At 66.5% G+C, this 115343-nt stretch carries 94 protein-coding genes and 11 pseudogenes (2 of these 105 cut by a window edge); 43 read left to right on the plus strand and 62 right to left on the minus strand.

Features of this window, described 5'->3' with window-relative positions; translation table 11 throughout:
• The 10 genes from cpaB to WS70_RS30540 form a co-directional block, all read left to right on the plus strand.
• A protein-coding gene (gene cpaB / locus WS70_RS30495; RefSeq protein ID WP_059596889.1) for a Flp pilus assembly protein CpaB crosses the window boundary here: on the plus strand, positions 1 to 764 show its 3' portion. It extends 85 nt beyond the left edge of the window; the window shows 764 of its 849 coding nt (coding positions 86-849); its start codon lies beyond the left edge, outside the window; its stop codon occupies positions 762 to 764.
• Positions 765 to 877: 113 nt separating this feature from the next.
• The gene (locus tag WS70_RS30500; RefSeq protein WP_059596888.1) at positions 878 to 2941 is read left to right on the plus strand and encodes a type II and III secretion system protein family protein; all 2064 of its coding nucleotides are present in this window, start codon (positions 878 to 880) and stop codon (positions 2939 to 2941) included.
• 20 nt (positions 2942 to 2961) lie between these two features.
• Complete coding sequence (locus tag WS70_RS30505) at positions 2962 to 3267, plus strand: hypothetical protein (protein WP_059471132.1); 306 nt, start codon at positions 2962 to 2964, stop codon at positions 3265 to 3267.
• A 25-nt stretch (positions 3268 to 3292) separates the two neighbouring features.
• Entirely contained in the window at positions 3293 to 4552 is a 1260-nt protein-coding gene (locus WS70_RS30510; RefSeq protein WP_059596887.1) for a pilus assembly protein TadG-related protein, read from the plus strand.
• 49 nt (positions 4553 to 4601) lie between these two features.
• Positions 4602 to 5108 carry a TadE/TadG family type IV pilus assembly protein gene (locus tag WS70_RS30515; protein ID WP_059596886.1) on the plus strand — a complete coding sequence of 169 codons (507 nt, stop codon included), beginning with the start codon at positions 4602 to 4604 and terminating at the stop codon, positions 5106 to 5108.
• Complete coding sequence (locus WS70_RS30520; RefSeq protein WP_059471135.1) at positions 5105 to 5566, plus strand: TadE/TadG family type IV pilus assembly protein; 462 nt, start codon at positions 5105 to 5107, stop codon at positions 5564 to 5566. The genes WS70_RS30515 and WS70_RS30520 overlap by 4 nt, the downstream gene beginning before the upstream one ends.
• Before the next feature lie 22 nt (positions 5567 to 5588).
• The gene (locus tag WS70_RS30525) at positions 5589 to 6797 is read left to right on the plus strand and encodes a CpaE/TadZ family protein (RefSeq protein ID WP_059471136.1); all 1209 of its coding nucleotides are present in this window, start codon (positions 5589 to 5591) and stop codon (positions 6795 to 6797) included.
• A 20-nt stretch (positions 6798 to 6817) separates the two neighbouring features.
• Entirely contained in the window at positions 6818 to 8185 is a 1368-nt protein-coding gene (locus tag WS70_RS30530; protein ID WP_059471137.1) for a CpaF family protein, read from the plus strand.
• Between the two features lie 26 nt (positions 8186 to 8211).
• Positions 8212 to 9189, plus strand: coding sequence for a type II secretion system F family protein (locus WS70_RS30535; RefSeq protein WP_059471160.1), 978 nt, complete (start codon positions 8212 to 8214; stop codon positions 9187 to 9189).
• 54 nt (positions 9190 to 9243) lie between these two features.
• Positions 9244 to 10200 carry a type II secretion system F family protein gene (locus tag WS70_RS30540; RefSeq protein ID WP_059596885.1) on the plus strand — a complete coding sequence of 319 codons (957 nt, stop codon included), beginning with the start codon at positions 9244 to 9246 and terminating at the stop codon, positions 10198 to 10200.
• A 223-nt stretch (positions 10201 to 10423) separates the two neighbouring features.
• Here the strand turns inward: WS70_RS30540 and WS70_RS30545 are convergent, their stop codons facing one another.
• On the minus strand, positions 10424 to 10900 hold the full coding sequence (locus WS70_RS30545; protein ID WP_059471139.1) for an Lrp/AsnC family transcriptional regulator: 477 nt from the start codon (positions 10898 to 10900) through the stop codon (positions 10424 to 10426).
• Positions 10901 to 11133: 233 nt separating this feature from the next.
• Here WS70_RS30545 and WS70_RS30550 point away from each other — a divergent pair, with 233 nt between their 5' ends.
• The 4 genes from WS70_RS30550 (at position 11134) to WS70_RS30565 (ending at position 15702) form a co-directional block, all read left to right on the plus strand.
• A complete protein-coding gene (locus WS70_RS30550) occupies positions 11134 to 12351 on the plus strand; it encodes an amino acid aminotransferase (protein ID WP_059471161.1) in 1218 nt (405 codons plus the stop codon).
• Between the two features lie 144 nt (positions 12352 to 12495).
• Positions 12496 to 12894: a RidA family protein gene (locus WS70_RS30555; protein WP_059471140.1), complete on the plus strand. Its 399-nt coding sequence runs from the start codon at positions 12496 to 12498 to the stop codon at positions 12892 to 12894.
• A gap of 198 nt (positions 12895 to 13092) precedes the next feature.
• Positions 13093 to 14166, plus strand: a complete 1074-nt coding sequence (locus tag WS70_RS30560) for a porin (protein ID WP_059596884.1) — start codon at positions 13093 to 13095, stop codon at positions 14164 to 14166.
• A gap of 81 nt (positions 14167 to 14247) precedes the next feature.
• Entirely contained in the window at positions 14248 to 15702 is a 1455-nt protein-coding gene (locus WS70_RS30565; protein WP_059596883.1) for an amino acid permease, read from the plus strand.
• Between the two features lie 72 nt (positions 15703 to 15774).
• Here WS70_RS30565 and WS70_RS30570 read toward each other — a convergent pair whose 3' ends face one another.
• The 3 genes from WS70_RS30570 to WS70_RS30585 all read right to left on the minus strand — a co-directional run bounded on the left by WS70_RS30570 (position 15775) and on the right by WS70_RS30585 (position 19991).
• The gene (locus WS70_RS30570; protein WP_059471162.1) at positions 15775 to 16542 is read right to left on the minus strand and encodes a FadR/GntR family transcriptional regulator; all 768 of its coding nucleotides are present in this window, start codon (positions 16540 to 16542) and stop codon (positions 15775 to 15777) included.
• Between the two features lie 612 nt (positions 16543 to 17154).
• On the minus strand, positions 17155 to 18687 hold the full coding sequence (locus tag WS70_RS30580) for a M81 family metallopeptidase (RefSeq protein ID WP_059596982.1): 1533 nt from the start codon (positions 18685 to 18687) through the stop codon (positions 17155 to 17157).
• Positions 18684 to 19991: an MFS transporter gene (locus WS70_RS30585; RefSeq protein WP_059471143.1), complete on the minus strand. Its 1308-nt coding sequence runs from the start codon at positions 19989 to 19991 to the stop codon at positions 18684 to 18686. Before WS70_RS30585 ends, WS70_RS30580 begins: the two co-directional genes overlap by 4 nt.
• A gap of 129 nt (positions 19992 to 20120) precedes the next feature.
• On the opposite strand from WS70_RS30585, the gene WS70_RS30590 reads away from it, so the two are divergent.
• The 3 genes from WS70_RS30590 (at position 20121) to WS70_RS30600 (ending at position 22486) form a co-directional block, all read left to right on the plus strand.
• Positions 20121 to 21035, plus strand: coding sequence for a LysR family transcriptional regulator (locus WS70_RS30590; RefSeq protein WP_059596882.1), 915 nt, complete (start codon positions 20121 to 20123; stop codon positions 21033 to 21035).
• 316 nt (positions 21036 to 21351) lie between these two features.
• Positions 21352 to 22101, plus strand: coding sequence for a hypothetical protein (locus WS70_RS33350; protein WP_226382897.1), 750 nt, complete (start codon positions 21352 to 21354; stop codon positions 22099 to 22101).
• A gap of 7 nt (positions 22102 to 22108) precedes the next feature.
• Entirely contained in the window at positions 22109 to 22486 is a 378-nt protein-coding gene (locus tag WS70_RS30600) for a DUF3175 domain-containing protein (protein ID WP_059471146.1), read from the plus strand.
• A 74-nt stretch (positions 22487 to 22560) separates the two neighbouring features.
• On the opposite strand, the gene WS70_RS30605 is transcribed toward WS70_RS30600, so the two are convergent.
• The 4 genes and pseudogenes from WS70_RS30605 to WS70_RS33965 all read right to left on the minus strand — a co-directional run.
• Entirely contained in the window at positions 22561 to 22722 is a 162-nt protein-coding gene (locus tag WS70_RS30605; RefSeq protein WP_082722194.1) for a DUF1328 domain-containing protein, read from the minus strand.
• Positions 22722 to 22940, minus strand: a complete 219-nt coding sequence (locus WS70_RS30610; protein WP_059596981.1) for a DUF3008 family protein — start codon at positions 22938 to 22940, stop codon at positions 22722 to 22724. The genes WS70_RS30605 and WS70_RS30610 overlap by 1 nt, the downstream gene beginning before the upstream one ends.
• Positions 22941 to 23013: 73 nt before the next feature.
• Positions 23014 to 23237: pseudogene (locus WS70_RS30615) on the minus strand (RNA polymerase factor sigma-54); the annotation flags it as partial.
• A gap of 3 nt (positions 23238 to 23240) precedes the next feature.
• Positions 23241 to 23405: pseudogene (locus WS70_RS33965) on the minus strand (RNA polymerase factor sigma-54); the annotation flags it as partial.
• Between the two features lie 587 nt (positions 23406 to 23992).
• Here WS70_RS33965 and WS70_RS30625 point away from each other — a divergent pair.
• Positions 23993 to 24607: pseudogene (locus WS70_RS30625) on the plus strand (DUF4397 domain-containing protein); the annotation flags it as partial.
• A gap of 7 nt (positions 24608 to 24614) precedes the next feature.
• Here WS70_RS30625 and WS70_RS30630 read toward each other — a convergent pair.
• From WS70_RS30630 to WS70_RS30700, 12 genes are all read right to left on the minus strand, one after another.
• A complete protein-coding gene (locus WS70_RS30630; protein ID WP_059473916.1) occupies positions 24615 to 25523 on the minus strand; it encodes a MipA/OmpV family protein in 909 nt (302 codons plus the stop codon).
• 785 nt (positions 25524 to 26308) lie between these two features.
• Positions 26309 to 27208 (minus strand): NAD(P)-dependent oxidoreductase, encoded by a 900-nt coding sequence (locus WS70_RS30645; protein WP_162499008.1) that lies wholly within the window; start codon positions 27206 to 27208, stop codon positions 26309 to 26311.
• A 119-nt stretch (positions 27209 to 27327) separates the two neighbouring features.
• A complete protein-coding gene (locus WS70_RS30650) occupies positions 27328 to 28677 on the minus strand; it encodes an LLM class flavin-dependent oxidoreductase (RefSeq protein WP_059473914.1) in 1350 nt (449 codons plus the stop codon).
• A gap of 261 nt (positions 28678 to 28938) precedes the next feature.
• Positions 28939 to 29754 (minus strand): 4'-phosphopantetheinyl transferase family protein, encoded by an 816-nt coding sequence (locus WS70_RS30655; protein WP_059473913.1) that lies wholly within the window; start codon positions 29752 to 29754, stop codon positions 28939 to 28941.
• A gap of 172 nt (positions 29755 to 29926) precedes the next feature.
• Positions 29927 to 31180, minus strand: coding sequence for an MFS transporter (locus WS70_RS30660; RefSeq protein ID WP_059473912.1), 1254 nt, complete (start codon positions 31178 to 31180; stop codon positions 29927 to 29929).
• Positions 31181 to 31534: 354 nt separating this feature from the next.
• The gene (locus tag WS70_RS30665; protein ID WP_059596881.1) at positions 31535 to 32206 is read right to left on the minus strand and encodes a flavin reductase family protein; all 672 of its coding nucleotides are present in this window, start codon (positions 32204 to 32206) and stop codon (positions 31535 to 31537) included.
• Positions 32206 to 32466, minus strand: a complete 261-nt coding sequence (locus tag WS70_RS30670; protein WP_059473910.1) for a hypothetical protein — start codon at positions 32464 to 32466, stop codon at positions 32206 to 32208. Before WS70_RS30670 ends, WS70_RS30665 begins: the two co-directional genes overlap by 1 nt.
• Before the next feature lie 431 nt (positions 32467 to 32897).
• Positions 32898 to 34028 carry an autoinducer binding domain-containing protein gene (locus tag WS70_RS30675; RefSeq protein ID WP_059596880.1) on the minus strand — a complete coding sequence of 377 codons (1131 nt, stop codon included), beginning with the start codon at positions 34026 to 34028 and terminating at the stop codon, positions 32898 to 32900.
• 654 nt (positions 34029 to 34682) lie between these two features.
• Complete coding sequence (lpdA, locus tag WS70_RS30685) at positions 34683 to 36083, minus strand: dihydrolipoyl dehydrogenase (RefSeq protein ID WP_059596879.1); 1401 nt, start codon at positions 36081 to 36083, stop codon at positions 34683 to 34685.
• 4 nt (positions 36084 to 36087) lie between these two features.
• Positions 36088 to 37581 (minus strand): dihydrolipoamide acetyltransferase family protein, encoded by a 1494-nt coding sequence (locus WS70_RS30690; protein ID WP_059596878.1) that lies wholly within the window; start codon positions 37579 to 37581, stop codon positions 36088 to 36090.
• Position 37582: 1 nt separating this feature from the next.
• Positions 37583 to 38626: an alpha-ketoacid dehydrogenase subunit beta gene (locus tag WS70_RS30695; protein WP_059473906.1), complete on the minus strand. Its 1044-nt coding sequence runs from the start codon at positions 38624 to 38626 to the stop codon at positions 37583 to 37585.
• Positions 38627 to 38630: 4 nt separating this feature from the next.
• Positions 38631 to 39863 carry a 3-methyl-2-oxobutanoate dehydrogenase (2-methylpropanoyl-transferring) subunit alpha gene (locus tag WS70_RS30700; protein ID WP_059473905.1) on the minus strand — a complete coding sequence of 411 codons (1233 nt, stop codon included), beginning with the start codon at positions 39861 to 39863 and terminating at the stop codon, positions 38631 to 38633.
• Between the two features lie 715 nt (positions 39864 to 40578).
• Here WS70_RS30700 and WS70_RS30715 point away from each other — a divergent pair.
• The 3 genes from WS70_RS30715 to WS70_RS30725 all read left to right on the plus strand — a co-directional run bounded on the left by WS70_RS30715 (position 40579) and on the right by WS70_RS30725 (position 43145).
• Positions 40579 to 41643: a DUF6670 family protein gene (locus tag WS70_RS30715; RefSeq protein WP_226382898.1), complete on the plus strand. Its 1065-nt coding sequence runs from the start codon at positions 40579 to 40581 to the stop codon at positions 41641 to 41643.
• 130 nt (positions 41644 to 41773) lie between these two features.
• Positions 41774 to 42382 (plus strand): hypothetical protein, encoded by a 609-nt coding sequence (locus tag WS70_RS30720; protein ID WP_059473903.1) that lies wholly within the window; start codon positions 41774 to 41776, stop codon positions 42380 to 42382.
• Positions 42383 to 42704: 322 nt separating this feature from the next.
• The gene (locus WS70_RS30725) at positions 42705 to 43145 is read left to right on the plus strand and encodes an SRPBCC family protein (RefSeq protein WP_059473902.1); all 441 of its coding nucleotides are present in this window, start codon (positions 42705 to 42707) and stop codon (positions 43143 to 43145) included.
• A 112-nt stretch (positions 43146 to 43257) separates the two neighbouring features.
• Here WS70_RS30725 and WS70_RS30730 read toward each other — a convergent pair whose 3' ends face one another.
• On the minus strand, positions 43258 to 44385 hold the full coding sequence (locus tag WS70_RS30730; RefSeq protein WP_059596876.1) for a sterol desaturase/SRPBCC family protein: 1128 nt from the start codon (positions 44383 to 44385) through the stop codon (positions 43258 to 43260).
• Between the two features lie 60 nt (positions 44386 to 44445).
• Positions 44446 to 44682, minus strand: coding sequence for a hypothetical protein (locus WS70_RS32245; protein WP_162498991.1), 237 nt, complete (start codon positions 44680 to 44682; stop codon positions 44446 to 44448).
• Here WS70_RS32245 and bsrA point away from each other — a divergent pair.
• Positions 44662 to 45597, plus strand: coding sequence for a LysR family transcriptional regulator BsrA (gene bsrA / locus WS70_RS30740; RefSeq protein ID WP_059473900.1), 936 nt, complete (start codon positions 44662 to 44664; stop codon positions 45595 to 45597). The two genes, WS70_RS32245 and bsrA, sit on opposite strands and share 21 nt — an antisense overlap.
• Positions 45598 to 45740: 143 nt before the next feature.
• Here the strand turns inward: bsrA and WS70_RS30745 are convergent.
• From WS70_RS30745 to WS70_RS30765, 5 genes and pseudogenes are all read right to left on the minus strand, one after another.
• Positions 45741 to 46458, minus strand: a pseudogene (locus WS70_RS30745) (IS5 family transposase).
• Between the two features lie 88 nt (positions 46459 to 46546).
• Positions 46547 to 46966, minus strand: a complete 420-nt coding sequence (locus WS70_RS30750; RefSeq protein ID WP_059598166.1) for a nuclear transport factor 2 family protein — start codon at positions 46964 to 46966, stop codon at positions 46547 to 46549.
• A 132-nt stretch (positions 46967 to 47098) separates the two neighbouring features.
• Positions 47099 to 48421, minus strand: a complete 1323-nt coding sequence (locus WS70_RS30755; RefSeq protein WP_059598165.1) for an NAD(P)/FAD-dependent oxidoreductase — start codon at positions 48419 to 48421, stop codon at positions 47099 to 47101.
• Positions 48422 to 48445: 24 nt separating this feature from the next.
• Entirely contained in the window at positions 48446 to 49789 is a 1344-nt protein-coding gene (locus tag WS70_RS30760) for an aminotransferase class I/II-fold pyridoxal phosphate-dependent enzyme (RefSeq protein ID WP_059598164.1), read from the minus strand.
• Positions 49790 to 49879: 90 nt separating this feature from the next.
• Complete coding sequence (locus WS70_RS30765; protein ID WP_159082998.1) at positions 49880 to 50677, minus strand: class I SAM-dependent methyltransferase; 798 nt, start codon at positions 50675 to 50677, stop codon at positions 49880 to 49882.
• Between the two features lie 298 nt (positions 50678 to 50975).
• Here WS70_RS30765 and WS70_RS30770 point away from each other — a divergent pair.
• Positions 50976 to 51693: pseudogene (locus WS70_RS30770) on the plus strand (IS5 family transposase).
• A 159-nt stretch (positions 51694 to 51852) separates the two neighbouring features.
• On the opposite strand, the gene WS70_RS30775 reads toward WS70_RS30770, so the two are convergent.
• Positions 51853 to 52065 (minus strand): DUF2834 domain-containing protein, encoded by a 213-nt coding sequence (locus WS70_RS30775; protein WP_226382899.1) that lies wholly within the window; start codon positions 52063 to 52065, stop codon positions 51853 to 51855.
• 491 nt (positions 52066 to 52556) lie between these two features.
• Between WS70_RS30775 and WS70_RS30780 the strand changes: the two genes are divergently transcribed.
• A complete protein-coding gene (locus tag WS70_RS30780; RefSeq protein ID WP_059473921.1) occupies positions 52557 to 54212 on the plus strand; it encodes a GMC oxidoreductase in 1656 nt (551 codons plus the stop codon).
• A gap of 79 nt (positions 54213 to 54291) precedes the next feature.
• Here WS70_RS30780 and WS70_RS30785 read toward each other — a convergent pair whose 3' ends face one another.
• The 3 genes from WS70_RS30785 to WS70_RS30800 form a co-directional block, all read right to left on the minus strand.
• Positions 54292 to 56565, minus strand: a complete 2274-nt coding sequence (locus tag WS70_RS30785) for an FAD-dependent oxidoreductase (protein WP_059597498.1) — start codon at positions 56563 to 56565, stop codon at positions 54292 to 54294.
• Positions 56566 to 56625: 60 nt separating this feature from the next.
• Positions 56626 to 57021 carry a TraR/DksA family transcriptional regulator gene (locus WS70_RS30790; protein WP_059473898.1) on the minus strand — a complete coding sequence of 132 codons (396 nt, stop codon included), beginning with the start codon at positions 57019 to 57021 and terminating at the stop codon, positions 56626 to 56628.
• 291 nt (positions 57022 to 57312) lie between these two features.
• Positions 57313 to 57552 carry a hypothetical protein gene (locus WS70_RS30800; RefSeq protein ID WP_059597499.1) on the minus strand — a complete coding sequence of 80 codons (240 nt, stop codon included), beginning with the start codon at positions 57550 to 57552 and terminating at the stop codon, positions 57313 to 57315.
• Positions 57553 to 57866: 314 nt separating this feature from the next.
• On the opposite strand from WS70_RS30800, the gene phaZ reads away from it, so the two are divergent.
• The 3 genes from phaZ to WS70_RS30815 all read left to right on the plus strand — a co-directional run bounded on the left by phaZ (position 57867) and on the right by WS70_RS30815 (position 63164).
• Positions 57867 to 59102: a polyhydroxyalkanoate depolymerase gene (gene phaZ, locus WS70_RS30805; protein WP_059597500.1), complete on the plus strand. Its 1236-nt coding sequence runs from the start codon at positions 57867 to 57869 to the stop codon at positions 59100 to 59102.
• A 30-nt stretch (positions 59103 to 59132) separates the two neighbouring features.
• Entirely contained in the window at positions 59133 to 60968 is a 1836-nt protein-coding gene (locus WS70_RS30810) for a ribonucleotide reductase N-terminal alpha domain-containing protein (RefSeq protein WP_059597505.1), read from the plus strand.
• Positions 60969 to 61454: 486 nt separating this feature from the next.
• Complete coding sequence (locus WS70_RS30815) at positions 61455 to 63164, plus strand: bifunctional aminoglycoside phosphotransferase/ATP-binding protein (RefSeq protein WP_059597501.1); 1710 nt, start codon at positions 61455 to 61457, stop codon at positions 63162 to 63164.
• A 198-nt stretch (positions 63165 to 63362) separates the two neighbouring features.
• On the opposite strand, the gene WS70_RS30820 is transcribed toward WS70_RS30815, so the two are convergent.
• The gene (locus WS70_RS30820; protein WP_226382985.1) at positions 63363 to 63665 is read right to left on the minus strand and encodes a hypothetical protein; all 303 of its coding nucleotides are present in this window, start codon (positions 63663 to 63665) and stop codon (positions 63363 to 63365) included.
• Positions 63666 to 63853: 188 nt separating this feature from the next.
• Entirely contained in the window at positions 63854 to 64858 is a 1005-nt protein-coding gene (locus tag WS70_RS30825; protein ID WP_226382900.1) for a lipid II-degrading bacteriocin, read from the minus strand.
• A 692-nt stretch (positions 64859 to 65550) separates the two neighbouring features.
• On the opposite strand from WS70_RS30825, the gene WS70_RS30830 reads away from it, so the two are divergent.
• Positions 65551 to 66582, plus strand: a complete 1032-nt coding sequence (locus tag WS70_RS30830; RefSeq protein WP_059473894.1) for an Acg family FMN-binding oxidoreductase — start codon at positions 65551 to 65553, stop codon at positions 66580 to 66582.
• Positions 66579 to 68453 carry a SulP family inorganic anion transporter gene (locus WS70_RS30835; protein ID WP_059597502.1) on the plus strand — a complete coding sequence of 625 codons (1875 nt, stop codon included), beginning with the start codon at positions 66579 to 66581 and terminating at the stop codon, positions 68451 to 68453. Before WS70_RS30830 ends, WS70_RS30835 begins: the two co-directional genes overlap by 4 nt.
• A gap of 270 nt (positions 68454 to 68723) precedes the next feature.
• Here the strand turns inward: WS70_RS30835 and WS70_RS30840 are convergent, their stop codons facing one another.
• Positions 68724 to 69173, minus strand: coding sequence for a CBS domain-containing protein (locus tag WS70_RS30840; RefSeq protein WP_059473892.1), 450 nt, complete (start codon positions 69171 to 69173; stop codon positions 68724 to 68726).
• Positions 69174 to 69463: 290 nt separating this feature from the next.
• Between WS70_RS30840 and WS70_RS30845 the strand changes: the two genes are divergently transcribed.
• Positions 69464 to 70132: a SagB/ThcOx family dehydrogenase gene (locus tag WS70_RS30845; RefSeq protein WP_059473891.1), complete on the plus strand. Its 669-nt coding sequence runs from the start codon at positions 69464 to 69466 to the stop codon at positions 70130 to 70132.
• A 324-nt stretch (positions 70133 to 70456) separates the two neighbouring features.
• On the opposite strand, the gene WS70_RS30850 is transcribed toward WS70_RS30845, so the two are convergent.
• Complete coding sequence (locus WS70_RS30850) at positions 70457 to 70891, minus strand: Hsp20/alpha crystallin family protein (RefSeq protein WP_059473890.1); 435 nt, start codon at positions 70889 to 70891, stop codon at positions 70457 to 70459.
• Between the two features lie 674 nt (positions 70892 to 71565).
• On the opposite strand from WS70_RS30850, the gene WS70_RS30860 reads away from it, so the two are divergent.
• The 3 genes from WS70_RS30860 to WS70_RS30870 are packed head-to-tail and all read left to right on the plus strand — an operon-like array spanning position 71566 to position 76239.
• Positions 71566 to 74487 (plus strand): molybdopterin oxidoreductase family protein, encoded by a 2922-nt coding sequence (locus WS70_RS30860; RefSeq protein ID WP_059597503.1) that lies wholly within the window; start codon positions 71566 to 71568, stop codon positions 74485 to 74487.
• 13 nt (positions 74488 to 74500) lie between these two features.
• Positions 74501 to 75241 carry a 4Fe-4S dicluster domain-containing protein gene (locus tag WS70_RS30865; RefSeq protein ID WP_059473887.1) on the plus strand — a complete coding sequence of 247 codons (741 nt, stop codon included), beginning with the start codon at positions 74501 to 74503 and terminating at the stop codon, positions 75239 to 75241.
• 47 nt (positions 75242 to 75288) lie between these two features.
• Positions 75289 to 76239 (plus strand): dimethyl sulfoxide reductase anchor subunit family protein, encoded by a 951-nt coding sequence (locus WS70_RS30870; RefSeq protein ID WP_059473886.1) that lies wholly within the window; start codon positions 75289 to 75291, stop codon positions 76237 to 76239.
• A gap of 103 nt (positions 76240 to 76342) precedes the next feature.
• On the opposite strand, the gene WS70_RS32085 is transcribed toward WS70_RS30870, so the two are convergent.
• Complete coding sequence (locus WS70_RS32085) at positions 76343 to 76732, minus strand: hypothetical protein (RefSeq protein WP_156438440.1); 390 nt, start codon at positions 76730 to 76732, stop codon at positions 76343 to 76345.
• Here WS70_RS32085 and WS70_RS30875 point away from each other — a divergent pair.
• Positions 76680 to 77308 (plus strand): annotated as a pseudogene (locus WS70_RS30875) (putative glycoside hydrolase); the annotation flags it as partial. The gene WS70_RS32085 and the pseudogene WS70_RS30875 overlap by 53 nt on opposite strands.
• Before the next feature lie 328 nt (positions 77309 to 77636).
• Here WS70_RS30875 and WS70_RS30880 read toward each other — a convergent pair.
• The 3 genes and pseudogenes from WS70_RS30880 to WS70_RS30890 all read right to left on the minus strand — a co-directional run.
• Complete coding sequence (locus WS70_RS30880) at positions 77637 to 80165, minus strand: penicillin-binding protein 1A (protein ID WP_059597504.1); 2529 nt, start codon at positions 80163 to 80165, stop codon at positions 77637 to 77639.
• Between the two features lie 62 nt (positions 80166 to 80227).
• Positions 80228 to 80450 (minus strand): annotated as a pseudogene (locus WS70_RS30885) (IS110 family transposase); the annotation flags it as partial.
• A gap of 22 nt (positions 80451 to 80472) precedes the next feature.
• Positions 80473 to 80853: pseudogene (locus WS70_RS30890) on the minus strand (transposase); the annotation flags it as partial.
• 669 nt (positions 80854 to 81522) lie between these two features.
• On the opposite strand from WS70_RS30890, the pseudogene WS70_RS30895 reads away from it, so the two are divergent.
• The 4 genes and pseudogenes from WS70_RS30895 to WS70_RS30910 form a co-directional block, all read left to right on the plus strand.
• Positions 81523 to 82209, plus strand: a pseudogene (locus WS70_RS30895) (DUF2345 domain-containing protein); the annotation flags it as partial.
• Positions 82209 to 82556 (plus strand): annotated as a pseudogene (locus WS70_RS30900) (DUF4123 domain-containing protein); the annotation flags it as partial. The pseudogenes WS70_RS30895 and WS70_RS30900, both read left to right, overlap by 1 nt.
• 262 nt (positions 82557 to 82818) lie before the next feature.
• Positions 82819 to 83577: an alpha/beta fold hydrolase gene (locus WS70_RS30905; RefSeq protein WP_059473883.1), complete on the plus strand. Its 759-nt coding sequence runs from the start codon at positions 82819 to 82821 to the stop codon at positions 83575 to 83577.
• Positions 83578 to 83670: 93 nt separating this feature from the next.
• Entirely contained in the window at positions 83671 to 84009 is a 339-nt protein-coding gene (locus tag WS70_RS30910) for an antibiotic biosynthesis monooxygenase family protein (RefSeq protein WP_059473882.1), read from the plus strand.
• A gap of 206 nt (positions 84010 to 84215) precedes the next feature.
• Here the strand turns inward: WS70_RS30910 and WS70_RS30915 are convergent, their stop codons facing one another.
• From WS70_RS30915 to WS70_RS30955, 6 genes are all read right to left on the minus strand, one after another.
• Positions 84216 to 85247: a hypothetical protein gene (locus WS70_RS30915; protein WP_059473881.1), complete on the minus strand. Its 1032-nt coding sequence runs from the start codon at positions 85245 to 85247 to the stop codon at positions 84216 to 84218.
• Positions 85240 to 85704, minus strand: coding sequence for a type III secretion system chaperone (locus WS70_RS30920; protein WP_059473880.1), 465 nt, complete (start codon positions 85702 to 85704; stop codon positions 85240 to 85242). Before WS70_RS30920 ends, WS70_RS30915 begins: the two co-directional genes overlap by 8 nt.
• Before the next feature lie 337 nt (positions 85705 to 86041).
• Entirely contained in the window at positions 86042 to 87610 is a 1569-nt protein-coding gene (locus WS70_RS30930; protein ID WP_059597854.1) for a thioredoxin family protein, read from the minus strand.
• 337 nt (positions 87611 to 87947) lie between these two features.
• The gene (locus WS70_RS32605) at positions 87948 to 88088 is read right to left on the minus strand and encodes a hypothetical protein (RefSeq protein WP_203236013.1); all 141 of its coding nucleotides are present in this window, start codon (positions 88086 to 88088) and stop codon (positions 87948 to 87950) included.
• 166 nt (positions 88089 to 88254) lie between these two features.
• The gene (ltrA, locus tag WS70_RS30945) at positions 88255 to 89733 is read right to left on the minus strand and encodes a group II intron reverse transcriptase/maturase (RefSeq protein ID WP_108034046.1); all 1479 of its coding nucleotides are present in this window, start codon (positions 89731 to 89733) and stop codon (positions 88255 to 88257) included.
• Between the two features lie 356 nt (positions 89734 to 90089).
• Positions 90090 to 91262, minus strand: a complete 1173-nt coding sequence (locus WS70_RS30955; protein ID WP_059597741.1) for a porin — start codon at positions 91260 to 91262, stop codon at positions 90090 to 90092.
• 156 nt (positions 91263 to 91418) lie between these two features.
• Between WS70_RS30955 and WS70_RS30960 the strand changes: the two genes are divergently transcribed.
• Positions 91419 to 91970 (plus strand): cupin domain-containing protein, encoded by a 552-nt coding sequence (locus tag WS70_RS30960; RefSeq protein ID WP_059472274.1) that lies wholly within the window; start codon positions 91419 to 91421, stop codon positions 91968 to 91970.
• A gap of 234 nt (positions 91971 to 92204) precedes the next feature.
• On the opposite strand, the gene WS70_RS30965 is transcribed toward WS70_RS30960, so the two are convergent.
• A complete protein-coding gene (locus WS70_RS30965) occupies positions 92205 to 93791 on the minus strand; it encodes an amidase (RefSeq protein ID WP_059597740.1) in 1587 nt (528 codons plus the stop codon).
• 369 nt (positions 93792 to 94160) lie between these two features.
• Here WS70_RS30965 and WS70_RS32255 point away from each other — a divergent pair, with 369 nt between their 5' ends.
• On the plus strand, positions 94161 to 94484 hold the full coding sequence (locus WS70_RS32255; protein WP_059597739.1) for a hypothetical protein: 324 nt from the start codon (positions 94161 to 94163) through the stop codon (positions 94482 to 94484).
• Positions 94485 to 94534: 50 nt separating this feature from the next.
• On the opposite strand, the gene WS70_RS33970 is transcribed toward WS70_RS32255, so the two are convergent.
• The 15 genes and pseudogenes from WS70_RS33970 to WS70_RS31040 all read right to left on the minus strand — a co-directional run bounded on the left by WS70_RS33970 (position 94535) and on the right by WS70_RS31040 (position 111969).
• Complete coding sequence (locus WS70_RS33970; protein ID WP_059597738.1) at positions 94535 to 94804, minus strand: efflux RND transporter permease subunit; 270 nt, start codon at positions 94802 to 94804, stop codon at positions 94535 to 94537.
• 56 nt (positions 94805 to 94860) lie between these two features.
• Positions 94861 to 95391: pseudogene (locus tag WS70_RS33975) on the minus strand (efflux RND transporter permease subunit); the annotation flags it as partial.
• A gap of 70 nt (positions 95392 to 95461) precedes the next feature.
• On the minus strand, positions 95462 to 96823 hold the full coding sequence (locus tag WS70_RS30980) for a metallopeptidase TldD-related protein (RefSeq protein ID WP_059597736.1): 1362 nt from the start codon (positions 96821 to 96823) through the stop codon (positions 95462 to 95464).
• Entirely contained in the window at positions 96823 to 98256 is a 1434-nt protein-coding gene (locus WS70_RS30985) for a TldD/PmbA family protein (protein WP_059597735.1), read from the minus strand. The genes WS70_RS30980 and WS70_RS30985 overlap by 1 nt, the downstream gene beginning before the upstream one ends.
• Complete coding sequence (locus WS70_RS30990) at positions 98249 to 99883, minus strand: ABC transporter ATP-binding protein (RefSeq protein WP_059472278.1); 1635 nt, start codon at positions 99881 to 99883, stop codon at positions 98249 to 98251. The genes WS70_RS30985 and WS70_RS30990 overlap by 8 nt, the downstream gene beginning before the upstream one ends.
• The gene (locus tag WS70_RS30995; RefSeq protein WP_059472279.1) at positions 99880 to 100995 is read right to left on the minus strand and encodes an ABC transporter permease; all 1116 of its coding nucleotides are present in this window, start codon (positions 100993 to 100995) and stop codon (positions 99880 to 99882) included. The genes WS70_RS30990 and WS70_RS30995 overlap by 4 nt, the downstream gene beginning before the upstream one ends.
• On the minus strand, positions 100949 to 102001 hold the full coding sequence (locus WS70_RS31000) for a microcin C ABC transporter permease YejB (RefSeq protein WP_059597734.1): 1053 nt from the start codon (positions 101999 to 102001) through the stop codon (positions 100949 to 100951). The genes WS70_RS30995 and WS70_RS31000 overlap by 47 nt, the downstream gene beginning before the upstream one ends.
• A 12-nt stretch (positions 102002 to 102013) precedes the next feature.
• Entirely contained in the window at positions 102014 to 103924 is a 1911-nt protein-coding gene (locus WS70_RS31005) for an extracellular solute-binding protein (protein ID WP_059597733.1), read from the minus strand.
• Positions 103925 to 104161: 237 nt separating this feature from the next.
• Positions 104162 to 106987: a TonB-dependent receptor gene (locus tag WS70_RS31010; protein WP_059472282.1), complete on the minus strand. Its 2826-nt coding sequence runs from the start codon at positions 106985 to 106987 to the stop codon at positions 104162 to 104164.
• A gap of 314 nt (positions 106988 to 107301) precedes the next feature.
• Complete coding sequence (locus WS70_RS31015) at positions 107302 to 107877, minus strand: helix-turn-helix domain-containing protein (protein WP_059472312.1); 576 nt, start codon at positions 107875 to 107877, stop codon at positions 107302 to 107304.
• Positions 107878 to 108217: 340 nt separating this feature from the next.
• Complete coding sequence (locus WS70_RS31020; protein WP_059597732.1) at positions 108218 to 109417, minus strand: tetratricopeptide repeat protein; 1200 nt, start codon at positions 109415 to 109417, stop codon at positions 108218 to 108220.
• Between the two features lie 16 nt (positions 109418 to 109433).
• Positions 109434 to 109859, minus strand: coding sequence for an ExbD/TolR family protein (locus WS70_RS31025; protein WP_059597731.1), 426 nt, complete (start codon positions 109857 to 109859; stop codon positions 109434 to 109436).
• A gap of 9 nt (positions 109860 to 109868) precedes the next feature.
• Positions 109869 to 110291 carry an ExbD/TolR family protein gene (locus WS70_RS31030; protein WP_059472285.1) on the minus strand — a complete coding sequence of 141 codons (423 nt, stop codon included), beginning with the start codon at positions 110289 to 110291 and terminating at the stop codon, positions 109869 to 109871.
• A gap of 13 nt (positions 110292 to 110304) precedes the next feature.
• Positions 110305 to 111198, minus strand: coding sequence for a MotA/TolQ/ExbB proton channel family protein (locus WS70_RS31035; protein ID WP_059597730.1), 894 nt, complete (start codon positions 111196 to 111198; stop codon positions 110305 to 110307).
• A 72-nt stretch (positions 111199 to 111270) separates the two neighbouring features.
• On the minus strand, positions 111271 to 111969 hold the full coding sequence (locus WS70_RS31040; RefSeq protein ID WP_059472287.1) for an energy transducer TonB: 699 nt from the start codon (positions 111967 to 111969) through the stop codon (positions 111271 to 111273).
• Between the two features lie 76 nt (positions 111970 to 112045).
• Between WS70_RS31040 and WS70_RS32090 the strand changes: the two genes are divergently transcribed.
• From WS70_RS32090 to WS70_RS31060, 3 genes are all read left to right on the plus strand, one after another.
• A complete protein-coding gene (locus WS70_RS32090; protein ID WP_159083000.1) occupies positions 112046 to 112405 on the plus strand; it encodes a hypothetical protein in 360 nt (119 codons plus the stop codon).
• A 694-nt stretch (positions 112406 to 113099) separates the two neighbouring features.
• Positions 113100 to 114500: a cache domain-containing protein gene (locus WS70_RS31055; protein WP_059597729.1), complete on the plus strand. Its 1401-nt coding sequence runs from the start codon at positions 113100 to 113102 to the stop codon at positions 114498 to 114500.
• On the plus strand, positions 114497 to 115144 hold the full coding sequence (locus WS70_RS31060) for a response regulator (RefSeq protein WP_059472289.1): 648 nt from the start codon (positions 114497 to 114499) through the stop codon (positions 115142 to 115144). The genes WS70_RS31055 and WS70_RS31060 overlap by 4 nt, the downstream gene beginning before the upstream one ends.
• A gap of 93 nt (positions 115145 to 115237) precedes the next feature.
• Here the strand turns inward: WS70_RS31060 and WS70_RS31065 are convergent, their stop codons facing one another.
• Positions 115238 to 115343: the 3' portion of an MlaC/ttg2D family ABC transporter substrate-binding protein gene (locus WS70_RS31065; RefSeq protein WP_059597728.1), read on the minus strand. The gene runs 491 nt beyond the window's last position; only the last 106 of its 597 coding nucleotides appear in the window; the start codon falls outside the window, past its right edge; it ends in the stop codon at positions 115238 to 115240.

Here is a 115343-nt window from a genome sequence, read left to right on the forward strand (position 1 = left end):
TGCAGACATCGAGCAGTGCCGTCACGCCGGTCGCGGTCGCCGCGGTCGACGTGAACCTCGGCGAGCCGCTCGGCCCGAACCAGCTCCGCGTCATCAACTGGCCGACGGCCAGCGTGCCGCCCGGCGCGTTCACCGACGTCAAGTCGCTCGAAGGCCGCGTCGTGCGCACGAGCCTCGCGCGCGGCGAGCCCGTGCTCGGTTCGAAGCTCGCGCCCATCGGCACGAAGGGCGGCCTGTCCGCCGTGATCGCCCCGGGAGACCGCGCGATCACCGTGCGCGTAAACGACGTCGTCGGCGTCGCGGGCTTCGCGCTGCCGGGCAACTACGTCGACGTGATCGTCAACACGCAGGAGCAATCGAAGGCCGATCCGCAGCAAAGCATCTCGAAGATCGTGCTCGAGAAGATCCTCGTGCTCGCCGTCGCGCAGCAGGTGAGCCGCGACGACACCGCGCCGAAGGTCGTCAACGCGGTCACGCTCGAAGTCACGCCCGAGCAGGCCGAGAAGCTCGATCTCGCGCGCAGCGTCGGCACGCTGTCGCTCGTGCTGCGCAACCAGATCGACAAGGACGCGCTGAATACCGGCGGCGCGACGAAGAACACGCTGCTCGGCCAGCCGGCGGCCGTGCCAGTGCCCGTCGCGGCGCCCGCCGCGCAACCGCGCCCCATGCGCACGCGCGTCGTCGTCGCGCATGCGCATGGCGCGGCCGGCCGCGACTGCGTCGGCGTGTTGTCCGGCGTGACGGGCAGCGTCGAATGTTTCTGACACAAGTGGCAAAGCACTGACGATGCCTGGCGTTTCCGCTGCCCGTTTGCGTTCCGGCAGCTTTCGATAGTCAAACCCGGCGCACTGCGCCGGGCACTGGGGGACCACACGAAATGGACACCAAACCGCAACTTTCCCGGCCGACGCCGACGCGTGCGCGCGTCGTGCGCGGCGCGGCGCTCGCCGCCGCGTGCTGCGCCGGGCTCCTCACCGTCTTCGCCGCGTCCGCGCAGGACGCCGTCGAAAACGCCGCAATCACGAAGGGCGTCGCAGCAGCGCCGATGGCGATCGGCCGCGGGCCGATGCAGATGACGATCAGCATGGCGCCCGCTCCCGTCGCCGGCGCAGCCGCCGCCGCCGAAACCGCAGCGCCGCTGCGCGGTCCGAACTGCGTCGGCGAGATGCGCGAGGCGACGAGCGTCAGCGTGCCGCTCGGCAAGTCGCTGCTCGTACCGCTCGACGAGCCGGTGCGCAACCGCACGATCGGCAATCCCGCCGTCGCGCAGGCGACGATGGTGTCGCCGCGCACGCTCTACCTCGTCGGTCTGTCGGTCGGCACGACGAACATGATCGTTCAGGGCAGGAGCGGCGCGTGCCAGATCATCGACGTCGCGGTCGGCGCGGACGCGGGCGGCCTGCAGACGTCGCTGCGCCAGTTGATGCCCGCCGAACGCGACATCCGCGTGTCGACCGCCGCCGACACGATCGTCCTCGCGGGCAACGTGTCGAGCGCGCAGGCCTCGCAGCAGGCGGTCGCGATCGCGAAGGCGTACAGCGACCGCACGAATGTCGGCGGGGGCGGGGGCGCCGGCGCGGGCGCGGGCGCGGGCGGCCCGCGCGGCGGCGTGCTCAACATGCTGACCGTCACGTCGCCGCAGCAGGTGATGCTCGAGGTGAAGGTCGCCGAAGTGTCGAAGACACTGATCAACCAGATGGGGTCGGCCGTCAACATCCAGGGCGGCTTCGGCTCGTGGACGGGTGCGCTCGTGACGAGCCTGCTCGCGGGCGTCGGCAACGGCATCGCCGTGAGCAAGTCGAACAAGCTGCCGCTCAACGGCTCGATCGACGCGCAGAACACCGACCAGCCGGTCAAGATCCTCGCCGAACCGCGGCTCGTCACGATCAGCGGCCAGGAAGCGACGTTCCTCGCGGGCGGCAAGATCTTCATCCCGGTTCCGCAGAGCAGCGGCACCGGCACGACGACGATCACGCTGCAGGAAGAGGAATTCGGCGTCGGGCTGAAGTTCACGCCGACCGTGCTGTCGAACGGCCGGATCAGCCTGAAGGTCGCGCCTGAAGTGTCCGAGCTGTCGCCGACGGGCGTCACGCTGTCCGCGACGAACGTGAGCGGCGTGTCGATCCTGCCGCTCATCACGACGCGGCGCGCATCGACGACGGTGCAGATGGGCGACGGCCAGACGTTCGCGATCGGCGGCCTCATCAAGGACAACGCGCAAGGCACGCTGAAGGCGCTGCCCGGCATCGGCGAGCTGCCCGTGCTCGGCGCGCTGTTCCGCAGCACGTCGTTCCAGCAGGATCGCACCGAGCTCGTGTTCATCATCACGCCGCATCTGGTGAAGCCGCTCGAAACCGCCGACGTGCCGCTGCCGACCGACAGCTTCACGAAGCCGAATGAAGTCGACGTCTATGCGACGGGCAACATGGAAGGCCGTGGCGCGATGCGCAAGCGGGAAGCCGCACCCGCGAATGCCGCACCTGCCGGCGCCGCCGCACCCGCGAATGCCGCGCCGATGAGCGCTGCCCCTGTCAATGCCGCCCCGGCGGCCGCCGCGCCGACGAGCACCGCGCCCGCCGCTGCCGCTGCGCCCGCGAATGCTGCGCCCGTGAACGCCGCGCTGACCACCGCCGCACCGGCGAACGTCGCGCAGGATGCCGCGCAGACGTCCGCGCCTGCGCGTCCGTCGGCGACCGTGCACGCGCCGCCGCCCGCGTTGCCGTCCGCGTCCGCGATCGCGCAGCGGCAAGGCGCGCGCGCCGCCGTGCCGGGCGCCGCGCCGGCCGTGCCCGCCGCACCCGCGGCCGCCACCGCATCGCCCACGCCCGCCGCGCTCGCGGCGCCGGCTCCCGCCGGCGCGACCGCGAAGCGCCAAGGCGCCGCACAGCCGTCGCAACAGCTCGCCAACGCAGGCGCGATCGCGCAGCCCGTCGACCACTGAATTTCCGCAAGGGGACGCACATGAACCTCGATTACTTCACGCTGACGCGCCGCCTCGTGCTCGCCGCGTCGCTCGCCGCCTCGCTCGGCGGCTGCATGAACAGCACGCCCGTCTGGGACAGCCGCTTCGGCGATTCGGTACGCGCCGTGATGCAGGCCCAGATCATCGATCCGCACGCAGCCGAGCACACGAAGTCGGCGCTCGGCATCGACGGCAAGTCAGCCGCCGCCGCGCTCGAGAACTACGACAAGTCGTTCCAGCAGATCGAGCCCACGCCGAACGCTTTCGTGATCGGCGTCGGCGGCGGCAAGACGGGCGGTCAATAACCACCACTCGCTCAGGGAGACCGTCATGTCTCGCGTCACTTCTTCATCAGGCGCCGCCCTTCACGGCGGGCGGCGCCGGCAGCGCGGCGTCGTATCGATTCTCGTCGCGCTGATGCTCGCGGTGCTGATCGGCTTCGTCGGCCTCGCGCTGGATCTCGGCAAGCTCTACGTGACGCGCAGCGAGCTGCAGAACAGCGCGGACGCATGCGCGCTCGCCGCGGCGCGCGACCTGACGGGCGCCACGATCAACTTGTCCGTGTCCGAGGCGGCCGGCATCACCGCCGGCCACCTCAACTACGCGCAGTTCGAGCAATTTCCGGTTCAGTTGCAGACGAACTCGAACGTCACGTTCACCGATTCGCTCAGCAATCCGTTTCAACCGAAGAGCTCGATCGCCTCGCCCTCGTCGATCAAGTACGTGAAGTGCACGACGTCGCGAACAGGCATCGTCAACTGGTTCATCCAGACGCTCGACATGGTGCCCGGCGTGACCGTCGCGAACGCGTCGGTATCCGCGACGGCCGTCGCGACCGTCGGCGCCGCGCAGACTACCTGCGCGATCCCGGTGTTCGTCTGCAAGGCCGGCACGCAAACGAGCCCGCCCGTGGCCGGCGCGTCGTACAACATCGGCGACTGGCTCGCCGCGAAGACGGGCGCGCCGCCGTCGTTCGGTGCGGGCAACTTCGGGTGGGCGGCGCTCGACGGGTCGAACAGCGCGTCGTCGATCAAGAGCGAGCTGACGGGCAACTACTGCGCGCTGCCCGCCACCGGATCGCAGATCGGCTCGCCGGGCAACAAGGTCGCGGACAGCGCCGCATACAACACGCGCTTCGGTATCTACGCGAATCCGTACAAGGACCCGTCATACGGCACGCCCGATTTCACCGGCTACGCGTACGACGCAACCACGTGGCTCGCGCAGAGCAACGCGTATTCGGATTTCGTGACCAAGCGCACGACGTTCACGAGCTACCAGGGCGACCATCTTTCCGGCATCACCACGAGCGGCACGTACAGCGCGAGCTACTACCAAGCGGGCGCCGACAGGCGTCTCGCACTCGCGCCCGAAGTCGACTGCTCGGTGCTGCTGAGCGGCCACAGCGCGCCCGTGCTGTCGTGGGACTGCATGCTGATGCTCGATCCGATGGGTTCCGGCGGCGGTGCGGGTCCGATCCATCTCGAATATCGCGGCGCGTCGACGGCGCCCGGCAGCCCGTGTGCGACACAGGGCACGCCGGGCAACGGCAGTTCGGTCGGCCCGCAAGTGCCCGTGCTGCTCCAATGAACGAGAGGTGATCATGAACCGACTCTCATTCCGTCCCCGTCCGTCGCGGATGCGCGGCGCCGTCGCGGTCGAATTCGCGATCGTGATGATCCCGCTCGTGCTGCTCGTGACCGGCGTCGCGGAATTCGGCCGCGCGATCTACCAGTACGAAGCGCTGACGAAGGCGACGCGCGACGCGACGCGCTATCTGTCGACGTACCTGTCGAACGACCCCGCGTATCCGGTCGCGCAGGCGCAATGTCTCGCCGTCTACGGCAGCACGACCTGCGGCTCGACCGGCAGCGAGCTCGCACCGGGCCTGACGACGTCGATGGTCATCGTGTGCGATGCGTCGCACACGACGAACTGCGGCGACGCGTCCGATCCGGCGCAGTTCGCGAACGTGCCGACCTACGACACGAACAACGGCTCGCCCGATCCGGCGAATCTCGCAGGCAGCATGAATCTCGTCGAGGTCAAGATCAAGGGCTATCAGTACCAGCCGATCCCGGCGTTTCCGGGGCTGCCGGCCTTGACCTTCGGCAACATCGTCACCGTGATGAGGCAAGTGTCATGAACGCGCGCCCCTTCTCCCTGATCCGGCGCCGTGCGCAACGCGGCATGGCGGCCGTCGAGTTCGCGCTCGTCGCCGCGATCCTCTGCACGATCCTGATCGGCATCTGCGAATTCGGCCGCGTGCTGTTCTACTGGAACACCGCGAGCGAGGCGGTCCGCCTCGGCGCGCGCACGGCTACCGTTTGCGATGCCGACGCGTCCGTCGTGAAGACCCGCATCAGCCAACTGATGCCGCTCATCAGTAGTGCGGACGTGAACCTGTCGTATACGCCCGCCGGCTGCGATTCCGATGCGGCGACGGCGCGCAACACCTGCACGCTCGTCACCGTGTCGGTCACGAACGTCACGGTCAGGACGCTGATTCCGTTCGTGCCGCTCACGCTCACGATGCCGCCCTTCGTCACCACGCTGCCCCGCGAAAGTCTCGCGACGTCGACGGGCGGCCCGGTTTGCCAATGAACCCCACACGAGGTCAACGACCATGATCAACATCCTCGTAGCTTCCGAAGACGCATCGCGGCTCGCGCATCTCGCGCGGCTCGTCGGCGACGCCGGCCACTATCGCGTCACGCGCACGGTCGGCCGCGCCGCGCAGATCGTGCAGCGCACCGACGGCCTCGATGCGTTCGACATCCTGATGATCGACGGCCTTGCGCTCGACACCGCCGAGCTCGCCGCGATCGAGCGGCTGAGCCGTCTGCATCCGGGCCTGACGTGCATGCTCGTGACGACCGACGCAACGTCGCAGACGCTGCTCGACGCGATGCGCGCCGGCGTGCGCGACGTGCTGCACTGGCCGATCGAGCCGCGCGCGCTCGACGATGCGCTGAAGCGCGCGACCGCGCAGTGCACGCAGCGCGATACGCCCGACACGCGGATCGTGTCGTTCATGTCGTGCAAGGGCGGCGCGGGCACGAGCTTCGTCGCGGGCAACGTCGCGTACGAGATCGCCGAAGGCTCGCAGCGCCGCACCCTGCTGATCGACCTGAACCAGCAGTTCGCCGACGCCGCGTTCCTCGTCAGCGACCAGACGCCGCCGTCGACGGTCGCACAGCTCTGCGGGCAGCTCGAGCGGATGGACGGCGCGTTTCTCGACGCGAGCGTCGTGCGCGTGACCGACACGTTCCACGTGCTCGCGGGCGCGGGCGATCCGATCAAGGCCGCCGACCTCCGCGAGGACGCGCTCGAATGGATCCTCGGCGTCGCCGCGCCGCGCTACGACTTCGTGATCTTCGATCTCGGCGTGAGCCTGAACGCGGTGTCGATGGTCGCGCTCGACCGCAGCGACCACATCGAAGTCGTGCTGCAGCCGAGCATGCCGCACGTGCGCGCGGCCCGGCGCCTGCAGGAGTTGCTCGTGTCGCTCGGCTGCCCGCCCGACCGCATCCAGCTCGTGCTGAACCGGCAAACGCGCGCCTCCGACCGCGCGCGCGCGGCGCTCGAAGAAGTGCTCGCCATGCGCGCGGCGCACGTGATTCCCGACGATCCCGCCACGGTCGGCGAGGCAGTCGACCAGGGCGTTCCGCTCTCCCGGCTCGCGCGCAATAGCGGCGTCGCGCGCAGCCTGCAGGCGTTCGCGAAGCAGCTCGTCGACGGCGGACAGCGCCCGTGCCGCGAGAGCGCGCACGACACACCGCTGATCGCACGGCTCTTCAGTCGTAGCGCGACGCCCAAACTCAAATCGATGTAACACCGTTCGAGGAGATCACCATGTCATTGCGAGACCAGATGTCCGTGCGGCACACGCAACCGTTCATGTCCCGGAGCGACGCCGTCGGCGCGGCGACCGCGATGGCGCACGAAGCGTACCAGAAGCTGCGCCGCCAGATTCATGGCACCGTACTCGAGCGCGTCGAGCTCGAGCGCCTGTCGCGGATGCCCGCCGAGCAGGTGCGCACCGAGATCGCGTCGCTGATCGCGCGCATTCTCGACGACGAGAAGCTGCTCGCGAACGATCTCGAGCGGCGGCAGTTGACGATCGACATCTACGACGAAATGTTCGGCTTCGGCCCGCTCGAATCGCTGCTGCGCGACCCGACCGTGTCGGACATCCTCGTCAACACGGCGAGCGCCGTCTACGTCGAGCGGCACGGCCGGCTCGAGCTGACCGACGTCACGTTCTACGACGACGCGCACCTGATGAAGGTGATCGAGAAGATCGTGTCGCGCGTCGGCCGGCGGATCGACGAATCGAGCCCGATGGTCGACGCGCGCCTGCCCGACGGCTCGCGCGTGAACGCGATCATCCCGCCGTCCGCGATCGACGGCCCGTTGATGTCGATTCGTCGCTTCGCCGTCAATCCGCTGAAGATGGACGACCTCGTCAACTACCAGACGCTGACGCCGCCGATGGCGCAGTTGCTCGAGGCGCTCACGCGCGCGAAGGTCAACGTGCTCGTGTCGGGCGGCACCGGCAGCGGCAAGACGACGCTCCTCAACATCCTGTCCGGCTGCATTCCGGATGACGAACGGATCGTGACGATCGAAGACGCGGCGGAGCTGCAATTGCAGCAGCATCACGTGCTGCGGCTCGAAACGCGGCCGCCGAACATCGAAGGCAAGGGCGAGATCACGCAGCGCACGCTCGTGCGCAACGCGCTGCGGATGCGGCCCGACCGCATCATCCTCGGCGAAGTGCGCGGCGCCGAAGCGCTCGACATGCTGAACGCGATGAACACCGGCCACGAAGGCTCGCTCGCGACGATCCACGCGAACACGCCGCGCGACGCGCTGACCCGGCTCGAAAACATGATCGGCGTCTCGGGCCTTTCGCTGCCGCCGAAGACGATGCGTCAGCAGATCAGCTCCGCGCTGTCGGTCGTCGTGCAGACCACACGCCTCACGGACGGCAAGCGCAAGATCGTGAGCATCCAGGAACTGACCGGCATGGAAGGCGAAATCATCAACATGCAGGAGATCTTCACGTTCAAGCGCACCGGTCTCGACGCAAACGGCAACGTGCTCGGCTACTTCACCGCGACGGGCGTGCGGCCGAAGTTCGCCGAGCGCCTGATCGCGTTCGGCATCCAGTTGCCGGACGCGATGTACGACCCCGCACGCCGCTTCGAAGTGGCGTAAGCCCGCGCTGAATGAAGGAGCCTGTCATGGATGCGATCTTCTACGGTTTCATTCTCCTGCTGTTCGTCGCCGTGGTGCTGGCGTTCGAAGGCGTCTATCAATGGTGGAACGCCCGCCACGGCCCGGCCGCGCGGCGTATCGAGGCGCGCATCCGCGCGATGTCGGCGGGCGGCCAGGTGCAGAAGGAGCGGCTGTCGATCCTGAAGGAGCGGATGCTCAACGACGCGAAGCCGCTCGACCGCCTGCTGATGCGCATGCCTCGCGTGCAGACGCTCGACTTGCTGATCCAGCAGTCGGGACTCACGTGGTCGGTCGCGAAGCTTGCCTGCATCTCGCTCGCGATGCCGTTCGTCGTGTTCATCGCGCTCAGCTTCGCACCGCTGCCGCTGTGGACCGCGGCCGCGGTCGCCGTCACGACCGCGTGCCTGCCGACGCTGTTCGTGCAGCGCTGCCGGACGCGCCGTATGCGCAGGCTCGAACGGCAGTTGCCGGAAGCCTGCGACATGATCGCGCGCGCGCTGCGCGCGGGCCACTCGTTCTCGAGCGCGATCTCGATGGTGGGCGGGGAATTTGCGGAGCCGATGGGCGGCGAATTCCGGATCACGTTCGACGAGATCAACTACGGCGTGCCGCTGCCGGAAGCGCTGCTGAATCTCGCGACACGCGTACCGGTGCCCGACCTGCGCTACTTCGTGATCGCGGTGCTGATCCAGCGCGAGACGGGCGGCAACCTCGCCGAACTGCTCGACGGCATCGCGCTCCTGATCCGGGAGCGCTTCAAGCTGTTCGACAAGGTCCGCGTGCTGTCGGCGGAAGGCAAGCTGTCCGCGTGGATCCTGACGCTGCTGCCGTTCGGCACTGCGGCGCTCCTCGCGATCATGAATCCCGACTTCATCGCGGTGCTCTGGCAGGATCCGGCGGGCGTCCTGCTCGTCGGGGCCACGATCGCGTCGATGGCGTTCGGCATCGTGTGGATGCGGTACATCATCCGGATTCGCGTGTGAAGCCGCGCACGACGCATCCAGCCATCATTCGTTGAACGACATTCGGGGACTGTCATGGAAAATCTCAACGTCACGCACATCCTACTGCTGTTCGGCCTGTTCGCGATCGTCGTCGCGGGCGTGATGGCCGCGTGGTTCGCGTTCGCGCCGCGCCGCCTCGCGCGGCGTCTCGAGCAGATCGGCGGCGGCGCAGTCGCGGCGGGCGACGGCCCGACGCCGCCGACCGTCTGGGTCGAGAAGCTCGCCGAAATCTCGCTGCCGATCTCGAAGCTGTCGCTGCCAAAATCCGGCTGGGAGAATTCGCCGCTGCGGCTGCGCCTCATCAACGCCGGATGGCGCTCGCCGAGCGCGGCGCACTTGTACTTCGCCGCGAAAACCGTGCTTGCACTCGCGCTGCCTGCGGCCGCGATGCCGTTCCTGATCGGCACCGACTTCGCAGAGACTCCGTACGTGCCGGCAGCGATGCTCTTGCTGATCGGCACGTTCGGCTTCTATCTGCCGAACGCCGCGCTGTCGCGCCGCATCGCGTCGCGGCAGCGCGTCATCATCGAGGATTTTCCGGACGCGCTCGACCTGCTGATCGTTTGCGTCGAAGCGGGACTCGGGCTCGACGCGGCGCTGACGAAGGTCGCCGACGAGTTGCGGCTGCGCAGCCCCATCGTCGCGGACGAGCTCGGGCTGATGCTGCTCGAGATGCGCTCCGGCTTCTCGAAGGAGACCGCGCTGCGCAACCTCGCGCTGCGCACGGGCGCCGAAGACGTCGACGCGTTCAGCTCGATGCTGATCCAGGCGGACCGCTTCGGAACGAGCATCGGCGCGTCGCTGCGCGTGCTGTCGGACACGCTGCGCACGCAGCGGCGGATGCGCGCGGAGGAGCGCGCGGCGAAGATCGCGCTGAAGCTGCTGTTTCCACTGATCTTCTGCATCTTTCCGGCGCTGCTGACGGTGCTGCTCGGGCCCGCGTTCATTCATATCTACCGGACGCTGCTGCCGACGATGACGGGAGGTTGAGCGGCGCTCGCGGCGGCGCCGGGCGGCTTAGCCGTGCCGCAGGCGCCGTCCGGGCGGTCAGCCCGCCGCGCCGACAACAAGCAAGCCCAAAGCCGCGCGGCGGGTGGGGCGTAGACGGCAAGCCGCTCGCCGCGCTCGGCGACGGCGCGTTCGCCGCGCGCCCGACGGCGTTCACTGCCTATATAGAAATAGAGAAGCGCACGGCGCTCCGCCGCGCTTCCGCCTACGCCGGCTTGCTCGCGAGATCCAGCACCGAGCCGTCGCGCTTGAGCGTCGCGAGCACGATGCTCGAATTCGTCGACATCACACCGCGCGCGCGATGCAGCCGGTTCATCACGAAATCGGAAAAGTGATCGAGGCTGCGGGCGCGCACGGTCAGCACGTAGTTCGATTCGCCCGTGACCACCTGCGCGGCGACGACCTCCGGCCACGACTGGATCGCGGCGACGAACGAGTCGTGCCAGTCGTCGATGTCGGGACGCATCGCCACGTGCACGAGCGCCTCGAATTCGACGCCGATGCGCTTCGGCGCGATCACGCACCGATAGCCTTCGATCACGCCCTGCTCTTCCATCAGCTTCACGCGCCGCAGGCACGCGGACGGCGACAGCGCGACCGACGTCGCGAGGTCCTGATTGCTGATGCGGCCGTCGCTCTCCAGTTCGCGAAGGATGCGCATATCGGTACGGTCCAGGCTCATTTCGCAGAATCCCGCAAAAAGTCGATTTCGATTCGCAGACTCTATCACCACAAATCGATCTCAAGCACGATTTCAGAAGCACATTTCATTTTTTCGCCGATAACATGCGCCCCATGAATCGTGCAGCGAAGGCGGCCCGGAAGGCCGCCCGCGGCGCGCCGGCGCGGCCTTCGGGCGATGCGGCGCGCGGCGGCCCCGCCGCTGTTCCCATCAGCCCGCAGACAGCCTCCATCATGTTCGAACACATTCACGCATATCCCGGCGACCCGATCCTGTCGCTGTTCCAGGCATTCCAGCGCGATCCCGAGCCGCGCAAGGTCAACCTGAGCATCGGCCTTTATTACGACGAAAGCGGCGCCGTGCCGGTGCTGGACAGCGTGCGCGCGGCGGCGGCGCGGCTGAGCGAGCGGCACGATGCGCACACGTATCTGCCGATGGAAGGCTTGGCCGACTACCGGCGCGCGCTGCAATCGCTCGTGTTCGGCGCCGACAGCGCCGCGCTGCGCGACAAGCGGATCGCGACGGTGCAGACGGTCGGCGGCTCCGGCGCGCTGCGTCTCGGCGCGGACCTCATGAAGCGCTATTTCCCCGACAGCGCGATCTGGATCGGCGATCCGACCTGGGACAACCACCGCGTGCTGTTCGCCGCGGCGGGCCTCGACGTGCACACGTATCCGTATTACGACGCGGCGACGAACGGCATCCGCTTCGACGCGATGATGGCGACGCTCGACACGCTGCCCGCGCGCGCGATCGTGCTGCTGCAGCCGTGCTGCCACAACCCGACCGGCATCGATCTGTCGCGCGAGCAGTGGCGCGACATCGTCGCGCTGTGCAGCCGGCGCGGGCTGATCCCGTTTCTCGACATCGCGTATCAAGGCTTCGGCGACGGCCTCGACGACGACGCATGGCCGATCCGCGCGATGACCGACGCGGGGCTGCCCGTCGTCGTCAGCAACTCGTTCTCGAAGAACTTCTCGCTGTACGGCGAGCGCTGCGGCGGGCTGTCGATCGCGTGCGCGAACGAAAGCGAAGCGGCGCAGGTGCTGAGCCAGATTCAGGCAGGCGTGCGCCGCATCTATTCGAGCCCGCCGCTCTACGGCGCACGGCTGATCTCGACCGTGCTGAACGACGCGGCGCTCGCGCAGCAGTGGGATCGCGACGTCGCCGCGATGCGCGAGCGCATCAAGCGGATGCGCACGGCGCTCGCCGAGCGGCTCGCGGCGCGGCTGCCCGGCGCGTCGTTCGGCTACCTGATCGAGCAGCGCGGGATGTTCAGCTATACCGGCCTCGCCCCCGCCGAAGTCGACGCGCTGCGCGAAGACAACGGCGTCTACCTGCTGCGCTCCGGCCGCGCATGCGTCGCGGGCCTGAGCGACGTGAACGTCGACTACGTCGCGAACGCGATTGCCGCGGTGCTGAAGGCGCGCCGGATGCACGCCGCGGCGTGACGCGTTTCGCGCGACAGCGAAACCGAAACAAGAACCGAAGTCGAAGCCGGAACCGACTGAAACCGGCGGCGTGAACCGCGGCGCGCAAGCGCCGCGACGCTCCCGGCCCCGCCCTGACAATCAGATATCCGAAAGAGCTTCCCCATGCCCGACCTGATCCCCGTCGATCTGCCCGAGCCCGCACAGCCGTTCTCATGGGCCACGCATGCACACGGCCTGATGTTCACCGCGCACGGTCCCGTCGATGCGGCGGGCGCGATCGTCGGCGGCGACATCGCGCAGCAGGCGCGTCTCGCGCTGTCGAACCTCGCATCGGCCGTGCGCGCCGCCAAGGCTCGGATGCAGGACGTCGTTCAGGTGCTGCTGTACGTCGCCGACGCACGCGACATCCCCGTCATCGACACCGTCTACCGCGAATGCTTCGACGCGCCGTATCCGAACCGCGCCTGCGTCGCCGTGCAGGGCTTCGCGCATCCGGACATGCGCATCGAGCTCGTCGCGTACGTCGCGCTCGGGCAGCCGGCGAGCCGCGCCGCAGGCTAGGGCCGGTTCACGCCAATAACGGACCCGAGTCCGTCACTCGATCGACGCACCGCCGCCGGCCGACGACGCCGGCGGCGGCGCACGCGGAGCGTGTCGCAACACGGACGGCGGCGACCCGCTCGCCTCGCCGCGGCAAGGTTCCGCGCGGCGAGGGCTTTCCGCCGTCCGGCACAACGCCACATCGACAAGGAAACGAAGATGAACAGGTTTGGAGCATCGACATGGCCGATCGCGATCGGCATCGCGCTGTCGGGCCCTGCGTTCGCGCAGAGCTCGGTCACGCTGTACGGGATCGCCGACCAGAGCATCCGCTACACGACGCACGCCAGCGCCGCGAACGACGGCGCCGTGCAGATGGCGAACGGCGCGATCACGAACAGCCGCTGGGCCCTGAAGGGCGCCGAGGATCTCGGCAACGGCCTGAAGGCGATCTTCCGTCTCGAAAACGGCTTCGAGCCGCAGTCGGGACAAGCGGACGGCGGGCGCCTGTTCGGCCGCTACGCGTACGTCGGCTTGTCGGGCGGCTTCGGCACGGTCGAGCTCGGCCGCCAGACGACCGAGGGCTTCAATCTGTTCGGCGATCTCGATCCGCTGACGATCGGCAACTACACGGCGAACATGTGGCCGTACTTTCTCACGCAGGGCTACGCGAGCAACGTCGTCAGCTATGCGAACACGGTCGGCGGCCTCGCGGTCGGCGCGAGCTTCGGCCTCGGCGGCGTCGCGGGCAGCATGAGCCGCAACGCCTATTGGGGCGTGCGCTCCGCCTACACGCAAGGCGCGCTGACGGTCGGCGCGGTGTATCAGCAGACCCGCGACGCCGACGGCCGCGCGCAGCAGATGTGGGGCGCGGCGGGCCGCTATGCCGTCGGGCCCGCGACGCTGTTTATCGGCTATCTCGGCGGCAAGGATGCGACCGGCACGATCGATCGCGACTACCTGAACGATCCGGGCCGCGCTCTCGCCTACGGCTCGTTCGCCGATCACCCGCGCTACGACACGATCGGCTACACGGGCGTCGCGTACCGAATCGATCCGGCGATCACGCTCACGGGCGCGTTCTATTACGATGCGATCCGCAACGTGAACGGCGTCGACGGCAACGGCGGCAAGCGCTACGCGGGCGTGCTCGAAGCGGAGTACGCGCTGTCGAAGGCGACGCAGCTCTACGCGACCGTCGACTACAACAAGGTGTCGGGCGGCGCCGTCACGGAGATGCCGGGCCGCGGCAACCAGACGGGCGTCGCGGTCGGGCTGCGGCACATGTTCTGACGAACGGTTCCGATCGTTCACGCAGGTCCGGCGGGCGCGCGACGCGCCCGCGATCCATAACGAGAGTCGGAGGAGCATTCAATGAGTTCGGAAGAACAATTTCACGCGATTGCGGCCCGCGAAGGCGGGCTGCGGCGCACGCTGAGCGCGCGACAGATGTCGATGATCGCGATCGGTGGCGCGATCGGCACGGGCCTCTTTCTCGGCAGCGGCTTCGCGATCAGTTTCGCGGGGCCGAGCGTGTTGATCAGCTATGCGATCGGCGCGCTGATTTCGCTGCTGCTGATGGGCTGTCTTGCGGAGATGACGGTCGCGCACCCGACGTCAGGCTCGTTCGGCGCGCACGCCGAGCATTACCTGAGCCCGTGGGCGGGCTTTCTCGTGCGCTACGCGTATTGGGCGTGCATCGTGCTCGCGGTCGGCGCCGAAGTCACCGCGATCGCGCTGTACATGAAGTACTGGCTTCCCGCAGTGCCGGGCTGGATCTGGATCGCCGGCTTCTCGGCCGTGCTCGTGCTCGTCAACGCGCTGAGCGTCGACGTGTTCGGTTCGGTCGAATACGGGTTTTCGGTCGTCAAGATCGCGGCGATCGTCGCGTTCATCGTGATCGGCGGCTATGTCGTGTTCGTCGATCCGTCGCTCGTCGCGGGCTCAAACGCGACCGCGACCGCGAGCGGCGGCGCGGGCGCGCCGGGCCTTCATCACTACTTCGGGCACGGCGGCTTTTTCCCGAAAGGCATGTGGGGAATGTGGGTCGCGGTGATCGTGTCGATCTTCAGCTATCTGAGCATCGAGATGATCGCGGTCGCCGCTGGCGAGGCGCAGGACCCGGAGCGCGCGGTCACGCGCGCGTTCCGCTCGACGGTGATCCGCCTCGTGCTGTTCTATCTCGTCACGCTCGCGCTGATGCTCGCGATCGTCCCGTGGACCGCGGCCGGCCGCGACGAGAGCCCGTTCGTCAAGGTGATGATCGCGATTCATCTGCCGGGCGCGGCGGGCGTCATCAATTTCGTCGTGCTGATCGCTGCGCTGTCCGCGATGAACAGCCAGCTCTACATCACGACGCGAATGATGTTCAGCCTCGCGTGCGCGGGCCACGCGCCGCGCGGCCTCGGCAGGCTGAACGGGCGCGGCGTGCCGCTCAACGCGCTGCTGCTGTCGACGGTCGGCATCGCGATCGCGACGCTCGTGAGCATCGTCTATCCGGACGCGTCGTTCACGATCATGATGGCGATCTCGATGTTCGGCGCGATGTTCACGTGGATGATGATCTTCGTCACGCACTACTTCTTCCGCCGCAAGCGCGCGGCGCTCGGGATGCCGCAGCCCGGCTTCCGGATGCCGGGTTTCCCGTTCGCGACGCTCGCCGGCGCGGCGCTGATGCTCGCGATCATGGCGACGACTTACTTCACGCCCGAGTTCCACATGACGCTCGTGTTCGGCGTGCCGTTCCTCGTCGCGCTGAGTGTGCTGTACTTCGTGCGATATCGCCGCCGGCCGGCGGCGCTCGCGCAAGCGGAAACGCCATCGCGGTGAGCGCGCCGCCGTCGTGCGCGCACGCGCGCCGCGTGTGCGACGGCGCGCGTCACGGCGCGCGGCCGGGTCTGCTCAGGCCGGGTCGAGGCTCGTCTCGTTGACGGCCGCGCGCAGCGCGACCATCGCCGTGCGCGCGCCGTTCGCATCGCGGCCGTCGATCGCCGCGACGAGCCTCGCCGCCGCGTCGCGGATCGCGTCGTTGCGCTCGTACAGCGTCGCCGCGTCCAGGTCGATCGCCATCACGCCCGCGCGCGCGACCTCGGCCATCTGCCGGATGAACTGATTGCGGCTCGCCTCGACGATCGACGCATGCAGCAGTTCGAGCGAGCGGCGCAGCGCGTCGGGCTCGACCGCCTCGCGCAGCGCCGCATGCGCGGCGCGGATCGCGCGCCGCTGCACGTCGTCCGAATGCACCGCCACCTGCGCGGCCGCCTCCGGTTCGATCAGGTCGCACATCGCGGTGACGTCGAGCAGGAAGTCCGTGTCCGATGCGATCCGCATCCGCCACTGCATCACGTGATCGTCGAAGAGCCGCCATTCGCAGCGCGGCGTGAGACGCGTGCCGGCTTTCGTCCGGGCGTGCAACATCCGCCGCGCGGTCAGCATGCGCGTGACTTCGCGCATCACCGAGCGCGGCACGCCGAGCTGGCGCGCGAGCACGTCCTGCGGCGGCAGCAGGCCGGACGTGAATTCGCCGTCGACGATACGCGTGACGAGTTCGTCGAGCACCCGCTGCACGCGAGGGGACGCCTTCAGCGAGCGGCGCTCGGCGGCGTCGCTCAACGGTCTCGCCGGCGCACGCGCCGGGCTAGGGAGATGGTTGGTATCTAAGGAGTTCATCGGACTCATCCATGTGCGGAACGGCGTTTTTTCGCTGAAAACGGAAGGCGCGACGACGGCATGCGAAGGCGAAGCCGGCTGCGGCAATCGCTGCCTCGGGAATAAAAAACGCGATCGGAGCGTGTTCCGATCGCAAGGCCACTGCCGCGGACAACTGGGCCACCGGGCGGCAGATGGGGCACGACAGGCGCGGTGCGCGTCGTGACAATCGATTCGATGCGACCGGGCGGACGCGGGACGCGGAAGAACAGGGAACGGCCGAACGACGCGCGCGCCGAGCCGGCGCGGCGGCGTCGATGCAGGACCACGGACTGACTGGTGCAGGCGACGAGCGGCGCACGGACGTCATGCGCAGTGGCTCTACGGCCGCATGCTCGCAGCCGGTGCGCCGCGCAAGCGCGCACGCCGCATCCGGACGCGAACCGCGCCCGGGTGCATGCTTCAGGGAACGCAACGCGCAACTTCGTCGCAGCGGCGCGCGCGACGAGGCATGGACGTTGCCGTACAATGCCGACAGCCATGGTGAGGTCTTCGCTGAAATTCTTCCGTGGTCAGGCCGCGCCGGGTGTTGGCGCACCTCGCGCGGCTGCTCGCATCAGTGCATTCGTCGTCCTAAATCCACCTCTCTCCCGTGATCCCGTCCGCGTGCGGCGCGCGCCGCACGCCGCAGCCGAAAAACGGTGCGCCGCAAGGGCTCACGCGCATCCCGTCGGCCAGCGACGTCCAGCGTAAATCGGCCGGGTCGGCGGCCATCCAGCCGCCGGCTTTCGCGATCAACACCGAATCTGCGATCGCATCGAAATCCGCCCGAAAATGGACGGAGCTCTTGTTGACCAGAATCTTCATCGTTTCGGGCGCGACGCCCGCGATCCGATAGAAGCTCCGGTCGGTCATCTGCACGCGCGCCGACGTGACGACGACGCGCACGTTGTCGATCCGCACGCACGCGGTCGGACCAAGCTCGAACGTCGCGCCCCTCAGCATCGGACCGTGGCAACGGCAGCGGCCATTCGACAGCGATTCGACGCGAAACGCCCCGGTGAACGGCAGCCCGCTCTCCACGCCGAGCGTGAGCTCGACCGACGCGCCGAGCCCCGCCGCATGCGCGGCGCACGCGGCCGCCGGATCGAAGAACAGCCCGATCGCCGCATCCGGCGCGCGATGCCTGACGAGCGCGCGCAGCAGCCCCGTCGTGTTCGAGCCGCCGCCCGCGCCCGGGTTGTCCTGCGTGTCGGCGATCACGACCGGCTTGTCCGCGCGGCGCGCGATCCGGATCGCCTCCCTCACCGCGTCGTCCGCCGACATGAAGCGCACCGACCACTCCGCCTCGCTCGACATGACATGCTCGTACAGCGCGTCGACCGCGCGCGTCAGCTGGACGGGATCCGTGCCGTAGCCCCAGATCGCCGGCCCGCATTCGGGGAAGTCCGCTGCCGGAAAACCCGGCGCGAACGACAGCGACCGCACGCTGCCCGTCTCGAGCCGGTCGAGCAGCCGGAACAGACTCTTCGACGGCTCAAGCGACGTGCACATCGCGTTGACCGGAATCAGGAACGGCACGCGCCGCGCGATCCGGACATGGCGATTGCGCTTGCCGAGCAGCGCATCGAGCAATGCGGCCGCGCGGCGTCCGGTGTCCGCCATGTCGACGTGCGGATACGTGCGATACGTGACGAGCCCGTCCGCGCTGTCGAGCATCCGCTGCGTGACGTTCGCGTGCAGGTCGAGCGACGCGACGATCGGCACGCGCGCGCCCACCGCCCCGCGCAGCCGGCGCAGCAGCTCGCCTTCGCCGTCGTCGTAGCGCTCGGTCGCCATCGCGCCGTGCAGATCGACGTAGATGCCGTCGACGCCGCATCGCTTCGCCGCATCGACGATCTCGCCCGCGATCCGCTCGAACGCGACCGATTCGACGCGGCCCGACGGCATCGCGTCGGCCCAGATCGCGGGCAGCGCGACGTGGCCGGCGTCGTCGAGCGCCGCGAGGCAGCCGGCGATCGGCAGGTTCATGCCCTTCAGCTTGCGGATCTCGGCGCCGCGCGACATCGGATAGCGCCCGCCGTCCGCCGCGAAGCTCGCGTAGCTCGCCTTGCTCGGAGCGAACGTGTTCGTCTCGTGCCGGAATCCGGCGACCAGGATCTTCATGATGCGGCGGCGCTCCATTTCTTCGCGTCGACGCGATTCGCGAGCAGCACGATCGCGCCCGCGACGAACAGCGCAACCATCACCATCAGCCCGGCCTGCAGGCTGCCCGTTTCGTTCTTGATCCAGCCGATGATCGTCGGGCTCACGAAGCCGCCGAACAGGCCGATCGAATTGATGAGCGCGATGCCGCCCGCAGCGACATCGCCCTTCAGATAGTCGGCGGGAATCGCCCAGAACACCGCGTATGCCGAATACATCAGCGCGGTCGCCGCGACGAGCGCGACCATCGCGACGACGAAGCGGTCGCCCGCGACCACCGTCGTCGTCAGCGCCGCCGCGCTCAAGAGCAGTGCGATCGCGCTGTGCAGACGCCGCTCGCTGCGCTTGTCGGACCGGCGGCCGATCACCTGCATCGCGACGATCGCCGCGAGATACGGCAGCGCGGTGAGCGCGCCGATGTGCAGCAGGTTCTTCACGCCGGCGCCGCGCAGCAGCGTCGGCAGCCAGAAGCTGACCGCGTACAGGCCGCAGATGATCGCGAAGTAGGAGAACGCCATCGCATAGATTCGTGGATCTTTCAGCACCTCGCGAAACGCGGTGTGCCGGCTCGCCGCGCGCGGCGCCGAACCGAGTTCGCCGAGCAGGATCGCCTTCTCGTCGGCGCTCAGCCACTTCGCATCGGCGGGCCGCTCGCACAGCGTGAAGAACAGCACGATGCCGAGCAGCACCGCGGGCAATCCTTCGAGCAGGAACAGCCACTGCCAGCCGGTCAGCCCATACGCGCCCGAGAGCTGCGTCATGATGAACGTCGACACCGGTCCGCCGATCACCGCGCCGACGGGCCCCGCGCACAGCAGCATCGCCATCGCGCGTCCCATTCGCGCCTCCGGATACCAGCGGGTCAGACAGAACAGCATGCCGGGACTGAAGCCCGCCTCGAACACGCCGAGCAGAAAACGCAATACGTAGAACGTCGTAACGTCGGTCGCGAGCATCATCGCGACCGACGTCAGCCCCCACAGCACCATGATGCGGCTCAGCGTGAGCCGCGCGCCGATACGGGTCAGCCACAGGTTGCTCGGCACCTCGAACGCCATGTAGCCGAGAAAGAAAATTCCCGCGCCGAAGCCGTACACGGCCTCGTTCCATCCGAGGTCCGATTGCATCGCGAGCTTCGCGAAACTGATGTTGATGCGATCGATATAGGCCGTGATGTAACAGACTGCGAGAAACCCGAGGATGCGGATGTCGACCTTTCGATAGATTCGCGAGCGCGCGTTTCCGGAAGCGTTCTGTTCTCTCATAGGGCCCGTATTGGAATCTGAATGCGCATACTCCTGCGCTCATTTGTCTTGGCTCATTATCTCCATACTGTATGATCCCAGTGACAGCAACTTTGGTGTACAGCCGTTGCTTTGCAAGGCAACACGCGTATGGATCAATCGTTTCAGGTCAATCTCAATCGTCTGCGTTACTTCCACGCGACTCTCGAACACGGATCGATCCGCGCGGCGGCTGAACGGCTGAACACCGCGCCATCCGTCGTCAGCCGGCAGTTGCAGCTGCTCGAGAGCGAGATCGGCGCGCCGCTGTTCGAGCGCCGGCAGCACGGCATGATCGCGACCGAAGCCGCCGCCCTCCTCGTCGAATACACGCACGCGTGCCGGATCGGATTAGAGCAATTCCACGAATCGCTGCACGGCGAACTGCGCGGGCGCGTCGAAATCGCGCTGACGGTCGGTTATGTCGAGGATCTGATGGATTCCGTCGTCACTGAATTTCTGCATCGCCACCCGCACGTAGCCGTCGAACTGAACGTGCGCACCGCGGACGGCGTCGTAGATGACGTATTACGCAAACGTGCGCATATCGGCCTCACGTACAATCCGTCACTGCCGCCCGAGATTCGCGAATGCCTGAGCGTCGCGCATCCGACGTTTCTCGCGGTCGCGCCCGCTCATCCGCTCGCGATGCGCGGCGAGCCGCTCGAGCTGCGCGAGGCGGTCGGCTATCCACTCGCGCTGATGCCCGCGCCGTACTACGGCGTCGGACAGATCGTGCACACCGTCGCGCATGCGGAGAACATTCCGCTCGCGCCGCGGCTCGTCACGAACTCGGTGCCCGCGATGCGGCGTTTCGTGCGCTCGGGCAACGGCGTCGCGTTCCTCACGCGTCTGCTGATCGAGGAAGATCTCGAACGCGGCGAGATCGTCGCGCTGCGGATGCGCAATCCGCTGTTCAACTCGCCTTGCGGCAAGGTGCTCGTTCATAACGAACGCGCGCTGCCGCGCGCGGCGAATGAAATCCTCACGCGGATCGTGCGGGATTTGCCATCGTTCAAGGTTTGATGCGCGATATGCGGGCCGTCGGCCGTCGCCGGCGATGTATGCCGCTTCCGGTTCATATGCGCGTGCGGACGACAACGCGCGACGCGGGCGACGCGGGCGACGCGCATGATGCACGCCGAGCTCCGCACCCGAAGACCGTTCGCTCAATCCATTCTCCGAACCCATTCATGAATCGAATCTGCCGCGCGAGCGGACGGGGAAGCGTTCCGCCCACGCCGTGCTGATGGTCGGGTCTGTCGATCGATGACGCATCGCTTCCCTTGGCGTCGGCGCATTCATTCGGCAAACGTCGGGCAACGACATTCGCCGACGGCCGATGCTCGACGACGACGTCGATACCGAAGATATCCGGCATCCGTCCGCACGCGCAGCCGCCGTCAATCCGCTACGCATTCATGCACGCAATGTGTGCACATTAGCCGCACCACTTTCGGCATTCAAAGCGTATTCGCCCAATCGTTTCCCGAAACGAAACGATTCTCGGCATATGTCGCGCATTCCGATGTCGCGCCGTTTCGCAAACGCCGGCAGTCCGGCCGAGCGTATCCCTTGTTTTGACCATCGCCGCGCGCCCGGGCCGGACTTTGCTCGCCTGTCCACGCGCGCAGGAATATATATGCGACGATGGACGCCGCCGTCCGTCGCAACGCACACGCCATGTACGCGTCGGAACGTCCGTTGCTTGCATTCTCGATTCACGGCCGCCCGCCGGGGTCGGTCGAACGCCACCGCGGCGAGCACGCGGCGCGCAAGCCGAGTCTCGCGCGTCCTCGCCGCCCGTCAGGAGCACGCGATGCGGATACTCGAAGCAATCGCCCTGCTGTTCTCGCGCGCCGCCGGCCGACGGCCGCTTCCCGATGTGCCCGCCGGCATGCGCACCGCGTACCGCGCCTGCCCGCCGCGCCGCCCGCACGCCGACAGCCATCCGCGCGCCGCGCACCGCCTTGCGCCGCAGGCATCGCGCACGCGCCAGCTGGTCGAGATCCGGCGGCCCGAGCGGTTCGGCGCCGGCGACGTCGAACCCGGTTCGTCGGACGCGCCCGAAGCGGGCGGCATCAAGCTGTGAGCGCGAGATGGCGGCCCGCAAAACCACTTCGCCGAAGCCCCTCTCGCCCAAGACTGCGTCCCGTCCGCCAGCGTCCGGCCGCAAGCGCGCCCGCATCGCGCAGCAGAAATCCGGCCGCTACTGGTCGAACGACGTGACGCAGCACAGTAACGCGCTCGACCTCGAACCGGATGTCTTCAAGTCCGACGACCCCGAAGCGATCGCGCAATCGCTGAAGCGCTCCGCGCTCAGCAGCACGCGACGCAAAGGCACGCCGTTCCAGTCGGCGATGTCGATGCTCAATTTCTATATGAACCGCGCGGGCCGCAATCTGCCCGAAGCGCGCCGCGAAACGCTCGAACGCGCGAAGAAGCGGCTGCGCGAGGCGTTCGGCCGCAAGCCCTGACGCACAGCGCTCGTCGCAGGCCGTCGGCATCGCGATGCGCCGCCGTCCGATCGCATGCATGCCCGACGCGGTCGTCACCGTCGCGCGACGCCCAGCACGAGCGTAACGAGAAAGATCGCGACGAATACGTAGAACAGGAGCTTCGCGATCTCGGCCGCGCCCGCCGCAATGCCGGAGAAGCCGAACGCCGCCGCGACGATCGCGATGATTAAAACCATGAGCGCGGAATGGAGCATCACGCCTCCTGGTCTGAGTGGAGGACGGCGCGCGCGGCCGTCACGATTTCGACTTGTGTCGCGGTCGCCGTGCCCGCGAGCGTCTCGAGTTTCTTCTCGCTCATCGATTCGTCCATCGACTTCGACGGGCGCTTCAGCCCGCTCGCCTTGATCCTGCCGCGCTTCGCGGACAAAGCCGCGCCGGCGGCGCGCCGCTGGGCTTGCGATTTCGCTGGCATGCCGGAGCGCGCCTTTCGCTTTCGCTTTCGCGAATCGTTGCCGGGCGCGCGCCGACGCGCGTCCGCCACATCGTCAAACGGGTGCGCGCCGCAGCAGATCCGCGGGCGGAATCTTCATCGCCTGCCGGTACTTCGTGACCGTGCCGGGCGCGAGCACGATCCCGCGAGACGCTGCGCGAGCGTGACATCGGACAGCGGGTCGGCCGCCCGCTCGGCCGCGATCATGTCGCGAATCAGCACCTTCGCGCCGGCCGCCGAGCACGCGCCCTTGCCCGCCGCCTCGAGCTTGCGCGGAAAATCGTCGTCGGTCGATTGCACGTCTTCGAGAAACGGATTGGTATCGAGCGCCTGGCGCAGCTCCTGTTGGAAGTCGAGCGAAGAAAGCTGAAGCAGGCGCAGCGACTGCTGCAAACGCGGCGTTAGCGCCAGGTGTCGACGCATTTGCAACGCAAGCGCGGCGGACATGCGGGACTCCCTTTCGTGTGCATGGCGGTGCGCAGATATCCGCAACTTCCGTACCAATCGCGTGGCGCCTTGCGTGAGCGGACTTCCGTCATATCCGTTCGGCGGCGCCGCCGCATCGGCCGGCGCTTTTTACAAATGCATGCGCCAGTTTTGGACCGCGATGTGCGCGGGCCGCATGCGGACGGCGTTCGATGCGATCTGCATCGCCGCCTTCTTTCGATTGATGCATTTGCGTCAACGCACCCACGTAGATATTGCCCTTCGCTGCAAAAATTCCATCTGCGCGCGTCGCATTACGCGATCGGCTACATCCGCGCGGCCGTCCTTCGCCGCACCGCGGCAGCGGCCGCGCTCCGCCGCGAGCGCGGGACGGCGCGCTTCGAGTCGTGCATCGTCGCATCGCCGGGTATGCCCGTTGCTCTCTGCGAGCGCCTCGTCGCGCCATGCGCGGGTACGGCGACCGAGCCTGTTTTCGCCGAATCCATCGACATTCACCCACCAGCGGCGACGCGACGCGCCAGCAGGTCCGCACGGGACGCTGCGAACCGCGCCGCGACGTGTCGGCCGACCGATACAGAGAGAGAGTCATGAAAACGATTCGAACCGTTGCGGCGCTGATCTCGGCCGTCGCACTCGTCGCCGCACGCGGCGGCGACGACACGGGCACCGAGCTCGGCATCTCGAATCCGCAGGCGCGCTTCATCAACGCGGTTCCCGCCGGCCCCAACCTCGACTATTTCCCGAATGCCCAGGCCAATGCGGCCAACGTCGAATACAAGGGCGTCACACGCTAGCGCTCGGTCGGCAGCGGCTCACAGACCGCGAGCTACAACGTGACCGGCACGAGCGTGAACATTGCGTCGCAGACGTTCAACGCGGCAAACGGGCGCCACTACACGACGATCGCGATCCCGAGCACGTCGACGCCGATCTCGGTGATCGACGATCCGTTCGCGAAAGGTCTGCTGTCCGACCAGACGCGCGTGCGCAGCTTCAACGCGTCGCCGAACGCGCAGAACGTCGACATCTACGTCGTGCCGCCGGGCACGAACATCGCCGCGCAGAGCCCGACCCTCGCGGGCGCCGCATATCAGAACGCGGTGTCGGCGTCGGGGCAGGATTCGGTCTATCTGTCGGGCGGTACGTATCAGGCGATCGTCACGCTGCCGGGCTCGAAGACGCCGATCCTCACGACGCCGCCCCGCCGCCCTAGAACTGGTAATTAATCGACACGTCGACGACCGCGTTCGTCGAGCGCTGCGTGAGCGGGCTGCGCGCGGCGCTGCCGACGAGCTGGTCAACCGCGCCGTCGGCCGTCACGAACCAGTGCTTCGTGACGAACCAGACGAGCGTCACACCGCCGCCGACCGACTTCACGCCCGCGCTCGGCTCGTAGCGCGGATGGCCGGAGCGCGCCGCCTGCGCGGCGTTCACGCCGAACCAGCCGTTCATGTAGCGCGAATCGGCGAACGTGATGGCCGGGCCCGCGAACCAATAGAATTTCTCCGAGCTGCCGGGCAGCGGCATGTATGCGGCGAGGTCGGCGACCCAGCCGTTCGCGCCGCCGATGCTGCGCCGAACGTCCGCGCGCAGCACGAGCGGGAAGTCGCGCGAGATCACGTAATCTGCCGACAGCTTGATCAACGCCGCCGGATTGATGTTGCCGATGCCGGTCAGATGGCCGCGGTCGTCGGCCTCGCGGCGTCCGAGGTCGTAGCCCGCGGAGATCGTCGCGCGCCAGTTCGGCCCGCGCAGCACATTGACGCCGATCCCCTCGCCCGTCGATGCGAACCACAGATCGCGATAGCGGACGTCGAACGTCGGGCCGGCCATCGGCCGGTACTGGCTCGAGCCTTCGTAGCGCGGCTGCAGCGTCCCGGCCGCGCCGACCGCGATCTGCCATGCCGGCTGCTGCGGATTGAACAGCTTGTCGAGCGGCACGCCGGCCGAGTATTGCCACTCCGCGAGCGGGGAAGGCGTCTGCGCGCGCGCCGACACGGCCGCCGCCGCGCACGACGCGCAGACGATGCCCCGCACGACACGCACGATGCGCTTGCGCGCCGCCGCTCTCCGCCGCTCGACGGCTCCCCGGGTTGAAACGGCTCGTGCGTCGACCATGTGCTGTCCTCTTTGTTCGGGTTGTTGTCGGTGCGGCGCGCCTGCGCGCGAACCGCGCGCAGGCGACGCATGCGGCGACGAGCCGCGCCATCGAGCGCGCTGCGGCGGACGTCCCGGGCTCTCGACGCGGGTGCGACGGACGCGGCGCACACAGGCTGCGCGCTCGCTCCGATCGTCGCGAGCGGGATCGTCGTCGCCGTATTGCACGGCGCACGGCCGGCCCGGCCGGCTACACGACGCCGCCCCGGCCGGCCGCCGCTCCAGTGTGCACGCATGCGGCGCATTCCGCGAGCCCCATCGCGCGACGCGCGGCGCACAACAGGCTCGCGCTGATGCGCGCGCACGAAGAGGAGGCCGCGCGGCATTGAATGGAGTGCGCGTGCCGCGCGTCGCCCGGCCGCGCTGATGTCGCGACGGCGCGCAACGCGTCGTCCCGGCCGCGCACGAAACGCGCGATCCCGAGCACGTGCAACGCGTCGAAGCGATCGGCACGATGGTCGCCCGCCTCGGCCTTCGTCGAACCCACGATATGCCGCTCAGCCGACTATGTCGAAATGAAAAGCGATGTCGCCGTCTCTTTCGAGCCGCACGACGTTCGTCGCGCCGGCGGCGGCGATCGCACGCGGCCAGAACTGACGAGCGGGCGCGCTCCCGCGCATCACGCCGACTTCCCAGCGCCCCGGATGCGCACGCCACAGCGCGCATGCCGCAGCGCCGGCCACGCGCCTGCGGCAAGATGAAGAACGCGGCGATCGAATAGTCGATTCCGGACGAACGCGCGTTCGTCACCCCCCCGCGCTCTGCGCCGCGCTGCGCGCCTCGATCGCGCGCACGACGGCCGCCATGTCCGCCTGCCCGTGCCCGAGCTCCAGGGTCTCGCGATACAGATCGCAGCAGACTTCGAGCAGCGGCGACGCGAGATGCGCGCCGTGCGCGGCCTCGGTCGCGAGCCGGCTGTTCTTCAGCACGTCAGTGATCGACGCCTGGACGTCGAAGTCTTCGTTGACGAGCTTGTCGATCTTCACGCGCGACACGCTGCTCGCCATCGGCCCCGCATCGAGCACCGCCTGGAACTGCTTCATGTCGAGCCCGAAGCCGCGCGCCGCATGCGCCGCCTCGGCGAGCCCCGTCACCATCGAGATCAGGAACGTGTTGACGGCGAGCTTCATCAGCAGGCCGGTCGGCACCGGCCCGGTCACGACGATCTCATGACACATCGGCTTGAGCAGCGGCCGCACCTCGTCGACCACCGCCGGCTCGCCCGCCAGCATCGCGACGAGCTGCCCGGCCTCGGCCGGCTTGCGCGAGCCCGACACGGGCGCCTCGACGTAGCGGCCGCCCGCCGCGCGGATATCGGCTTCGAGGCCGCGCGAATACTCGGCCGACACCGTCCCCATATGGACGATCGTGTGCCGCGCGACGTTTTCAGCGAACGCAGGCGTGCCGCGGCCGAGCACCGCGTCGAGCGCGGCGTCGGTCGCCATCATCAGGATCACGATGCGCGCCTGGCGATAAACGTCGGCCGCCGAATCGGCGACCTGCGCGCCGGCCGCGCGCAACGCTTCGCAACGTTCGGGCGTGCGATTCCACACGACGAGTCCGGTTCCGGCGCGCGCGAGATTGAGCGCCATCGGCTGCCCCATCACGCCGATGCCGATGAATCCTACTTTCATGAGCGTCTCCATGAGTTCGCCGCCGCTCGTGGCGGCGGCGCATCGGATAGGTTGCGGGCGATCGGTGCGCTGTGCCCGGCCGGGCGCCCTGGCTGGCGGCGGGTTGCAAGCCGCGCCGCCGGCCAGTTTAGCTAAATTGCCGCAACCTGTGCGTCATGAGCGTAGCGACTCTCCCTGTAAGGCAGCCCGAGATGGTCGCGCAGCGTCGCGCCGCGCCGCGCCGGATCGAAGTAGCCGCGCGCGGTCAGCTCGGGCAGCACGTCATCGACGAAGTCGTCGAGCCCGAAGCCCGTCACCGGCAGGCCGAGCATGAAACCGTCCGCCGCGCGTTCGTCGACCCAGCGGATCATCTCGTCCGCGACCTTGTCCGGCGTGCCGATGAACGCCTCCGACGTGCCGATGTTCGAGCGCCGCGTCGCGACTTCGTACGCAACCTCGCGCAGCGTCAGATTGCGCTCGCGCGCGAGCCGCTTGATGTTGTCGGTGGTCGACTGGAAGCCGTCGCTGCCGAGGTTGCCGACGTCGGGAAACGGGCCGTCGAGCGGATAGACGCTGAAGTCGTGCTGCTGGAAGAAGTGGCCGAGATACGCGAGCGCCTCGCGCGGAGACAGCAGATCGCGCACCTGCCGGTACTTGTCGTCGGCTTCGTCCTGCGTCGCGCCGACGATCGGGCCGATGCCCGGAAACACCTTCACGTGATCCGGATTCCGGCCCGCGGCGGCGGCGGCCGCCTTCACGCGGCGATAGAACGTACGCGCGTCGTCGAACGTGCCGCCGTTCGAGAACACCGCATCCGCATAGCGGCCCGCGAAGCCGATCCCGTCTTCCGACGAGCCCGCCTGGAAGATCACCGGCTGCCCTTGCGGCGAGCGCCGGATGTTGAGCGGCCCCTCGACCGAAAAGAAACGGCCCCGGTGATCGAGACGATGCAGCTTGTCCGGATCGAAGAAGCGGCCGGTCGCGCGATCGCGGACGAGCGCGTCGTCGTCCCAGCTGTCCCAGAGGCCCTGGACCACGTCGAGATGCTCTTCGGCGATCGCATAGCGCTGCGCGTGATCCGGATGCGGGCGGCCGTAATTCTTCCCCGTGCCCTCGATCGACGACGTCACGACGTTCCAGCCCGCGCGCCCGCCGCTGATCAGGTCGAGCGAAGCGAACTGCCGCGCGACGGTGTACGGCTCGCTGTATGACGACGACACCGTGCCGACGAGACCGATCTTCGACGTGACGGCCGCAAGCGCGGACAGCAGCGAGATCGGCTCGATGCGGTTGAGGAAGTGCGGCGCCGACTTCGGCGTCACGTACGCCGAATCCGCGATGAACGCGAACGCAATGCCGGCCGCTTCGGCCCGGCGCGCGCGATCGACGTAGAAGTCGAAGTTGATGCTCGCGTCCGGGGGCACGCTCGGATGCTTCCACGCGTTCATGTTCGCACCCGCCCCCTGGATCAGGACGCCGAAATGGATGTGTTTTCTGGTCATGGGAAGGCTCTATCGAAACGTTCAAACAGCGCGCGCGAACGCCGCGGCACAGACGCCGCCGTCGCCGCGCGCCCGGTAAGGCCGCATGTCATGGCGTGCGGCCTCGCGGCGCCGTCATCCGTCGAACCCGGTCTTCGTCGAGCGACGACGCCTGTCTCGAACGTCGGGCGAACGTCGCCCGTCTGTTCGCGATACTAATAAAATTCACGGGACCGCTCCATGCACGAAGCGATCGCCCTCCTTGTCAGCGCGCCGGCGCGCTCAGTCGAGCGCGTCCGCGCAGCGCAGGCTCGCGGCCGGATCCGGCACGATCTCGCGCACGCGGATATCGAATGGATGCGTCGCCGCGCGGGCGTCGCGAATCCCGACCGCCATCCGGTGCTGCGAGCCGATATCGAGCAACGTGAACTGCCAATGGCTCGCATCGTCGTCGGCGTGCCGATCGAATGCGATGCGGATCGGCCGCGCCGGCAGCGCGAACGAGAACTGTCCGAGATCGATCGACAGCCCGACGCCGCGCGCCTTGATGTACGCCTCCTTCAGCGTCCACAGCTCGAAGAAGCGCTCGCGTCGCTGCTCGGCCGGCAGCGCGAAGAACGCCGCGCGCTCGCTCGCCGAGAAATGCGACGCGGCGATGCCGTCGAGATCGTTGCCGCGCGCAACCTCCTCGATGTCGATCCCCGCATCGGCCGTTCGCGTGACGACGCACGCGACGACGCTGCGCGCGTTCGACAGATTGAAGCGCAACGGCGGCCGCGCATCGCCCGCGTCGATCTCCGGCCGGCCGTGCGCGTTCGCGCGGAACCGCCACTGCGCGGGCGAGACGTCGTCGACATACGCGGACAGCACCGTGCGGCACAGCGCGCGCGTCACCAGGTACTCGATCTTCAGGTGGTCGAACGCGAAGCGTTCGAGGCGCGCGCGCTCGTCTGCGCTCAGCAGCGCGCGATAGCGCTCGCGCAGCGCGGCCGTGTCGCATGCGGCGGTGTACGCGTACCAGACGTGCGCATCGCGTTCGTCGAGCGGCAGTGGCGCGGGTACATGCATCGTCGGGAAGGTCGTCAATACGGTTGTCATGTCGAATCGCCGTGTCGTTTGCTCCATTTGCATTTGTGTTCGCTACGTCGCGCACGCGAGCCGTGCGGCGGCGCAGGCCGGCTTCTTGTTCACATCGATTGCGCGACGGCGGACCGCCCCGCACCTCGCACCACGCACGCGCTGTCACGCGCCCGCACGCCGCCGCGCCGCGCTACGCCCGCGCCGCGACCGCACCGCCATGCGCGGGCGCGTCGTCGATCGGAAAATGCAGCAGCGCGGCGAACAGCCCCGCGAGCGCCGTCGCGCCCCAGATCAGCGAGTACGACCCCGTTACGTCGAACACGTAGCCGCCGAGCCACGAGCCGAGGAATGAGCCGATCTGATGACTGAGAAAGCAGACGCCGAACAGCGTGCCGAGATGCCGCGTGCCGAACACCTTCGCGACGAGCCCGCTCGTCAGCGGCACGGTGCCGAGCCACGTGAGCCCCATGATCGCCGCGAAAACGACGACCGACGCATCCGTCTTCGGCGCGAGGAAGAACACCGCGATCGTCGCGCCGCGAATCAGGTACAGCCAGCCGAGCACGTGATGCTGCCGATAGCGTCCGCCGAGCCAGCCGCACGCCCAGCTTCCCGCCATGTTGAAGAGGCCGATCAGCGCGAGCGCCGTCGCGCCCAGCCCGACCGGCATGTGGCAAAGCAGCAGGTAGTTCGGCAGATGGGTCGCGATGAACGCGAGCTGGAACCCGCACGTGAAGAAGCCGATCGTCAGCAGGCAATAGCCGCGATGCCGCGCCGCGTGCGACAGCGCGTCCTTCAACGAGACGGCCGCCGTCTCGTGCGCGCTCGCGTGACTCGCGCCCGCATGGCGATCGAGCAGCACGCCGAGCGGCGCGATCGCAATCAGGCAGCCGGCGAGCACGAGGAGCGACACCATCGTCCCCGAATGCGACGTGAACCACTGCGCGACCGGCACGAGCGCCACCTGGCCGAGCGAGCCGCCCGCGCTCGCGATGCCCATCGCCATGCTGCGCTTCTCGGGCGGCGCGCCGCGGCCGACCGCGGTCAGCACGACGCCGAAGCTCGTGCAACTGATCCCGATGCCGACGAGCACGCCCATCCCGAGCACGAGCATCGCGCCGGACGGCACGACGGCTGCGATCGCGAGGCCGAGCGCGAACACGACCGCGCCGATCGCGACGAGCGGTCCGGAGCCGTAGCGGTCGGCGGCCGCGCCGGCGAACGGCTGCGCGACACCCCAGACGAGATTGTGCAGCGCAATCGCGAATGCGATCGTCGTGACGGGCAGGCCGTGATCGAACGAGAACGGCCCGATGAAGAGGCCGAAGGTTTGCCGCACGCCCATCGCGGCGCTCATGATGAGCGCGCCGGCGAGCACGGCGATCATCGCCGGATTGATTAGACGTGGGGATCCGTCGCGTCGATGCGTTTCGGGTGCAAACATGTCCGCTCCTGTTATGGCGGCCGCCCGCGGCGCGGGCACGTCGCGGACAGCGCGATTCGTTTTATGTCGATACGGCGTCGCACCCTCGGTCACGCTACGCGGGCAAGCACGCGCATTCGCGAACGCGATAGCGCGGCGTGCGGCAAGCAATGTGTCGCCGGCCCTCGGATGCACGCGACGATTTCGCTTGCGCTCGCACCGCACGCGAGCCTCGGAGCGATCGAGGACTTTGCAGCGCAACGATCCGGCACGTGTCGACGCGCCGCGCTGCCGCCATGGAACCATCGGATGATTCGCTTTGCAGTCTATATGAGCGTTTCGCATTTGTGCAGGAATTCCCTCGCCGACGCCGCGTCATCGCGCATCGTGCGCGCACGCGCTCAGCGCGCGCGCCGCGCACGGCCCGCCGTCCTGCCACAGCAGCGGCGCGACGGGCCCCGCGACCCGCACCGAATCGACCCGGCCGATCACGATCGAGTGGCTGCCGTAGCTGAAATCGCCGTCGATGTCGCACAGCAGCGTCGCCTGCGCGCCGGCGAGCACCGGCACGCCGGATGCATCGCGCCATTCGCCGTGCGTGAAGCGCGCGTCGTGATCGAGCTTGCCGCTGAACGGCGCGATCAATTCGAGCTGGCGCTCGTGCAGCAGATTCACCGAGAAGCGGCGCGCGCGCATCAGCGGCACATGAAGCGTCGCCGTGCGGTTGATGCACACGAGAATCGCGGGCGGCTCGGTGCTGACCGCGCTCACCGCGGTCGCCGCCATCCCGAAGCGCGCGGCGGCGTCGCGCGTCGCGACGATCGACACCGTCGACGTCAACCTGCGCATCGCGGACTTGAAGTGCTGCGTGAGCGTGTCGGGCGCGGGCGATGCGCCGCCGTTCGACGCCGATGCGCGGCCGCCCGGCGTCGATGCGACGGGCTCGGCGCGCACGTCGCGCCGTTCGCGCTCGAGCGTCGGCAGCTCGAATGCGGCGTGTGTGTCGATTGCGGTGCGCAACACGCGGTCGGTCCATGGGCTCGCCATTACGTCTCCTCCTTCGGATATCGGGCTGTCGATGCCGAGCGGCCGTCGAACAATACGAATTCGGATGCGCCGGGACGCGATGCGATGCTGCCGATGAGGAACCAGCCGCTGCCGATATACAGCGGACCGGCGGATGCAATGCGGGCATCGACCGCATGCCCGGCGTCATCCGACCCCGCCGTGGCGATCGACAGCGCGCGCCGTCCCGCGCCGCGCATGATCCGCCGCAACCGCCATGCCAATTCGATATATGTCGCCATCTGACCGAATCCTCGCTGCGAAGCGTCTTCGCGGGCGCCTTCCCTTCGTGACTCAGGCGGCATTGCGCGCCGGCAGATGGGCGAACGATGCCCCGCGCATGTGTGCGTCGATGCGCGCGATCGTTCGTCGACGACTACCGGCCCCTCGTCGTCCGATTGCCTCTCGTTCGAACCTGCTCGTTTCTGTTTCTCGGCGTCCGGCGCGATCTCGGCCTGCGTCGGACGCACTTCGTCACGCGTTCAACTTGAATCTTGAATCGATGGATACGGCGGCAAACCTGACAGCGCGTCCGGACGGCGCGCCGCGCGCGTGCGCGGCGTTCGTCCGGCGACGCATCGCGTGTTGCGTCCGATGCGTGCGATACAGGCTAACGGAAAACGCCCGCGTAATGCCTTAGATTGTTTACGGCATATGACGGGCGCGGTTCCGCTCATTTCGAGATATAGCCCTCGGCAAGCAGTCCCAACCGTTTCGCCTTCGTCGCGCTGCTCTTGATGTGCTTGCTGTCCATCTTGCGATTGATCGCGGTGAACAGCTGATAGACCGCGCGCTCGTCGAGCCGCAGCTCCTCGGCCACGTGACGCGCGCCGCCGCCGCGCGCGACGAGCCGCAGCGCGAGCACGTCCTGCGCGGCGAGCGACAGCTCCTGCGCGAGCTCGCGCCGCCGCCGCACGACGCGCCATTCGAGCAGCTCGTTCGCGAGCCCGCGCAGCACGCGCCGATTGCGCCATAGCGCGTCCTCGCCCTGCGGCGCAGACAGCGGCGTGCCGACGTGCAGCAGTCCGAACGTCGCGACATCGCGCCGATGCGCGGGAAAAAACACGTTGCTGCCGAGCCCTTGCGTCTGTGCGTAGTGGTTCAGCCAGTGACCGGCCGGCAATGCGGCGAGCGACGAGCCGCGCAGCGGCTGCGTGTTGTCGCGCGCATGCGCGACCGCCGGGTCGTTCAGATACCAGTGCTGGTGAACGTAGCGCTGCGCCCATGCGGGCGCGCCGCCGATCAGCAGATCGTGAGTCGCGAACTCGCCCGTTTCTTCGTCGACGACGAACCAGTGATAGAAACACTGCGTCGCACCGCACGACGCGCAAACGCGGCGCATCAGCGCGAGCAGCGCGCCGTCGTGCTCGCATTCGGCCGCGAACTCCGGCTGTGCAACCGGCGCGGCGGAAACGGGCCCGGATGGGCGGGATGCATCGGCCGCGCCGTGCGCATCGTGCGCATCGTGCGCATGCCGCGCACTCTGCACAGGTCGCGCATCTTGCCGGTCCGCCGCGTCCGACGCGGCGTGCACGTCGAGCACCGCCCGATAGTCGAGCCCGAGTTGCGCCGCATACGGGTCGTGCTCGACGAACGCCGCGACGGCCGCCGGATCGAGCAGGCCAATGCGCTGCGTCGACACCGGCTCGCTGGGGCTCCTGCAGCGCCGCTCGAGCACGTAGCCGCGCTGCGCGTCGCCTTGCACGCCGAGCGAAATGCGCTTGCCGTCGACGATGCCGTGCCGGGTCCGCGCGAGGTCGGATGGAGAAAGATCGAAAGAAACAGAGGTGGATTGTCGAGCCATGACGCCGATCCAGTGGTTGGGGTAGGAAGGCGATGGCGGTTTGGCCCGACGACCGGAAAGCGCACGACGACCGGGCGGCTCACGGCGACAGGTCAAATTGCGAACGGTGACGTGAACGCGCCGTGCGGAGTCGGGGAAGAAAAGAATTGCTCCTGCATCACGGCCACCGGCGGCCATCGGTGGTGATCAGTCGCGCGGCAGCGGCACTGCCGTCGTCAAGCGGAGTCGAGCAAGGAAAAAAGGGAGGGCGCGCCCGCGCGATGCGCGGACGAGTCGAACGCCGGCGTGCGCGGTGAGGCCTCGTTATCTGGGCTGGAACCGGTACGCCGGCACGGCGCACCGAAGGCGAAAACGCGCGCGAAGCGCGCGGCAGCGGCTGCGTTCGCTCAAGCGGCAAGCCGCCGGCGCGAGGCACGACGCCGCGCACCGGCGGCGCGCGCCGGAATGGCGAACGAAACGCGTCGGCCGGCGCAGCCCGCGACGCGCGAACGCGTCCGGCACATCGCCGTACCGCTTAGTTTTCGTCGTAGTGGATGTTGAAGATCGCCATTCGCCCTCGCTCGCCTCTGTGCCTGATGGCCGGGATCGCGACGCGTCCCGGCGTCGTTGATGTCGAATGCGATCGCGCGTCACGCGCGATCGCGAATGCGTGCTTCAGATGTGCAACGCGTGGCCGAGCGCGCGCAGCGCGGCTTCCATCACCGCTTCTCCGAGCGTCGGGTGCGCGTGAATCGTACCACCGACGTCCTCGAGGCGTGCGCCCATTTCGATCGATTGCGAAAACGCGGCGGCGAGCTCGGACACGCCGACGCCGACCGCCTGCCAGCCGACGATCAGGTGATCGTCGCGGCGCGCGACGACGCGCACGAATCCTTCCGCGCCCTCGAGCGTCAGCGCGCGGCCGTTCGCGGCGAACGGAAACGATGCGCTCAGGCAATCGCCGGGCTCGCGTTCGGCCTCATCGGGCGCGAGCCCGACCGACACGACCTCGGGATCGGTGAAGCAGATCGCCGGGATCGCGGCCGGCGTGAAACGGCGCCGCTTGCCGGCGACCAGCTCCGCGACCACCTCGCCTTGCGCCATCGCGCGATGCGCGAGCATCGGCTCGCCCGTCAGGTCGCCGATCGCCCACACGTTGCGCATCGACGTGCGGCACATGTCGTCGATCTTCAGCGCGGCGCCCGCGCGGTCGAGCAGCAGCGTCTCGAGCCCCCAGCCTTGCGTGCGCGGACGGCGGCCGACCGTCACGAGCACCTGGTCGGCGGCGAGCTCGGTTTCCTTGTGCGCATCGTCCTGCACGCGCACCGCGTCGCCGCGCGCGCTCAACCCGAGCACCTTGTGGCCGAGATGCACGCGCACGCCGAGGCGCTTGAGCGACGCCGCGACGGGCTTCGTCAGCTCGGCGTCGTAGATCGGCAGGATGCGCTCGCGCGCCTCGACGACGGTCACGTCGACGCCGAGCTTCCGGTACGCAATGCCGAGCTCGAGGCCGATGTAGCCCGCCCCGACGACGACGAGCCGCTTCGGCAGCGTGCGCGGCGACAATGCCTCGGTCGACGAGATCACGTTGCCGCCGAACGGCATCGCCGGCAGCTCGACGGGCTCGGAGCCCGCCGCGAGCAGCAGATGCTCGCACCGGATCCGCACGCGCGCGCCGTCGCCCGTGTCGACGTCGACGGTTTTGCCGTCGACGATCCGCGCATCGCCGTGCACGGCTTCGACGCCGTTCTTCTTCAGCAGCGCGCCGACGCCGCCCGTCAGCTTCCCGACGATGCCGTCCTTCCACGCGACGGTGCGCGCGATGTCGATCGCGGGCGCCTCCGTGCGGATGCCGAGCGGCGAATCGCCGGCGAAGCCGCGCACTTTGTCGAATTCGTCCGCCGCGTGGATCAGCGCCTTCGACGGGATGCAACCGATGTTCAGGCAGGCGCCGCCCAGCCTGTCGCGCTCGACGAGCATCGTGCGCACGCCGAGCTGCCCCGCGCGAATCGCGGCGACGTAGCCGCCCGGCCCGCCGCCGATCACGAGCAGGGTCGTTGTCTTGTGGTCGCTCATCGGCTCATTCCACGAAAAGAAGGGCGGGTTGCTCGAGCAGCGCGCGCACGGCCTGAATGAACTCGGCCGCGTCCATGCCGTCGATCACGCGATGGTCGAACGACGACGACAGGTTCATCAGCTTGCGCGCTGCGACCGCGCCGTCGCGAAACATCGGCCGCTCGACGATCCGGTTTACGCCGACGATGCCGACTTCGGGCGAATTGATGACGGGCGTCGATGCGATTCCGCCCAGCGCGCCCAGGCTCGTGATCGTGATCGTCGAGCCCGACAGCTCGTCGCGCTCCGCGCGGCCCGCGCGCACCGCGTCCGCAAGCCGCGCGATCTCGGCCGCGATCGCCCACGGATCGCGCGCCTCCGCGTGGCGCACGACGGGCACCATCAAGCCCGCCTTGCTCTGCGTCGCGATGCCGAGATGCACCGCGCCGTGACGCGTGACGACGCCGGCTTCGTCGTCGTAGCGCGCGTTGATCTGCGGGAAGTCGCGCAGCGCGATCACCATCGCGCGCGCGAGGAACGGCAGCACCGTCAGGCGGCCGCGCGCTTCGCCGTACTTGCGGTTCAGCTCGGCGCGCAACGCTTCGAGCTCGGTGACGTCGATCTCCTCGACGTAGCTGAAATGCGGAATGCGGCGCTTCGCATCCTGCATCCGCTGCGCGATCTTGCGGCGCAGCCCGATCACGGGCACCGCTTCCTCGTCGTGCCGCTCGACGTACGCCGCGTGGCCGCCGCGCGCGCCCGGCGCGACGATGCCGCGGCCTTGCAGGTATGCATCGAGATCCTCGTGCAGGATGCGGCCCGCTTCGCCCGTGCCGTGCACGTAGCGCAGCTCGATGCCGAGATCCCACGCGCGCTTGCGCACCGCGGGCGACGCGAGCGGGCGCTCGCCCGGCCGGCGCGCGGGCGGCGGCGAGGCTTGCTCGCGGGCGGCGTGCCGTGTATCGGCGGCGGCGGACGTCGCCGGCGTCGCGGCGCGCGAAGCGGCGCGATCGTCGCGTTCCGTACGTTCGTCGCGTTCCGTACGTTCGTCGCGTTCCGTACGTTCGTCGCGTTCCGTACGTTCGTCACGTTCCATACGTTCGGCGCGATCGTCGTTCGCATCCGATGCCTCGCGCGAGGCGGCGCGCGCCGATTGCGCGCCGGCGTTCGCATGCGCGTGCGCCGCCTCGGCGACGCGCTCCGGCTGTGCGCTCGCCGCGTCGCGCGCGTCACCGTTCGCAGCATTGCCGCAGCGATCGCCCCCGTGATTGCCGTCGCCTTCGATCTCGAGCCGCACGAGCTCGCTGCCGACCGCGAGGACATCGCCTTCCTTGCCGCCGAGCGCGACGACGACGCCCGTGACGGGCGACGGAATCTCGACCGACGCCTTGTCGGTCATCACGTCGGCGATCGCCTGGTCTTCCTTCACGCGATCGCCGATCTTCACGTGCCACAGCCCGAGCTCGACTTCCGCGATGCCTTCGCCGATATCCGGCATCTTGATGACGTGGATGCCCATGTCAATTCTCCATCACGCGCCGCAGCGCGTCGCCGACCCGGTTCGGGCCCGGGAAATACGCCCATTCCTGCGCATGCGGATAGGGCGTGTCCCAGCCCGTCACGCGCTCGACGGGCGCTTCGAGCCAATGGAAGCAGTGCTCCTGCACGAGCGAGATCAGCTCCGCGCCGAAGCCGCAGGTGCGCGTCGCTTCGTGCACGACGACGCAGCGCCCCGTCTTGCGCACCGATTCGACGATCGCGTCGAGATCGAGCGGCCACAGGCTGCGCAGGTCGATCACTTCGGCGTCGATGCCGGTCTCGTCGGCGGCGGCGATCGACACGTGCACGGTCGTCCCGTAGGTCAGCACCGTCACGTCGCCGCCCGGACGCACGATCGCCGCCGATTCGAGCGGCACCGTGTAATAGCCGTCGGGCACGAGGCTCGCCGGATGCTTGCTCCACGGCGTCACCGGCCGTTCGTGATGGCCGTCGAACGGGCCGTTGTAGAGCCGCTTCGGCTCGAGGAAGATCACCGGATCGTCGTTCTCGATCGCCGCGATCAAGAGGCCCTTCGCGTCGTACGGATTCGACGGCATCACGGTGCGCAGCCCGCACACCTGCGTGAACATCGCCTCGGGGCTCTGGCTGTGCGTCTGGCCGCCGTAGATGCCGCCGCCGCACGGCATGCGGATCGTCAACGGCGCGATGAACTCGGCCGCCGACCGGTAGCGCAGCCGCGCCGCCTCCGACACGATCTGGTCGGACGCCGGATAGAAGTAGTCGGCGAACTGGATCTCGCAGACGGGCCGCAGCCCGTACGCGCCCATCCCGACCGCCGCGCCGACGATCCCGCCTTCGTTGATCGGCGCGTCGAACACGCGCGACTTCCCGTACTTCGTCTGCAGGCCCTCGGTGCAGCGGAACACGCCGCCGAAATAGCCGACGTCCTGTCCGAACACCACCACGTTGCCGTCGCGCTCGAGCATCACGTCCATTGCCGAGCGCAAAGCCTGGATCATGGTCATCGGCGAAGCCGCCGGACCGTCTTTGCTTGCTGTCGTCATCGCTTCATACCCCGAGCTGTTGGCGCTGCCGGCGCAAGTGCTCCGGCATCTCCTTGTAGACGTCCTCGAAAATACTCGCGACGTTCGGCACGCGCTCGTCGGCGAGCGTGCCGTAGCGCTCTGCTTCCTTCTGCGCGGCGAGCACTTCCGCTTCGAACGCCGCCTTCGTGTCTTCGTGCTCCTGCTCGGACCACACGCCGATGCCGATCATGTGGCGCTTCAGGCGATCGAGCGGATCGCCGAGCGGGAAGTACGTCCAGTCGTCGCCGGGGCGGTATTTGGAGGGATCATCGGACGTCGAGTGCGGGCCCGCGCGATACGTGACCCACTCGATCAGCGTCGGCCCGAGATTGCGGCGCGCGCGCTCGGCCGCCCAGCGGGACGCGGCGTACACCGCGAGGAAGTCGTTGCCGTCGACGCGCAGCGAAGCGATTCCGCAGCCGACGCCGCGTCCCGCGAACGTCGCGCCTTCGCCGCCCGCGATCGCCTGGAACGTCGAGATCGCCCATTGGTTGTTGACGACATTGAGGATCACGGGCGCGCGGTACACGTGCGCGAACGTGAGCGCGGTGTGGAAATCGGCTTCGGCCGTCGCGCCGTCGCCGATCCACGCGGACGCGATCCGCGTGTCGCCCTTGATCGCCGACGCCATCGCCCAGCCGACCGCCTGGATGAACTGCGTCGCGAGATTGCCCGAGATCGAGAAGAATCCGGCTTCGCGCGTCGAATACATCACCGGCAGCTGGCGGCCCTTCAGCGGATCGCGCTCGTTCGACATCAGCTGGCACATCATGTCGACGAGCGGATAGTCGCGCACCATCAGGATGCCTTGCTGACGATAGGTCGGGAAGCACATGTCGCCGCGCTCGAGCGCGAGCGTGTGCGCGACCGCGATCGCTTCCTCGCCGAGGCATTGCATGTAGAACGAGATCTTCTTCTGGCGCTGCGCGATCTGCATGCGCGCGTCGAAGACGCGCGTCTTCAGCATCGCGCGGATGCCGTTGCGCAGGATGTCGGGATCGAGACCGGGCGCCCATGGCCCGACGGCTCGTCCGTCGTCGTCGAGCACGCGGACGAGGCCATAGGCCAGGTCGCTCGTGTCGGCGGGGGCGACATCGATGGGGGGTTTGCGCACCTTGCCGGGTGGCGATAGGTGCAAATAGGAAAAATCGGTCTTGCATCCCGGACGCCCGGTAGGCTCCGGCACATGCAATCGCAATGGCCCGTACTGGCTCATTCAATTGTCTCCACGTTTGATTTTGTCGCACGCTTCGCCGCAGAGCGTAACAAAGTTATCGCGCGTGGTGAAAGCCTCTTCGGACTCGGAGTCGCCCCGATTTTCAAACGGACGGCGGAATGTTATGACACCTTTCAGCACGCTCGTTCGCATGACGTCGATCGAGGAAATCGCATGCTGCGGATGCGATTTCGCGCTGTGTCGCACCGCTCATGCTGCCGGCGCGCTCGCGTGGTTTTCTTTTGTGCGTCGCGCAAGCACGGCCGGATCGAAACGCATTCGACGCCGCCGCGCATTCGCCCATCGATAATCGACGGGTTCGCGCCCGCGATCCCCCCACTCGCGTCACGAGTTATTTGCGCTCGCCCGATCGGCCATCACGCATCGCGACTCGAATATGGCTTATCACCATTATCAATTTCCACAGTTGCGCGTTTCGTCCTAGACTCCCCAGAACGTTACATCGATCGATGTCAATACCGATCGCGCAAGCACTGCTTCATACGTCGCGCGTCGCGCGTCGATCGCGCACGCGGCACGGCATCGCGATATTCCAATTCATCAACGACACGGAAACCGCCCGAGCACGCGATACCGTTCGCATCCCGAATCGCCCCGGCTTCCCGCCTCGCCCCTCGACCTCGCTCTCGCCATGAACTCAGTCATCGCCCCCGGAAACGTTCCGTCCCACTCCGCCGCGCGCACCAGCCGGCTCATGTCGGCGCTCGCGCGGATCGTCGTCGCCGCGCTACTGCCGAAAATCGATCGCGCGGCCGACGCGTCGACGCGTCCGTTCGGCGCACCGGACATGCTCGTGCCGCACGTGCGCGAGAAGCGCTACGGGCTCACGCATTACGGCATCTTCTTTCCGAACCTGCCGGAGCCGCACCGGTACTGCAATGTGATGACGCTGCTCGGCGCGACGGGCAGCCTCGCGTTCGACAACGACTACCTGGTCGACGGCGATCCGCGCGATGTCGCGACGGTCCTGTCGTCGACGGCGGCGGACGACGCGCATCACTATCGCGCGTATTCGATCGGCCGCGAATGTGTCGTGCAGCGCGCGGACACGGTCGTCGCGTTCGGCGACGACCTGACGATCGCGGGCGCGTACCCGCGCTACACGGTGAAAGCCGACTATGCGCACTTCGGCATGGACGTCGCGATCGACTGCACCGACATCGTCTCGTGGTTCGTCCACAACGTCGCATACGACCATCTGAGCCTGCTCGCGAAGTGCTCGGGGACAATCCGCCACGGCGATCGCACGACGCCGATCGACACGCTGTGCACGTTCGAATACGCGCGGATGACGACACCTCAAGCGTGGTTCGCGCAGCCGCTGAGCGAGCGCTGGAAGCTGCCGCTCGATTTCTTCACGTACCAGATCGTCAATCTCGACGACGGCGTCCAGTTGCTGCTGACCGAAGTCCGCGTGCTCGGCGAACAGGCGTTCAAGGGCATTCACCTGCGCGCGCTCGACGGCACGGCCGAGATTCACGAGCGCGGTGTCGCGTTCGTCATTGACGCGTATCGGCAGGAACTCGCGACGTCGCCGGACGGCAAGCGCATGCGGCTGCCGCATCGTCTGTCGTGGACCGCGCGCGACGACGCCGGCCGGCCGTGGCTCGATCTGTGCGGCACGATCGACAGTCCGTGGCGCTTCGGCCACGGGCGCGGCTACGTCGCCAGCTATCGCTTCGAAGGCAGCGTCAAAGGCCGCGCGCACAGCGGGCGCGGGTACATCGAATACGTCGACTGCGAAGTGTCGTACGACTGATGCGCCGTCTCGCATCGACCGCGCCGAGCTTGCGATTGTGCTTGCGCTCGCGAGTGCGCGTTCGAACCGGATCGTACGCCGCTCGGCATCAGCGGCGGCGTTTCAGCCTCACCAACAGGGAGAAAAAAACATGGAGACTTCAGTCATTCGGCAACCGGCCGCGCAATCATCGGTCGCGCAGCGCATCATCATCGGTGCATTGATCGCAGGCCTCGGAATCTTCAGCGTCGGCGATCACTTCTATCACGTGCGGAACGGCATCCTCTGGTACAACTGGGCGCCGCGGCTCGACGGTCAATCGCTGATCGTGTGGCCAATCTTCGTCGCAGGCAGCGCTGCGATCCTCGCTGCGACGCATCCGTTGACGAGCGGCACGACGCCGCCGCCGCTGCCGAAGCTCGTGTCGCTCGTCACCGTCACGCACCTCGTTTATGGAGCGACCGGGCTGTTCGGCAACACGCATCCGTTCATGCTGTCGATCACGCTCGTCGCGCTCTGGATCGTGCGGATCGCCACCACGACCGACTATCGGATGCGGATCGCCGTGCTGTCCGTCATCGTCGCCGCGACCGGGCCGCTGGCCGAAGGACTCGTGTCATGGCTCGGCCTGTTCGACTACAAGCTGCAGCAATTCGCACGCGTGCCGTACTGGCTGTTCGCCGCGTATCTGCACGCCGGTCCGCTCGCGTTCACGTTCGGCCGATGGGTCCGGAACGGGCGCCTCGGCGGCGCTGCGTGAACGCCGCGTCGGCACCGCCGCCGATGCGGTTCGCTGCGCCATGCGGCTCCCGGCTTCGGATTCGATCTCTCACGCCGCGACATTCGCATGCGCGGGTTTCCGAGGCCGCACGAACGCACGCGCGCGCCGCCCCGCGATACGGCCCCGCGCCGACACACGCAATCGCCCCGATTGACGCTGCCATTGATCAATGTCATCGTCATCACGTGCGCGACGAGACCGGCACTCGTGGTGCGCCGCAGCATCGACCGACACCCGTCAGAACGTTGCGCAGCACGACCGCATGCCGGCCGCCCCTCCATCCTCGACACGCGACATCCACATGAAACAGCAACGCATAGAAATCGCCGAAGAGTTCGACGCTCCGGTTCAGCAGGTTTTCCGCTTCTTCAGCGAGCACGAGAATCTCGCGTCGATCTTCTCGCCCGCCAAGATCCGCCGGATCAGCGACGGCAAGCCGGCGCGCAACGGCGTCGGCTCCGCGCGCGAGATGCGCGTGCCCGGCGCGCCGTCGTTCGTCGAGACGGTGACCGCTTATCAGGAAAACGAACTGATCGAATACCGGATCACGCGCGGCAGCCCGCTGCGCGACCATCTCGGCGTGATGCGTTTTCATCCGATCGACGAGCGCCGCACGTACTTTCATTACGTGATCACGTTCGAAGGCAAGGTGCCGCTCGTCGCGCCGATCGTCCGGCATGTGCTCGAAGGCAGCATTCGACGCGGCATCGGGAAGGCGCTGAGGCGGCAGTCCTGGGCGTGATCGCGCGACGGGCGTCGGCGTGCGCGGCGCATTGGGCGCGCACGACGCGCACGGCGGCGTGCCGATGCGCGACGCGCCGATGAAAATCCGCGAACGAACGGGCGCGGCGCGCTCAACGTCGGGCGTCGCACGCGTCTTCGTCTTCGAGCCGTCGCTTCAGGAGCGTCAGCGAATGCGCGGACTCGCATTCGACACGCTTGCGCATCACGAGCGCGTTCGCGAGCCGCAGCAGCGGATTCGGCGAGTGATATTGCAGCGTGCGAATGAAGCGCGCGCCCTGCGCGCCGTCGCGGCATTCGTAGGTCAGCAGGATGCGAAGATTGCCTTTCGCGTTGACGGCGCGCGCCTGCCAGATCGCGCCGGCCTCGTCGCGCAGGACGTCCCAGCGCAGATGGTCGACGCGCCCCGCGGCGCGCACGTCCTCTTCGAAGCGGCTGCCGGCCGCGAGCGGGCCCGTCGGGCCGTCGACGCGCAGCGACGACGGATGCCATTCCGGCCAGCACGCCGCGCTGCTCGCATAGGCGAGCACGTCGGCGGAGCGGCGTGCAATGTCGATCTCGTGCCGCATGAACGTCGAGAATTCGGCCTGCGGCTCTGCGTTCCAGCGCAACGTGCCGTGCAGCCAATCCATCAACGGCAGGATGACGTCGAAGTTGCATGTCCGCATCAGCTCGTTGCGATGGTGGATCCGGTGCAGCGTGCGCATCTGCCGAATCCATGGCCACGTCGCGAGCGGATGCGTATCGGGCAGATGCTCGCACGCGTGAAGAAATTCGTAGAGCAGATAACCGCCGAGCATCGTGCTCGCGAACAGACCCGCAACGTTTGCATCGATGCGGCTCGATACCGCATGCACGGCGAACAGGCCGACACTGAACACGACGATCAGCCAGGCCGGGAACAGGATCACGCGCCAGTCGCGCGCGTCGCGGTACGTCATCCGCTCGCTCGAGAAGAAGCTGTGGTGATCGCCCGTGTGACGCCGATAGAACATCGCGCCGAAGCGGCGCTTGAAGTGACCGACGTGTCGATGAACCGTGAATTCGAGCCAGTTGAACAGCAGGAATGTGAACGGCACCGTCGCCCATTGAAACGCGCTCACGTGCGCGACGTCCTTCAGAAAGAACGCGATCGCCGCGATCCCGTATGCGAGCACGAAACCGCCGTGCAGCCATGCGTTGTAGCGCGGGTGAACGTTCGCGCGGTAATGCGCGCGGAACGCATTCACGTCCTGGGTCATCGCGGTCTCCTGTCGTCCGGCGCGCGCGGCGCGTCCGAAGCGCGCCGGCTCGACCGCAGATTAGAGTAGCCTCGGCGATTTCTCCAATGGAGAATCGTGATTTGATTTATTCATCAATCTGATTTCGATCATGCGCCGCGCCGATATGTCGAACGATGCATTCGATTGCGAACGGAGATCGCCCGCGCCGACGCGACGGCGCACGATGCGCCCGCGCCGCCGCACGTCCGGCGAGCGTTCCTGCCTCGGCGCGCGCACATTCCGGAGCGCCGACGAATGATCCAGAATCTGCGACAACTGGACTTGAACCTGCTGCTCGTCTTCGACGCGCTGATGCAGGAGCAGAACCTGTCGCGCGCCGCGGTGCGGCTGCATATGAGCCAGCCGGCCGTCAGCAATGCGCTGACGCGGCTGCGCCAGCAGCTCGGCGAGCCGCTCTTCACGCGCACCGCGCGCGGGATGACGCCGACCGCGCAGGCGCGCGCGCTGTACGAACCGGTGCGCCAAGCGCTGTACCTGCTGCAGATCGGGCTCGGCCCGCAGACCGATTTCGAGCTCGACACGCATCATCTGTTCCGGCTGTCGATGAACGACTACGGACAAACCGTGCTGCTGCCCGATCTGCTCGCGCACATCAAGGCGCGCGCGCCGAACGTGATGCTGTCGGTGCAGAGCGACGATGCAGGCTCGATTCCCGCCCAGCTGACGACGGGCACGCTCGATCTCGCGGTCGACTATCTGCATTTCGACAATCCCGAGCTCTGCTACGAGCCGCTGCACGAGGAGCTGCTCGTCGTCATCGGGCGCGCCGGTCATCCGGCGTTCGCGGGCGGGCTCGCGCTGCGCGGCTATGAAGAGAGCGGCCACGTGTCGATCCAGCCGCGCGACCGGCGCGGCTCGCCGCTCGAGATCGTGCTCGGCTCCGCGCGCGTGCGCCGCGTCGTGCATTTGCAGGTGCCGCACTATCTGACGATTCCCGCGCTCGTCGCGAAATCGGACTTGCTCGGCACGATTCCGCGTCGGCTCGCGGAAAGCTTCGCCGACGTCTATGCGCTGCAGATCGCGCCGCTGCCGATCGACATTCCGCCGATACAGGTGAGCCTCATCTGGCATCGGCAACAGGATGCACAGCCCGGCCTTCGCTGGCTGCGCGAGCAGATCGCGCACACGCATCGCGCGATCATCGCGGCGGCCGACGGCGTAGCGGCGTGAGAAGCGCGTCTAGGGAAACGCTGATTAATTCGCCGCCCGTTCGGCTTGTAGATGAAGCAGCGCAGAACTTTCCGGATAGCGAAACAAATCCGCGCTCATTTCGGTGAATTTGACTCGTCCACGAGCCTGCCTGTTCGCATTTTTCACACGCATGACGGACTGCTCCCATGAACCGATCGCAACCGATTTCGCGCAATCACCAGATTCGCCACAGCGAACAGGCTCAACAGTTGCGCCGTGTTCTTGGCCAAGCCCTTGTATCGAGTCTTGCGATGGTGAAACAGGTTCTTGACGATATGGAACGGATGCTCGACCCGCGAACGGATCTGCGCCTTGGTTCGTTCGACCGCGACCACCAGGTCCTTCAGCGGCCCTTCCTGCCTCGCTTTGATCTTTCCGCGCTTGGCCGCGACGTGCCACGTCACGGTCTTGCCTTTCATTTCGTCGCGCTTGTCTACGCCAATGTAGCCCGCGTCGGCGAACGCCTGCTCTTCATGCCCGTGCAGCAGGGCATGCGCTTGCGACACATCCGACACGTTGGCCGCCGTGCCAACCACACTGTGGATCAGGCCCGAACGGCGTCCACGCCAATGTGGGCTTTCATGTCAAAGTGCCATTCGTTGCCCTTCTTCGTTTGATGCATGTCCGGGTCACGGCTCTTCCCGGCGTTCTTGGTCGATGGCGGCGCTTCGATGATCGTCGCATCAACCAGCGTGCCTTCCTTCATCAGCAGTCCTCGATTGCTGACAGCAAGCGCTGCCACGGCACGATCTTCTCCATCTCGGCCAAGAAGCGCTCGCGCCTCGTCACGCGCTTCTTGCCTGCAATTTCCGCTTCCGCGAAGCCGATCTGCCTCTTCATCGTCGTGGGTCCGTTCCGTGAGCTGTCTTCTATAACGTCCTCGGCTACGTCAGCGATGACCGCCGAGCTTCATTAATCAGCGTTTCCCTTAGCGATGAGATATCTTCGACTGTATCGGAAGCGTGGCGTCCCGCAACCGAACGGTGTCGGCGTATTGCTGGAAGTGGACTACCCGGCCGTCACGCAAGGTCCAGATATGACAGGCTTGTGCGTCAAGCGCGCGACCGGTTCGGCGATGTATGCCTGTATATCGTGCCTCGACCACCACCGTTTCTCCACAGGCATGGAGCCGTATCAACTGGATCGCAAATGTTTGCCAGTCATCTGGTATCCGATCGAGAAGGTTCTGTTTTATGGCGGACGAACCGTGCCATGACCGCTCGTTCGAGTACGGACTACTTTCTGCCTCGTTCCACGTGATCGATGGATCGAAGAGATCAAGCAAGGCCGAGACGTCCCCGTCCGCAAGGTAACGGTAAGCAGTTTTAACGGTATCCATTTCAGTCATATTTCACCGCCTTCTATCTGATCTTTTGAGAATATTGTGTCTGAATTCGGATATGGAGCGAGCGATTTATCCAATAGCTCGGTATCCGGAATTTGTACGCCCGTGGCGGGGCGCCGGATGCCGAGCGCTTGCTCACACGGGGGCCATGACGCTCGCATGCGGTAACGCATATGGCGGGATCTGATATCCGGGAACCGCTGACCTGTCCCCGTCTGAAGTCGACAACGACACATCCGAGACAGGAGACGAAAGGGCATCGGGTAGCGGATGAGTATCACCGAATTGCGCGAGGAATCGATCCGTCTTCGCCGAATCTTCGGAGATTTCTTGTAACTCGCTCAGCTCGTCGCGAGTGCGAATTCTCATTTCGGCAGTTTGACAGACGAAATTGAAATAGCGTTCGTAGTCGTCGAGGCGGGCTGCACGATATGCGTCCAAGGCCTGATCGAGTGACATTTCGCCCTGTAGCCCCTGATCGACGTATCCGCTGATCAATTCAGCGTCCCGAAAAGCATGTGTGATACCCATGGCAGTTACTTGGTCCTTAAAACTACCTGCATCGCCGAGGAGTGCCCAGCCTCCGCCGATATTCTTCCTCTGAAACGCCGGCATGGTACCGCATGCCTTGAAGGGCTCCTCGCGCCTGCCACGGCGGATCATTTCCGCAGTTTCCGGATCACAGAATTCGTATGTTCTGAAGAAATTCCCTTCCGGATCGCGACGGAATTCATCCCACCAGGCACTTGGCCCATACGTCAGCACCATGTGCGTGCCGTCTGATGTCGGGAATATTGCTGTTCCAAGGCGCCCGCGGTTGCGTATGGTTAACTCGTCCTTGTCGATGCCGGAGAAGTATCCGAAATAGGCAAACGTTGAATTTGATCGATAGTCAGTGGTTTCGGCACCAACAGACTTTGCAAATTGTGAGAAGCGCCCGTCCGCGCCGATGACCAGGCGCGCGTTCGCCTGAATCTGTGTGCCTTGCTCGGTTACGGCATGAATGCCCGTAATCGCACCGTTATCGACTACCGGGCGGGTAAAAGTAACGCGTTCCCGGACGTCGGCACCAGCCGACACCGCCGCCTTGACCAGTTCGTGATCGAGAAGAAGGCGTCTCGGTCCGCAATAGATGTTTGTCGCGCCGTTTGCATCGCCGTGCACTTTTTGAAAGCGTTGTTCAATATCCTGAAGCGGGATCGAGCCGAACATCCTAATGCCCTCGATTACCACTTCCATATGTGTGAAGTGGGGAGTTCGGTTCAAAATCGGGTCCGCGATGCCCCAGCGTTTTAGATAAGATACTCCCCGAGGCCAGATGAAATGGGTCGACAGCGTATCGCGCGGGAATTGTTTCCGGTCGATGAGCAGCACTTTGTGTCCCTGGCGCGCGAGGTGCATAGCGGTAGGCGCACCAGATACGCTAGCGCCGATGACGACGACATCGAACTGTTCCATAGCTTCTCCTGTATTCGGCGCGGATCATTCGTTCACGACCGATTGGGGTTGAGTTTCGAACAGTCCATGCTTGACGGCGAGATCGGCGAGCAAATCGACGGTGCGGTCGATCTGCTCGCGGGTGTGTCTGACATTCACGATGAATCGGATACGGCCGTCGTTTTCCGCTACCATCGGATAGGCGACCGGAACCGAAAACACGCCGTTCTTATACAGATCGAAGCATATCTTCAGCAGCTTCCCAGTATCCGATATATAGATCGGGACAATCGGAGTCTGACTGTCTCTCAGATCGAAACCAACGTTCTGCAATCGAGAGCGCATGTAACGATTTTTCTCATGCAACTCGCGAGCGATGCCAGGTTCCGTTTCGATTACTTCGAGCGCAGCCAGCACGGCCGCAGCGTCCGCTGGCGTGAAGCAGGCCTGAAATGCATACGTGTTGGCGCTCCACTGGAAATACGAAGTGAAGCGGCGCTCCGTTGCGATGAAGCCACCGATCGAGGCGGTCGCCTTCGAAAAGGTGGACGCGATGAAATCGACTTGAGCGGTAACGCCTTCCTGATCACAAAGTCCTCGTCCTGCTTCACCGTAAATGCCGAAGGAATGGGCTTCGTCGATGTACAGTAAAAAATCATAGCGCTGCTTCAACGCGACCACTTCTGCGAGTGGACAAATATCGCCGCTCATCGAATATGCTGACTCAACGACCACAACGATCTTGCCCGCGCATTCCCGTTTCGAAATTTCGAGTTTCCGTTGCAGATCATCGACGGAATTGTGCTGAAAGGAGATCCAGCGCCTAGTTGGCGACAGGCGAATGCCATCACGGATGGAAGCGTGCGATTCATCGTCGATCAGCACATGATCGTTTTCTTGGCACAGCGCTGCCAGCGCACCCATATTTGCAGTGAACCCGGTCGGGAAGAGCATGACAGATTCCTTTCCTAGCCAGTGCTGCAACTTGGTTTCGATTTTGCGGTGCAGCACGTTCATGCCGCCAGAGATCGCCGATGTTCCGCATCCGGTGCCCATCCGGCGAACCGCGTTGACGACTTCCTCGACTACTTTCGGGTGGCGATTCAGTCCAAGGTAAAGATTGGTCGACCAGATTGAACAATCGTGCGGAGTTTCGTCCAACGAGGTTGCGATGGGAGCCGAGGCGTCGCTACCTAAGCAGGAAAACGAGTCGAAACTGTATATACCTTCGCGCAATTGCTTCCGTCGCAGCGCGTCCATCTGCTCGGCAATAATGTCGACATCTCGAATACCAGAACGCTTGAGATGCATCATCAATGTTCCAGTGGTATTTTTATAGATATCGTTCTGACCTGGTAAGTCCGAAGCAAAGTCGCCAATGATGCTCATAGTGGTTTCCAGAGGGATAGATAAATACTGATATCATTGGCCATGAAGGAGGCGGTAATAAACTGAAAATGCGATAAGGTTTGGCGATTTCTAGGGGCGCGTAATGTCACCCTCATCGATATGTGCCGAGTTCGCTTGTTTTTTTCCTTCGATCACGATTGCGTGAGGCCAGTCGTGGTATGGGCGGAGATCGCCGGGAATATCCAAATCACTTTTAAATTCCAACGCCTTCAGTCGATGCCAAACGATCGAGTGGATCCCTGCATTGTTCAAGGCATTCTCGATCGAAGCTTTTCCCCAATACCATGCGTAAACACTGCCTTCATATCCTCGGTAGTTCAGATCGAGTGTCAAACGACTGCAATCGGAATAATGCGATTTATCCGGATCGGATGGCATGAAACGCAAGCCGTACCGTTCATAGTATTCAGGCGCGGGATTGATGTCTGGGTTGATGGTCACGGCGATGAATCGACCACTTGGACGGATAAGCGATGCCATTTCCGTGCACATGGCATCGAGCTGAGTAGGACTGGTGGCGTACGGGAGAACGTAAATGCTTAGCAGGACATCGAATTGTCCAGCTAATTTCGGCGTAAGTTCCGAAACATAATTTATATCAAGCTGCTCTTGTTCTGCACGCTTGCTAGCATCATCTCGCATGCCGTCAGTTGGCTCGTAGCCGGTGATATGTTTAGCGCCAAGTTTTTTAAATTTTCGAGTATAGCCGCCACCACCACATCCAAAATCGATGATGGACAAGTTCTGTGGATTGCCAACGATTTTCTGCACAGTAGGCGCTTCGAAGTGTTTTCGGAACGGCCACTCAAACATGTCTTCGTAAAGGTCGGATAGTTCCCCGAATTGCTCAGCTTCTTTCGATTTCATGAAAGTCCCCAGCAAATTTGATCACGTGCAGACGGATATTAGTTTTTGAGTTGATGGATTTCAAGATTTTTTTGATAAAAAAGATACAATCGTCGCAATTGTCTCGGGCGGAGCGATTTGTTAAAGAAATATGAAATTGTTGAAAATGAAGAGCGTTATTATTAAGTGTGCACTGAAATATTGTGTGCTCGGTTTTGGTGCGTGTCGTTATGGAAACGCTGATTAATGAAGCTCGGCGGTCATCGCTGACGTAGCCGAGGACGTTATAGAAGACAGCTCACGGAACGGACCCACGACGATGAAGAGGCAGATCGGCTTCGCGGAAGCGGAAATTGCAGGCAAGAAGCGCGTGACGAGGCGCCAGCGCTTCTTGGCCGAGATGGAGAAGATCGTGCCGTGGCAGCGCTTGCTGTCAGCAATCGAGGACTGCTGATGAAGGAAGGCACGCTGGTTGATGCGACGATCATCGAAGCGCCGCCATCGACCAAGAACGCCGGGAAGAGCCGTGACCCGGACATGCATCAAACGAAGAAGGGCAACGAATGGCACTTTGACATGAAAGCCCACATTGGCGTGGACGCCGTTCGGGCCTGATCCACAGTGTGGTTGGCACGGCGGCCAACGTGTCGGATGTGTCGCAAGCGCATGCCCTGCTGCACGGGCATGAAGAGCAGGCGTTCGCCGACGCGGGCTACATTGGCGTAGACAAGCGCGACGAAATGAAAGGCAAGACCGTGACGTGGCACGTCGCGGCCAAGCGCGGAAAGATCAAAGCGAGGCAGGAAGGGCCGCTGAAGGACCTGGTGGTCGCGGTCGAACGAACCAAGGCGCAGATCCGTTCGCGGGTCGAGCATCCGTTCCATATCGTCAAGAACCTGTTTCACCATCGCAAGACTCGATACAAGGGCTTGGCCAAGAACACGGCGCAACTGTTGAGCCTGTTCGCTGTGGCGAATCTGGTGATTGCGCGAAATCGGTTGCGATCGGTTCATGGGAGCAGTCCGTCATGCGTGTGAAAAATGCGAACAGGCAGGCTCGTGGACGAGTCAAATTCACCGAAATGAGCGCGGATTTGTTTCGCTATCCGGAAAGTTCTGCGCTGCTTCATCTACAAGCCGAACGGGCGGCGAATTAATCAGCGTTTCCCTAGTGCCGGTGTTGGCGCGCTTCTTATGCTAGACGCGCCGCAACGCGACGACGCCGTAGCCGATCGCGAACAGCGCGATCAGCACGAGGCCCGCGACGTCGCCGGCGCGCAGGCTGCGCGTCTCCGGCACGGGCCGGTTCGCGGCCGCGAGCGCGCGTTCCCGATGGATCAGGAACACCGGAAACGCGACGCTGACCGCGACCGCGATGCTCAGCACGATGTAGATCCACGCGCCGCGCATCGAGCACGAGCCACAGGAACAGCGCCGCGCCGAGCGGCAGATACTGCAGATTGTTGCTCCAGGTGCCGATCAGCGCGGCAAGCGCGATCAGGCCGTAAGCAGCGCAAGGCATTTTCCTCGAGATGGGCATGGCGGTCGTCGTCGTTCGTCTGGTAGTGGCTGATTCTGCGTCGTGCGGGAAAACTCGATCAATGCGGCTCGGCCGGCAAGTGCGCGATCGAACCGCTTCGACTCCGCTTGTTTGAATCTCAGCGCAAACGAACACGAATTCAAGGCGATAAGGCCTACGTCGTGTTTCGAATTGATACTCGACCGCAAGCGCTCGAAACTAGAGAGTTCAGCGCGGCTGACGAACATCGCGGGGGCGACGATGCGCGCGCGGTACGGCGCGCATTGTCGCTGCATCGCGCAAACGCGAAAACAGGGAGACGAACCGCTCGCGCGCCGCCGCGCACGCCGGCCGGCTCGAACAATCAAAAAAGGTAAACCGAATGAAACAGCAGTCCTACGATTACGACTACGTCGTGGTCGGCTCCGGCTTCGGCGGCAGCGTGTCGGCGCTGCGCCTGTCCGAGAAAGGCTATCGCGTGCTCGTGATCGAGCAGGGCCGGCGCTGGACGCCCGACAGCCTGCCCGCGACCACGTGGAATCTGTCGCGCTGGCAATGGCGGCCCGCGCTCGGGTTGCGCGGCTTTTTCGGCATGCGCTTCTTCAAGCACGTCGTCGTGCTGAACGGCAATGCGGTCGGCGGCGGGTCGATCACCTACGCGAACACGCTGCTCGTGCCGCCCGACAAAGTGTGGCGCGAAGGAAGCTGGGCGGGCCTCGCGGATTGGGAGCGCGTGATGCCCGGGCACTACGCGACCGCGAAGCGGATGCTCGGCGTCGTCACGAACCGGCGAATGGACGCGGCCGATTTCCGGCTGAAGGAGATGGCGAAGCTGATCGGCGTCGAGAAGAGCTTTTATCCGACGGACGTCGGCGTGTTCTTCGGCGACGACGCCGACGCACCCGGTACGCGCTACGCCGATCCGTACTTCGGCGGCGAAGGCCCGGAACGCACGTCGTGCATCGGCTGCGGCGGCTGCATGGTCGGCTGCCGGCACGGCGCGAAGAACACGCTCGACCGCAATTATCTGTATCTCGCCGAGCGCCGCGGCGCGCAGGTGCGCGCGGAAACGAAGGTCGTCGACGTGCGCCCGCTCGACGCGCGCGCCGACGGCGCGGCGGGCTACGCGGTCGAAGCGATATCGCTCGCGGCCGGCGCGCGCGGCACGAAAAGCCGCGTCACGTGCCGCGGCGTCGTGTTCGCCGCTTCATCGCTCGGCACGCAGGATCTGCTGATGCGCCTGAAGGAGAAGCGCTCGCTGCCGCATCTGTCGGGCGCGCTCGGCGAGCGCGTGCGCACGAACGCCGAATCGCTGATCGGCGTGCGCTTCCCGAAATCGACCGTCGATCTGTCGAAGGGCGTCGCGATCGGCTCGGGCATCTACATCGACGAGCACACGCACATCGAAGCGACGCGCTATCCTTCGGGCTCCGACACGATGGGACTGCTGACGACCGTGCTCACGCGCGGCGCGCCCGCGGGGCTGCGCCCGCTCATGTGGCTCGGCGCGCTCGCGAAGCTGCTGGTGACGCGGCCGCTGACCGCGATACGGATGATCGATCCGCGCGGCTTCGCGCACGATACGATGATCTTCCTCTGCATGCAGACGCTCGAAGGACACCTGACGATGCGTCTGAAGCGCCGCTGGTTCTGGCCGTTCTCGAAGCAGCTCGCGACGGCCGGCGACAAGATCCCCGCGTACATCCCGGCCGCGAACGACTTCGCGGAGAAGGCCGCGCGCGCATTCGGCGGCGTGCCGATGACGTCGCTGACGGAGATCCTGCTGAACGTGCCGATGACCGCGCACTGCATGGGCGGCGCGGCGATGGCGCGCAGCCGGCGCGACGGCGTGTGCGACGGCCGCAGCCGCGTGTTCGGCTATCGCAACATGTACATCTGCGACGGTTCGATGCTCGGAGCGAATCTCGGCGTCAACCCGAGCCTCACGATCACCGCGCTCGCCGAACATGCGATGAGCCACGTGCCTGCCGCGAGCGCGCAGCGCTGGGACAGCATCGGGGAAGAGCTTGCCGCGTGAGTGCGGTGCGCGCGGCAAGCACGACGCGCGGCGTCGCGCAACGTGACGCCGCGCGATCCAACGCGGCGCGCGGCGCGCATCACGCGCCGCGTTGCTTGCGCCGATGATTCGCACGGCCGTTCGCGAGCGCGGCGAGCGCCGCGTCGTAGCCCTGCTTCTGCAACTGCGCGATCGCGTCCGACGAAAAATCGTAATCCTCGATGAACGACAACTGCCCGTCGCGATTCAACGTGATCCGAGCGATATCGAGCGCCGCGCGGTTGCCCATCAGCCGGATGTACAGCGGCTGCTGGCGGATCTCGTTCGCCGTCTGCTCGTCGACGTGCGCGAGAATGCCGTCGACGAGATCGCCGAAGTCGCTCGCGTATTCCTCGAAGCGCAGATCGTTGCGCACGCGGTCCATGTACGTGATTTCCTCGCGTCGCAGCATCACTTCGACAAGGTTCGTCGGCAGCGTCTTCGTGCCCGAGAACAGATCGATGATGAACACATGTCCGCCGATCTGCCCGCAGCGCTCGATCACGAGATCGAGCGGCGAATTGCTGATGACGCCGCCGTCCCAGTACGGCCGGCCGTCGACGACGGTCCATGGCATACCGGGCGGCAAGCTGCCGCTCGCGAGCAGATGCGCGGGGCTCAGGCGATCGACGTAGCTGTCGAAGATGCGCGGCTCGCCCGTCTCGACGTCGACCGCGCTGATCAGCAGACGCGTCGGGCTCGTGCCGAGCGAATCGAAATCGACGTAGCGCGTGACGAGCTTCTCGATCGGCGTCGCGTCGAAGAAGCTCGTCCATTTCGCACGCAGCCGATCGATGCCGAAACCGAACTGCGACCATTGCGGTTTCAGGAAATTCGGCACCCCGAACGACAGCACGTACGCGGACAGCCACGCCTGGTGCCACGGCGAGCCGTACAGCGACGGCAGCGCGATCGACAAGTCGCGCCAGAACGCCTCGAGCGCCTTGACCGCGCCCTTCGGATGGCTCGCGACGATCGCGCCGTTGAACGCGCCGATCGACACGGCCGAGATCACGTCGGGCCGCACGCCGTGCTGCTCGAGCGCCTTGACCGCGCCGCATTCGAACGCGCCGAGCGCGCCGCCGCCTTGCAGGATCAGCATCGTCTGTACCGGCAGCTTGTCGAGCGGAAAGTTCGGATCGCTCAATTTCGCCTTCTGCGCGGCGACGTTCACGCGCAGCCTGATCGCGTCGTTCAGCGCGGCGATCTCGGCGGCCGGCCGGTCGATCGTGAACGCGGCGCGCAGCACGTCGTCGGCGAGATAGAGAAGCGCGTACGAGCGATCGTCGAACGAGCCGCGCTCGATCGTCTCGGTCACGCCGGCCTGATAGCCGAGCAGGTTGTACGACAGCCCGAATACGCTGCCGTAGAAAATCGATACGTCGCGATACGGCAGCCGGTGGCCGAGCATGTTGCGCGCGACGATCTTGCCCTGCCGCATCGCGTTGTCCCAGTGCTCGATCCGCCGCCGCACGCCGAAGATCGGATCGTCGAAATGCGCGACGTCGCCGGCCGCGAACACGTTCGGATCGGTCGTCTGCAAGAACGCGTCGACTTCGACCCCGTCGCCGAGCGCGAGGCCGCTGCCTTCGAGCCAGCCGCAGTTCGGCGTCACGCCGACCGCCGCGACGAACAGATCGCACAGCCGCGTCTCACCGTCGCTTGTCTCGACCGCCTCGACGCGCTGCGCGCCGAGCACGCGGCGCACCTCGCGGCGCGTCAGCACGTCGATGCCGCGCGCCTTGCACAGCGCGTCGAAATGGCTCGCGAGCGCCGGCGCGCGCAGCGTCGGCATCAGTTCCGGTTCGTGCTCGACAAGCGTCACCTGCAAGCCGAGCGTCTGCAACGTCGCGGCGATCTCGACGCCGAGAAAGCCGCCGCCCAGCACTGTCGCGCGGCGTGCGTGCGCAGCCGCGTCCTTCAGCGTCTCCGCTTGCGCGATCGTGTGCAGCACGTGCACACCATCGAGCTCGACGCCGGGCAGCGCGGGCATCTTCGCGGTCGCGCCCGTCGCGATCAGCAGCTTGCGATAGCGAAACGCGGCGCCGTTCGACGCACGCACGATCCGTTTCGCGAGATCGAGACGCTCGGCGCGCGCGCCGAGCACGATATCGATGCACTGCGACGCATAGAACGCCGCGTCGTGCAGCGTGATGGTCGCGGCCTGCTCGGCGCCGATCAGGAATTCCTGGCTGAGCGGCGGGCGCTGATACGGCAGGACGGGTTCGCCGCACAGGATCGCGATGCTCGCCGACGCGTCCTCGCCGCGCAGCAACCGCGCGGCGGTGACGCTTGCGATTCCGCCGCCGACGAGCAGATAGTCGACGTCACGCATCGACGCCTCCCGTCGTGGAGAAGCGCGCGGCGAGCGCGGCACGCGGCCGGACCGCGCCGCTCACAGCGACGACCTCGGCTGCGTCGCGAATTGCCGCTCGTGGGCGTGCTGGCATGACGCGCAGCGCAACGCGGTCGGGCGCGCGAGCAGACGCTCGTATTCGATCGGCTGCCCGCAGTCCGCGCAGGAGCCGTAGCTGCGCCGCGCGATCCGCTGCAGCGCGGCGTCGACGTCGCGCAACTCGGCGAGCTTCATGCCGATCAGCGCGTGGTCGACGTCGACGAACAGATCCGCGTTCGCCTCGTCGCCTTCGTCGGGCGCCTGGCCCGCGAGATTCGCGTACGGCTCGTCGGCGCGATGCTGCTCGCACGTGCGCACGTCCGCCTGCAGCGCCTGCTTGCACGCGTTCAACAGATCGCTCAGAACCTGGAGTTGATGCTCGTCGAACGCTGCCATCCCATCCTCCGATTTCTGCGTTTGCCGCATCGGGTCCGCGCCGCCGTGGCGGTGGAGCGATGCGCGCTGCTTCGTTTGTTGCTTGCGTCGCGTGTGTTGCGTGTGTTGCGTGTGTTGCGTGTGTTGCGTGTGTTGCGTGTGTTGCCTGTGTTGCGCCCGGCAAGCGGTCGCGCCGACGCTCAGGCGACAGCGATCCGTTTCCGTTTTCACGCGATTCGCTACGACGCAACTCGGCCGCCGGCCGAATGTCGCGTAGCGTATGCCACGCCGGCCGGCCGCCGTTGACCTGAGTCAATCGGCGCGCGCCGCCGCAACGGTGCGGCGGTGCGGCGAAACGCCGAAACGCCGAAACGCCGAAGCATCACGATGCCACCACGCTCGGGCCGCCGCAACGTCTTGCGTCGGACGGTTGCGCAACGGCGGCCGCGATCGCTCGGAACCGATGCGCGCCCCCGTCGTCACGATGTCGCCCCGGCGCCGCACGATCGACCGCCGCCCGCTTCCATTCGCCACCTGCTTGACGATCGTCAAAAGCACTGCAAATGCGGCTTTTAATCTGGCGATGAGGCGTCCGCCGGCCTATTCTGTCCCAATCCGATGCGCGATGGATGCGGCTTCGTTGCGCTGCGGCAAACGGATCGCGCATGGCCGCCGTCGACAGCAAGCTTCGCAGCGGCGCCCGCTTCAGTGCCTGGAGCGCCTGCCGACCGTCCGCCGTCCGCCGTCCGCCGCCTGCCGCCGGCCCCGTGCGCCCCGGTCGGCCGCAGCCGCGCATCCCGCCTCTCGCGACTTGTGCGCGCCGCGACTTCGGCAACCCGTTCCCGCAACGCCGGTAAGGAGATTCGATGCTGTACGCGTGGCTTGAAGCGCAACGTGAATTCGTCCGGGCGTGTCAGCCGTGGACGGGCGCCGCGCAGCGCGCGGACGCGACCGCGCGCCCGGCCGGCTGGCCCACGTGGGGCCCGATGACGCGCGCGGCCGACGCGGTCCCCATGCCGCCGCCGTTCGCGATCGCGGCGGTCGTGATCGACGGCGCGGCCGTCGCGATCGACGAGCGCATCGTCGACGACACGCCGTTCTGCGCGCTGCGCAAGTTCGCGCGCCGGCTCGACGGCGACGCGGCCGCACGCCCCGCGGTCTTTCTATGCACGCCGCTCGCCGGGCACCACGCGGTGATGCTGCGCGAAACCGTCGAGACGCTGCTCGCGACGCGCGACGTCTACGTAACCGATTGGCGCAACGCACGCGACGTCCCGCCCGATGCCGGCGCATTCGGCCTCGACGACTACGTGCGCACGCTCGAGCGCTTCATCGCCGGCGCGAATGCGAACGGGCTGCACGTGATGGCGGTCTGTCAAGCGACGGTACCCGCGCTCGCGGCCGCTGCGCTGCTCGCCGCACGCGGCGTCCACGTCGCGAGCGTCGCGCTGCTGGGCGGCCCGATCGACACGCGCGCACACCCGACGCTCGTCGACCGCTTCGCGCTCGAACACGATCTCGACTGGTTCCGCCGCGCGGCGATCGACGTCGTGCCGCCGCCGTATGCGGGCGCCGGACGGCGCGTCTATCCCGGCTTCGTCCAGCACGCGGCGATCGTGGTCGCGCATCCGCAGCGGCGCGTCGCGCTCGAAAGCCGCTACTGGGCCGCGTGGATGACGGGCGACTTCGTCGGCGCTGCGCGCTGCCTGCGCGAGATGAACGAATACGGCGCGGTGCTCGACATGACCGAGCGCTATTTCCTCGACACGATCCGCGTGATCTTTCACGAGCGCCTGCTAGCGGACGGCCGCTGGTCGATCGGCCGCCGCCGCGTCACGCCGCAACGGCTTACGCGCACCGCGCTCTGCACGATCGAAGGCGGCCGCGACGACATTTCCGGCGCCGGCCAGACGCATGCCGCGCATCAATTGTGCGACGCGCTGCCCGACGCTGCGCGCGAACGAATCACCGCGCCGGACTGCGATCACTACGACCTCTTCCTCGGCCCGCACTGGCGGCAATCGATCTACCCGGCGCTCGAGGCGTTCTGGACGCGCGCCGAAGCGCAGCACGCGAGACCTCCGCGCCGCACCGCGCTTTGAGCCGCCATGCGCGGCCCGCGCGCACGCCGCTTGCGGACGATCAAAAAACGGACGCGCATCGCTCGCCACGCCGATTCGTTCGTCCGCATGATCGGCAACATGGACGACCAACCGATCTGCGACGCCGTATTCGCCGACCGCTATGCACTACCGGACGAGACGTCACGCGCTCAGGCATGCGCGCGGGTCGCGCGCGCGCTCGCGCTCGTGGAACCGGTCGCGACGCGCTCGGGCGCTGCGCGGCGCTTCTACCGGAACCTGCTGAACGGCGCGCTCGGCGCGGGCCGCATCATGGCGCGCGCGGGCGCGGCGCAGGATCAGACGATGGCGAGCTGCTTTGTCCATCCGATCCGCGCGCCCGCCGCGCTTACGCGCTTTCATCCCAACCTCGACCACGCGATCGACGAAGCGCGCCTGACGCTCGCGATGGGCGGCGACGTCGGCTACGACTTCTCGGAGATCCCGCCCGCGCGTGCGCGGCCCGAAGCCGACCAGTCGGCATCGCCCGGCGTGTGCGCGGCGTTGGACCGGTTCGATCGCATCGGCGCGCAAGCGGGCGAGCGCGACGGACGCCGCCGCGCGCAGCTCGCGGTGCTGCGCTGCGACCATCCGGATCTGCTTGCATTCGTCGCCGCGAAGCGCGGGCGCGCGCGCTGGGAGACGCTCGAGCTCGCGGTGGCCGTCACCGATGCGTTCATGCAGGCGGTCGAGCAGGATCTGCCGTGGACGCTGCGGCATGCGGCGCCGCCGCACGACGCGGCGAGCGGCGCGCTGCCCGCGGCCGACGGCGCGTGGACGTATGCGACGACGCCCGCGCGCCATCTGTGGCGCGAGATCGTCGCCACGACGCGCGACGGCGAAGGGCCCGGCCTCGTGTTCGCCGACTCGATCGACGCGGCCGACCCGCTGCGCGGCCGCGAGCGGATCGACGCGACGAGCCCGTGCGGCGCGCAGCCGCTGCCGCCGTACGGTAGCTGCATGCTAGGCGCGGTCGACCTGTCGCGGTTCGTGCGCAATCCGTTCGGCGCCGGCGGCGAGCCGCGCTTCGACTTCGCCGCGTTCGACGCGGCCGTGCGCATCGAAGTGCGCTTCCTCGACAACGCGCTCGACGTCACGCGCTGGCCGCTCGCCGCGCACGCGCGCGAGTCGTATCAGAAGCGGCGGATCGGCGTCGGCGTGACGGGGCTCGCCGACATGCTCGCGATGATGCGGCTGCGCTACGACTCGCCGGCCGCGCGCGAGATGACGCGCTACATCGCGTCCGATCTGCGCAATCACGCGTATGCGGCGTCGGCCGAGCTCGCCGCCGAGCGCGGCGCGTTTCCGTTGTGCGACCGGCATGCGCATCTCGACGCGCTGCACGCGGGGCCGCCGCTGCCGCACGCGGTCTGCCACGCGATCGAGCGCGACGGGCTGCGCAACAGCCATCTGACGTCGTTCGCGCCCACCGTCGGCGTGAGCCTCGCGTTCGGCGACAACTGCTCGCCCGGCATCGCGCCGGCGCGCGCGTGGATCGAGCACCGGACGGTGCGCACAAGCCCCGGCGCGACAGGCGCGCCGGGGATGCGTGCGGAGAACCACGCGCATCGGCTGTTCCGGTCGCTGCGCGGCGAGCGTGTCGCGCTGCCCGACTATTTCGCGACCGACGCCGACATCGCGCCGAGCGACCGCCTCGCGATGCGCGCGGCGCTGCAGCCGTATGTCGACGCGGGGGTCGCGAATACGCTGACGCTCGCGGGTCATTACTCGCTCGAAGAGATCAATGCGCTGCTGTTCGGCGCGTGGCGCGCGAAGCTGAAGAGCATCGCGATCCGGCGGGCGGATGTGGCGCGCGAGGCGGGGGGAAGCTGCGAAGAAGGCGCTTAGGGGCGGGGTCGCTTTGCGCTTGGAAGGTTGGGTGAAATGGCGCGTGGCGCGGTGAACGACTGGGTTGCGCGATCGGTCTTCGCGAATCGTCGGCGTAAATCGTCGGCGCGCCGCCGGCCGCCCGGCGAGTCCAAGCATGCGACCGCTCAAGCCGGGCGGCCGGCGAGCACGCTTTCACGCAAACAACGCCCTATCCCGTCCCGCATCGCCGAACTCATCGCACATCGCGCAACGAAGCCACGCAAGCGCCGTCCAACGTCGAGCGCCGCACGACAGACGCATGCCCGCCATGGTCGCCCCCGCCGACACAAGCCTCGAACGCCCGCCCCCACGCCCGCTTGCTTGACCCACGTCAAGCCGACGCCTGCCTCAATCGGGTCGAATGACAGCGGGCGCATCCGCGGCGCGGCGGCCTCGACGGCCGTCGGCAGCCGCACGGCCGACGGCGCCCGCATCCCGCGCGGCCACGATCCCCGGAGGTGACAGATGCGCCGTTCGCGCCCGTCGAAGCTCGCGAAATCCGCCGACGAATCGCGCGGCACGCGCCTCCTCGCGCGCGCTACCGCCATCCACGGCAACGGCCCGCAGCGGCGCGCGGTGCGCGAGCGCGCGGCCCGCCGCCTGTCGCGCGAAGTCGACGCGACGCTGCGCCGCGCGTCGACGTATCCGCATCCGGCCGGTCGCATCGTGCGCATCGAAACGCACATCTCCGTCGTCTATCTCGTCGGACGTTTCGCATACAAGCGCCTGCAGCCGTTCGACTTCGGCTTCGCGAATTTCAGCGACCTCGCCGCGCGCCGCCGCGCGTGCGAAGCCGAACTCGCGCTGAACCGCCCGCTCGCCGCGCCGATCTATGTCGCGGTCCATCCGATCGTGCGGCGCGCGCGCGGCCTTCGCGTCGGCAGCGCGGGCGTCGCCGTCGATCATGTCGTCAAGATGCGCCGCTTCGACGAGCGGATGCTGTTCTCGCAACGGCTCGCGCACGGCGAACTCGGCGCGGCGGACATCGACGCCGCCGCGACGCGCCTCGCCGCGTACCACCTGCACGCGCCGCGCGACGTCCCGCGACACGCGTACGGCAGCGCACGCGAGCTACGCAAGCAGATCGACGACGTGTTCGCGCCGCTCGAACGCGCGCTCGGCGCGGCGTTGCCGGCGGCGCTGCGCGCGTGGTGCGGGCGGCGCTGCGACGAACTCGCCCCGCATCTCGACGCGCGGCGAGCCGACGGCTACGTCCGCGCGTGCCACGGCGACTTGCATCTGAACAACGTCGTGAAGCGCGGCCGCGACGCGCTGATGTTCGACTGCATCGACTTCGACGACGCGCTGCGCTGGATCGACGTGATCAACGATTTGTCGTTTCTGCTGATGGATCTGCGCGCACACGATCGCGCCGATCTCGCGCACCGGCTGCTGAACCGCTGGCTCGACGAGACGGGCGACTTCGCGGGTCTCGCCGCGCTGCCGCTGTATGTCGCGTATCGCGCGCTCGTGCGGGCGCTCGTCGCGACGATGCGCGCGGGCAGCGACCATACGGCGCGCAACGCGCACCTCGAACGGGCGCGCACGTACATCGACGTCGCCGCGCACGCGGCTCGCGCGCGCCGTCCGTGCCTGCTGCTGTGCCACGGTTATTCGGGCTCGGGCAAGTCGGTCGCGAGCCGCGCGCTCGCCGACGTCTCGGGCGCGATCCGGCTGTCGAGCGACAGCGAGCGCAAGCGCGCGCGGCCGTTCACGGCGGCCGACGCGCGGCCGCTGCCCGCGAGCGCGTACACGCCGCAGCAGATCGACGCGCAATACGAACGCCTGCGCGCGCTCGCGCGCGACGTGCTGCGCACCGGCTACACGGCGCTCGTCGATGCGACGTTTCTCGCCCGCGCGCGCCGCGCGAGCTTCGTCGCGCTCGCGCGGGAGCAGCAGGTGCCCGTCTTCATTCTCGATTTCCGCGCGAGCCGCGCGTGTCTCGAACGGCGCGTCGATGCGCGCGCCGCCGCGCAAAGCGATCGTTCCGACGCGGGCGCGGCTGTGCTCGCGACGCAGCTCGCGACGGCCGATCCGCTCGACGCCGACGAGCGCGCGCGCACGATCGGCTTCGATACCGATGTGCCGCTGGAGACGATTCTGTCGACCGGGTATTGGCGGGCGGTGCTCGACGTGCTCGATACGGCCTCAATTGATGCCGCGACAACGAGTTGATGTCGAAAAGGCCCCGCGTCGGAGACGCTCGCCACTATCGAATAAACCGCCTGGGTCTGATCAATTGCACTGCCGCGGCAGCCCATTTCACATTGGCAATGCGTCGTACTGGATCGTGCGATCTGACCAAGCGCGCCACAGCGATACAGCGCATTCGGCCGAATCGATCTAGTGCGATGCGGACGCTTGCCCAACAGCTCAGTCAAACGGGCCGACGTTGTCCACGATCCAACCTTTGCAGGTCATCTTGGCAACGTACCGGTGCCCGTTGACCCTGTATGGAACCCTCCATTTCGCGACATCGCTCAGATATGAAAAATCTTCATCGAAGTCAATTTTTGGATTCTTGTTATTTCGATATGCGAACTTCACGATTTTATATTTAATATCCTGTCGCGTCATATCGGGGCAAATTCCATCGCCTCCGTCATAGACTCTCACGTACATCATGGCAATCACCAACCCGACAATCGCCAGAACAAGAGTAACAGCGGAGCCCATCACCACCCCTGCCTTCCGAGATCGATTTAAATCCAATTAAATTTACCACTCATTAAAACAATTCACCCACCATAACATAATTCAAATATCACGCCACTACACACATCCAGTCAGCGATGCGTTCAATCGAGAGCATCTTTACAATTTTAAACAGAATACCCCCGATAGAATATGTCAACGCCCATTACCTATATCCCGGAAACATTTCCATTTATTATGTCCCGCATCCCAAGACTGGGCAACCCTCCCATGGACGGCCGACGAACCACCCCGTGTTCATCCATGGCTTTAATGTTCCGACGAGCCCCCGAAACATTCAAAGGTTGAGACCCTTTAAAATAAATCATGAAATCCGTATGACCAGTTATTTCACCCATCTTTCTGACCAAGGTAGTCAACACCTCCTGTATATACGGCCTTGAGTTCGATGCATCAAAATCGAATTTATCCGGATTCAACGTATACTCCCCGGCAAATGGAAAATCTCCATCAGCCGTCAAAACGAGCTGACCAACGACATGCCCGCTCACTCGACCAAGCGCGGAACCGACGATATATTCTTTATCGCTCAGCAGATTCGTACTGAACTCAGCATCGATGGGATAAGCACCAGGTCCCATGCCATCATTGACGATAATGGATCGAATGGGGCCAATCTCGTTGGCCCTGATGCCCAACCGTAAAGATTTGAGATCGATCACCCGGGGAGATCCGTTTCCGCGAATCCAATAATCATAGGCGGCGAGAGTAAAGAATGGTGTAGCGTAAAATTTGAATTCTGAAATAGGCGGCGCAGGCAGGTGGCTAAAGTAATAATCACTGAACAAACCGAACGCTGTCGTCAAGCCACTCAGCTGTGTATTTGACAGTCCATACTGATCGGCACCGACGACACCCTGCCACCCATTGTTCGCCAACCATTGAGTAAAAATTCCATAGGTTGCAATTTGTGCCTTGACTAGATTATTACTCGCCAGCTCTATTCCATACGCAAATTCGGAGAGCACGTCGAGCGACTTTCCAGCTTCAGCAGCAGATAGAATTTTCCTGCCATTGACCAGATTGAATTTTCCGATTTGATATATTCCACCTCGTATATTGTCGAATCCAGTCGTCCAACTATATCCGCCCACTGGCCCTCCAACCGAAGGAATCGGCAGACTGGTTTCACGAGGCGCGGCAACGGAAATCATAGGGAGTTCGTCGGCTGGTCCATGTCCTCTCGTCTGCGCCCAGCTCCGAACCGAAGGCAGCAGCATCGCCGCCGGGAATGCAATTGAAGTGCGTATTAGCGACCTTCTCTTTCTGGAAACTTGCATCACGCGATTCTGATTCGATATTGAATGCTAGAATTTTTTCTCTTCCATCTAATATCCAGAAAAATTTATTTCCGCTATTATTTATATATTAATTAAACAGAATAAAACAAACGAGAACGACAAACGGGACAAGCTTCACGCCCGCACCTCGATGGTCTAAAATGAAATACGTGCGCCGCAAGATAATTGAAATATCGAGTCATATCAACCGAAATACCTGACTCCCCATCAAAGTTCGATTGAATCCCTCAATCACATATGTAGCATTACAGGCGCGCTTTCTATATTTATCACTTCGATTAAAACAGATAGGTCTCGATGAGAGGCGAGCGCACCGGTCCTCCGATTGCAACGGGCGTCCATTCGGACAGAAAGACACGCGTCCGCTAGCCCTACAACGGAATACCCGCTCGCCCCCCGCCCATCCGCCGTTGATCTGGGTCAAGCCCCGCCCGGCAGCCGCTCCATAGACTGGAATCGATCCTACGCAGTCCGCACCGCCCTCGAACTCCGGCGCGTCACATCCGCCCGCGCACGACCGCGCCTCCCGACAGGAGAACAGCAACATGGAAACGCCCAAGCTCCAGACGCCGCCGCATGACGACATCCCCCCGTTCGATCCGTCGGCGAGCGTCGAGGACCAGCTTCGCCTCGCGATCCGCTACGCGATCCTCGCGCCGTCGAGCCACAACACGCAGCCGTGGCGCTTCATCCTCGGCGACGCGTCGGTGATGCTGTGCGCGGACCGGCTGCGCGCGCTGCCCGTCGTCGACCCATACGACCGCGAGCTGCTCGTCAGTTGCGGCGCGGCGCTCTTCAATCTGCGCGTCGCGCTGAGCCATTTCGGGTTCGCGTATTCGATCGACATGTTCCCGTCGAGCTCGGATCCCGACGTGATTGCGCTCGTGCGGCTCGATCCCCGCGGCTATCACGACGAAAGCCTCGTGCCGCTGTTCGACGCGATCGTCGAGCGCGTGACGACCCGCGCACCGTTCGCGGACGAAGCGGTTTCGTGCGAGATCCAGCGCGCGCTCGTCGATGCCGGCGCGGCCGAAGGCGCCGAGATCGCCTGCGTCGACGCACCCGCCGCGCGCGAGGAGATCGCCGAACTGATCGCCGAAGCCGACCACCTCCAGTTCGCCGATCTGCGCTTTCGGCGCGAGCTCGCGAATTGGGTGCATCCGCGCCGCCGCGACGACGGAATGCCGGCGTTCGCGGCCGGCGTGCCCGCGCTGCTCGACTTCGCGACGCCCGTCGTCGCGTCGGTGATCCGCACGTTCGATCTCGGCGGCGGAATGGCGGCGATGCATCACAAGCTCGTCGACGGCTCGCCGCTCGTCGTCGGCATCTCGACCGCAAGCGACGATCGCGACGCGTGGGTCGCGACGGGCCAGGCGCTCGAGCGCGTGCTGCTCGTCGCGACGGCCGCGGGGCTGACCGCGTCGTATCTGAATCAGCCGATCGAAATCGACATGCTGCGCGAAAGACTGCGCCCGCTGCTGCACGTCGATGCCCATCCGCAACTGCTGCTGCGCATCGGACGCGGCCCGGTCGTTCCGCATGCGCCGCGGCGTCCGCTGATGGACGTCGTGTCTTGATCGAGCGGGAACGCGCCGCGCGCGACCGGAACGCCGCGCGGCGCGGCGGCGGCGGCGGCGGCGGCGGCGGCGGCGACGACGGCGCGGCGTGGCGCCGGTGGCTGCCGGGCGTTGCGACGCTGCGCACGTACCAGCGCGCGTGGCTCGCGCGCGACCTGTTCGCGGGCGTCGCGCTGACCGCGGTGCTCGTGCCGGTCGGCATGAGCTACGCGCAGGCGGCCGGCCTGCCCGTCATCGCCGGATTGAACGCGACGATCGCCGCGCTCGTCGGTTACGCGATCTTCGGGCCGAGCCGGATCCTCGTGCTCGGCCCCGATTCCGCACTCGCCGCGCTGATCGCCGGTGCGATCGCGCCGCTCGCACATGGCGATCCCGCGCATGCGATCGCGCTGTCGGCCGCGCTCGCGCTAATGTCGGGCGGTTTCTGCGTGCTCGCCGGCCTGCTGAAGCTCGGCTTCGTCACCGATCTGTTGTCCAAACCGATTCAGTACGGCTATCTGAACGGCCTCGCGCTGACGCTGATCGCGAGCCAGCTTCCGAGCCTGTTCGGCGCCGCGCCGCGCGGCGGCACGTTCGTCGACGAAGTGGCGAGCGTCGCCGCGACCGTCGCGCAAGGCCGGATCGACGCCGCATCGCTTGCGCTCGGCGCCGGCTGTCTCGCCGGCATCATGCTGCTGCGGCGCGCTGCGCCGGCGTGGCCCGGCATTCTGATCGCGGTGGCCGCCGCGTCGATTGCCGCCGCGTGGCTCGGCACGGTGCCGGACGCGCATGTTGCGAACGCGCACGTCGCGAACGCGCACGTCGCAAACGCGCACGTCGCAAACGCGCATGTCGCGAACGCGCATGTCGCACTCGTCGGCCCGCTCGCCGGCAGCATGCCGCTGCCCGGCCTCCCAGCCATATCGCTCGGCGACGCGAGCCGGCTCATCGCCGGCGCGCTCGCGATCGCCATGGTGTCGGTCGCCGACATCAGCGTGCTGTCGCGCGTGTTCGCGCGGGACGACGGCCGCGAAACCGACCGCAATCAGGAACTGATCGCGCTCGGCGCGGCGAACCTGCTCGCCGGCACGCTGCGCGGCTGCGCGGTCAGCAGCAGTTCGTCGCGCACGCCCGTCGCGCTCGCGGCCGGCGCGCGCACGCAGTTGACGAGCGTCGTCGCAGCAGGCTGCATCGCGCTGCTGCTCGTCGCGCCGACACTGCTCGCCCGCGTGCCGCTCGCAGCGCTCGCGGCGGTCGTCATCTATTCGGCGAGCGGCCTCGTCGACGTGCGCGCGGTCGTTCGCCTCTTCTATATGCGCCGCGGCGAATGCGCGGTGTCGATCCTGTGCTTCGCGGGCGTCGTGCTGCTCGGCGTCGTGCCGGGCATCCTGCTCGCGGTCGGGCTGTCGCTGCTGTCGTTCGTCTGGCGCGCGTGGCATCCATACGATACGGTGCTTGGCCGCGTCGAAGGCGTGCACGGCTATCACGACGTATCGCGACATCCGGACGCGCGGCGGATGCCCGGTCTCGTCGCGTTCCGCTGGGACGCACCGCTGTTTCATGCGAATGCGACGATCTTTCGCGATCACGTGCACGATGCAATCGCCGACGCCGACGCGCCGGTGCGCTGCGTCGTGATCGCGGCCGAGCCGATCACGGACGTCGACGTCACCGCCGCCGACATGCTCGCGACACTGCGCGACGAACTCGCCGCGCGGCGGATCACGCTGTATTTCGCGGAGATGAAGGGACCGGTCAAGGATCGGCTGCGCGCGTACGGGCTCTTCGACAAAATCGGCGCCGATCACTTCTTTCCGACCGTGACGGATGCGGTCTTGCACTTCGCACAGGCGCGCAAGGAGACGGCGGCCGCGCGGCGGGCGCGGCGTTAGCACTTCAACCGCGATGCGGCCGCGCGGCGCGACGAGAAGCGCATGGCAACAATCGCACGCGGAAGGCCGGATCGATCGGCAACGTGCCGCCGTGGTCCACGGACATGAAACCGATTGCACGAACGCGGCTCGCCAACTCGACGGGACAAAAGAACAACGGCACAAAGGCACGACGGCCCAGTGCCGCCTGCACACAATCGATGGCGTGAGACCGATAGCGCGAACCCGCAGCCGCGACGCCGCACACCACACGCTGCGCGCGAGCGCACGTCAGCTTCGCGCCTTCTCCTCGAAGTGAATCTGCCGCCGCGAAACCGACGCGATCTCGTCGAACAGCGACGCCGCGCACGCCAACACGTCGTCCAGGGACACCATCCCGACGAGCGCGCCCTCGGCGTTCACGACCGGCATTCGACGCGCGCCCGTCAGCCGCATCCGATGCGCGATCGCCCATAAGCTGTCCTGCTCGTGAACGACGGCCACCGGCGCGGACATGATCTCGCCGACGAACAGCGCGGCAGGATCGACCTCCTTCGCGATCAGCGACAGCACGATGTCGCGGTCGGTCAGCATGCCGACCGGCTCTTGCGCGCGGCCCGCGTCGTCGACGACGATCAGGTCGCCGACGTGGCGGTCGCGCATCAGGTGCGCGGCGTCGAGCACGGTGTCGGTGCGGCGACACACGGCGACGGCGCGGGTGCAGATCTCGGCGGCATTCACGATTGACCTCCGTTCGTATGCATGATGGGATGCGCGCGCCGCAGCGCGCGGCCGCCGGCCTTCCGGCAACGCAGCGCACGACGGGACGCAGCGTCCGCACAAATGTGCAACATAGCGTCGCACGCGCGTCCGTCTTCCCTTCTGACGCACGTCAACTTCGCCGGCATGCGCGCGCCGGCGTGCGACGCTTGATCGGGATCAGTTCGACGTGCGACACACTCGCTATCGTTGATGAGCGAACGCACTCGCGAACGGGTGCGGCGCGGTTTTCCACTGTCTTGGAGACGGACATGAGCGACCCCGAACTGCTGACCTATCAACCGATCGCCGTGGCATTGCCCGCGCCCGCGGAAGAGGAGGCGCCCGCGATCATCGATCTGCCGCAGCCCGATCTCGGCGCGGGCCTGCCGCTGATGGCCGCGCTGTCACTGCGGGCGAGCACGCGCGAATTCTCGTCCGCGACGCTCGCGCCGACGACGCTCGGCGAACTGCTGTGGGCGGCCGGCGGCGTCAACCGTCCGGCGACGGGCGGCCGCACCGCGCCGTCCGCGCACGCGCTCAACGAGATCGACATCTACGTCGCGCTGCCCGACGGCGTCTACCGCTACGATCCAGTGCTGCACCGGCTGCTGCTGAAGCGCTCGATCGACGCGCGCAACCTGACCGGCTATCAGGACTTCGTCGGCGCCGCGCCGCTCGACCTCGTCTACGTCGTGCGATCGTCGCGGCTGCTGTCGATGCCGAAACCGCTGCGCGAGACGTTCTCCGCGGTGGCGGCGGGTGCGATCGCGCAGAACGTCGCGCTGTATTGCGCGTCGGCGGGACTCGGCTGCGTCGTGCGCGGCTGGATCAACCATCGGCTGCTCTCCGACGCGCTCAGCCTGAACGAAGACGAATTGCCGATCCTCGCGCAGACGGTCGGCAGGCCGGTCGCGCACGCGGGCGGCGCGCACGCCTGAACGTCGCGCGATCCCGCTGCGCCGATGCGGGCGGGATCGCTGTGCGCGGTCGCCGTGTATCGCGCGTCGCGACCGACGTATCGCGCGTCGTACGTGCCGTGTTGCGTACGACGCGTCGTACGCAACGAGCACCGTGTCGCACGTAACACCGCCGCGCTTTGCACGGCGCGCGGCGCAAGAAACGCGGCGCGGCACGGCGCGCGACGAGCGCCGCGTCGTCACATCAGGCAAGACAAAAGAACCGCCGACGCACCGCCGAAGGCTCGCCGGCCTGCATCGCAAAACAACGCGAAGCGCCGCGTGAACCGCGGCGCGCACGCGCATTCAGCTTATCGTCAGCTTCTTCTTTTCCGCCGTCGCCTTCTTCGGCAGCGTCAGCGACAGCACGCCGTCCTGATACTGCGCGGTCGCGGCGTCGCGGTCGATTTCGCTCGCGAGCGAGAAGGACCGGCTGAACTCGCCAGAATAGCGTTCGCGCCGAATCACGCGCTCGCCTTCCTTCAGCTCCTTGTTCCGCTCGACCTTCGCGTTGATCGACACGGCGTTGCCTTCGATCTGCACGTTGATATCGTTCTTGTCGACGCCCGGCAGCTCGGCTTTGACAAGGTAGGACTGGTCGTTTTCGGTCACGTCGATCTTCATCGATGCGAGCTTCTCTTCTTCGACGTCAATCATGCCGCGCAGCGGACGGAACAAGCCCTGGAACAAATCGGACATCGGTTCCAGCGAAAACGGGTCGTAACGCGTCAAATTGCTCATTGCTCTCTCCTGGAATTCGCAGCCGCGCACAATGCGCAGCCGACACCGCAGACGACGTCCTGCACAAACCGGACGCCCCTCAATGACCTGATGCCGGTCGAATCAATACCGCTGGTTTTCAGCGTAGCGACGCAGGTCCGTCCGACATTGACGTGTGTCAATCGGCGGCCACGCTCGCCGCGCGCCGGATGCACCCGGCGCCAATCGGCGCGCGTGTCGACGTTTTGCCTCTATCGATTTCGTTCGCGACTCGATTCGACGATGCGCCGAGCGAAATTCCGCGGCGCGCATGCGCCGCTCCTCGCAGCAGCCGCGACCGGCTCGCCGGTCAGAAGAACCGCCGTCGGCGCGCTACCGTTGCGCCGCGAGGCTCGGCATCGCGCCCGGCACCGCAAGCGCCGTCGCCGCGCACGAGCGCGCGCGGGGCCTCGATATGACATGGCCGAAGTCTGTTCATTTGCACGTATCGTGAAAACGGGCCGCACCGCAATCGACGGAAGCCGGTCGCATCGCGCGCGTCCGCACGTCCGTCGCAAATCGACGATCCATCAGCCTCGCCGATGACTTCAGTTTGAAATCGCGATTTGTCATACCAGAGCGCCACACCTAGCATGCGAAGCGCGAGCCGACATCCGTCGCGCTCGCTTCAACGGGATCTTCGACAAAGAGCGAACATGGACGATCGTGTGCGAGCCGGAAACGAGCCACTCGAAGTCAAGACGACGACCTGCTACATGTGCGCGTGCCGCTGCGGAATCCGCGTGCATCTGCGAAACGGTGAAGTCCGCTATATCGACGGCAACCCCGATCACCCGCTCAACCAGGGCGTGATCTGCGCGAAAGGCGCGTCGGGGATCATGAAGCAGTACTCGCCCGCGCGGCTCACGCAGCCGCTGATGCGCAAGGCGGGCGCCGAGCGCGGCAGCGCGCAGTTCGAGCCGGTGTCTTGGGACGTCGCGTTCGCCGTGCTCGAAAGGCGGCTCGCGCATCTGCGCGCGACCGATCCGAAGCGATTCGCGCTCTTCACCGGCCGCGACCAGATGCAGGCGCTGACGGGCCTCTTCGCGAAGCAGTACGGCACGCCCAATTACGCGGCGCACGGCGGCTTCTGCTCGGCGAACATGGCGGCCGGCATGATCTACACGATCGGCGGATCGTTCTGGGAATTCGGCGGCCCCGATCTCGATCGCGCGAAGCTGTTTTTCATGATCGGCACCGCCGAGGACCATCATTCGAATCCGCTGAAAATCGCGATCTCGAAGTTCAAGCGCGCGGGCGGCCGGTTCGTCGCGATCAATCCGATCCGCACCGGCTACGCGGCGATCGCCGACGAATGGGTGCCGATTCGTCCCGGCACCGACGGCGCACTGTTCATGGCGCTGATTCGCGAGCTGATCGAGACGGACCGCTACGACCGCGACTTCGTCACGCGCTACACGAACGCGGCCGAGCTGCTCGACATGCGCGCCGATGCCGATACGTTCGGGCTCTTCGTGCGCGATGCGGCCACGCCCGAGCGCAATCCGCTGTTTCCGCAGGATCACCTGTGGTGGGATCTCGGCGGCGGCCGGCCCGTGCCGCATCACACGCGCGGCGCGACGCCCGCGCTCGACGGCCGCTACACGCTCGCCGACGGCACGCCCGTCGCGCCGTCGTTCGCGCTGCTGCGCGAGCGCGTCGCCGCATGCACGCCGGAATGGGCCGAACGGATCACGGGCATATCGGCCGGCACGATCCGCCGGCTCGCGCACGAAATGGCCGATGTCGCGCGCGACCACAAAATCACGCTGCCGATCCGCTGGACCGACGCTTGGGGCGAAACGCACGACACCGTCACAGGCAATCCGATCGCGTTCCATGCGATGCGCGGACTCGCCGCGCACTCGAACGGCTTCCAGTCGATCCGCGCGCTCGCGGTGCTGATGTCGCTGCTCGGGACGATCGACCGGCCAGGAGGCTTCCGCCACAAATCGCCGTATCCGCGCGCGGTGCCGCCTTCGGCGAAGCCGCCGAGCGGCCCCGGCGCGGTGCGCCCGGACACGCCGCTCGCGGCGGGCCCGCTCGGCTGGCCGGCCGCGCCCGAGGATCTGTTCGTCGACGAGCAAGGCGGCCCGGTGCGGATCGACAAGGCGTTTTCGTGGGAATACCCGCTCGCGGTCCACGGGCTGATGCACAGCGTGATCACGAACGCGTGGCGCGGCGATCCCTATCCGATCGACACGCTGATGATCTTCATGGCCAACATGGCGTGGAATTCGTCGATGAACACGGTCGAGGTCCGCAAGATGCTCGCGGACAAGCACGCGCACGGCGAATACAAGATTCCGTTCATCGTCGTGTGCGACGCGTTCCAGTCCGAAATGACCGCGTTCGCCGATCTGATCCTGCCCGACACGACGTATCTCGAACGGCACGATGCGATGTCGATGCTCGACCGGCCGATCTCCGAATTCGACGGACCGGCGGATTCGGTGCGCATACCGGTGGTGCCGCCGACCGGCGAATGCAAGCCGTTCCAGGACGTGCTGATCGAGCTCGCGAGCCGGCTGAAGCTGCCGGCGTTCACGACGCCGGACGGCGCACGCAGATTCCGCGACTATCCGGACTTCATCGTCAACTATCAGACCGCACCCGATTCGGGCGTCGGCTTCCTGATGGGCTGGCGCGGCGAGGACGGCGGCGACGCGCTCGTCGGCGAACCGAATCCGCGTCAATGGGACGAATACGCGAAGCACGACTGTGTCTTTCACTACACGCTGCCGGCGGCGCGGCAATACATGCGCGGCTGCAACGGCCCGTATCTGAAATGGGCGGTCGAGCAAGGCTTCCGGAAGTTCGGCGAGCCGATCGTCATCCATCTGTATTCGGACGTGATGCAGAGATTCCGTCTCGCCGCGCAGGGCAAGACGAGCGGCCGGCAGCCGCCCGATCATCTGCGCACGCGCATCGCGCGCTATTTCGATCCGCTGCCGTTCTGGTACGAGCCGCTCGAGCTCGGTGCGACCGATTTGCAGCGCTATCCGCTCGCCGCCGTCACGCAGCGGCCGATGGCGATGTACCACTCGTGGGATTCGCAGAACGCGTGGCTGCGGCAGATTCATGGGGAGAACGATCTGTTCGTGAACCCGAAGATCGCGCGCGATGCGGGGATCGCGGACGGCGGCTGGATCTACATCGAGTCGCAATGGGGCAAGGTGCGCTGCCGCGCGCGCTACAGCGAGGTCGTCGAGCCGGGCACCGTGTGGACCTGGAACGCGATCGGCAAGGCGGCGGGCGCGTGGAATCTCGGGCCGAGCGCGAACGAATCTCAGCACGGCTTCCTGCTGAATCACGTGATCACCGACGAGCTGCCCGGCGACACCGCCCACGCGCCGCGCATTTCGAACTCCGATCCGATCACCGGCCAGGCCGCGTGGTACGACGTGCGCGTGCGCATCTATCCGGCCGAAGCGGATGCCGACCATACGCTGCCGCAGTTCGCGCCGATGCCGGCGCTGCCCGGCGTGACGGGCGCGGTTCGGCGCATCGTGCAGAGCTATTTCGCAGGCCGAGGCGAATTCGCCGCCCGGCTGCGCAATCCGGCGAAACGCCGTTGACGAGGAGCATGCGATGACGCAAATGGCGCTCGTAATCGATCTGAACGTGTGCGTGGGATGCCACGCGTGCGTGACGAGCTGCAAGGAATGGAATACGTCGGGCTCGGCGGGCGCGCTGTCGGATACGCGGCCTTACGACGCCGATCCGTCCGGCACGTTCTTCAACCGCGTGCAGACGTTCGAGGCGGGAGAATTCCCGCTCGCCGACACCATCCATTTCCCGAAGTCGTGCCTGCATTGCGAAGATCCGCCGTGCGTGCCCGTATGCCCGACGGGCGCGAGCTACAAGCGCAAGGAGGACGGGCTCGTGCTCGTCGATTACGACAAGTGCATCGGCTGCAAGTACTGCGCGTGGGCGTGTCCGTACGGCGCGCGCGAGCTCGACGAGGCGCGCAAGGAGATGACGAAATGCACGCTCTGCGCGGACCGCATTCATGACGACGCGCTGCCCGAGCGCGATCGCAAGCCCGCGTGCGTGCTCGCGTGCCCGACTTCGGCGCGCCTCTTCGGCGACATTCACGATCCGGAGTCGGTCGCATCGCAAGCGATTCGCGAGCGCGGCGGCTATCAGCTGATGCCGGAATGGGGAACGCGGCCCGCGAATCACTATCTGCCCCGACGCACGACGACGGCTTGCAGCAGCGGCGACGCGTGCTCGTGCCGATCGGCCGGCGCGGAACCGGCGCTCGCATCGGCCGGCGACGACCTGGCGCACGCACAAGTGCAACTCGCCGCGCTCGCGAAGCGCGTCTGAACGCGCCGCGCGCCGGCGCTACCGACATCGAATCCGGAGCAATACGAATGAAACCCGCTTTTTCGGTCATATTCCTGACGACGCTGAGCGGCGCGAGCCAGGGGCTTGTGATCGCGCTGTTCGGCGTCGAGCTCGCGGCGCGGCCCGGGCTGATCGCGTCGCCGCCGCAGGCGTTCTTCGTCGCGGGCGCAGCGCTCGCCGTGCTGCTCGGCTCGCTCGGCCTGTTCGCGTCGTTCTTCCATCTCGGGCGTCCGGAGCGCGCATGGCGCGCGGTCGCGATGTGGCGCACGTCATGGCTGGCGCGCGAATGCATCGCGCTGCCGGCGTTTCTCGCGTGCGCGACGGCTTACGGCGGCGCGCACGCGCTCGCATTGCCGTATTCGCTCGCGCTCGGCATGCTCGCGACGCTCGCGAGCGGCGTACTGTTCGTCTGCACCGGCATGATCTACATCTGTCTGCGCTTCCTTCAGGAATGGGCGACGCCGCTGACGATGACCAACTTCGCGCTGCTCGGCTGCGCGTCCGGCTTCACGCTCGCGACCGCCGGCGCCGCGTGGTTCGCGCCGCCGCTCGTGCCGGCGCTCGCCGGATGCGCGTGCGCGCTGACGCTTGCGGGTTGCGCGACGCGCATCGCGGCATTGGTGCGCAACGCGCGGCTGCGGCCGCGATCGACGGTGCAAAGCGCGACCGGCATCCACGCGCGGCGGGTCGTGCAGCGATCGCGCGGCTTCACGGCCGGCGCGTTCAACCTGCGCGAGTTCTTCCACGGGAAGACGCCGCTGACGCTGCAGCGCATGAAGTGGACGTTTCTGATCTGCGCATTTGCGGTGCCGTTTGCGCTGCTGGCGATCGGCGGTGCCGCGGCGCCGGCCGTCGCGTCGTTCAGGCTCGCGTGCGGCGCATTCGCGATCCAGTACGCGGGGCTCGTCGCGGAGCGCTGGTTCTTCTTTGCCGAGGCGCGGCATCCGCAGAACGTCTATGACCAGTGTGCCGCGTAACCGGCGGCGCATGCGTGCCGCGCGTGCCGGGCGTCTGTCCGCCGCGCGTCGATGCCGCGCGTCTATTCGCGACGGCGGCCACGCCGCGCACCGTCAGCGCCTTTCATTCCCCTCCCGCTTCGCCGCTGGCGGCGCCGTTCGCATCGGGCGACTCCGTCCCGCCAAAGCTGGCGTTCTTGACTACGATCAACCGCCGATGCTCAAACCATAGCAGCATGCTTGCCGTATCAGAACCGATTCGACGCGAACCGCGCGGCGGCACCGCGATGCGACCGACGAGCCGGCCATCGCGTCGGCGTTCGGTATCGCCAAAGGTGAGGCTTTTCGGGAGCCGTCCCGCGTGATGCCGGCACTGCCGATCGCGCATGGGCGTAAGCGAGTGCGAATCGTCATCGGTGCGCCAATGCGCCGGCCGCGGCGTGTGTTGAATCGTTTGTCGCCGGGAAAAGCTGCGCTGGATCGATCCGTCGTTGCGCGAAGCGTGGATGCACAATCTCGATGTCGCCGAAGAAGCGGCGAAGCTCGGCTTCGATGAAATCCAGTTCGACTACGTGCGCTTCCCGGACGCGCGCGGGCTGCGCTTCGGCGTGCCGAACACGCGTGCGAACCGCACCGCGGCGATCACGGGCTTCCTGCAAGCGGCGCACGACCGGGGCTCGCGCCGTACAACGTGTTCGTCGCCGCCGACATCTTCGGCTACGTCTGCTGGAACGAAGACGACACCGCAATCGGTCAGCAGATCGAAACGCTCGGCGGCCCGCTCGACTACATCTCGCCGATGCTCTATCCGTCCGGCTTCACGTGGGGATTGCCGGGCTGCACGCAGCCGACCGCCGATCCGGGGCAGATCGTGCGCCGCTCGCTTGCCGAGGCGCGCTCGCGAACCGGGCTGCCCGGCGTGCGGTTCCGGCCGTGGCGGCAGGCGTTCCGCGACTACGCGTTCGACCGCCGCGATTTCGAGGCGGCGGAGATCCGCGCGCAGGTCGACGCCGCCGACACCGTCGAGACCGACGGATGGATGCTGTGGAATGCGCGGAATCACTACGATCCGAAGCAGTTGCCGAAATAGCCGCGCGGCTTCGCGACACGGCGGCGCGGCTCGCCGGAGCGGAGGCCGAGCACGCCGGGAAGCAAGGCGAAGTTCAGCGCGCCCCGACAGTGCGGCAGCCGCGGCTACAACGACTGGCGACTGGCGACTGGCGACTGGCGACTGCGACTGCGACTGCGACTGCGACTGCGGCTACGGCTACGGCTACGGCTGCGACACACGAGCCTATCCCGACCGCCCTTCACGACCCACCCGCGCCCCACGCGGTTTCCGTATCGAGCGGAAAGGCGCGATGCGCGACGCGCGCGAAGTCGAACAGCCCGTCACGCCGCGTCGCCGCTCTCCGCCGCTAATTGACGCCGGCCGCTCCGCTCGCGGCCGGCGCATCGGGCGTCGGCGTCGGCGACATCGGCGCGTTGTCGTTCGGCAAGCCGTTGCCCGGCTGCGCGGCGGGCGGAGACAGCGGCGGCGTCGACGGCAACAACGGCGGCATCTCCGGCGTGACCGCTGAAGCGCCGCCCGGCGCGGCGAACGGCACGCCGCTCGCGGCCGACGCCACCGCCGCCGCCGACGCTTCGGACGCGAACGCCGCCGCCGCGGCCGCCTCGGACGCCGCCTCGACCTCGGAAGCCGGCATCGCCTCCTCCACCGGCGCGCGCGGCGCCTTCGGCGGCGCGGCCTTCTGCGGTTCGGCTTTCTCGAACAGATAGCGATACCAGTCGTTGAGCTTGTCGCGGAACGTGTCGAACGCGCTCGGCGGCGCCTCGGTCGCGAAGCGCTCGCGCGTGTCGATGATCCGCGCGCGGATCGCCCGCTGATAGAAATCGCCGACGATCGGCAGCGCACTCCTCGCGCCCTGCCCCCAAACGCTGCCGAGCGTCACGCGACCATCGTCGAAGCCGACCCATGCGCCCGCGACGAGCTGCGGCTGCATCAGGATGAACCAGCCGTCTGTGTCGCCCTGCGTCGTGCCGGTCTTTCCCGCGACATCCGCGCGAATGCCATAACGCGAGCGGATCGCCGCGCCGGTGCCGCGCTCGACGACGCCGCGCATCACGTCGATCAGCGTGCGCGCGGGCGCCGCATCGAGCGCACGCTCGGGCGACGCGCTCGCGAACTCGGCGAGCGCTTCGCCATTGCGATCCTCGATGCGCGTGACCATCCGCGGCTCGACGTATTCGCCGACGTTCGCGATCGTCGCGTATGCGGACACCATCTCCTTCAGCGTCACGGGGCTCGTGCCGAGCGCGAGCGACGGCACCGCGTCGAGCTCGCTGTCGCGCACGCCCATCGCGCGCGCGAGCCGCGCGACCTTCTGCGGGCCGACCTTCATCATCAGTTGCGCGGTGATCCGGTTGCGCGAATACGCGATCGCGTCGCGCAGCGTCATCGGCTTGCCGGTCGGCGATGCGTCGTCGTCGGGCCGCCAGATCTCGCCGCCCTTCAGCGGGATCTCGACCGGCTGATCGACGAACGTGTCGTCGGGCGTCGCGCCGCCCGCGAACGCCGCGCCGTAGACGAACGGCTTGAACGTCGAGCCCGGCTGCCGGCGCGCCTGCTGCACGTGATCGAACGGCTCGGTCGTGAAGTCGCGGCTGCCGACCCACGCCTTGATCTGTCCGTTGCGCGGATCGATCGCGAGAAAGCCCGCCTGCACGTCGGCCTTCGCCTTGCACAGCGCGCGCGTGAACCCGCGATCGGCGAGCAGATGCTTGAGCGCCGCGTCTTCGGTCGCGCCGCCGTCGAGCGCCGCGCGGAACGCCGGCGTCTCGCGCACGAACGCGCGGAACAGCGGATTGCCCGGCGCGCAGCCGCTGCCGGCGTTCCACATCCCGTTCGCGATCCCTTGCAGCTGATTCGTCTGTCGCGCGAGCGCCTGCGTCGCATACGCCTGCAGCCGCGAATCGATCGTCGTGCGCACGACGAGGCCGTCCGAGTAGACGTTGTAGTCGTTGCGGTCGGCCCACGCGATCAGCCACTTGCGCAGTTGCTGCGCGAAATGCGGCGCGGGGCCGGGCGGCTCCTTCTGCCGCTCGAAGTCGATCCGCAGCGGCTTCTTCTGCAGCGACGCATACGCGGCCGGCGACAACTTCCCATACTTCACCATCTGCGCGAGCACCGTGTTGCGCCGCGCGAGCGCGCGCTCCGGGTTCAGCACCGGGTTGTAGTAGCTGTTGCCCTTCAGCATGCCGACGAGCGTCGCGGCGTCGAGCGCGTCGAGCTGATCGGCCGATTTGTCGAAGTACGTGCGCGCGGCCATCTCGACACCGTACGCGTTGTACAGGAACGGGACCGTGTTCAGATACGTCTCGAGAATCTGCGCCTTGCTGTAGACCGCCTCGATCTTCAGCGCGGTGATCGCTTCCTTCAGCTTGCGCGTGAGCGTCGGCGCGCGGCCGATCTCGTCCGGATACAGATTGCGCGCGAGCTGCTGCGTGATCGTCGAGCCGCCCTGCCGCTCGCCCGAGAACGTGCGCAGCGCGGCGCCCGCCGTGCGGCGCCAGTCGAGGCCGTGGTGCTCGTAGAAGCGGTGGTCTTCAGTCGAGATCAGCGCATCGACCATCTTCGGCGAGATGCCCGCGAGCGGCACCCATTCGCGGTTCGACGGCTTGAATTCGGCGAGCAGCTTGCCGTCGGCGGACAGGATCTGCGCGGGCGCGTCGACGCGCGCCTTGCGGATGTCGCCAATGCTCGGCGTGAACGGGATCAGCGCGAGCACGTAGAGCAGGAACAGCGCCGGCACGGCGGCGATGGCGAGCGCGACGCCGCGTCGCGTCGGATGGCGCAGGCGACGGAGGACGGCGGCGGCGTGCGGCTTCGCGGCGGCGAGCCTGGCCGCGCAGCGGTCGAGGAAGGACGACACGATTCGGCGATTCACGCGGTGACGCGAACAGGTGGGAAAGCGTGCATCGTACCAAACGCGGGGTGTCCCTATGTCTTTCATCGGGCGCCAGAGGCTGACTTTGGTTGATAAATGGTGCCGTCGCGCAGCATGGCGAACAGGACATCGCAGTACCGACGCGCCAGCGCGATGGGTGCTTGGTTGTGGCGCTCATCCTGTTGGATCTTGCGTGCGTTAATAAGTCTGCGAGACGGGGCCTCGTAAGGCAGCGCAGGTGGAGAGGAACAAGGCGCGCTCGAGCACCTTGTTGCCGCGTCTATTGAGAATTACGTAAGCCATGACATCACCAAAGCTCAGCTTGCTTCCAGCAAGCAGCGATGATCGATTTGCGCTTCTGGCCGCTCTTGAGTTTGCATCGAGCGGTGTGCTTCGGTTCGGCCAGGTTGTTGGGATAGAAGTTGACTAAGGCGTGCCGCTTGAGCCAAGCCGAGAGGTATTCGACTGGATTCAGATCGGGCGCGTAACCGGGCAGCAGTGCCATCTGTACGGCGCCATCCATGCTGTCGAGGTATTCGCGCACGACGCGGCTCTTGTGCTGCGCTGCGCCGTCCCGCACGATCATCACCTTGCGTCTGAGTTGCGCGCGCCGCGCTTTGAGGAATTCGACGATCTGCGCGCTTTTGATCGCGCCGTCATGCAGGCGGAACAGGAAGTTTGTACGGGCGCCTGTTCGAGCAGGCCGACGTCGCGGATCGTCTGGTCGGTGATGTTGAGGCGCTTGCAGATCGTCGCGATGTTGAGGCCGTGAATATCGCGCAACTCGGCGAAGACTGCGGTCAGTTCGAGTGGCGACGAGCACTTGCTTTCGTTGCTGAGGCAGGTCGACCAACAACAAGGGCGATTACTGCGTAGCTGAAATCAGAAAAAACCAACGTATCAGTCTTTCCAGCGTGAAGGCCGGATGATCGTCCGCAGAACACTGCCAATTTTGATTAGATGGACTTGGCCGGCGCGCCGTAAGCCGGCCGATTTCCCGTTTTCTTCAGTGGATTCGGTATCCTTATTCGCCAAAGAAGGCGGTTCGCCGGTTCCGATACCGCGCTCAATCGCCTGACAACAAGGGGCGCGACGCGCCCCATTCCGGCGAACCTGAGAAAAAAGGATTTGAACCATGACGTTGGGGCCGCGCGGGCCGCAGGAGACGGCGTTTGCGCCGATCTTCGAGGCGATTCATCGTGGGCTGTTGCAGCGCGAGCGGCTGCTGAAGCTCGACACGCCGCTCGGCGCGAACGCGCTCATTCCGTTGCGTGCGGTCGGCGAAGCGAAGCTCGGCCGCGACTACACGTGGACAATCGACGCCGCGACCACGCGCGACGATCTGAATCCCGACGCGCTGATCGCGCAGCAATCGTCGCTAAGCGAGCAGCATCGCGCGGAGAGTCTGAAAGCGGGTCACGACGCGCTCACGGAACTGACCGGCGCGACGCGGCAGCCGGTGGAGCCGGGCTTGAGCGGCGGCCGCACGCCGGGCGGCGGGACGGGCAGCGCGAACGGCTTCAAGGTGCCGGCAATGCTGCTCGGCAGCGCGGGCGGGATGGGCCTCACGACGCTTCAGTCGCTGCACGCGTCGGCGGATCGGCACGTGAACGTCGTCGCGGGTCAAAGCGCGTTCGTCGCGACCGGGAAGTCGTTCGTGACGAGCGCGGGCGAGAAGGTGAGCGTGTTCGCGCAGGACGGGATCAAGCTGTTCGCGAAGGACGCGATTCAGATCGAGTCGCATCGCGAGACGATCGACCTGATCGGCCGGAAGACGGTGCGGATCGTGTCGGCGACGGAGCGTATCGAGATTGCGGCGGACAAGGAGATACTGATCACGTCTGGGCAGGCGTATATCCGCCTGAAGGACGGTGACATTCAGATCCACGCGCCGGGCAAGATCGACATCAAGGGCAGCATGCACAGCTTCTCAGGCCCGGCCAGCATGCCGTATCCGATGCCGACGCAGCCGGATGCAGTGTGCGTGCCGTGCATGATGAAACGCGCGGCGGGGCGATCGGCGTTCGTGTCGACGGGGGGCTGATGGATACGCAAACCGTGTTCGGCGAGGCCGATTCGTTAGGGGCGCACCTATATGTGCTCGTCGACCCGTTGCAGAACGGCAGTTTCCCCGATGCATTGTCGGTCCGGTCGGATCATGTCGCGTGCCTGATGGACGGCGGAGCGGACGTGCAGGCCGTTTCGCCGCACCTCGTCTACATCCCCCCAAGTCACTTTGAATCGGCGCGCGCATGGCTGGAACGACATGGACCGTCATCGCCGTGCGCGACGATGCTTGCATCGCCAGTGCCGCTTGCAGCGCTCGCGGCGCATCTGAAGTTGTTTCTGCGCGTGCGCTTGCCGGATGGCGAACCGATCGTGCTCGCGTATTGCGTCATTCTACGAGATCGCAATACCGCTGAATTGGCGTTCTCACCGAATCGATCGGGATGTGTGAGTAAGTAACTATCAACGGAAGCGATCATGACGGTCCGACAAGCCGGTGCGAGCCCACCACCCGGTCACCCTTTTCTTCATCGTGATCTTTCGGTGCCGTCAATCGGGTGGCGCGACATCGGATGGCGCGCAAGCGTCGCAGCGCGAAAGGACGTCGACGCGGAGTCTGCAGTCAAACCATGGAAGTGTGAGAGACATGAAAAAAGCCACGCCGTTGGTCATGATTCACGGCCTGATGGGTTCATTGAATTTCTACGCGCCCCGCGAGCGCATCCGCACCGTAGCAATCCATACACCGGACCTGATCGGCTACGGTCAATTGAAGGACGTGTGCGAGCCCGAGATCACTCTTGCGAGCCAGACCGCGCACGTCGTGCGCTACTTGAACGAACAGGTCGACGAGCCGTGCATGCTGCTTGGGCACAGCGTCGGTGGCGCCATCGCGATGCTCGTTGCGGTAGCGGCACCCGAGCGTGTGCGCGGCATCATCAACGTCGAAGGGAACTTCACTCTCGCCGATGCGTTCTGGTGCCGCAAGATCGCCGCCCTCTCCGACGAGGACTGGCACGCCGAGCACGAGCGGCTCGTCGCTGATCCAAAAGAATGGCTGACAAACGGCGATGTCGCGATCATGCCGCAACGCGTCGAATGGGCGCGTGGCGCTCTAGCGAATCAACCGCGCGGAACCATTCGGGCAATGGCGCGCGCGGTAGTGGCGGAGACGGGCGACGCCAGCTATCTGCCGCGGATCCGCTCGGTCGTCGAACATGGGACCCCGCTGTTTCTACTCGCGGGCGAACGCTCTGCGTCCGGATGGGATTTACCGGACTGGGCGCAGTCAGCCGCGCGCGATTACGTCGTGCAGAAGGATGTCGGCCACATGATGATGCTTGAGCAGCCGGACGAATTCTGCCGCATCGTCGAAGACATGGTCGCCCAGCTCAGGGAAGCTTGACAACATGGGTCAGGTGGCCCGCACTTTCGCTCGCCGATGTGTTCCGCCGCGCATAGCGCTGCGACAATCGACGTCATGTGGACAGGAGGAGGCATGTCCATCGCGAAGACTGGCACTGCGCCATATTACGCGGTAATTTTCACGTCAGTGCGCACCGAAGAGGACAATGGCCATCAAAAGATGGCCGACGCGATGTTCGAGCTCGCGGCAAAACAGCCGGGATATCTCGGCGTCGAGTCCGCCGGCGAAGACTTCGGCATTACGGTGTCCTATTGGGAGAGCCTTGAGGCGATCGCAGCGTGGAAGGAGAACGTCGCGCACGTGGCCGCGCAACGGCTCGGCCGCGACGCCTGGTACAGCATGTACAAGACGCGGGTTTGCCGCGTCGAACGCGATTACGTGTACGAGGCGTCACAAAACTGCTGCGAATGAGCGGCTTCCGGCAAACAGTGCCATCAAGTAAGCGAGTTTTCGGCGGACTTTTCGATGGGAAAGGAGCCGTGCCGCCATCGACGCCGACGCCGACGCGTCGCACCTGCGGCCCCGCCTGCGACGCCACGGTTCACACCTGTCGTTCCGGGCGACTGGCGTGCGCCGCGGCAGCGGCGGCGGCCGTCATCCGCGCCGCCGCGTCGGCGTCAAAACTTGTCGTCCTTCTTGACTGCGACTTCCATGTACTGGTTCGAGAAGAAGTGTCGCGCCACCTTGATCTCCGGGCGATAAAGGCCGTTGACGAGCTTGTTGACGTGCGCTTCGCCGACGTTGCCGAGCACGCGCGCCTGCGCGTCCGGCGACAGGTTCTCGCGCATGTCGCGCACGATGGACAGCGCGATGCCCGCCTTCATGTCGCCGCCGGCAAACACCGTCTGGAACGGTTGCAACGTGCGCTTGGACAAGCGGCTGTACTCGTCGGGACTCAAGCCTTCGATGTGCCGATCGAGATTCGGCGTGCGCGCGAAGCGCATTTCGACGAGGCTGAGCCACGCGGTGTCGCGGAAATGCGGATCGTCGAAATCGAAGCGGTACGTCGTGCCGCCGAACCGGCTGCTGGGCTTTTTCGGGTCGGCGCCGGCTTCCAGCGAGAAGAACACGAAATCGTCGTTGCCGAGCAGCTTGATGTCTTCTTGCGGCGAATTCGCCTGATTGAAGATGATGTGGCGGTCGATCAGCTTCTGCCGCGAGAAGAGGCTGACCGTGTCGTTGCCGCTCTTCACCGGTGCTGCGGTGCTGTGCGTCGCGAAGAAAGGCGTCGCGAGAAAGCGCTCGACGAACTGCTTTTCCTGGCCGCTCAGCGCACCGAGTTCGCGATAGAGCCCGCGAAGATTGGCCTTCGACAGATCGCGCACATGGTCTCGCGCGTTTTGCGCGGGCACGTCCTTCCAGATTTCGCCGCTTTCGATCATCCGGCCGTGCGACTTGCCGGTGATGAACTGACGAAACGCGTTGACGATCTGGCGCGACGCGACGTCTTCGGTGAGCGTTGCGTCGCGCGCGCCGGCGGCGCCCGACCGGTCCGACGGATGCGGCACGGCGATGTCGCCTTCGCCGCCGCGTGCGACGGTGCGCGGCGTGCCAGCGACGTCGAGACGGCCGGCGTTGCGCTCTGCCGCCGCAACCTGGCCGACGCCGGCTTGAGTGGGAACGGACGAGACTGAGCGGAGATCAAGCATGGGCAAGTGGATCGTATCGGCGAGTTGAGTGGCGCGCATCGTGCGGTGCGGCGGATGCCGACTGCTCGATTGCGGAAGATTCGCAGCTCCAGGCCGCCAGCCATTCGACGAGCCCGGCGAACGCGTCCGTCAGGCGCTCGAGCGACAGGTTCTCGGGCGGCAAATGCCGCATCGCCACCAGCGCATCCGTCTGCGGATTCAGGCCGACGATCGGCACGTGTTCGTGCAACGCGCCGAATTGGCCGGCGAGCACGAAGCGAATCCAGACGTCGTGCTGCAGCGTGTCGGCCACGGGCATCGGCAATTCGCCGAGCAGCGTCAGGCAGTTCAGCGCGCGGTTGTCGTAGAGCGCCAGCTTCAGACCGTCTATCCTCAACTGGCACACGCCGGTCGCATCGAATTTCAGATCGGACAGCCCGATCTGCGCACCGAACGCGCTCAGCAACGTGTTCGTCATTTCCATCGATTGGCTCTGGGTTGATCGTAGGTCGCCAATCTTAGGCAGTCCGGCGCGTCACTCTTTCAAAAACCGCTCGTTTGTTTCGTTTTCGACTCCGAAGGTTTGCCGTTCGAAGGTTTGCCGGCCTGTCGCGCAAACGGCTTCGGAGCGGAGGCTTCGTTTTGCTTCGACTGGTGCGGGCGCGCGCCGCCGGTTCGCACGACGAGCGGGACCGGACGGGCGACGACAACCTGTGCGCCCGGCGGCGATGCGCGCTCGCACGAAGCGCCCGCTCGCGAGCGCGCTTCCCGGCCCCGCGCGCTTGCGAATGCACGCAGGACGTCGCCTGACGCCGTCACGCCTTCGCCGTCTTGATCAGGCTCTCGCAGGTCCCGACCTGCGGATCGCCCGCCGGCAGTTTCCCGCACATGCCTTCGAACTGCTTGACGACCGCCCGCACGGTCGCGTCGTGCGCGCCGCCCTGCCGCCAATGCGCGAGCTGCGTGACGACCCGCGTCAGCGCGCGCCGGTTCGCGCCGTAGAATGCGTTGCGCGTCTGGCCCGCCTGCGTCAGCACGTCGTTTGCAATCTGCCGGATTCGCGCGGCGTCGTCCGGCGCGAGGTCGACCGCGTTCGCGAAATACGCCGCGCCCCAGCGCAGCCGCGTCGCCGGACCGCTCGCCGCCTCATACGCCTTCCGGTACCAGTCGAGCGCGGCCGATCGATCGCCGCGCGCCTTCGCGTTCGCCGCGAGCCCCGACATGAAGTAATACGGCGTCGGCGAGCGCGCGAGCTCCGCCTTCAGCAGCGCGTCAGCCGCGTCGAACTGGCCGGCGTCGGTCAGCGTGTCGGCCGCTTCGCTCACGACCGCCTGCCGCGCATAGACGTTCGTCGATTTGGCGACCGCCGACGCGGTCTGCCGGCGCACCGCCTCCGCAAGCGGGGCCGGCAGCGGCGCGCCCGGCTTCGCGTCGAGCCGCGCGACGCGCACGCGGCCGTGCAGCGCCATCGTCCGGTCGATCGCGGCGAGCGACGTGTCGGCCGACAGCCGCGCGAGCGCCGCATCGAACTGCTTCGCGAGCGTCGCGCGCGCCGCCGCGTCGCCGCCGGCCAGATACTTGACGACGTCGGCCGGCGCCGCGACGAGCACGTCGTAATCGGCGCGCGCGCGCTTCGGATCGCGCAGCGCGTCGCGCACGGCGGCGGCGCCCGCTGTCTTGTCGATGTCGCCTTGCTGCGGCGGATCGCCGACCGCCGCCGACACGACCGCCTTCAATTCGAGCCGCGGCGCTTCGGCGTTCGCATGATCCGCGCGCGCATGGCTCGCGAGCGTCTGCAGCGTCGTCGCGACGCGCTCGTTCGGCACCGGCAGATCGCCGTCGGTATCCCACGAGTAATCGGCGAGCACGCGCCAGTCGTCGGGCGTCACGCGCGCGCCGTCCTTCAGCGCGGCCGCGAGCGTCTGCTTGAACGGATGCGCGGCGTTCAGGCCGATCGACAGCGCCTGCATGTAGCGGTCGAGATCGACTTCGCCCGGCAGCCGCGTGACTTCGGCGCCGTCCGGCCGGAACAGGATCATCGTCGGATAGCCGCGCACCTTGAAGCGGTCGCCGATCTTCTGCGCGTTCTCCGTGTCGCCGTCGAGATAGACCGGCACGAAGAACGACGAGCGCGACTTGAACGCCTGCTGGCTGAAGATCGTCGACTTCACCTGATTGCATGACGGGCACCAGACGGCGCCCCAGTAAAGAAACAGCGGCTTGTTCGTGCGCTTCGCCTCGGCGAACGCGGCGTCGACGTCGCCTTGCCGCCACGCGATGCCGGGCGGCAGATGCTCGGGCGCATGCGGCGCGCCGGCGGCAAAGCAGGCGGTCGCGGCGGCAAAAAGTAGCGACGCCGTCAGCTTTCGAATCGCGGTTTTCATCGATGAGAGTCCGGTTGGGGGCGGCGCCGCATTGGTTCGGCATCTTCGTCGCGGCCCGCATCGGGTTGACGTTCGAGCGCGTCGGCCACGCGCTCCGTTCTTTTACGACGCAATCGTACGAAGTATAGAAACAATTGCGGGCGCGACGGGAGACCTTCATGCGCGCGGGGAAAGTGCGATGCGGAGCGCGTCGCGCGGCGCGACGGCCGGCATGTCGCTTGCGCGAAGATCGGCGACGCCCGAGCTGCATCGCGACAGCCCGGGCAGCCGCGACGGCTGCGGCGATGGACGGAATCGACGTCATCGCAACTTATTCCGTTCGCGATGGTCGCGAGAATTACGATCGGCATATCGACTGCATCGACTGCATCGACTGCATCGACTGCATCGACTGCATCGACTGCATCGACTGCATCGACTGCATCGACTGCATCGACTGCATCGACTGCATCGACTGCATCGACTGCATCGACTGCATCGACTGCATCGATCCCGTCGACGACACGAAGCGGCGACGGCCGCGCGCGACACGCCGCGCCGTCCGTCGCGCACCGCGCATCGCTCCCCCAGAATCGCGGTAGGAATGCCCATTACTGAACACCCCCCGCACAGATCCCGGCGTGCCCAATTCGGGCACCGGGCTCCTACCTTGAGTGCTTGACGGCAAAGCGCCGATCCGGCCATGGATGAAGAATGCGAGGTTGAGGGAGCCAGGCGTCCGCGATCCTCTCGACCCGCGTCCACGTCATATGGTCCTTCTGGCTACGGCGCCGGAGCGCGCGCCGCCAGAGATCAACGATGTGGTAGCGGAACGCGCCAAGTGCGCGCGAGTTCGTGGGTACTGCGTGGTACGCGAAGTAGCCGCGCACCACCTGCCCAAGCCATTTCCCTTGCACAGGAATCGGTTCGTGCATGCGTCGCCGAAGCTCCTCCTTGATCTGCCTGAGCTTCGCCCGCATACGATCGCCCCGGGTCTTCCGCTGAAGCTGGAAGGCGCCACGGCGCGATTTGCCGCAGATAAAGATGAAGCCCAGAAAGGTGAAGGTTTCCGGCCGGCCAAGGCCGCGACGCCGGCGGTGGGCCGCCGCATAGCGACCAAACTCCAGCAGCCTCGTCTTGTCCGGGTGAAGCGCAAGCGCGAACTCCTCCAACCGCGAACGCATCGCATCCCAGAAACGCCGCGCGTCGGCTTCATGCTCGAAGCCGACCACTACATCATCTGCATATCGCAGAATGATGACGTTGCCTTTGGCTTCCCGCCGTCGCCACCGATTGGCCCAGAGGTCAAACACGTAATGCAGATACACGTTCGCGAACAGCGGTGAAACCACTGATCCCTGCGGCGTACCTAGCTCACTGATGCTCACCTCTCCATCTTCCAGCACGCCCGCCTTGAGCCATTTGTGCACAAGACGAATGATGCGTTGATCGCCGATCCGGTGTTCAATGAAACGGACCAGCCATTCCTGGCTGACCGAGTCGAAGAAGCTCCTGAGATCGGCGTCCAGAATCCAGTTCACCGGGGTACTGGTGATCGCTGTTGCCAATGCGTCCAGCGCATCGTGCTGACTGCGCCCGGGCCGGAACCCGTACGAGAAACCGAGGAAGTCCCCCTCGTAGATCGCATTCAGCACGTCAACCACCGCGCGCTGGACGATCTTGTCCTCCAGCGCGGCAATCCCCAACGGGCGCTGCTTACCGTCCGGCTTGGGTATGTACTGCCGTCGAACGGGCAATGCCCGATACGCTCCGCTGTGTACCTGCGCGTGCAAACGCTGGAGATGCTCGTCCAGTCCTGCCTCGTAGTACCGCCATGTCATGCCATCCACTCCCGGAGCCGCATCGCGTTTGAGCGCAAGGAACGACTCCCGGAGCCGGTCGACAGTGACATGGTGCAGTAGCGCGGTGAACCGCTCCTTCTTCCGTTGCCTTGCAGCTTGCCGTACACGTTCCAGCCCCTGTGACACGCTTGCCCGGTTCTGCGCTCGGCGCGTGCTGGACTGACCCGTGTTCCCCTTGGTCCCCGCCCTTCGCTCCACCTGCTCCGCTCCCGGTCTCCCGGCGTTGTTCGCAGGCTTCCTCGCTAATACGGCGGAGTCTGACTTCTCCCGTCCGTTCATCATCGGCTACGGCTCCTCGCCTTCCCGATGCGGACCAGCCCGTGTTGCGACTGGCCAGACGAGAGATCTCCCGGTTCCCGCACAAGGAGCGTCCGTGCGTGCCAGGGTCTCTGACCACGCCGGGTCGTCGAGGCGCTCGCGCTTGCGCGCCCCTTCGTGTTGCCTTCCGCGTTCTGAACCGCGTCGGCACCCGGAATAACACAACTATCGCGGCTCAATGGCTGGCCCACACGCTCCCCTACCGACGCTTCGCCGACCGCCTCGCGGCGGCCTGCGCACGGCTCGGGGCCGATGTGGCTCGCTATACCTTCATCGCAGTGGACTTGCACCACTTACTCCTTGCCGGTCTCCCGGCACACTCAGAACTTGTGCCGAATCCCGACGATCGCGAGCTCCTGCGAATCGGTGCCCGAGTTCGCGCCATACGAGCCGACGGATGCCTGCGCATCGATCACCGAGCCGTTCGCGCCGAGCGTGCGGCCGCTCGCCTTCTGGTAGCCGAGCAGCGCGTACAGATCGGTGCGCTTCGACAGCGCGTAGCCGGCGCCGAGATTCACCTGGTGATAGTGTGCGGAAGCCGGCCCCGTCAGCGACGTGTAGTTGTAACCCAGGCCCGCGCGCAGCGCCGGCGAGAATTGGTAGTTGAAGAACGCGGAGCCGCTGTTGAACTTCGCGGTCTCGTTGAACGTCGACCGCGAATCGCGGCCGTATTGCGTGTTCGAGTACGCGAGGCCGAACGTCGCCGAGCCGAGCACGTACTGACCGCCGACGCGCACGATCTGAATCGACTTCGCGCTCGCGAAGCCCTGGTTGATCACCGTGTTGAACAGCGTGTCCGAGCTGCCCGTCCACGTGCGCACGCCGTTCGCCGCGGTCGTGCCGCCGTCCGCATACAGATAGCCCGCGCCGAGCGACAACGGTCCGTTCGCGTAGCTCGCCGCGAAGCTATACGTGCGGCCGCTGCCCGTCGCGCCCGCGACGCCGCCGAAGCCGTACAGCGCGGCGAACTGGAAGCCCGACAGCACCGGGCTCGTGTACTTCACCGAGTTGCTGACGCGCAGGCTGTTGTCGTAGTTGTCGAGATCGCCCGGCGTCGCGAACACGCCGCCGAAGTAGTTGTCCTCGGTGAGCCCCTGCACGAGATCGACGACCGGATCGTATTGGCGGCCGAGCGTCACGGCGCCCCACGTGTTGCTCGTCAGGCCGACGATCGCCTTCCGGCCGAACTCGCGATTGCCGTTCTGCACGCCGGTGCCGAGATTGAAGCCGTTTTCGAGCTGGAACAGCGCCGCGAGGCCGCCGCCCAGATCCTCGGCGCCCTTCAGGCCCCAGCGGCTGCCCGACAGATTGCCGCTGCTGAATTTCACGAGCGACGACTGATTGCGGCCGTCGGCTCCCTGGACGTTGTGCACGTATGCGATGCCCGCATCGACGATCCCGTACAGCGTGACGCTGCTTTGCGCATGAGCGCCGGCGGACAGCAGGAGGCCGGCCGGCACGGCGAGTGCCGCAAGACGCTTCGTTTGCTTCATGTGGTGGTGTTCCTCGTAGTCGATTTGTCGTTGGAATCGCTGAACGATACGGACAGGACGACGGATCGAAAACCAATTAATTCTGCGATGTTTATGATGGGCGGCCACGCGGCTGGAATGCGCGGGCGGACCGATCCTCACGACCCGAGGCACCTCATGAAAAAGCAGCCCAAGCATCCGAATGTCGTCAACGTCGACGACGTCGACGAGATCGCACACATGAACGGCGATCATTGGGGCGGCGCGTACAAGCCGCTGACGCCGCTGCTCGATGCGAGTGCGGGGCGGCTCGGCGTCAACCTGTCGCGCGTGCCGCCGGGGCGGACGTCTTGTCCGTTCCACACGCATGCGCGCGAAGACGAAGTCTTTTTCATCGTGTCCGGACGCGGCGTGCTCCGGTACGGAGACGCACTCCGCGAAGTCGGCCCAGGCGATTGCATTTCGTGTCCGGCGAACAGCGGCGTCGGACATCAGCTCGCGAATCCGTTCGATAAAGACCTGATCTACCTCGGCATCGGCATGAACGATCCGCACGAGGTCTGCACCTATCCGGACAGCGGCAAAGTGATGGTGCGCAGCCTGCAGAGCGTGGGACGGCTGACGAAGACGGAGTACATGGACGGCGAACCGGATCTGCCGCGGATCTTCGAGCTCGTGCCGGCGGAGCAAGAGAAGCAATCGAAGAAGAAGGCAAAGCGCGGCAAATAGCGGGACGGCTGGCGCGGACGCTCGCCGCGCATGATGCATGCGTGTATCACGCGTCGGATATCCGGCGATAAGGAGAAACGGTCGGCGTGCGTGTCCGGCATCAGACGTGCGCCGAAAACGGCTGCATCGAATCGACGCCGACTCAGCACGCGTCCCGATTCCCCTTCGTCTTCGACGGAACGGCCGGCTGTTTCGCCTCCGTCGCGGAACGGCAAGCGCGTCGATGCTCTCCCATCACGCATCGACCACCGGAACATTCGACCGCTCGACATATCGCGGCTCGCGCCGCCACCGCGTCGCCTGCTCGAACGCATAGCCGAGCGCGAGCAGCCGCGCCTCGCTCCACGGCGCGCCGACGAACGACACGCCGACCGGCAAGCCGCGCACGTGCCCCGCAGGCACCGTCAAATGCGGAAAGCCCGCGACCGCGGCGGGCGTCGAGAAGCCGCCGCCGGCGCTGTCGCCGTTGATCAGATCGATCAGCCACGCGGTGCCTTCCGTCGGCGCGACGAGCGCATCGAGCCGCTGCTCGCGCAGCACGCGCGCGAGCCCCTCGTCACGCGCACGGCGGCCGCAGCGAGCGAGCGCGTCGCGATAAGCGGCGGCGTCGAGTCCGCCTGCCTCCTGCGCGCGCAACAACAGCTCCTGGCCGAAATACGGCATCTCCCGCGCATGCTGCGCTTCGTTGAACGCGATCACATCGGCGAGCGTGCGCACGCGCGCATGCGGCGCGAACGTGCGCAGCCACACCGGCAAGCCGTGCTTGAACTCGTGCAGCAGCACGGTTTTCTCGTCGTCTTCGTAATCGGGCTTCGGCAGATCGACCGGATCGATCACGACCGCGCCGAGCCGCTTCATCTCCGCGATCGCGCGCTCGATCTGCGCGTCGACTTCGTCATGCCCGGTGAAGTACGCGCGCGCGACGCCGATCCGCGCGCCGCGCAGCGCATTCGCGTCGAGCGCGCCGACGTAGCCGGCAGGCGCCGGCGCGTTCGCCGTCGCGGAATCGTTCGCGTCGCGGCCCGCGAGCGCGCCGAGCAGCAGCGCCGCGTCGCGGACCGTGCGCGCGATCGGCCCCGCCGTATCCTGCGTGTGCGACAGCGGCACGATCCCGTCGCGGCTCACGCGTCCGACCGTCGGCTTCAGCCCGACGCAGCCGTTGATCGCGGCGGGCGATACGATCGAGCCGTCGGTCTCGGTGCCGACCGCCATCGCGACGAGCCCCGCCGCAACCGCCACCGCCGAGCCGGAGCTCGAGCCGCTCGTCGTCCGGTCGAGCGCGTACGGATTGCGCGACAGCCCGCCGCGCGCGCTCCAGCCGCTCGTCGAGCGCGTCGAGCGAAAGTTCGCCCACTCGCTCAGATTGGTCTTCGCGACGATCACCGCGCCCGCGCGCCGCAGCCGCGCGACGAGATGCGCATCGCGCGTCGCGCGCACGCCGTCGAGCGCGAGCGAACCGGCCGTCGTCGCCATCCGGTCGCCCGTCGCGATGTTGTCCTTCAGCGCGACGGTCACGCCGTGTAGCGGACCGCGCACGGTGCCCGCGTCCCGTTCGGCGTCGAGCGCGCGCGCGATCGCTTCGGCGTCCGGATTCAATTCGACGATCGCGTTCAGGCGCGGGCCGTCGCGATCGATGCGCGCGATGCGATCGAGCGTCTCGCGCACCGCCTGCGACGCGCCCGGCCCCTCGTGCAAGGACATCGGCGCCGATTCGCCGCTGCGATCGTTGGAAGCCCGCGCTGCCGATGCATGCGTATCCGCGAGAACGGATTGCGCCGAACCCAGCGCGCCGAGCGTATGAAGGAATTGACGTCGTTTCATTCGAGCACGTCCTATTGTCGTTATGCCGCCGCGCGAGCGGGGCGGGCGGTGCGATCATCGCGCACCGTCGAACGCACGCGCCGGTGGAGTGTAGGCGAACGGCGATCGATGCGCGCACAACGATTGCCTGACGAGCGAAGCGATGCCGCCGTCTCGTCTCGTCTCGTCTCGTCTTGTCTCGTCTCGTCTTGTCTCGCCGCCCGCAGTGAACTTCCGCGACGAATCGCGATCCCTGTATCTCACGCCGTCGCCGCACGACGGCGCATGCGCGTGAGCCGCGCGCGGCCGGCCGGCTTCGACGACAATGCTCGCCGCGTCCGCCCGCAGCCCGCGACCGACCATCGAAGCCATTGTTTTTAGAAGGACGCCATGAAGAAGATTCTCGCTGTCAACGCTTTTCTCGCCGTCGTCGGCTGGCTCGCCGCGACGACGACCATCCTGCTCGCCCCGACCGCGCAACCGGGCACCGAAGCCTGGTTCGACGCGATCGACAAGCAATTCAACATCACCGACGACGGCGGGCACGGCCCCGATCCGGGCAGCAGCGAATGGCTCGGCGCGGTCGAGCGCAAAGCGAAGCTGCCCGAAAACGACCGTCTGACCGAGCAGCAGCGCTGCGAGGCGATCCAGCGCGAGCTTGCGCAACGCACGTACATCGTGAACCGGCATCTCGGCCTGAAATTCGCACTCTGATCACGCCGCGGGCGCGCGCAGCACCCACGCGCGCGCCTGCGTCAGCCATCTCATTCGTTCGCCGCGACGCCGCGCTCGCTCGGCTCGCGGCCGCACTCGGCAGTCCGCCGCCCGAGCGACGCGACCACATGGAACGCGATCGGCGCGAACACGAGCCCGGACAGCGTCGCGGCCAGCACGCCGCCGAATGCGCCCGTGCCAATCGAGCGGCGGCTCTCGGCGCCCGCGCCCATTGCGGTCACGAGCGGCACGACGCCGAGCACGAACGCCATCGACGTCATCACGATCGGCCGGAAGCGCGCCGACACCGCGTCGATCACCGCCTGGCGCAGCGCCGCGCCGCGTGCGTGCAGATCGCCCGAGCTGGATGCCGACCGTCGCGGCCGAGCTCGACGCGCGCGACGTCCGCGAGCCGCACGACGGAGCCGTCCGGTTTCGACTTCAGCACGATCTGGCCGAATTCGGCGGGCGACGCGAGCTGGCCCTTCACGATCACCGACGCGGTCAGCTGCTGGCCGGCGGTGAACGGCGCATCGCCGATCGCGCCCGCCGTCACCGCCGCGTTCTGCGCGGCGACGCCCGCGATCACGTCGTCGACGCCGAGCTCGTACTCGCGCAGCTTCATCGGATCGAGCCAGATCCGCAGCGCCTCGTCTGCGTCCCATAGCTGCGCGGAGCCGACGCCCGGCGCGCGCTTCAGTTCGCGCAGCACGTAGCGGCTCAGGTAATCGCTCAATTGCGCGGAATCGCGCGTGCCGTCGGTCGACGTCAGCGCGACGAGCATCAGGAACGTGTTGGCCGCCTTGAACACGCCGATCCCCTGCTGGACGACCTGCCGCGGCAGGCGCGGCTCGATCTGCCTCAGCCGGTTCTGCACGTCGACGAGCGCGAGGTCCGGATCGGTGCCGGTCAATGCGTGCGCGCCGGCGAGCCGCGCCATGCGCAGCACATCGACCCGTTCGCCGTCGCGGCTCACGTTACAGCGTCAACTCGAACGACCGCGCGAGCAGGCCCGGCAGCCTCGCGCCGCCCGTCGCGCGCTCGCCCCACGACTGATCGTTCAGCAGCAGTTCCGGCTCCGCGCCGAGCTGCTCGAGCTCGTCGCCGAACAGCCGGTACAGGCTGTCGTCGAAGCGCATCGCGTCGACGGGCGCGACGATCCTGCCGCCTTCGACCCAGAACGTCGCGAAGCGCGTCATGCCGGTCATCCGGCAATTCATCTTGTCCGAGAAATTCAGATACCAGAGATTGCCGACGTACAGGCCGGTGTCGAGCGCCGCGAGCACGTCGGCGTCAGCAAGCGCGCCGCCCGCGATCGACAGCGTCTCCGGCACTTCATATGCGGTCGCGCCGTTCGGATTCAGGCCGTGCTCGCGGGCGGTGCGCGCGCTGACGAGCTGCCCGGCGCTGCGCCCATCGACGACGAGCGGCACGCTGTCGCGCCGATAGCCGTCCGCGTTGAACGCCGGAGCGACGCCGAGCGAAAAGTCCTCGGCGATCGTCACGCGCGGATCGAGCGCCGCTTCGCCCGCGTGCAGCCGATGCAGGCTGCTGCGCGCGCTCGCGTTCGCGCGCGCGGAAAAACCGTCCCAGCCGAGCAGGCTCACGATCTCCTGCACCGCGGCGGGCGCGAGATACGCGCGATAGCGGCCGGGCGCGAGCGCCTTCGGCGTGCGGCGCAGCACCGGCAGCCGCGCGGCGGCCGCTTCGATCTTGTGCGCGAGCGCCGCGTCGCTCCAGGCGTCGCCCGCGTAGACGGTCTTGAGCGCGCGGCCGCTCGGGTCGTACAGCGACCAGCTGAAGTCGAAATTCTCGACCTCGTGCCAGCCGCGGCTGCCCGTCGACGAAGCGAAGCCGCGCACGAGCGCGCCGCCCGCGTAAAAGCCGACGAAATCGAGCCCGCGCGCGGCGTCCGCAACGAGTCGCGCGAGCGCGTCCGGGTCCGGCAGGCGGCCGGTGCGGCGGGTCGACTGCCGCCACGACGACGTGTCGAACAACAGATGCGGATCGTCCGGCGCGTCGCGCAGGCCGTCGCGCAGCGTCGCGAGCGCAGCCGCGAGCGCGGGCAGATCCGTGGCCGGATCGCCGCACACGGTCTGCGTGACGGACGCCTGCCGCGCGCCGCCGACGAGCCGCACGCCGAGCTTGCCCTGCAGCACGCGCCCGGTCTGGCGGATCTTGCCCGCGTTGAAACGGATGAAATCGGACGTCTCGCCGGCGAACCACAGCAACACCGTCTCGCCCGGCTGCTTGAGCCGCTCGGCTTCGTCCGCGAGCCGCGCGAAATGCGCGTGCCAATCGATCGGGGCGGCGCGCCACGGCTTCATGAAGTCGGTCATCACGCGCCTCCGAACACGTCGACGTCCGCGAACACGCAAGCGGGAGACGCGTGGCCGACTCGGATGATCTGCGCGGGCTCGCCCTTGCCGCAGTACGGCGTGCCGTACACGCCGAACGTGCTCGCGTCGCCGACCGCGCGCAGGCTGCGCCAGAAGCCCGCGGAGATGCCGCGATAGTTCGGCCGCTTGACGACCTGCGTCAGCTCGCCATTCTCGATCAGCTGGCCGAACTCGCAGCCGAACTGGAACTTGTTGCGATGATCGTCGATCGACCACGACGTGTTCGTGCGCATCAGGATGCCGCGCTCGATGCCGGCGACGAGCTCGCCGAACGACTGCGAGCCGGGCTCGACGTTCAGGTTCGCCATCCGGTCGATCGGCGGCCGGTTCCAGCTCGACGCGCGCGCATTCGCGACGCCCGGCAAGCCCGCGCGCGCCTGCGACAGCGCGCCGCCGAGCGGCCGCTCGAGCACGCCGTCGCGGATCAGGTACTGCTTGCGCGCGGCGCTGCCGTCGTCATCGAACGCGTACGACGCCGCCTCGCCGTGCAGCGTGGGATCGAACGTCACGTTCAAGAGCGGCGAGCCGTATCGATACGAGCCGAACATCTCCGGCTTCACGAAACTCCAGCCGGCGAAGTTGCGCTCGTCGCCGAGAATCCGGTCGAGTTCGAGCGGATGGCCGATCGATTCGTGGATCTGCAGCATCATCTGGTCCGGCATCAGCAGCAGGTCGCGGCGGCCGGACGGGCAGTTCGGCGCGGCGAGCAATTGCAGCGCCTCGTCCGCGACCCGCGCGCCCGCGCCGTCGAAGCCGTAGCGCGCGAGCACGTCGAGGCCGCCCTGCGCGAGCGTGCCGGCGTTGCCGAGCGTGCGCACCTGCGTGTCGCCGTCCGCATGCGCGACGACGCTCAACTGCGGCATCACGTGGCGAAAGCGCTGGTCGATCCGCACGCCGTCGCTCGTCACGTAGAGTTGATCGGTGTGCACGAGCATCACGCCCGCGGTGCGCTCGACGATCCGCGCATCGACGGCCGCCGCCGCGCATTCGTGCGCGAGGCGCTCGATCCATTCGGCGCGGGACGGCAGCGCGTCGTCCGCGTGCGGCGACACGTAGCTGCCGCTCGCGTCCGGCCGCGCGACCGCGCGATGGTCGATCAGCGACAGCGCAGCGCTCGCCTTCGCGCGCGCGGCGGCCGCATCGAGCGCCGCCTGCAGGCCGGCGGCCGACAGATCGGCCGTCGCCGCGTAGCCGGCGCCCGCGCCGGACCACGCGAGCAGCATCGCGCCGCGATCGCGCACGCTCGCGAGCGGTTGCGCGACGTCGTTGCGCACTGCGTGTTCGTCGATCCGTTCGTCGACGACGCGCAGCGACCAGAACCCGGCGTCGCTGCGCAACTGTCGGGCGGCCTGCGCCCAGCGTTCGTCAATCATCTGCTCTCTCTCGCGGACTGCGCCTTGGCGTCAGCATAGACGACGCCAGCAGCGATTGCGTGTACGGGTGCGACGGCGCGTCCAGCACGTCCAGCGTGTCGCCCGCCTCGACCACGCGCCCTTCCTTCATCACGATCACCCGATGGGCCATCGCCCGCATCACCGCCAGGTCGTGCGTGATGAACAAGTAGCTGAGTTTGTACTTTTTTTGCAGATTCGTCAGCAGATTCAGCACCTGCTTCTGGATCGACACGTCGAGCGCGCTCGTCGGCTCATCGAGCACGAGCAGCTCGGGCTCGACCGCGAGCGCGCGCGCGATCGCGATCCGCTGCCGCTGGCCACCCGAAAATTCGTGCGGATAGCGCAGCATCGCCTCGGCCGGCAAGCCGACTTCCTGCAAGAGCCCCGCGACGCGGGCGCGCTTCGCGTCGCCGGCGATCTCCGGCCGGTGCACGACGAGCCCCTCGCCGACGATCTGCTCGATCGTCATTCGCGGCGACAGCGAGCCGAACGGGTCCTGGAACACGACCTGCATCCGCCGGTACAGGTCGCGACGGCCGCGCGACGACCGCGACGCATCGAGCGGCAGCCCGTCGATGTCGATCTCGCCCGCCGCCGGCCGCTGCAGCCCGAGCACGGCGGAGGCGAGCGTCGACTTGCCCGACCCCGATTCGCCGACGATGCCGATCGTCTCGCCGCGGTGCAGCGTGAACTGCGCGTCGTGCACCGCGCGAAACGTCGTCTTGCCGAACAGCGCGCGCCAGCCTTTCGGCGCGATCCGGTAATCGACCGCGAGCGACTTGACGTCGAGGATCATCCGCGCGGACGGCGCGACCGCCTCGATCGCGCGCTGAGGCCCGCTGTCGAGCAGGCGCTGCGTGTACGGATGCTGCGGATCCGCGAACAGCGCGCCGGTGTCGCCCGTCTCGACGAGCACGCCGTGCTCCATCACCGCGACGCGCTGCGCGAAGCGCCGCACGAGATTCAGGTCGTGCGTGATCAGCAGCACCGCCATCCCGCGCTCGGCCGCCTCCTGCTCCTGCAGCTCGATCAGCAGATCGACGATCTGCTCGCGCACCGTCACGTCGAGCGCGGTCGTCGGCTCGTCGGCGAGCAACAGGCGCGGCCGGCACGCAAGCGCCATCGCGATCATCGCGCGCTGCCGCTGGCCGCCCGACAGTTGATGCGGAAAGCTGTCGATCCTTCGTTCGGGCTCCGGAATGCCGGTGCGCCGCAGCAGCTCGATCCCGCGCAGCCGCGCCTCGCCCGGCCGCAATCCTTCGTGCAGCCGCAGGCTCTCGGCGATCTGCTTGCCGATCGTGTAGAGCGGATTGAGCGCCGTCATCGGCTCCTGGAACACCATCGCGATGTCCGCGCCGCGGATGCCGCGCATCTGCTGCTCGGTCTTCGCCAGCAGGTCTTCGCCGTCGAACAGCATCCGGCCGGACAGCGTCGCGTGCTGGACGAGCCGCAGGATCGACAGCGCGGTGACGCTCTTGCCCGACCCGGATTCGCCGACGAGCGCGACGCGCTCGCCGCGCGCGATCGACAGGCTGAGCTCGTGCACCGCGATCATGCCGCCGAACGCCGCGGAGAAGCGGTCGATTTCGAGCAGCGGCCGGGTCATCGCGGACCTCCGCCGAACGCCGAGCCGCGCGTGCGCGTGTCGAGCGCGTTGCGCAGCGCGTCGCCCATGAACGTCAGCAGCAGCAGCGTAACGACGAGCGCCGCGAACGCCGACATCGAGATCCACCACGCGTCGAGATTGTTCTTGCCTTCCTGCAGCAGCTCGCCGAGGCTCGGCGTCGGCGGCGGCACGCCGAGCCCGAGGAAGTCGAGGCTCGTCAGCGACAGGATCGCCGCGCTCATCCGGAACGGCAGGAACGTGATGACGGGCGTCAGGCTGTTCGGCAGCACGTGCCGCCAGATGATCTGCCCGTTCGTGAGCCCCATCGTGCGCGCGGCCCTCACGTAGTCGAGCGCGCGGTTGCGCAGGAACTCGGCGCGCACGTAGTCGGACAGCACGAGCCAGCCGAACATCGACAGCAGGATGAACAGCAGCCACAGCGACGGCTCGAAGATCGCCGCGAAGATGATCAGCAGATACAGGTCGGGCAGCGCGCTCCAGATCTCGATCAGCCGCTGTCCGATCAGATCGGCGCGGCCGCCGTAGAAGCCCTGCAGCGCGCCCGTCAGCACCCCGATCGCGACGCCCGACACCGTCAGCGCGACCGCCATCAGCACCGACAGCCGGAAGCCGTACAGCAGCCGCGAAAGCACGTCGCGCCCGAACTGATCGGTGCCGAGCCAGTTGCTCGCCGACGGCGGCGCCGGATACGGACGCGACGCGAAATAGTCGATCGTGTCGTAGCGGTAGCGGTTCGGCGGATAGATCGCGAAATTGCCGTTCGACTCGATCTTCGAACGGATGTACGGATCGAGGTAGTTCGCCTTCGCCGGAAAATCGCCGCCGAATTGCGTCTCCGGATAATCCTTCGCGATCGGGAAGTAGTAGCGCCCTTCGTAGCGGACGACGAGCGGCCGGTCGTTGGACAGCACGTCGGCGAACAGGCTGACCGCGAACAGCACGGTGAAGATCACGAGGCTCCAGTAACCGAGCCGCTGGCCGCGAAAGCGCAGCCACGTGCGCCGCCACGGCGACGGCGACGCCGCGCACGCGACGCACGCGGGATCAGTGGTCCACGCGGTGGAATTGGATGCGGGGGTCGACGAGGACATAGCAGACGTCAGCGAAAAGTTTGGTCACGAGACCGATCAGCGTGAACAGGAACAGCGAGCCGAGCACGACCGGATAGTCGCGGCGGATCACCGAGTCGTACGACAGTTGCCCCATGCCGTCGAGCGAGAACAGCGTCTCGATCAACAGGTTGCCGTTCAGGAACGCGCCGACGAACGCGGCGGGCAGGCCGGTGACGAGCGGAATCGCCGCGTTGCGCAGCACGTGCTTCCACAGCACGTCGCGTTCCGGCGCGCCCTTCGCGCGCGCGGTCAGCACGTATTGCCGGCCGATCTCTTCGAGGAACGTGTTCTTCGTCAGGATCGTGACGATCGCGAAGTTGCCGACGACCGACGCGGTGACGGGCAGCACGACGTGCCACAGATAATCGAGCACCTTGCCGAGCGCGGACAGCTCGTCGAAGTTGTCCGACGTGAGGCCGCGCATCGGGAACACCTGCCAGAACGTGCCGCCGCCGAACAGCATCAGCAGCAGCACGCCCAGCACGAAGCCGGGAATCGCATAGCCGGCGAGCACGAGCACGCTCGTCACGGTGTCGAAGCGCGAGCCGTTGCGAACCGCCTTCGCGATGCCGAGCGGCACCGAGATCAGGTACGTGAGGATCACCGTCCACAAGCCGAGCGTGATCGACACCGGCAGCTTCGAGCGGATCACGCTCCACACGCTCGCATGCGCGTAGTACGACTGACCGAGATTGAACGTCGCGTAGCTCTTCAGCATCATCACGTAGCGCGTGAGCGGCGGCTTGTCGAAACCGAACTGCTTCTTGATCTGCTCGATCTGCTGCGGATCGACGCCCTGGCTGCCGTGATACCCGCCCCCGCCGCCGCCCGCCTCGCCGCCGCGCGCGGTGCCGTGGCGCAGTTGCGTCAGCACCTGCTCGACCGGGCCGCCCGGCACGAATTGCGTGACGACGAACGTGATCGTCACGACGCCGACGAGCGTCGGCACCATCAGCAGCAATCGTCTGAGAATGTATGCAAGCATCGTCGCTCCCCGCTACGCGGCCGGGCCCGGCTTCGACGCCGGCGCCGGGCCGGCCGCCGGCTTCTTCCGGTACCAGTAGTCGATGATCCAGTCCTCATATTGATAGGACGCCGGAATGACGGACGGATGCCCGTACGTCGTCTTGTAGGCGATCCGCGCGTTCGGCAGGTAGTACTGCGGCACGAGGATGTACAGGTTGATCAGCACGCGGTCGAGCGCGTGCGTCGCCGTTTGCAGATCGTCGAGCGTGTCCGCCGCGAGCGCCGCGCGGATCAGCGCGTCGACTGCCTTCGAGCGCACGCCCGGATAGTTCTCCGAACCGACCTCCGACGCCGCCGCGCTGCCGAAGCGGCGCACGAGCTCCGCGCCGGGAATCGTGACGGGCGGATAGATGAGCGTCGTCATGTCGTACTGGAAGTTGTCGAGGCGCTTCTGGTACAGCGCGCTGTCGATCTCGTGCATGTGCGCCTGGATGCCCAGCATCCCGAGCGCCTGGATGTACGGCAGGATCAGTCGATCCATGCCGGGTTCGTCGTCCATGATCTCGATCGTCATCGGCGCGCCGCCCGCGTCGCGCAGCGCGCCGTCGCGATAATGCCAGCCGGCCTGCGCGAGCAGGTCGCGCGCCTGTTTCAGGTTCTCGCGCAACGAGCCGGGCGGCAGCGTCGTCGGCTGCTTGACCATCGGACCGAACACTTCGGGCGGCAGCTCCGCACGATGCGGCTCGAGCAGCGCGAGCTCCCTCTCGCTAGGCATGCCGGACGCGCCGAACGGGCTCGCCTCCCAGAAACTGTTCGTGCGCCGGTATTGACCGTAGAACATCATCCGGTTCATCCAGTCGTAATCGAACGCGAGCGCCAGCGCGTGGCGCACGCGCACGTCCCGGAATTTCGGCTCGCGCATGTTGATGAGAAAACCCTGCATCTGCGCGGGGCCGTCCGGGAACTCGCCCTTCTTCAGCATGCCGTTGCGGAAGTTCTTGCCGACGTAACGGCGCGCCCACTGCGTCGAGCTGTATTCCATCCGCACGTCGACGTCGCCCGCCTTGAACGCTTCGAGCATCGTGTATTGATCGAGATACAGCTTGAACGACACGCGCGCGAACCGGAACATCCCGCGCCGCGTCGGCAGATCGACCGCCCAGTAATGCGGATTGCGCGCGTAGACGATCTGCTTGTCGTTCTTGCGCTGCTCGATCAGATACGCGCCGCTCGCGATCGGCGGGTCGCTCACGATCTGGTCGAACGGCGGCCGCGTGCCGTCCGGCCGCCTGCCCCATTTCGGCGAGAACACCGGCAGATCGCCCGCGATCAGCGGCGCGGCGCGCTCGGAGCGCTTGAAGTCGAAGCGGATCGTCAGCCGATCGACGACCGTCGCGCGCTTGACGATCGCGAACTGCGCGTTGACGAGCGGCGACGCCTGCGGGCTCGTCAGCATATCGAACGAATACTTGACGTCGGCCGCGGTGATCGGATCGCCATTCGAGAAGCGCGCGGCCGGATCAATGTGGAACGTCGCCGAGCTGCGGTCCGGCGCGACATCGACGGCGTCCGCGATCAACGGATATTCGGACGCGAGCTCGTCCCAGCTCCGCTGCATCAGCGTGTCGAACATCAGGTTCTGGATATCCGGCGCGGGCAAGCCGCGCACGAGGAACGGATTCAGCGAGTCGTAGCTCTGCGCCTCGTTGTAGTTCTCGAAATTCAGCACGCCGTCGTTCGGCGCGTCGGGGTTCGCATAGTCGAAATGCGTGAAGCTCGGCGGATACTTCGGTTCACCGTATTGTGCGAGCGCCGTGGCGGCGCGCGCGCTCGACGGCGCGATCGCGCACACGATGCATGTTCCGCACGCGACGGCCGCGATCCGCACGGCTGCCCATGCGCGCCTCGCGGAGCGCGCCGCGAACGGCAAACGCAACTTCATTGGTCTCATCGTCACCTGCGTACGATCATATCGGCGTCACGCCGATGCAGAGTCAATTCGAACGTGGCGGATTGACGTGGACGGCTCGCGTCCTGCGCCGCACATCCGGTCCCGTCTCGTCGCTGTTTCGATGCTGCTTCGTCGTCTCCCGGCATCAGGCAAAAAAAGGCCGCTCCAAAGGGATGGTTAGGGAAGCGGAGCGGCCCGTCGAATGTCGATGGCCGATGCGAAACGGCGTCAGAACTTGTACGTCGCGCCGACCTGAATCACACGGCCGTAGTACATGTAAAGCGACTGGTCATAGCCGTTCTGGTTGAGCGCGTTCTGCCAGACCGGATCGAACGGAGGAGCACGGTCGAAGATGTTGTTGATCCCGCCATACAGCGTCCAGTTCTTGAAGCCGGTGTAGCTCGCGTACAGGTTGAACTGGCTGTACGACCCGACGTGGTCCGCCGCCTGCGTCGGCGCGGCAACGCCGAGCGCCTGCGCGTACGGACCCGTGAACTCCCAGCTCAGCGTCGCGTTCCACTTGCGATACGCCCAGTTCAATGACGTATTGCCCTTCCAGCGCGGGATGCTCGCGCCGAACGGCTGCGTGATCGCGAAGTTGTTGCCCGCCGAATCGACCGTCGCCGCGCCGGGGAAGCCGATGTTGAAGTGATGCACGTACGCCCAGTCGGCCGACAGCGTGAACGTGCCGTACTTCGTCGGCAGCCCCTGACGGAACGTCATCTCGAAGCCGTCGGTCTCGAGCGTGCCGAGATTCTGATACGGCAGCACGACGTACGTGATCTGTCCCGTCGCCGGATCGCGCACGACCTGCGACGGATTGTTCGCCGCGATCACCGAGTTCAGGCTCGCCTGACCGATCACGTTGTCGATGAAGATCTTGTAGAAGTCGAAGCCGAAGTCCGTGTAGCGCGTCGGCGAAGCCTGGAAGCCGATGTTGATGTTGCGCGTGCGCTCGGGCTGCAGGCTGGTGTTGCCGGTCTGCAGCGTGTTGACGAGCGTATTGCCGTAAGTTTGCAGGCCGATGTTCTGCGACGGCGTGTTCTCGACGAACGTCGGCGCGCGGAAGCCGCGATTGTACGAACCGTACATCGTGAATTCCTTGATCGGCTGATAGCGCAGCGCGAAGCGGGGCGAGAACGCGCCGCCGAAGTCGCTGTAATGGTCGTAGCGGCCCGATTGGCTGAACGTCAGGTTCTTGATGATCGGGATGTCGAACTGATAGTAAACCGCCGCGACGTTGCGCGAGCCGTTCACCGATTGCGTCAGCGGATTCAGCACCTGCCCGCTCAGCGCTTCCGAGCCTTGGCCGATGAATTCGCTTTCGTGCAGGAACTGCGCGCCGAGGCCGAAGCCGACGTCGCCCGTGGGCAGCTTGAACAGGTTCGGCGTCGACAGCGTCGCGTCGAGAGCGTCGAGCTTCGATATGCCGAGGTTGCTCGTCGTCATGTACAGGCCGTTGAACGCATTGGGCGTCGCGGACGGATTCGCGAAGTTGAGCGTGCCGTTCTGATAGATGTCGTTGACGACGGACGCGTTCAGCACGTTATGGAACGTATTGGACACGACGCTCTGCGAATGCGTGTAGGCGGTCGACCAGTCCCAGTCGCCATACGGCAGCGCAAACGAACCCTTGACGCCCGTCGCGGCGCGCCAGAAGTTCGAGCTCGTCCGGTCGGACGCCGCCGCCGGGAACGTGTACGCAAGCGGCGTATCGACGCCGAACGGGTTGTACGGATTGCTCGCCGGCACGACCGAATTGAATTGGCTCAGCTTGCCGGTCGTCGGATTGAGAACGAGGCTCGGGGACGTCGGGCTGCCCACCGTGAGCACGCCGTTGTTCTGCACCGTCGTATTGTTGCTTTCCCACAGATCGGCAAACGCGGTCGTCTTGTCGTCGATCTTGAAGTCCGCGTGCACCTTCGCGCTCAGGCGCTCGGTCCATGGCGCGACCGACGTCGTCTCCGCCGAATTGAAGCTGCACACGGTGCCGCCCATGCCGGCGCCTGCGCTCAGATAATTGCTCGCGGCGGGACGCACGGCGCCGCCGAACGGGCAGTTGCTGAGCGCCTGTGCGGTCGCGCCGCCGTTGGTCTGCCAGAACGACGGCGCGAGCAGCGACAGCCCGCCCGCCTGGTTCGTGAAGTCCTGATTCTTCGTCGTGTCGCGATCGGCGATCGTGAAGCCGTTCGATTTGTAGTAGCTCGCGGCCGCCGTGATGTTGAAGCGGTCCGAGTTCAGATCGCCGAAGCCGCCGAGAATGCTGAATTTCGTCGTGCCGTCGCCGCCTTGCGTCGCGCCGGAGTAGCTGCCGTCGAGTTGCAGCCCCTGGAAATTATGCTTCGTGATGATGTTGACGACGCCCGCGATCGCGTCCGAGCCGTACTGCGACACGGCGCCCGTCTTCACGATCTCGATGCGGTCGATGATGTTGAGGGGCAGCGTGTTCAGGTCGAAGAACGTATCGGTGCCATTCGACGCGAACGCGTAAGGCGCGACGCGCTGGCCGTCGACCATCACGAGCGAGTACTTCTCACTCAGGCCGCGCAGCGCGATGCCCGCGCCGCCAGCGGCAAAACCGTTCGTCTGGCCTTCGCTCCAGCTGCTCGCAGAGTTCGCCGACACGCCGCGCAGGAAGTCCGCGACGTTCGTGTAGCCGCTGTCCTGGATGTCCTTCGCGGTGACGGTCTGAACTTGCTGAAAGCCTACCTTGTCGGCGCTGCGGATCAGCGAGCCCGTCACTTCGAAGCGCTTGATCTGCGCGACGCCGCTCTTTGCGACGGGCGCGGCAGACGCGGCGGATGCCGCGCCCGTCGCCTCGGCTGCGCCGGAAGCGGGCGCGGGCGCAGCCGCGGCGGGTGCCGAAACGGCGCCCGCTGCGCTCGCCGCCGCATCCGCTTGCGCGACCGCGATGCTCGAGTTCTGCGCCGACGCCGCGGCGGCGCCGGGTGCCGGCTGGTTCTGTGCGAACGCCGGCGCCGCCAGCGTGGCCGTCAACGCCAACTCGGCCCAGACGATCCGCTTGATCGCCAACGCCAATGCTCTTTGCTTCATTTTTCCCCTCTCACTCGTCAGTAAGACCCCACCCGTTGCGCGCGGCAATCTTTTGAACTCCGCGCCCGACTCGCGGTACTCGCGTACCGCCCCCGCTGCTGCCCGACTGCCCGCCGGACGCCGCCAAACCATCGACGCATGTGCGCCATCACGATTTTTTGCTTCTTTTCAATTTGTTAGGTTGACGAAATTTCAACGGAGCGACGTCCCGCTGCTTCATTTCTTCTCGTTCCGGCTGTCGCGGCCCATCACTGCCCTACGACATCAGGAATCCTACGTTTACCTTCGAAAATCGCCACGCCCGCACGGCCCGCTCAGAACAACCTAGGCACCCCAACCCAGACGATCAGCGCCTCGCTGTCGCCGCCGTTGCGCCACGCATGCGGCGTCGTCGATTCGTAATGCGCGGTGTCGCCCGCCGCCAGCGTGAACGTCACGTCCTCCAGCGTCAGCTCGACCCGGCCGCTCACCACATATAGAAACTCCTCGCCCGCGTGCGTCGTGACTTCCGACAGCGGCTGCGCCGCCGGCATCCGGACAAGGATCGCGTCCAGCTGCCGGCCGTCGACGACGTTCGTCAGGCGCGCGAACGCGTTCGTCGAATTCGCGAGGCTGAAGTACTGAAGTGCTTCGCTGCGGCATACCGAACGCGCTTCAGTCGGCGCATCGACGAAGTACTGCATCGTCACGCCGAGCGCCCGCGCGATTCCGACGAGCGACGTGATCGACGGCGTCGCGCGTCCTCGCTCGACCTGCGACAGAAACGGCTTCGATATGCCGGCCGCTGCCGCGGCCTCGTCGAGCGTGAGCTTGAGTCGCTGACGCAGCGCCCGAATCTTGTTTCCGATCGAGGCTGCGACTACTGCCGATTTGTCGAGTGGCAAAACCATGGCAAGACACAATCCCGCGATCAAGAACCGTTTGTGATGAGGGAGCCTGCTCCGCTGCAAGCGCATCGCACGCGTCGCCGATCCGCGAGCCGGCACGCGCGACGCCGACCGCGCGGACAACGCGGACGTCGCGCGCAAGCAACCCGCGAACGGCCCGGGCACGGATGCGCGGCGCAAGAAGACGCCGTTCGTTTCACCGATCAGCAAAGCCTCTCCTTTCCCGTGTTTCGCCGATAACCGCCGTATTTCGTGCTTCGCGCACGAGTGGCCGCACAATGCCGCACGCCGACGCCAAGGCCGGCCGCGACGCACGCCGAGCCGCGCGCCGCATCCCGTGTCGTTACTTCGCCGCGACGAGCGCCCACAGACGCGCGAGATCCGCCGAGCCATCGCCGCCCTGCACGCCTCGGAAGGTCTGCACGGCGCGCGCCTTGTCGCCCGCGACGTAATACGCTTCGCCGAGCCGCAGCCGCGCCTCGTCGACATGCTCGAGACCGCCCTTCGCGAGCGCCGCCTCCATCGCCGCAATGCCCTGCTTCGTCTGGCCGGCGAACACGAGGTTCATGCCGGCGTCGATCGGCGCGACGGGATTCGCGTTGTCGGCCGGCGACTGCGCGCGCTTCGCCGCAAGCGCCTGCAGCCGCTTCTCGCGATCCGCGCCCGCGTCGCGGCCAAGCGCGCCGGATGCGAAGCCCTGGTCGATCACTTGCTTCGCTTCCGCTGCGGTACCAGCAACGAGCGCGAGCTGCGTCATCTCCATGTACGCGTCGGCGCCGTTCAGCGCCCCCGTCACGCGCCGAAGCCGATACATGTCGAGATCGAGCGACGACAGATAGCCCGGCTTGTCGCGGATCGAACGGAACAGTTCGTCCCAATACGCGGGATTCGGGTGATACGCGACGAGCTTCTCGAGCGACGCCCGATAGGTCGCGCCGTCCTTCATCTTCTGCGCGCACGTGCCGAGCATCTGCAATTGCGCTTCGTCAGGCGCATGTCCGGCGCGCGCCTGCGCATCGACGCCCGGCTTGAGCTGACCCACCACCGCCGCGCAATCGTTCGACAGGTAGTACGACTGAACCAGCAGCGTGCGCATGTCGGGATCGCCGCCGCCCGCCTTCAGATAGCGCTGCGCGATCCTGATCGTCTGCGGATAGTTCCGCTGCTGGAAATAGACGCCGGCGAGCGCCGCGGTCGTACGCTGTTCGTCGTCCTTCGACAATCGCCCGGAGCCCAGCACCGCCTCGTACGCCTGGATCGCCGCGCCGGTATCGCCCGCCGCCATCGCCGCCGCGCCACGCATCTCTTCGACCATGTAGGTCTCGTACGGCGTCTTGTTCGGCACCGCCGCAGCCTGCGCGATTTTGCCGAGCGCGTCGCGATACTTGTGCGCGCGATACAGATCCTGCGCGGCGCCGAGCGGTCGCGCGACGTCCGGGCGCAGCGCTTCGGCGGCGAACGCGACGCCGGACGGCACTGCGAGCGCGCAGCAGCCTCCGAGCGCAGCCGCCAATACGGCGCACTTCAACCATCGTTGCATCATGGGATCGCTCGCTTCGTTATTGCATGTACTGCTCGTTGCCGATCAACCCGATCTTCGTCGCGCCGATGCGCTGCGCGGACGCGAGCACCGCGGCGACGTCCTTGTACGGCGCGAGCTTGTTCGGCCGCAGATGGATTTCCGCCTGCACCGGCTCGGCCGCGACCTGCGCGAGCTTCGCTTCGAGCGCCGCGCGGTTCGGCACGGGCGCGCCATTCCATGTCGTCGTGCCGTCGAAATCGATGTCGATCTGCACGATCTCGGGCGGCGTCGCGGGCGGCGGCGGGTTGCCGATCGGCAGGTTCATCTTGATCGAATGCATCTGGATCGGGATCGTGATGATCAACATGATCAGCAGCACCAGCATCACGTCGATGAGCGGCGTCGTGTTGATGTCGACCATCACGTCCGGCTCGCCGCCGCCTGAAGATACGTTCATTCCCATTGTCGCCTCCTAGCCGCCGCGCGCGGGCGGTTCCGTAATGAACGAGACCTTCGCGATGCCGGCCCGCTCGCATGCGGTGATCACGCGGCCGATGAACTCGTAGCGCGTGTTCTGGTCGCCGCGCACGTGCACGTCCGGTTGCGGATTCATCGTCGATACCGTCTTCAGCTTCGAGAGCAGCGTCGACGCATCGACGAGGGTCTCGTTCCAGAAAACATCACCGTCGCGATTGACCGCGATTTCGACGCTTTTCGGCGTCGTCTGCAGCGGCTGGATCGTTTCCTTCGGCAACTGCAGCTGGATCGTGTGCGTGACGACCGGAATCGTGATCAGGAAGATGATCAGCAGCACCAGCATCACGTCGACGAGCGGCGTCGTGTTGATGTTGGAGATCACCTCGTCGTTATCGTCCTGCCCGACGCTCATGGCCATGGCGCACCTCGCTTCAGCGGACGAGCGACGCGGTCTGCACGTTGTTCGCTCGCGGCAAGCGCTTGCCGCCTGCGAGCAGTACCGTGTGAAGCTGTGCGCCGAAGTTGCGCACGCGCTCCATCACCGACTTGTTGCGACGCACGAGGAAGTTGTAGCCGAGCACGGCGGGCACCGCGACCGCGAGGCCGATCGCTGTCATGATCAGCGCCTCGCCGACCGGGCCCGCGACCTTGTCGATCGACGCCTGGCCCGCGATGCCGATCGCCGTCAGCGCATGATAGATGCCCCACACGGTGCCGAACAGGCCGACGAACGGCGCTGTCGAGCCGACCGTACCGAGGAAGGCGAGCCCGTCTTGCAGGCGATTCGACACGTTCGTGATCGCGCGCTCGACCGACACGTCGATCCACGTATTGCGGTCGACGGCTTCGAGCAGCGCGTTGTCGTGATGCTCGCCCGCCTCGATCGCCGTTTCGGCAATGAAGCGGAACGGCGACGCCTCGTCGAGCCGCTTCGCGCCTTCGGCGAGCGACGGCGCGCTCCACAACTGCTCGTCGGCGACCCTCGCGCGGCGGTTCGCGCGCAGCTGCTCGAGAAACTTGGTGATCATGATGTACCAGCTTCCCATCGACATCACGACGAGCAGCAGCAGCACGAAGCGTGCGACGAAGTCGCCGTTCTTCCACAACGCGCCGAGGCCGTACGGATTCTCGACCGCTTCCGTCGCGGCAGGCGGGGGCGCCGGCTCCGCCGTGGTGTTCGCCGTCTGTGGCGCAGTTGCCGCGGACACCGCGACCGCCGCGTCGCTCGCCTGAGCGAAAGCCTGCTGCGGCGCGACAAGCGCGTCAACCGCAACGACGGAGATCAACATGCTTGCCGCCAGAGCGGCCAGTGAACGCTTGGTCATACCCACTCCAAATTTTTTCGTTAAACTAACTAACAAGATTCGACCCCGATCCTCTCTGGCCCGCATACGGGCTTAGTTCAGGTTGAACGAGAACGGAACCTGCACGCGCACCGACTGCCCTTGCGCCACGCACTTGAACTGCTTGACCGCATTGAACGCCGCACGATCGAGCACCGAATCCGCTGACTGCGCGACGCGCTCGTTCGTGACGTGTCCTTCGGCATCGACGACGAATTCGATCGTCACGTCGCCTGTGATGTTGTTCTCCTGGGCTTCCTTCGGATACTGCATCGAAGCGCGGATCTGGTCCGAATTCGGGCACACGACGCCCACTTCGTGGCTGACGGCCTTCGCCGGCGCGGGCGCGGCGGCCACCGGCGCCTGCACGGCGGGCGCGGACGGCACGGGCGCCGCCTGATGCGTGATCGACGGCTGCGTCGGCGCCTGCACCGGCACTTCCGGCGGTGGAACGAACGGCGGGGGCGGCGGCGCGAATTTCGGCGGCGGCAGCTTGATCGTCGGCATCGGCGGCGGAGGCGGCGGCTTCACCGGTTCGATGATGTGCGTCTCGATCGGATGCTGGATGACTTGGACCACTTTCGTCGCTAGACCGTTGAGGAGCGCATAGACCAGCACGATGTGCAGCGCGAGCACGATCGCGAGGCCGCCGAAGCGCCGAGCCGGGTTCTGCTGCCGTTTGCCGAATTCGCGCGGACGACCGAGCCGCGCGAGTCCGTCGTTTGAAACAGCCAAGCCTTCGTCGACTTTCATACCCACTTTCACCCCCAAGCATGATTCGCCCTGCCGTCCAGTTGCGGCTCGATACACTGGATCCGCCATTCGCCCATTGGCTCTCAAGCCTTCAATTTGCTTTGGCATCCAAATTATCAGGCTCGATGCTCGATGCGAATTCAACCGATACAACGCTATTGATTTATTTCCCGCAGGTTCATTGGCCGATTTGCCGTTGCAGCAACGCCTTCAGACAGGTTTTCGTCAGGTAGAGGCTCGAACCGCAATCATCAGCCGAAGTGCGCGCCCTTTACTTTCTTCAAGCGCCTGCCTACAAGGCACGCCTTCGGTGCAAACGATAGCAAGGAAAAAATTTTGCCGTCAAACTTTATTTGATGCGCCCACACAAAATTTGGAGCATTTATTCGAAAAACAATTTAGTAAGCATTTTGAATTGAATTTGTCGACAAAGTAATTGATTTGTATGGATCGACGTTTCGGTTATCTGCCAAGCAGCTCGATTAACTTAATTGGTGCACTGCAATTTCGAGATTACGTTTCTGATGCATCTTTGCATTTTCAAAATTTCATGGAGCGTTCGCATCTTCTTAGGCGGTTTCGCTTCGATCTCTTGCTTTGCATATCTAAATAACTTCTCGAAAATCGACGTTGTCGCGGACATGATGCCGCGCGCTCGAATCGCGGGATCGCTCGTCGCGTCGCAGACGGAATTCGCAATCGCCGTCGGCATGGCGGGAACCTCTCGGCATCGCGCGACGTCACGCTTCGCATTATCCGTATCCCGATCGTCTCGCGCTTGAAACGCGAACCGGCGTGCTCGCCGAACATGCATCTCGACGCATCAGCCACACGAGCGAAAAATTTCGGACGACGGCACCGTTTCAGACACGCTCGCCGAACATTCGCCACGCGCGAACTGCGCACCGTCAAATCGACTCGGCGATTCTTCCGCTAGAATGCGCTCGGCGGAACGAGCAGTATCGAACCACAACCACAAGCTGCCCGCCTGCATGAGCCAATCCCGGCGATGGAACCCAGATGAGACTCGTGCGCGACATCATTGAAGGCGGCGCGCCGCCGACCGGACAGACAATCGACGAAGCGTCGCCGCGCGCCGTGCACGCCCCCATGGACGGATACCCGTCGCGATGAGACTGAAATTCAAGATCTTCCTGCTCGCGATCGTCCCCTTCCTCGTGACGATCGCGGCGATCGGCCTCGGCGTGCGCCAGCAGGCGACCGTGCTCGCGCGCACGCAGCACGCGACGATCGAGGCCGCGTATCTGTCGAGCAAGGAAATCGAGCTCGAGCATTACGTCGACCTCGCGACGAGCGCGGTCGAGCCGCTGTACGAGGCGGGCCGCGACAACGCGCGCGACGACGCGCTGCTGCGCCAGCAGGCGCTCGCGATGCTTCAGAAGATGGAATTCGGCCCCGACGGCTACTTCTTCGTCTACGACCTGCACGGCAATTCGCTGATGCATCCGCGCGAGCCCGAACGGGTCGGACACAATTATTGGACGCTGCGCGATCCGCGAGGCTCGCTGACGATTCAGCAACTGATTGCGGCCGCGTCGCGCGGCGGCGGCTACGTGCGCTACGTGTGGCAGCGTCCGTCGACGGGCAAGCTCGCGCCGAAGCTCGGCTACGTCGTCTCGCTGCCGCGCTGGGGCTGGATGGTAGGCACCGGCATCTATCTCGACGACGTCGACACCGCGCTCGCACGGATCGACGAACGCGCATCGGCCAACATCGAGCGCACGATGACGTGGCTCAGCACGATCGCGCTTGCGGGCGCGGCGGTGATCGCACTGTGTGCGCTCGTGCTGAATGTCAGCGAGTCGCGCAGTGCGGACGCGAAGCTCAAACGCCTCGCGCAGCAGGTCGTCGAATCGCAGGAGCAGGAGCGCGCGCGCCTCGCGCGCGAGCTGCACGACGGCATCAGCCAGATGATGGTGTCGGCGAAGCTGATGTTCGAATCGGCGCTCGAACGCTTCGCGCGCTTGCCGGCGCGCGAGGACGCGGCGGAAGCCGCGCTGTCGAAAGGCATCGCACGGCTCGGCGACACGCTGCGCGAAGTGCGCCGCATCTCGCACGCGCTGCGCCCGACGATGCTCGACGACCTCGGCCTCGCGGCCGCGCTCGAGCAACTGGTGCGCGAGCTCGGCGCGGAGACGGGCGTCGAGCTCGGCTTCACGCAGGTCGATCACGGCAGCGCGCCGCCGCTGCCCGCGCCCGTGAAGACCGCGCTCTTCCGCATCGCGCAGGAAGCGCTGACGAACATCCTGCGCCACGCGCACGCGACGCGTGCGGCCGTCGCGCTCGACATGTCGTCGCGCGAAGTCGCACTAACGATCGCCGACAACGGCCGCGGCTTCGACGCCGTGCGCGCACAGGCAGACGCGCGCGGCGGCGTCGGCCTGCGCAACATGCGCGAGCGGCTCGACGCACTCGGCGGCACGCTCGCGATCAGCTCGCAACTCGGACACACGGTCGTCGCCGCGCGCGTGCCGTTGTCCGGCGCCGCCCTCACAGGAACCACGCGATGACCACTGCCTCTCCCACGCCCCGCACCGCGCGCCTCTTGCTCGTCGACGACCATCCGCTCGTGCGCGACGGCCTCAAGATGCGCCTCGAAGCGGCGCCCGGCCTCGCCGTCGTCGGCGAAGCGGGCAATGCCGACGAAGCGCTCGCACTCGCCGAATCGCTCGAACCCGATCTCGCGCTAATGGACATCGGCATGCAGGGGATGAACGGGATCGCGCTCGCGGGCGTCTTTCACGAGCGCTTTCCGGCAATCCGCGTGCTGATGCTGTCGATGCACGACAACGTCGAATATGTGATGCAGGCCGTGCGCGCGGGCGCGAGCGGCTATCTGCTGAAGGATTCGCCCGCGACCGAAATCGTTCGCGCGATCGGCGCGGTGCTCGCCGGGCAGACGTTCTTCAGCGAGGGCCTTGCCGCGCGGATGATTCATGCAAGCGCGGAAGCGTCGCCGCTCGATCGGCTGACGCCGCGCGAGCGCGACATCCTCGATGCGCTTGCACAAGGGTTGTCGAGCAAGCAGATCGCGCAACAGAACGGCCTGTCGGTGCGCACGGTCGAGACGCATCGGCTGAATCTCAAACGCAAGCTCGACATCGAGGGCCAGGCGGAGCTGATCAAGTTCGCGGTCGAGCATCACAGGCGCTGAGCGTCAGGCGCCGTGCGCAAGCACGCGCAACGCAACAAAAAAGGGCGCCGCGGCGCCCTTTTTGCATGACGAATGCCGAAACGGCCGGCGCACTCAGTTCGTGCGCGCGTTGTGCTTCGTCAGGAATGCGATCAGACCGTCGATGCCGCCCTGCGTGAGCTGCGCCTTGAACTGGCCCTGGTAGACCTGGATCAGCCAC

This window comes from Burkholderia mayonis, assembly GCF_001523745.2.
In the GTDB taxonomy this organism is placed as follows: domain Bacteria; phylum Pseudomonadota; class Gammaproteobacteria; order Burkholderiales; family Burkholderiaceae; genus Burkholderia; species Burkholderia mayonis.

Bases quoted from the DNA above. Each gene is read 5' to 3' on its own strand.
- WS70_RS30545 (WP_059471139.1), bottom strand. From the start codon at position 10,900: ATGAGCCTGGACCGTACCGATATGCGCATCCTTCGCGAACTGGAGAGC.
- phaZ (WP_059597500.1), top strand. From the start codon at position 57,867: ATGCTGTACGCGTGGCTTGAAGCGCAACGTGAATTCGTCCGGGCGTGT.
- WS70_RS32605 (WP_203236013.1), bottom strand. From the start codon at position 88,088: ATGCAGTCGATGCAGTCGATGCAGTCGATGCAGTCGATGCAGTCGATG.
- WS70_RS30555 (WP_059471140.1), top strand. From the start codon at position 12,496: ATGCCCGACCTGATCCCCGTCGATCTGCCCGAGCCCGCACAGCCGTTC.
- WS70_RS31035 (WP_059597730.1), bottom strand. From the start codon at position 111,198: ATGACCAAGCGTTCACTGGCCGCTCTGGCGGCAAGCATGTTGATCTCC.
- WS70_RS30830 (WP_059473894.1), top strand. From the start codon at position 65,551: ATGGAAACGCCCAAGCTCCAGACGCCGCCGCATGACGACATCCCCCCG.
- WS70_RS30850 (WP_059473890.1), bottom strand. From the start codon at position 70,891: ATGAGCAATTTGACGCGTTACGACCCGTTTTCGCTGGAACCGATGTCC.
- WS70_RS30610 (WP_059596981.1), bottom strand. From the start codon at position 22,940: ATGCCAGCGAAATCGCAAGCCCAGCGGCGCGCCGCCGGCGCGGCTTTG.
- WS70_RS30920 (WP_059473880.1), bottom strand. From the start codon at position 85,704: ATGACGAACACGTTGCTGAGCGCGTTCGGTGCGCAGATCGGGCTGTCC.
- WS70_RS30980 (WP_059597736.1), bottom strand. From the start codon at position 96,823: ATGACCGACTTCATGAAGCCGTGGCGCGCCGCCCCGATCGATTGGCAC.
- WS70_RS31020 (WP_059597732.1), bottom strand. From the start codon at position 109,417: ATGATGCAACGATGGTTGAAGTGCGCCGTATTGGCGGCTGCGCTCGGA.
- WS70_RS30790 (WP_059473898.1), bottom strand. From the start codon at position 57,021: ATGGCAGCGTTCGACGAGCATCAACTCCAGGTTCTGAGCGATCTGTTG.
- WS70_RS30860 (WP_059597503.1), top strand. From the start codon at position 71,566: ATGGACGATCGTGTGCGAGCCGGAAACGAGCCACTCGAAGTCAAGACG.
- ltrA (WP_108034046.1), bottom strand. From the start codon at position 89,733: ATGATGAACGGACGGGAGAAGTCAGACTCCGCCGTATTAGCGAGGAAG.
- WS70_RS30965 (WP_059597740.1), bottom strand. From the start codon at position 93,791: ATGAAACGACGTCAATTCCTTCATACGCTCGGCGCGCTGGGTTCGGCG.
- WS70_RS30605 (WP_082722194.1), bottom strand. From the start codon at position 22,722: ATGCTCCATTCCGCGCTCATGGTTTTAATCATCGCGATCGTCGCGGCG.
- WS70_RS30670 (WP_059473910.1), bottom strand. From the start codon at position 32,466: ATGGCGACATATATCGAATTGGCATGGCGGTTGCGGCGGATCATGCGC.
- WS70_RS30870 (WP_059473886.1), top strand. From the start codon at position 75,289: ATGAAACCCGCTTTTTCGGTCATATTCCTGACGACGCTGAGCGGCGCG.
- WS70_RS30650 (WP_059473914.1), bottom strand. From the start codon at position 28,677: ATGACCAGAAAACACATCCATTTCGGCGTCCTGATCCAGGGGGCGGGT.
- WS70_RS31010 (WP_059472282.1), bottom strand. From the start codon at position 106,987: ATGAAGCAAAGAGCATTGGCGTTGGCGATCAAGCGGATCGTCTGGGCC.
- WS70_RS30580 (WP_059596982.1), bottom strand. From the start codon at position 18,687: ATGAAGATCCTGGTCGCCGGATTCCGGCACGAGACGAACACGTTCGCT.
- WS70_RS30995 (WP_059472279.1), bottom strand. From the start codon at position 100,995: ATGTCCTCGTCGACCCCCGCATCCAATTCCACCGCGTGGACCACTGAT.
- WS70_RS30645 (WP_162499008.1), bottom strand. From the start codon at position 27,208: ATGGAGACGCTCATGAAAGTAGGATTCATCGGCATCGGCGTGATGGGG.
- WS70_RS30765 (WP_159082998.1), bottom strand. From the start codon at position 50,677: ATGAAATCGAAAGAAGCTGAGCAATTCGGGGAACTATCCGACCTTTAC.
- WS70_RS30570 (WP_059471162.1), bottom strand. From the start codon at position 16,542: ATGAACTCCTTAGATACCAACCATCTCCCTAGCCCGGCGCGTGCGCCG.
- WS70_RS31060 (WP_059472289.1), top strand. From the start codon at position 114,497: ATGACCACTGCCTCTCCCACGCCCCGCACCGCGCGCCTCTTGCTCGTC.
- WS70_RS30780 (WP_059473921.1), top strand. From the start codon at position 52,557: ATGAAACAGCAGTCCTACGATTACGACTACGTCGTGGTCGGCTCCGGC.
- WS70_RS30715 (WP_226382898.1), top strand. From the start codon at position 40,579: ATGTCGGCGCTCGCGCGGATCGTCGTCGCCGCGCTACTGCCGAAAATC.
- WS70_RS30985 (WP_059597735.1), bottom strand. From the start codon at position 98,256: ATGATTGACGAACGCTGGGCGCAGGCCGCCCGACAGTTGCGCAGCGAC.
- WS70_RS30590 (WP_059596882.1), top strand. From the start codon at position 20,121: ATGGATCAATCGTTTCAGGTCAATCTCAATCGTCTGCGTTACTTCCAC.
- WS70_RS31000 (WP_059597734.1), bottom strand. From the start codon at position 102,001: ATGCTTGCATACATTCTCAGACGATTGCTGCTGATGGTGCCGACGCTC.
- WS70_RS30550 (WP_059471161.1), top strand. From the start codon at position 11,134: ATGTTCGAACACATTCACGCATATCCCGGCGACCCGATCCTGTCGCTG.
- WS70_RS30730 (WP_059596876.1), bottom strand. From the start codon at position 44,385: ATGACCCAGGACGTGAATGCGTTCCGCGCGCATTACCGCGCGAACGTT.
- WS70_RS30915 (WP_059473881.1), bottom strand. From the start codon at position 85,247: ATGCTTGATCTCCGCTCAGTCTCGTCCGTTCCCACTCAAGCCGGCGTC.
- WS70_RS30960 (WP_059472274.1), top strand. From the start codon at position 91,419: ATGAAAAAGCAGCCCAAGCATCCGAATGTCGTCAACGTCGACGACGTC.
- WS70_RS30720 (WP_059473903.1), top strand. From the start codon at position 41,774: ATGGAGACTTCAGTCATTCGGCAACCGGCCGCGCAATCATCGGTCGCG.
- WS70_RS30750 (WP_059598166.1), bottom strand. From the start codon at position 46,966: ATGACTGAAATGGATACCGTTAAAACTGCTTACCGTTACCTTGCGGAC.
- WS70_RS30845 (WP_059473891.1), top strand. From the start codon at position 69,464: ATGAGCGACCCCGAACTGCTGACCTATCAACCGATCGCCGTGGCATTG.
- WS70_RS30560 (WP_059596884.1), top strand. From the start codon at position 13,093: ATGAACAGGTTTGGAGCATCGACATGGCCGATCGCGATCGGCATCGCG.
- WS70_RS30700 (WP_059473905.1), bottom strand. From the start codon at position 39,863: ATGAGCCAGTACGGGCCATTGCGATTGCATGTGCCGGAGCCTACCGGG.
- WS70_RS30660 (WP_059473912.1), bottom strand. From the start codon at position 31,180: ATGTTTGCACCCGAAACGCATCGACGCGACGGATCCCCACGTCTAATC.
- WS70_RS30585 (WP_059471143.1), bottom strand. From the start codon at position 19,991: ATGAGAGAACAGAACGCTTCCGGAAACGCGCGCTCGCGAATCTATCGA.
- WS70_RS30520 (WP_059471135.1), top strand. From the start codon at position 5,105: ATGAACGCGCGCCCCTTCTCCCTGATCCGGCGCCGTGCGCAACGCGGC.
- bsrA (WP_059473900.1), top strand. From the start codon at position 44,662: ATGATCCAGAATCTGCGACAACTGGACTTGAACCTGCTGCTCGTCTTC.
- WS70_RS30675 (WP_059596880.1), bottom strand. From the start codon at position 34,028: ATGGCTCGACAATCCACCTCTGTTTCTTTCGATCTTTCTCCATCCGAC.
- WS70_RS30760 (WP_059598164.1), bottom strand. From the start codon at position 49,789: ATGAGCATCATTGGCGACTTTGCTTCGGACTTACCAGGTCAGAACGAT.
- WS70_RS30905 (WP_059473883.1), top strand. From the start codon at position 82,819: ATGAAAAAAGCCACGCCGTTGGTCATGATTCACGGCCTGATGGGTTCA.
- WS70_RS30540 (WP_059596885.1), top strand. From the start codon at position 9,244: ATGGAAAATCTCAACGTCACGCACATCCTACTGCTGTTCGGCCTGTTC.
- WS70_RS31025 (WP_059597731.1), bottom strand. From the start codon at position 109,859: ATGGGAATGAACGTATCTTCAGGCGGCGGCGAGCCGGACGTGATGGTC.
- WS70_RS30665 (WP_059596881.1), bottom strand. From the start codon at position 32,206: ATGGCGAGCCCATGGACCGACCGCGTGTTGCGCACCGCAATCGACACA.
- WS70_RS31055 (WP_059597729.1), top strand. From the start codon at position 113,100: ATGAGACTGAAATTCAAGATCTTCCTGCTCGCGATCGTCCCCTTCCTC.
- WS70_RS31005 (WP_059597733.1), bottom strand. From the start codon at position 103,924: ATGAAGTTGCGTTTGCCGTTCGCGGCGCGCTCCGCGAGGCGCGCATGG.
- WS70_RS30775 (WP_226382899.1), bottom strand. From the start codon at position 52,065: ATGCGCGGCGCGTGGATCTACATCGTGCTGAGCATCGCGGTCGCGGTC.
- WS70_RS30990 (WP_059472278.1), bottom strand. From the start codon at position 99,883: ATGACCCGGCCGCTGCTCGAAATCGACCGCTTCTCCGCGGCGTTCGGC.
- WS70_RS30530 (WP_059471137.1), top strand. From the start codon at position 6,818: ATGTCATTGCGAGACCAGATGTCCGTGCGGCACACGCAACCGTTCATG.
- WS70_RS30535 (WP_059471160.1), top strand. From the start codon at position 8,212: ATGGATGCGATCTTCTACGGTTTCATTCTCCTGCTGTTCGTCGCCGTG.
- WS70_RS30955 (WP_059597741.1), bottom strand. From the start codon at position 91,262: ATGAAGCAAACGAAGCGTCTTGCGGCACTCGCCGTGCCGGCCGGCCTC.
- WS70_RS30785 (WP_059597498.1), bottom strand. From the start codon at position 56,565: ATGCGTGACGTCGACTATCTGCTCGTCGGCGGCGGAATCGCAAGCGTC.
- WS70_RS31015 (WP_059472312.1), bottom strand. From the start codon at position 107,877: ATGGTTTTGCCACTCGACAAATCGGCAGTAGTCGCAGCCTCGATCGGA.
- WS70_RS30825 (WP_226382900.1), bottom strand. From the start codon at position 64,858: ATGATTTCCGTTGCCGCGCCTCGTGAAACCAGTCTGCCGATTCCTTCG.
- WS70_RS30820 (WP_226382985.1), bottom strand. From the start codon at position 63,665: ATGGGCTCCGCTGTTACTCTTGTTCTGGCGATTGTCGGGTTGGTGATT.
- WS70_RS32255 (WP_059597739.1), top strand. From the start codon at position 94,161: ATGAAGAAGATTCTCGCTGTCAACGCTTTTCTCGCCGTCGTCGGCTGG.
- WS70_RS30695 (WP_059473906.1), bottom strand. From the start codon at position 38,626: ATGACGACAGCAAGCAAAGACGGTCCGGCGGCTTCGCCGATGACCATG.
- WS70_RS30655 (WP_059473913.1), bottom strand. From the start codon at position 29,754: ATGACAACCGTATTGACGACCTTCCCGACGATGCATGTACCCGCGCCA.
- WS70_RS30565 (WP_059596883.1), top strand. From the start codon at position 14,248: ATGAGTTCGGAAGAACAATTTCACGCGATTGCGGCCCGCGAAGGCGGG.
- WS70_RS30815 (WP_059597501.1), top strand. From the start codon at position 61,455: ATGCGCCGTTCGCGCCCGTCGAAGCTCGCGAAATCCGCCGACGAATCG.
- WS70_RS30600 (WP_059471146.1), top strand. From the start codon at position 22,109: ATGGCGGCCCGCAAAACCACTTCGCCGAAGCCCCTCTCGCCCAAGACT.
- WS70_RS30510 (WP_059596887.1), top strand. From the start codon at position 3,293: ATGTCTCGCGTCACTTCTTCATCAGGCGCCGCCCTTCACGGCGGGCGG.
- WS70_RS30910 (WP_059473882.1), top strand. From the start codon at position 83,671: ATGTCCATCGCGAAGACTGGCACTGCGCCATATTACGCGGTAATTTTC.
- WS70_RS30505 (WP_059471132.1), top strand. From the start codon at position 2,962: ATGAACCTCGATTACTTCACGCTGACGCGCCGCCTCGTGCTCGCCGCG.
- WS70_RS30690 (WP_059596878.1), bottom strand. From the start codon at position 37,581: ATGGGCATCCACGTCATCAAGATGCCGGATATCGGCGAAGGCATCGCG.
- WS70_RS33350 (WP_226382897.1), top strand. From the start codon at position 21,352: ATGCTCGACGACGACGTCGATACCGAAGATATCCGGCATCCGTCCGCA.
- WS70_RS30630 (WP_059473916.1), bottom strand. From the start codon at position 25,523: ATGGTCGACGCACGAGCCGTTTCAACCCGGGGAGCCGTCGAGCGGCGG.
- WS70_RS30500 (WP_059596888.1), top strand. From the start codon at position 878: ATGGACACCAAACCGCAACTTTCCCGGCCGACGCCGACGCGTGCGCGC.
- WS70_RS31040 (WP_059472287.1), bottom strand. From the start codon at position 111,969: ATGAAAGTCGACGAAGGCTTGGCTGTTTCAAACGACGGACTCGCGCGG.
- WS70_RS30525 (WP_059471136.1), top strand. From the start codon at position 5,589: ATGATCAACATCCTCGTAGCTTCCGAAGACGCATCGCGGCTCGCGCAT.
- WS70_RS30930 (WP_059597854.1), bottom strand. From the start codon at position 87,610: ATGAAAACCGCGATTCGAAAGCTGACGGCGTCGCTACTTTTTGCCGCC.
- WS70_RS30755 (WP_059598165.1), bottom strand. From the start codon at position 48,421: ATGGAACAGTTCGATGTCGTCGTCATCGGCGCTAGCGTATCTGGTGCG.
- WS70_RS31030 (WP_059472285.1), bottom strand. From the start codon at position 110,291: ATGGCCATGAGCGTCGGGCAGGACGATAACGACGAGGTGATCTCCAAC.
- WS70_RS30865 (WP_059473887.1), top strand. From the start codon at position 74,501: ATGACGCAAATGGCGCTCGTAATCGATCTGAACGTGTGCGTGGGATGC.
- lpdA (WP_059596879.1), bottom strand. From the start codon at position 36,083: ATGAGCGACCACAAGACAACGACCCTGCTCGTGATCGGCGGCGGGCCG.
- WS70_RS30515 (WP_059596886.1), top strand. From the start codon at position 4,602: ATGCGCGGCGCCGTCGCGGTCGAATTCGCGATCGTGATGATCCCGCTC.
- WS70_RS30725 (WP_059473902.1), top strand. From the start codon at position 42,705: ATGAAACAGCAACGCATAGAAATCGCCGAAGAGTTCGACGCTCCGGTT.